This is a genomic window from Mycobacterium sp. B14F4 (assembly GCF_039871645.1).
In the GTDB taxonomy this organism is placed as follows: domain Bacteria; phylum Actinomycetota; class Actinomycetes; order Mycobacteriales; family Mycobacteriaceae; genus Mycobacterium.
In genome coordinates this window covers 226,459-338,610 of sequence record NZ_JBDPMF010000001.1, presented here as the reverse complement: position 1 = coordinate 338,610, position 112,152 = coordinate 226,459, and the positions used below count along the sequence as shown (strand labels likewise).

The 112,152-nt window shown below is 68.2% G+C and carries 109 protein-coding genes and 3 pseudogenes (2 of these 112 cut by a window edge); 57 read left to right on the top strand and 55 right to left on the bottom strand.

Annotated elements, in window-relative coordinates:
- On the bottom strand, window positions 1–135 hold the 5' end (the start) of the coding sequence (locus tag ABGB19_RS01655) for a PTS glucose transporter subunit IIA (RefSeq protein WP_347683321.1). The gene continues 336 nt to the left of window position 1, outside the view; only the first 135 of its 471 coding nucleotides appear in the window; it begins with the start codon at window positions 133–135; the stop codon falls past the left edge of the window.
- A gap of 112 nt (window positions 136–247) precedes the next feature.
- Between ABGB19_RS01655 and ABGB19_RS01650 the strand changes: the two genes are divergently transcribed.
- Window positions 248–1,822 carry a PTS transporter subunit EIIC gene (locus tag ABGB19_RS01650; RefSeq protein ID WP_347683319.1) on the top strand — a complete coding sequence of 525 codons (1,575 nt, stop codon included), beginning with the start codon at window positions 248–250 and terminating at the stop codon, window positions 1,820–1,822.
- Window positions 1,823–1,858: 36 nt separating this feature from the next.
- On the opposite strand, the gene ABGB19_RS01645 is transcribed toward ABGB19_RS01650, so the two are convergent.
- Together ABGB19_RS01645 and ABGB19_RS01640 are read right to left on the bottom strand one after the other, a co-directional pair.
- Window positions 1,859–2,722 (bottom strand): SDR family oxidoreductase, encoded by an 864-nt coding sequence (locus ABGB19_RS01645; protein ID WP_347683317.1) that lies wholly within the window; start codon window positions 2,720–2,722, stop codon window positions 1,859–1,861.
- Window positions 2,719–3,570 (bottom strand): SDR family oxidoreductase, encoded by an 852-nt coding sequence (locus ABGB19_RS01640; RefSeq protein ID WP_347683315.1) that lies wholly within the window; start codon window positions 3,568–3,570, stop codon window positions 2,719–2,721. Before ABGB19_RS01640 ends, ABGB19_RS01645 begins: the two co-directional genes overlap by 4 nt.
- 50 nt (window positions 3,571–3,620) lie before the next feature.
- On the opposite strand from ABGB19_RS01640, the gene ABGB19_RS01635 reads away from it, so the two are divergent.
- Entirely contained in the window at window positions 3,621–4,313 is a 693-nt protein-coding gene (locus tag ABGB19_RS01635; RefSeq protein WP_347683313.1) for a TVP38/TMEM64 family protein, read from the top strand.
- A gap of 30 nt (window positions 4,314–4,343) precedes the next feature.
- On the top strand, window positions 4,344–5,279 hold the full coding sequence (locus tag ABGB19_RS01630) for a R2-like ligand-binding oxidase (protein ID WP_347683311.1): 936 nt from the start codon (window positions 4,344–4,346) through the stop codon (window positions 5,277–5,279).
- An 80-nt stretch (window positions 5,280–5,359) separates the two neighbouring features.
- On the opposite strand, the gene ABGB19_RS01625 is transcribed toward ABGB19_RS01630, so the two are convergent.
- The 5 genes from ABGB19_RS01625 to ABGB19_RS01605 are packed head-to-tail and all read right to left on the bottom strand — an operon-like array spanning window position 5,360 to window position 9,267.
- Window positions 5,360–5,968: a carboxymuconolactone decarboxylase family protein gene (locus ABGB19_RS01625; protein WP_347683309.1), complete on the bottom strand. Its 609-nt coding sequence runs from the start codon at window positions 5,966–5,968 to the stop codon at window positions 5,360–5,362.
- Window positions 5,965–6,828, bottom strand: a complete 864-nt coding sequence (locus tag ABGB19_RS01620) for an LLM class F420-dependent oxidoreductase (RefSeq protein ID WP_347683307.1) — start codon at window positions 6,826–6,828, stop codon at window positions 5,965–5,967. The genes ABGB19_RS01625 and ABGB19_RS01620 overlap by 4 nt, the downstream gene beginning before the upstream one ends.
- Complete coding sequence (locus ABGB19_RS01615; protein ID WP_347683305.1) at window positions 6,825–7,655, bottom strand: TauD/TfdA family dioxygenase; 831 nt, start codon at window positions 7,653–7,655, stop codon at window positions 6,825–6,827. The genes ABGB19_RS01620 and ABGB19_RS01615 overlap by 4 nt, the downstream gene beginning before the upstream one ends.
- A 5-nt stretch (window positions 7,656–7,660) precedes the next feature.
- Window positions 7,661–7,984, bottom strand: a complete 324-nt coding sequence (locus ABGB19_RS01610; protein WP_347683303.1) for a hypothetical protein — start codon at window positions 7,982–7,984, stop codon at window positions 7,661–7,663.
- Complete coding sequence (locus tag ABGB19_RS01605) at window positions 7,981–9,267, bottom strand: aromatic ring-hydroxylating dioxygenase subunit alpha (protein WP_347683301.1); 1,287 nt, start codon at window positions 9,265–9,267, stop codon at window positions 7,981–7,983. Before ABGB19_RS01605 ends, ABGB19_RS01610 begins: the two co-directional genes overlap by 4 nt.
- A 101-nt stretch (window positions 9,268–9,368) precedes the next feature.
- On the opposite strand from ABGB19_RS01605, the gene ABGB19_RS01600 reads away from it, so the two are divergent.
- From ABGB19_RS01600 to ABGB19_RS01590, 3 genes are all read left to right on the top strand, one after another.
- Complete coding sequence (locus tag ABGB19_RS01600) at window positions 9,369–10,286, top strand: LysR family transcriptional regulator (protein WP_347683299.1); 918 nt, start codon at window positions 9,369–9,371, stop codon at window positions 10,284–10,286.
- A gap of 91 nt (window positions 10,287–10,377) precedes the next feature.
- Window positions 10,378–10,566 carry a hypothetical protein gene (locus ABGB19_RS01595; RefSeq protein WP_347683297.1) on the top strand — a complete coding sequence of 63 codons (189 nt, stop codon included), beginning with the start codon at window positions 10,378–10,380 and terminating at the stop codon, window positions 10,564–10,566.
- A gap of 149 nt (window positions 10,567–10,715) precedes the next feature.
- Window positions 10,716–11,585 (top strand): SigB/SigF/SigG family RNA polymerase sigma factor, encoded by an 870-nt coding sequence (locus ABGB19_RS01590; protein ID WP_347683295.1) that lies wholly within the window; start codon window positions 10,716–10,718, stop codon window positions 11,583–11,585.
- Window positions 11,586–11,612: 27 nt separating this feature from the next.
- On the opposite strand, the gene ABGB19_RS01585 is transcribed toward ABGB19_RS01590, so the two are convergent.
- The gene (locus ABGB19_RS01585; protein ID WP_347683293.1) at window positions 11,613–12,038 is read right to left on the bottom strand and encodes an OB-fold domain-containing protein; all 426 of its coding nucleotides are present in this window, start codon (window positions 12,036–12,038) and stop codon (window positions 11,613–11,615) included.
- A gap of 69 nt (window positions 12,039–12,107) precedes the next feature.
- On the opposite strand from ABGB19_RS01585, the gene ABGB19_RS01580 reads away from it, so the two are divergent.
- On the top strand, window positions 12,108–13,301 hold the full coding sequence (locus tag ABGB19_RS01580) for a thiolase family protein (RefSeq protein WP_347683291.1): 1,194 nt from the start codon (window positions 12,108–12,110) through the stop codon (window positions 13,299–13,301).
- Here the strand turns inward: ABGB19_RS01580 and ABGB19_RS01575 are convergent, their stop codons facing one another.
- Together ABGB19_RS01575 and ABGB19_RS01570 are read right to left on the bottom strand one after the other, a co-directional pair.
- Window positions 13,302–13,685, bottom strand: a complete 384-nt coding sequence (locus ABGB19_RS01575) for a DUF4267 domain-containing protein (protein ID WP_347683289.1) — start codon at window positions 13,683–13,685, stop codon at window positions 13,302–13,304.
- Between the two features lie 101 nt (window positions 13,686–13,786).
- Window positions 13,787–14,659, bottom strand: coding sequence for a PHB depolymerase family esterase (locus ABGB19_RS01570; RefSeq protein WP_347683287.1), 873 nt, complete (start codon window positions 14,657–14,659; stop codon window positions 13,787–13,789).
- 157 nt (window positions 14,660–14,816) lie between these two features.
- Between ABGB19_RS01570 and ABGB19_RS01565 the strand changes: the two genes are divergently transcribed.
- Window positions 14,817–16,208, top strand: a complete 1,392-nt coding sequence (locus tag ABGB19_RS01565) for a DUF4185 domain-containing protein (protein ID WP_347683285.1) — start codon at window positions 14,817–14,819, stop codon at window positions 16,206–16,208.
- Window positions 16,209–16,217: 9 nt separating this feature from the next.
- Here ABGB19_RS01565 and ABGB19_RS01560 read toward each other — a convergent pair whose 3' ends face one another.
- The 5 genes from ABGB19_RS01560 to ABGB19_RS01540 form a co-directional block, all read right to left on the bottom strand.
- Window positions 16,218–16,547, bottom strand: a complete 330-nt coding sequence (locus ABGB19_RS01560) for an STAS domain-containing protein (RefSeq protein ID WP_347683283.1) — start codon at window positions 16,545–16,547, stop codon at window positions 16,218–16,220.
- Window positions 16,547–20,695, bottom strand: coding sequence for a SpoIIE family protein phosphatase (locus tag ABGB19_RS01555; protein ID WP_347683281.1), 4,149 nt, complete (start codon window positions 20,693–20,695; stop codon window positions 16,547–16,549). The genes ABGB19_RS01560 and ABGB19_RS01555 overlap by 1 nt, the downstream gene beginning before the upstream one ends.
- 40 nt (window positions 20,696–20,735) lie before the next feature.
- Complete coding sequence (locus tag ABGB19_RS01550; protein ID WP_347683279.1) at window positions 20,736–21,101, bottom strand: STAS domain-containing protein; 366 nt, start codon at window positions 21,099–21,101, stop codon at window positions 20,736–20,738.
- 114 nt (window positions 21,102–21,215) lie between these two features.
- Window positions 21,216–21,896, bottom strand: a complete 681-nt coding sequence (locus ABGB19_RS01545) for a PAS and ANTAR domain-containing protein (protein ID WP_347683277.1) — start codon at window positions 21,894–21,896, stop codon at window positions 21,216–21,218.
- Window positions 21,897–22,221: 325 nt separating this feature from the next.
- Window positions 22,222–24,030 carry an amidohydrolase family protein gene (locus tag ABGB19_RS01540; protein WP_347683275.1) on the bottom strand — a complete coding sequence of 603 codons (1,809 nt, stop codon included), beginning with the start codon at window positions 24,028–24,030 and terminating at the stop codon, window positions 22,222–22,224.
- Between the two features lie 90 nt (window positions 24,031–24,120).
- Between ABGB19_RS01540 and ABGB19_RS01535 the strand changes: the two genes are divergently transcribed.
- From ABGB19_RS01535 to ABGB19_RS01525, 3 genes are all read left to right on the top strand, one after another.
- The gene (locus ABGB19_RS01535) at window positions 24,121–25,452 is read left to right on the top strand and encodes an aromatic ring-hydroxylating dioxygenase subunit alpha (RefSeq protein WP_347683273.1); all 1,332 of its coding nucleotides are present in this window, start codon (window positions 24,121–24,123) and stop codon (window positions 25,450–25,452) included.
- Complete coding sequence (locus ABGB19_RS01530) at window positions 25,439–26,056, top strand: TetR family transcriptional regulator (RefSeq protein ID WP_347683271.1); 618 nt, start codon at window positions 25,439–25,441, stop codon at window positions 26,054–26,056. The genes ABGB19_RS01535 and ABGB19_RS01530 overlap by 14 nt, the downstream gene beginning before the upstream one ends.
- A 153-nt stretch (window positions 26,057–26,209) precedes the next feature.
- Window positions 26,210–27,688 (top strand): DUF222 domain-containing protein, encoded by a 1,479-nt coding sequence (locus ABGB19_RS01525; RefSeq protein WP_347683269.1) that lies wholly within the window; start codon window positions 26,210–26,212, stop codon window positions 27,686–27,688.
- Between the two features lie 27 nt (window positions 27,689–27,715).
- On the opposite strand, the gene ABGB19_RS01520 is transcribed toward ABGB19_RS01525, so the two are convergent.
- From ABGB19_RS01520 to ABGB19_RS01505, 4 genes are read right to left on the bottom strand one after another with little or no spacing between them, the layout of a single operon-like run.
- On the bottom strand, window positions 27,716–28,126 hold the full coding sequence (locus ABGB19_RS01520; protein ID WP_347683267.1) for an OB-fold domain-containing protein: 411 nt from the start codon (window positions 28,124–28,126) through the stop codon (window positions 27,716–27,718).
- A 3-nt stretch (window positions 28,127–28,129) separates the two neighbouring features.
- Entirely contained in the window at window positions 28,130–29,338 is a 1,209-nt protein-coding gene (locus ABGB19_RS01515; protein ID WP_347683265.1) for a thiolase family protein, read from the bottom strand.
- Window positions 29,339–29,346: 8 nt separating this feature from the next.
- Complete coding sequence (locus tag ABGB19_RS01510; protein WP_347683263.1) at window positions 29,347–31,572, bottom strand: acyl-CoA dehydrogenase; 2,226 nt, start codon at window positions 31,570–31,572, stop codon at window positions 29,347–29,349.
- A complete protein-coding gene (locus ABGB19_RS01505) occupies window positions 31,569–32,573 on the bottom strand; it encodes an NAD-dependent epimerase/dehydratase family protein (protein ID WP_347684660.1) in 1,005 nt (334 codons plus the stop codon). The genes ABGB19_RS01510 and ABGB19_RS01505 overlap by 4 nt, the downstream gene beginning before the upstream one ends.
- Before the next feature lie 102 nt (window positions 32,574–32,675).
- Here ABGB19_RS01505 and ABGB19_RS01500 point away from each other — a divergent pair, with 102 nt between their 5' ends.
- Window positions 32,676–33,248: a TetR/AcrR family transcriptional regulator gene (locus ABGB19_RS01500; protein WP_347683261.1), complete on the top strand. Its 573-nt coding sequence runs from the start codon at window positions 32,676–32,678 to the stop codon at window positions 33,246–33,248.
- On the top strand, window positions 33,245–34,111 hold the full coding sequence (locus ABGB19_RS01495; protein WP_347683259.1) for an alpha/beta hydrolase: 867 nt from the start codon (window positions 33,245–33,247) through the stop codon (window positions 34,109–34,111). The genes ABGB19_RS01500 and ABGB19_RS01495 overlap by 4 nt, the downstream gene beginning before the upstream one ends.
- Before the next feature lie 44 nt (window positions 34,112–34,155).
- Here the strand turns inward: ABGB19_RS01495 and sulP are convergent, their stop codons facing one another.
- The 3 genes from sulP to ABGB19_RS01480 form a co-directional block, all read right to left on the bottom strand.
- Entirely contained in the window at window positions 34,156–35,865 is a 1,710-nt protein-coding gene (sulP, locus tag ABGB19_RS01490; protein WP_347683257.1) for a sulfate permease, read from the bottom strand.
- 11 nt (window positions 35,866–35,876) lie between these two features.
- Window positions 35,877–37,556, bottom strand: coding sequence for a GAF domain-containing protein (locus ABGB19_RS01485; RefSeq protein WP_347684658.1), 1,680 nt, complete (start codon window positions 37,554–37,556; stop codon window positions 35,877–35,879).
- 136 nt (window positions 37,557–37,692) lie between these two features.
- Complete coding sequence (locus ABGB19_RS01480) at window positions 37,693–38,388, bottom strand: hypothetical protein (RefSeq protein ID WP_347683255.1); 696 nt, start codon at window positions 38,386–38,388, stop codon at window positions 37,693–37,695.
- 107 nt (window positions 38,389–38,495) lie between these two features.
- On the opposite strand from ABGB19_RS01480, the gene ABGB19_RS01475 reads away from it, so the two are divergent.
- Window positions 38,496–39,602: a 3-oxoacyl-[acyl-carrier-protein] synthase III C-terminal domain-containing protein gene (locus ABGB19_RS01475; RefSeq protein ID WP_347683253.1), complete on the top strand. Its 1,107-nt coding sequence runs from the start codon at window positions 38,496–38,498 to the stop codon at window positions 39,600–39,602.
- Complete coding sequence (locus ABGB19_RS01470; protein WP_347683251.1) at window positions 39,586–40,470, top strand: 3-oxoacyl-[acyl-carrier-protein] synthase III C-terminal domain-containing protein; 885 nt, start codon at window positions 39,586–39,588, stop codon at window positions 40,468–40,470. Before ABGB19_RS01475 ends, ABGB19_RS01470 begins: the two co-directional genes overlap by 17 nt.
- On the opposite strand, the gene ABGB19_RS01465 is transcribed toward ABGB19_RS01470, so the two are convergent.
- From ABGB19_RS01465 to ABGB19_RS01455, 3 genes are all read right to left on the bottom strand, one after another.
- The gene (locus tag ABGB19_RS01465; protein WP_347683249.1) at window positions 40,461–41,447 is read right to left on the bottom strand and encodes a 1-phosphofructokinase family hexose kinase; all 987 of its coding nucleotides are present in this window, start codon (window positions 41,445–41,447) and stop codon (window positions 40,461–40,463) included. The two genes, ABGB19_RS01470 and ABGB19_RS01465, sit on opposite strands and share 10 nt — an antisense overlap.
- On the bottom strand, window positions 41,447–43,495 hold the full coding sequence (locus ABGB19_RS01460; RefSeq protein WP_347683247.1) for an erythromycin esterase family protein: 2,049 nt from the start codon (window positions 43,493–43,495) through the stop codon (window positions 41,447–41,449). The genes ABGB19_RS01465 and ABGB19_RS01460 overlap by 1 nt, the downstream gene beginning before the upstream one ends.
- 71 nt (window positions 43,496–43,566) lie before the next feature.
- Window positions 43,567–44,001 carry an Hsp20/alpha crystallin family protein gene (locus tag ABGB19_RS01455; protein WP_347683245.1) on the bottom strand — a complete coding sequence of 145 codons (435 nt, stop codon included), beginning with the start codon at window positions 43,999–44,001 and terminating at the stop codon, window positions 43,567–43,569.
- Between the two features lie 205 nt (window positions 44,002–44,206).
- Here ABGB19_RS01455 and ABGB19_RS01450 point away from each other — a divergent pair, with 205 nt between their 5' ends.
- Window positions 44,207–44,881, top strand: a complete 675-nt coding sequence (locus tag ABGB19_RS01450) for an SRPBCC family protein (protein WP_347683243.1) — start codon at window positions 44,207–44,209, stop codon at window positions 44,879–44,881.
- A 33-nt stretch (window positions 44,882–44,914) separates the two neighbouring features.
- Here ABGB19_RS01450 and ABGB19_RS01445 read toward each other — a convergent pair whose 3' ends face one another.
- Window positions 44,915–45,349: a pyridoxamine 5'-phosphate oxidase family protein gene (locus tag ABGB19_RS01445; protein WP_347683241.1), complete on the bottom strand. Its 435-nt coding sequence runs from the start codon at window positions 45,347–45,349 to the stop codon at window positions 44,915–44,917.
- 107 nt (window positions 45,350–45,456) lie between these two features.
- Between ABGB19_RS01445 and ABGB19_RS01440 the strand changes: the two genes are divergently transcribed.
- The 6 genes from ABGB19_RS01440 (at window position 45,457) to ABGB19_RS01415 (ending at window position 52,615) form a co-directional block, all read left to right on the top strand.
- Entirely contained in the window at window positions 45,457–46,554 is a 1,098-nt protein-coding gene (locus ABGB19_RS01440; protein WP_347683239.1) for a 4Fe-4S dicluster domain-containing protein, read from the top strand.
- Window positions 46,547–47,401, top strand: a complete 855-nt coding sequence (locus ABGB19_RS01435) for an FAD/NAD(P)-binding protein (protein WP_347683237.1) — start codon at window positions 46,547–46,549, stop codon at window positions 47,399–47,401. The genes ABGB19_RS01440 and ABGB19_RS01435 overlap by 8 nt, the downstream gene beginning before the upstream one ends.
- Window positions 47,402–48,160, top strand: a complete 759-nt coding sequence (locus ABGB19_RS01430) for an oxidoreductase (RefSeq protein ID WP_347683235.1) — start codon at window positions 47,402–47,404, stop codon at window positions 48,158–48,160.
- Window positions 48,157–49,449: a Ni/Fe hydrogenase subunit alpha gene (locus tag ABGB19_RS01425; protein WP_347683233.1), complete on the top strand. Its 1,293-nt coding sequence runs from the start codon at window positions 48,157–48,159 to the stop codon at window positions 49,447–49,449. The genes ABGB19_RS01430 and ABGB19_RS01425 overlap by 4 nt, the downstream gene beginning before the upstream one ends.
- A complete protein-coding gene (locus ABGB19_RS01420; protein ID WP_347683231.1) occupies window positions 49,446–49,898 on the top strand; it encodes a hydrogenase maturation protease in 453 nt (150 codons plus the stop codon). Before ABGB19_RS01425 ends, ABGB19_RS01420 begins: the two co-directional genes overlap by 4 nt.
- A gap of 104 nt (window positions 49,899–50,002) precedes the next feature.
- A complete protein-coding gene (locus ABGB19_RS01415; RefSeq protein WP_347683229.1) occupies window positions 50,003–52,615 on the top strand; it encodes a PEP/pyruvate-binding domain-containing protein in 2,613 nt (870 codons plus the stop codon).
- Here the strand turns inward: ABGB19_RS01415 and ABGB19_RS01410 are convergent.
- Both ABGB19_RS01410 and otsB read right to left on the bottom strand, forming a co-directional pair.
- Window positions 52,587–52,862: a hypothetical protein gene (locus ABGB19_RS01410; protein ID WP_347683227.1), complete on the bottom strand. Its 276-nt coding sequence runs from the start codon at window positions 52,860–52,862 to the stop codon at window positions 52,587–52,589. The genes ABGB19_RS01415 and ABGB19_RS01410 overlap by 29 nt on opposite strands.
- A gap of 100 nt (window positions 52,863–52,962) precedes the next feature.
- Window positions 52,963–56,661 (bottom strand): trehalose-phosphatase, encoded by a 3,699-nt coding sequence (gene otsB, locus ABGB19_RS01405; RefSeq protein ID WP_347683225.1) that lies wholly within the window; start codon window positions 56,659–56,661, stop codon window positions 52,963–52,965.
- Window positions 56,662–56,824: 163 nt separating this feature from the next.
- Here otsB and ABGB19_RS01400 point away from each other — a divergent pair, with 163 nt between their 5' ends.
- Window positions 56,825–57,100: a hypothetical protein gene (locus ABGB19_RS01400; RefSeq protein ID WP_347683223.1), complete on the top strand. Its 276-nt coding sequence runs from the start codon at window positions 56,825–56,827 to the stop codon at window positions 57,098–57,100.
- On the opposite strand, the gene ABGB19_RS01395 is transcribed toward ABGB19_RS01400, so the two are convergent.
- On the bottom strand, window positions 57,067–58,047 hold the full coding sequence (locus tag ABGB19_RS01395; protein WP_347683221.1) for a magnesium transporter: 981 nt from the start codon (window positions 58,045–58,047) through the stop codon (window positions 57,067–57,069). The genes ABGB19_RS01400 and ABGB19_RS01395 overlap by 34 nt on opposite strands.
- Before the next feature lie 159 nt (window positions 58,048–58,206).
- Between ABGB19_RS01395 and ABGB19_RS01390 the strand changes: the two genes are divergently transcribed.
- On the top strand, window positions 58,207–58,992 hold the full coding sequence (locus ABGB19_RS01390) for a universal stress protein (RefSeq protein ID WP_347683219.1): 786 nt from the start codon (window positions 58,207–58,209) through the stop codon (window positions 58,990–58,992).
- A 15-nt stretch (window positions 58,993–59,007) separates the two neighbouring features.
- Here ABGB19_RS01390 and ABGB19_RS01385 read toward each other — a convergent pair whose 3' ends face one another.
- Genes ABGB19_RS01385 through ABGB19_RS01375 form a run of 3 tightly spaced genes read right to left on the bottom strand, consistent with a single transcriptional unit; the run spans window position 59,008 to window position 61,133 of the window.
- Window positions 59,008–59,607 carry a hypothetical protein gene (locus ABGB19_RS01385; RefSeq protein ID WP_347683217.1) on the bottom strand — a complete coding sequence of 200 codons (600 nt, stop codon included), beginning with the start codon at window positions 59,605–59,607 and terminating at the stop codon, window positions 59,008–59,010.
- A gap of 3 nt (window positions 59,608–59,610) precedes the next feature.
- Window positions 59,611–60,732, bottom strand: coding sequence for a hypothetical protein (locus ABGB19_RS01380; RefSeq protein ID WP_347683215.1), 1,122 nt, complete (start codon window positions 60,730–60,732; stop codon window positions 59,611–59,613).
- Complete coding sequence (locus tag ABGB19_RS01375; protein ID WP_347683213.1) at window positions 60,729–61,133, bottom strand: nitroreductase/quinone reductase family protein; 405 nt, start codon at window positions 61,131–61,133, stop codon at window positions 60,729–60,731. The genes ABGB19_RS01380 and ABGB19_RS01375 overlap by 4 nt, the downstream gene beginning before the upstream one ends.
- 187 nt (window positions 61,134–61,320) lie before the next feature.
- Between ABGB19_RS01375 and ABGB19_RS01370 the strand changes: the two genes are divergently transcribed.
- The 6 genes from ABGB19_RS01370 to ABGB19_RS01345 are packed head-to-tail and all read left to right on the top strand — an operon-like array spanning window position 61,321 to window position 66,904.
- Complete coding sequence (locus tag ABGB19_RS01370; RefSeq protein ID WP_347683211.1) at window positions 61,321–61,575, top strand: hypothetical protein; 255 nt, start codon at window positions 61,321–61,323, stop codon at window positions 61,573–61,575.
- A gap of 8 nt (window positions 61,576–61,583) precedes the next feature.
- Window positions 61,584–63,371 (top strand): acetate--CoA ligase, encoded by a 1,788-nt coding sequence (gene acsA, locus ABGB19_RS01365; protein WP_347683209.1) that lies wholly within the window; start codon window positions 61,584–61,586, stop codon window positions 63,369–63,371.
- Window positions 63,368–64,342, top strand: a complete 975-nt coding sequence (gene pdhA, locus ABGB19_RS01360) for a pyruvate dehydrogenase (acetyl-transferring) E1 component subunit alpha (protein ID WP_347683207.1) — start codon at window positions 63,368–63,370, stop codon at window positions 64,340–64,342. The genes acsA and pdhA overlap by 4 nt, the downstream gene beginning before the upstream one ends.
- Window positions 64,339–65,316: an alpha-ketoacid dehydrogenase subunit beta gene (locus tag ABGB19_RS01355; protein ID WP_347683205.1), complete on the top strand. Its 978-nt coding sequence runs from the start codon at window positions 64,339–64,341 to the stop codon at window positions 65,314–65,316. Before pdhA ends, ABGB19_RS01355 begins: the two co-directional genes overlap by 4 nt.
- Window positions 65,313–66,641 (top strand): dihydrolipoamide acetyltransferase family protein, encoded by a 1,329-nt coding sequence (locus tag ABGB19_RS01350; RefSeq protein WP_347683203.1) that lies wholly within the window; start codon window positions 65,313–65,315, stop codon window positions 66,639–66,641. The genes ABGB19_RS01355 and ABGB19_RS01350 overlap by 4 nt, the downstream gene beginning before the upstream one ends.
- Before the next feature lie 5 nt (window positions 66,642–66,646).
- The gene (locus tag ABGB19_RS01345; protein ID WP_347683201.1) at window positions 66,647–66,904 is read left to right on the top strand and encodes a phosphopantetheine-binding protein; all 258 of its coding nucleotides are present in this window, start codon (window positions 66,647–66,649) and stop codon (window positions 66,902–66,904) included.
- Here ABGB19_RS01345 and ABGB19_RS01340 read toward each other — a convergent pair.
- The 4 genes from ABGB19_RS01340 to ABGB19_RS01325 are packed head-to-tail and all read right to left on the bottom strand — an operon-like array spanning window position 66,899 to window position 69,113.
- Entirely contained in the window at window positions 66,899–67,291 is a 393-nt protein-coding gene (locus ABGB19_RS01340; protein ID WP_347683199.1) for a DUF302 domain-containing protein, read from the bottom strand. The two genes, ABGB19_RS01345 and ABGB19_RS01340, sit on opposite strands and share 6 nt — an antisense overlap.
- 20 nt (window positions 67,292–67,311) lie before the next feature.
- On the bottom strand, window positions 67,312–67,581 hold the full coding sequence (locus ABGB19_RS01335; protein WP_347683196.1) for a metal-sensitive transcriptional regulator: 270 nt from the start codon (window positions 67,579–67,581) through the stop codon (window positions 67,312–67,314).
- A gap of 51 nt (window positions 67,582–67,632) precedes the next feature.
- On the bottom strand, window positions 67,633–68,508 hold the full coding sequence (locus ABGB19_RS01330) for a sulfite exporter TauE/SafE family protein (protein ID WP_347683192.1): 876 nt from the start codon (window positions 68,506–68,508) through the stop codon (window positions 67,633–67,635).
- Window positions 68,505–69,113 carry a rhodanese-like domain-containing protein gene (locus ABGB19_RS01325; protein WP_347683190.1) on the bottom strand — a complete coding sequence of 203 codons (609 nt, stop codon included), beginning with the start codon at window positions 69,111–69,113 and terminating at the stop codon, window positions 68,505–68,507. The genes ABGB19_RS01330 and ABGB19_RS01325 overlap by 4 nt, the downstream gene beginning before the upstream one ends.
- Window positions 69,114–69,286: 173 nt before the next feature.
- Here ABGB19_RS01325 and ABGB19_RS01320 point away from each other — a divergent pair, with 173 nt between their 5' ends.
- The 4 genes from ABGB19_RS01320 to ABGB19_RS01305 all read left to right on the top strand — a co-directional run bounded on the left by ABGB19_RS01320 (window position 69,287) and on the right by ABGB19_RS01305 (window position 73,290).
- Window positions 69,287–70,669 carry a rhodanese-like domain-containing protein gene (locus ABGB19_RS01320; RefSeq protein WP_347683188.1) on the top strand — a complete coding sequence of 461 codons (1,383 nt, stop codon included), beginning with the start codon at window positions 69,287–69,289 and terminating at the stop codon, window positions 70,667–70,669.
- Window positions 70,670–70,697: 28 nt separating this feature from the next.
- A complete protein-coding gene (gene trxA, locus ABGB19_RS01315) occupies window positions 70,698–71,072 on the top strand; it encodes a thioredoxin (protein ID WP_347683186.1) in 375 nt (124 codons plus the stop codon).
- Window positions 71,073–71,506: 434 nt separating this feature from the next.
- Window positions 71,507–72,382 carry a universal stress protein gene (locus ABGB19_RS01310; protein WP_347683184.1) on the top strand — a complete coding sequence of 292 codons (876 nt, stop codon included), beginning with the start codon at window positions 71,507–71,509 and terminating at the stop codon, window positions 72,380–72,382.
- 29 nt (window positions 72,383–72,411) lie between these two features.
- Window positions 72,412–73,290, top strand: coding sequence for a universal stress protein (locus tag ABGB19_RS01305; protein ID WP_347683182.1), 879 nt, complete (start codon window positions 72,412–72,414; stop codon window positions 73,288–73,290).
- Window positions 73,291–73,327: 37 nt separating this feature from the next.
- On the opposite strand, the gene ABGB19_RS01300 is transcribed toward ABGB19_RS01305, so the two are convergent.
- Window positions 73,328–74,218: a universal stress protein gene (locus tag ABGB19_RS01300; RefSeq protein WP_347683180.1), complete on the bottom strand. Its 891-nt coding sequence runs from the start codon at window positions 74,216–74,218 to the stop codon at window positions 73,328–73,330.
- 160 nt (window positions 74,219–74,378) lie between these two features.
- On the opposite strand from ABGB19_RS01300, the gene ABGB19_RS01295 reads away from it, so the two are divergent.
- Window positions 74,379–75,635, top strand: coding sequence for a hypothetical protein (locus ABGB19_RS01295; RefSeq protein ID WP_347683178.1), 1,257 nt, complete (start codon window positions 74,379–74,381; stop codon window positions 75,633–75,635).
- 8 nt (window positions 75,636–75,643) lie between these two features.
- Complete coding sequence (locus tag ABGB19_RS01290; RefSeq protein WP_347683176.1) at window positions 75,644–77,059, top strand: wax ester/triacylglycerol synthase family O-acyltransferase; 1,416 nt, start codon at window positions 75,644–75,646, stop codon at window positions 77,057–77,059.
- 35 nt (window positions 77,060–77,094) lie between these two features.
- Here ABGB19_RS01290 and ABGB19_RS01285 read toward each other — a convergent pair whose 3' ends face one another.
- From ABGB19_RS01285 to ABGB19_RS01255, 7 genes are all read right to left on the bottom strand, one after another.
- Window positions 77,095–77,898: an HPF/RaiA family ribosome-associated protein gene (locus ABGB19_RS01285; protein WP_347683174.1), complete on the bottom strand. Its 804-nt coding sequence runs from the start codon at window positions 77,896–77,898 to the stop codon at window positions 77,095–77,097.
- 74 nt (window positions 77,899–77,972) lie between these two features.
- Window positions 77,973–78,929: an alpha/beta fold hydrolase gene (locus ABGB19_RS01280; RefSeq protein WP_347683172.1), complete on the bottom strand. Its 957-nt coding sequence runs from the start codon at window positions 78,927–78,929 to the stop codon at window positions 77,973–77,975.
- A gap of 28 nt (window positions 78,930–78,957) precedes the next feature.
- A complete protein-coding gene (locus ABGB19_RS01275; protein ID WP_347683170.1) occupies window positions 78,958–79,833 on the bottom strand; it encodes a universal stress protein in 876 nt (291 codons plus the stop codon).
- Window positions 79,830–80,102 (bottom strand): DUF1918 domain-containing protein, encoded by a 273-nt coding sequence (locus ABGB19_RS01270; protein ID WP_347683168.1) that lies wholly within the window; start codon window positions 80,100–80,102, stop codon window positions 79,830–79,832. The genes ABGB19_RS01275 and ABGB19_RS01270 overlap by 4 nt, the downstream gene beginning before the upstream one ends.
- A 129-nt stretch (window positions 80,103–80,231) precedes the next feature.
- Window positions 80,232–81,605 (bottom strand): wax ester/triacylglycerol synthase family O-acyltransferase, encoded by a 1,374-nt coding sequence (locus tag ABGB19_RS01265; RefSeq protein WP_347683166.1) that lies wholly within the window; start codon window positions 81,603–81,605, stop codon window positions 80,232–80,234.
- 1 nt (window position 81,606) lies between these two features.
- On the bottom strand, window positions 81,607–82,494 hold the full coding sequence (locus ABGB19_RS01260) for a universal stress protein (protein ID WP_347683164.1): 888 nt from the start codon (window positions 82,492–82,494) through the stop codon (window positions 81,607–81,609).
- A gap of 33 nt (window positions 82,495–82,527) precedes the next feature.
- A complete protein-coding gene (locus ABGB19_RS01255; protein ID WP_347683162.1) occupies window positions 82,528–84,018 on the bottom strand; it encodes an AAA family ATPase in 1,491 nt (496 codons plus the stop codon).
- 108 nt (window positions 84,019–84,126) lie between these two features.
- Here ABGB19_RS01255 and ABGB19_RS01250 point away from each other — a divergent pair, with 108 nt between their 5' ends.
- The 3 genes from ABGB19_RS01250 to ABGB19_RS01240 all read left to right on the top strand — a co-directional run bounded on the left by ABGB19_RS01250 (window position 84,127) and on the right by ABGB19_RS01240 (window position 86,754).
- Complete coding sequence (locus tag ABGB19_RS01250) at window positions 84,127–85,122, top strand: NAD(P)H nitroreductase (protein ID WP_347683160.1); 996 nt, start codon at window positions 84,127–84,129, stop codon at window positions 85,120–85,122.
- A gap of 81 nt (window positions 85,123–85,203) precedes the next feature.
- Window positions 85,204–86,064, top strand: coding sequence for a universal stress protein (locus ABGB19_RS01245; RefSeq protein WP_347683158.1), 861 nt, complete (start codon window positions 85,204–85,206; stop codon window positions 86,062–86,064).
- 39 nt (window positions 86,065–86,103) lie between these two features.
- Window positions 86,104–86,754, top strand: a complete 651-nt coding sequence (locus ABGB19_RS01240) for a response regulator transcription factor (protein WP_347683156.1) — start codon at window positions 86,104–86,106, stop codon at window positions 86,752–86,754.
- Window positions 86,755–86,768: 14 nt separating this feature from the next.
- On the opposite strand, the gene ABGB19_RS01235 is transcribed toward ABGB19_RS01240, so the two are convergent.
- From ABGB19_RS01235 to ABGB19_RS01215, 5 genes are all read right to left on the bottom strand, one after another.
- Window positions 86,769–87,656, bottom strand: coding sequence for a universal stress protein (locus tag ABGB19_RS01235; RefSeq protein WP_347683154.1), 888 nt, complete (start codon window positions 87,654–87,656; stop codon window positions 86,769–86,771).
- Window positions 87,657–87,793: 137 nt separating this feature from the next.
- Complete coding sequence (locus ABGB19_RS01230) at window positions 87,794–88,786, bottom strand: NAD(P)H nitroreductase (protein ID WP_347683152.1); 993 nt, start codon at window positions 88,784–88,786, stop codon at window positions 87,794–87,796.
- A gap of 109 nt (window positions 88,787–88,895) precedes the next feature.
- Complete coding sequence (locus ABGB19_RS01225; RefSeq protein WP_347683150.1) at window positions 88,896–89,798, bottom strand: universal stress protein; 903 nt, start codon at window positions 89,796–89,798, stop codon at window positions 88,896–88,898.
- Window positions 89,799–89,807: 9 nt separating this feature from the next.
- The gene (locus ABGB19_RS01220; protein WP_347683148.1) at window positions 89,808–90,008 is read right to left on the bottom strand and encodes a hypothetical protein; all 201 of its coding nucleotides are present in this window, start codon (window positions 90,006–90,008) and stop codon (window positions 89,808–89,810) included.
- 106 nt (window positions 90,009–90,114) lie between these two features.
- Window positions 90,115–91,137, bottom strand: coding sequence for a nitroreductase family protein (locus ABGB19_RS01215; protein ID WP_347683146.1), 1,023 nt, complete (start codon window positions 91,135–91,137; stop codon window positions 90,115–90,117).
- A gap of 170 nt (window positions 91,138–91,307) precedes the next feature.
- Between ABGB19_RS01215 and fdxA the strand changes: the two genes are divergently transcribed.
- Window positions 91,308–91,661 (top strand): ferredoxin, encoded by a 354-nt coding sequence (fdxA, locus tag ABGB19_RS01210; RefSeq protein ID WP_347683144.1) that lies wholly within the window; start codon window positions 91,308–91,310, stop codon window positions 91,659–91,661.
- A 1,040-nt stretch (window positions 91,662–92,701) separates the two neighbouring features.
- Here the strand turns inward: fdxA and ABGB19_RS01205 are convergent.
- Window positions 92,702–92,951: pseudogene (locus tag ABGB19_RS01205) on the bottom strand (hypothetical protein); the annotation flags it as partial.
- 96 nt (window positions 92,952–93,047) lie between these two features.
- On the opposite strand from ABGB19_RS01205, the gene ABGB19_RS01200 reads away from it, so the two are divergent.
- Window positions 93,048–93,920 (top strand): alpha/beta fold hydrolase, encoded by an 873-nt coding sequence (locus ABGB19_RS01200; RefSeq protein WP_347683142.1) that lies wholly within the window; start codon window positions 93,048–93,050, stop codon window positions 93,918–93,920.
- A gap of 9 nt (window positions 93,921–93,929) precedes the next feature.
- Here the strand turns inward: ABGB19_RS01200 and ABGB19_RS01195 are convergent, their stop codons facing one another.
- The gene (locus tag ABGB19_RS01195; protein WP_347683140.1) at window positions 93,930–95,543 is read right to left on the bottom strand and encodes an NAD(P)/FAD-dependent oxidoreductase; all 1,614 of its coding nucleotides are present in this window, start codon (window positions 95,541–95,543) and stop codon (window positions 93,930–93,932) included.
- Between the two features lie 130 nt (window positions 95,544–95,673).
- Between ABGB19_RS01195 and ABGB19_RS01190 the strand changes: the two genes are divergently transcribed.
- The 6 genes from ABGB19_RS01190 to ABGB19_RS01165 all read left to right on the top strand — a co-directional run bounded on the left by ABGB19_RS01190 (window position 95,674) and on the right by ABGB19_RS01165 (window position 101,551).
- Window positions 95,674–95,976, top strand: a complete 303-nt coding sequence (locus tag ABGB19_RS01190; protein ID WP_347683138.1) for a 2Fe-2S iron-sulfur cluster binding domain-containing protein — start codon at window positions 95,674–95,676, stop codon at window positions 95,974–95,976.
- A gap of 93 nt (window positions 95,977–96,069) precedes the next feature.
- Complete coding sequence (locus ABGB19_RS01185) at window positions 96,070–97,263, top strand: acyl-CoA dehydrogenase family protein (RefSeq protein ID WP_347683136.1); 1,194 nt, start codon at window positions 96,070–96,072, stop codon at window positions 97,261–97,263.
- A 9-nt stretch (window positions 97,264–97,272) separates the two neighbouring features.
- Window positions 97,273–98,181: a biphenyl-2,3-diol 1,2-dioxygenase gene (bphC, locus tag ABGB19_RS01180; RefSeq protein ID WP_347683134.1), complete on the top strand. Its 909-nt coding sequence runs from the start codon at window positions 97,273–97,275 to the stop codon at window positions 98,179–98,181.
- Entirely contained in the window at window positions 98,178–99,635 is a 1,458-nt protein-coding gene (locus tag ABGB19_RS01175) for an FAD-dependent oxidoreductase (protein ID WP_347683132.1), read from the top strand. The genes bphC and ABGB19_RS01175 overlap by 4 nt, the downstream gene beginning before the upstream one ends.
- Window positions 99,636–99,794: 159 nt before the next feature.
- The gene (locus ABGB19_RS01170) at window positions 99,795–100,637 is read left to right on the top strand and encodes an IclR family transcriptional regulator (protein ID WP_347683130.1); all 843 of its coding nucleotides are present in this window, start codon (window positions 99,795–99,797) and stop codon (window positions 100,635–100,637) included.
- Window positions 100,634–101,551: an alpha/beta hydrolase gene (locus ABGB19_RS01165; RefSeq protein ID WP_347683128.1), complete on the top strand. Its 918-nt coding sequence runs from the start codon at window positions 100,634–100,636 to the stop codon at window positions 101,549–101,551. Before ABGB19_RS01170 ends, ABGB19_RS01165 begins: the two co-directional genes overlap by 4 nt.
- Window positions 101,552–101,563: 12 nt before the next feature.
- On the opposite strand, the gene ABGB19_RS01160 is transcribed toward ABGB19_RS01165, so the two are convergent.
- Window positions 101,564–102,769 (bottom strand): NADH:flavin oxidoreductase, encoded by a 1,206-nt coding sequence (locus tag ABGB19_RS01160; protein WP_347683126.1) that lies wholly within the window; start codon window positions 102,767–102,769, stop codon window positions 101,564–101,566.
- A gap of 100 nt (window positions 102,770–102,869) precedes the next feature.
- Here ABGB19_RS01160 and ABGB19_RS01155 point away from each other — a divergent pair, with 100 nt between their 5' ends.
- The 3 genes from ABGB19_RS01155 to ABGB19_RS01145 are packed head-to-tail and all read left to right on the top strand — an operon-like array spanning window position 102,870 to window position 104,288.
- Complete coding sequence (locus ABGB19_RS01155; RefSeq protein WP_347683124.1) at window positions 102,870–103,217, top strand: hypothetical protein; 348 nt, start codon at window positions 102,870–102,872, stop codon at window positions 103,215–103,217.
- Window positions 103,210–103,839: a Dabb family protein gene (locus ABGB19_RS01150; RefSeq protein ID WP_347683122.1), complete on the top strand. Its 630-nt coding sequence runs from the start codon at window positions 103,210–103,212 to the stop codon at window positions 103,837–103,839. Before ABGB19_RS01155 ends, ABGB19_RS01150 begins: the two co-directional genes overlap by 8 nt.
- A complete protein-coding gene (locus ABGB19_RS01145) occupies window positions 103,836–104,288 on the top strand; it encodes a nuclear transport factor 2 family protein (RefSeq protein ID WP_347683120.1) in 453 nt (150 codons plus the stop codon). Before ABGB19_RS01150 ends, ABGB19_RS01145 begins: the two co-directional genes overlap by 4 nt.
- Here the strand turns inward: ABGB19_RS01145 and ABGB19_RS01140 are convergent.
- Together ABGB19_RS01140 and ABGB19_RS01135 are read right to left on the bottom strand one after the other, a co-directional pair.
- Window positions 104,285–105,172, bottom strand: coding sequence for an SDR family NAD(P)-dependent oxidoreductase (locus ABGB19_RS01140; protein ID WP_347683118.1), 888 nt, complete (start codon window positions 105,170–105,172; stop codon window positions 104,285–104,287). The genes ABGB19_RS01145 and ABGB19_RS01140 overlap by 4 nt on opposite strands.
- Window positions 105,169–107,097 carry an NAD(P)/FAD-dependent oxidoreductase gene (locus ABGB19_RS01135; protein WP_347683116.1) on the bottom strand — a complete coding sequence of 643 codons (1,929 nt, stop codon included), beginning with the start codon at window positions 107,095–107,097 and terminating at the stop codon, window positions 105,169–105,171. Before ABGB19_RS01135 ends, ABGB19_RS01140 begins: the two co-directional genes overlap by 4 nt.
- A gap of 101 nt (window positions 107,098–107,198) precedes the next feature.
- On the opposite strand from ABGB19_RS01135, the pseudogene ABGB19_RS01130 reads away from it, so the two are divergent.
- The 7 genes and pseudogenes from ABGB19_RS01130 to ABGB19_RS01100 all read left to right on the top strand — a co-directional run.
- Window positions 107,199–107,876 (top strand): annotated as a pseudogene (locus ABGB19_RS01130) (AMP-binding protein); the annotation flags it as partial.
- Window positions 107,873–108,184 (top strand): annotated as a pseudogene (locus ABGB19_RS01125) (enoyl-CoA hydratase-related protein); the annotation flags it as partial. The pseudogenes ABGB19_RS01130 and ABGB19_RS01125, both read left to right, overlap by 4 nt.
- Entirely contained in the window at window positions 108,181–109,323 is a 1,143-nt protein-coding gene (locus ABGB19_RS01120) for an acyl-CoA dehydrogenase family protein (RefSeq protein ID WP_347683114.1), read from the top strand. The pseudogene ABGB19_RS01125 and the gene ABGB19_RS01120, both read left to right, overlap by 4 nt.
- Window positions 109,320–110,354, top strand: a complete 1,035-nt coding sequence (locus tag ABGB19_RS01115) for an acyl-CoA dehydrogenase family protein (RefSeq protein ID WP_347683112.1) — start codon at window positions 109,320–109,322, stop codon at window positions 110,352–110,354. Before ABGB19_RS01120 ends, ABGB19_RS01115 begins: the two co-directional genes overlap by 4 nt.
- 77 nt (window positions 110,355–110,431) lie before the next feature.
- Window positions 110,432–110,923 (top strand): polyketide cyclase, encoded by a 492-nt coding sequence (locus tag ABGB19_RS01110; protein WP_347683110.1) that lies wholly within the window; start codon window positions 110,432–110,434, stop codon window positions 110,921–110,923.
- A 3-nt stretch (window positions 110,924–110,926) separates the two neighbouring features.
- On the top strand, window positions 110,927–111,778 hold the full coding sequence (locus ABGB19_RS01105; protein WP_347683108.1) for an SDR family NAD(P)-dependent oxidoreductase: 852 nt from the start codon (window positions 110,927–110,929) through the stop codon (window positions 111,776–111,778).
- Window positions 111,775–112,152, top strand: the 5' end (the start) of a protein-coding gene (locus ABGB19_RS01100) for an alpha/beta hydrolase (RefSeq protein WP_347683106.1). It continues 567 nt past the right edge of the window; 378 of the gene's 945 nt are visible here — the first part of the coding sequence; it begins with the start codon at window positions 111,775–111,777; the stop codon falls past the right edge of the window. The genes ABGB19_RS01105 and ABGB19_RS01100 overlap by 4 nt, the downstream gene beginning before the upstream one ends.

Genomic DNA, 112,152 nt, shown 5'->3' with positions numbered 1-112,152 from the left:
GGCGTCGACGACACCGCGGACGGGATCGACTGCGGCACCCTGACCCACCATGCCTTGGGAGAACACCGGGTCGGGTACGTCCTGCAGCGGCATCGCACGCCCGCCGACCGGGGCGAGGACTGGCGTCGTGCTCATGGCTCAACAATACGAGCGCGCCGGAAAGACGGTCCCGCGTTCGCGGTTTACTCTAAGCTTCCGCTGAGCTTCGGCGGCGGGCGAGGCGGGCGGCTTGAGGAGGTCACCGGCGATGGGTGAAGCGTCGAAACCTGTTGCAGCGCAGCGTGAGACCGGGCGTCGCATGCCCGGTTTCGCGCAGTTGCAGCGGCTGGGCAAGAGTCTCATGCTGCCGATCGCGGTGCTACCCGCCGCCGGTATCCTGCTGCGGCTCGGCCAGCCGGACCTGCTCGGCCGGATCGAGACCCCCGTCATCGGGGCGTTCTTCCAGGCGATGAGCGCCGCGGGTGACGCGCTGTTCGCCAACCTTCCGCTGCTCTTCGCCGTCGGCGTCGCGATCGGTTTCGCCAGGAAGGCCGACGGCTCCACCGCGCTGTCGGCAGTCGTCGGTTACCTGGTGATGGACGCCGTCTTCACGACCATGTCGCCGATCGTGCTGGCCGGCGAGGTCGACAAGGCGGGCGAGCAGGCGCAGATCAACTACAGCGTGTTCGCCGGCATCGTGATCGGTCTGGTGAGCGCGTGGCTGTTCGACCGCTACCACACCATCCAGTTGCCTTCATATCTCGGCTTTTTCGGCGGCAGGCGCTTCGTACCGATCGTCGTGTCGCTGGCCAGCTTGTTCATCGCGTTCGTGATGAGCTACTTCTATCCGGTCTTCGATGCCGGGCTGACCGGCCTCGGGCAGTTCATCGGCGGCGCGGGCGCCCTTGGCGCGTTCGTTTACGGGTTCGCCAACCGCATGCTGATCCCGTTCGGCCTGCACCACATCCCCAACTCGTACGTGTGGTTCCTCTACGGCGACTACCAGCCGCCCGGTGGCGAAGCCGTCACCGGCGAGCTCACTCGCTTCGCCGCGGGGGACCCGACGGCGGGCATCCTCACGTCGGGTTTCTACCCCGTCCTGATGTTCGGCCTGCCGGCGGCGGCGCTGGCGATGATCCACGTGGCCAACAAGAAACAGCGCAAGCTCGCGGTCGGGATCCTGGCGGCCGCCGCACTGACCGCCTTCCTGACCGGGGTGACCGAGCCCCTCGAGTTCGCGTTCATGTTCGTGGCCTTCCCGCTGTATGTCATCCATGCGGTGCTCACCGGACTCTCCCTCGCGATCGCCTATCTGCTCGACATCCACCTGGGATTCTCGTTCTCCGCCGGGTTGATCGACCTCCTGTTGTACGGCACCGCACCGGCGGCCAAGAACATTCCGCTGCTCATCGGCATGGGCGCGGTGTTCTTCGTCGTGTATTACCTGCTGTTCCGGTTCGCGATCGCCAAGTGGAACCTGCGCACCCCGGGACGCGAAACCGAGAGCGAGTTCGAGGCCGAGGAGCGCGCCAACATCGGTGAGGGCGCCGACTCCGTCACCGCGGTGGCCGCCGGCGGTGGCACGGCCACGGCGACCGCCCCGGTCCGCGCCGACAGCAGGGCCGAACAGGTCATCGCGGCGTTCGGCGGCCGGGAGAACCTCGTCAACGTCGACGCCTGCATCACGCGCCTGCGCATGGAGGTCGCCGACACGGGCAAGGTGGACCGGGCGCGGCTCAAGAGCCTCGGGGCCGCGGGCGTGGTGGAAGTGGGCAACAGCGTGCAGGCGGTGTTCGGCACCGATGCCGAAGCGCTCAAGAACGACATCGCCGATCTTCTGTGATTTGTGTGCGTCCGAGACGGAACGCACACAAATCCCTCACAACAGGTCGGTGATGGTCTTGAGCCCGGCGTCGTACAGCACCCCGGGGAGCATGCCGCCGTCGCACTCGATCGTGGTGCCGTTCACGTAGTCCGCCGCCCCCGAAGCCAGGAAGACACAGATCCGGCCGACCTCTTCGGGTTCGCCGCCGCGGCGCATCGGCACCGCCGCGAAGTACTCGGTTCCCGTCGGGTCGTCCTTCGGCAGCACGAACGAGCGGAAGTTCTCGGTGATGGTCGGCCCCAACGCGATGCAGTTGACCCGGACTGTCGGCCCCCATTCCTGGGCGAGGGACCGGGTGAGATGGTTCAGCCCGCTCTTGGCCGCGCCGTAGGACACCAGCGTCGGCGACCCGGCGGGATGGCCCGCGCCGCTCGAGATGTTGATGATGCAGCCCGTGCCGTCCTGCGTGGCCATCTGGCGATAGGCGCGGATCGCGAACCAGAGCGGACTGATCAGGTTCATCTGGATGGCGAACTGGTGGAACAGCGCGGTGCGTTCGAAGTCGTCGTCGCTGCGGGGGGCGCCCTGAATCCGGGACACGAGTTCGGGGATGTCCTCGACATGGGGCGCGGGCACGGTGCCGCCGGCGTTGTTGACCAGGATGTCGAGCCGACCGTGAGCCTCCACCACGCCGGCGATGAACGCGTCGATCGAGCGGTGATCGCCTTGGTCGCAGACCATTTGGGCGGACCGCGCGGCCCAGTCGGGGTCCTCGGAGGTGCCGGGCAGCGCGTCGAGTCGGGAGCGGGCGCAGCCGATGACCGTCGCGCCGGCCCGCAGCAGTTCGTGCGCGATGCCGACACCGACCCCGCGGCTGGTCCCGGTGACCACGGCGACCTTGCCGTCGAGCGCACTCACAGGTTCCTCGATCGGTTGACGAATCGGCCTTCACGCGGCGAGAACAGCCATCCCCCACCGGCTTTGGTTCCGCCGTCGACGGGGATGTTGTGGCCGGTGACGAACGCGGACTGATCCGACGCCAGGAACAGCGCCACCCGCGCCTGGTCCTCGGGCCAGCCCACTCTGCCGACAGGTGCCCACGATGCCCACAGCTCGGCAGTGTCTTCGTACCCGCTCAGGTAGTCGACCTGAGGCGTCTGCGCGAGATCGGTGCCGATGCCGTTGACGCGGATGCCGCGGCGGCCCAGATCGACCGCAAGGCAGGTGGTGAAGTGCGCGGCCGCGGCCTTCATCGCGCCGTACACCGGATCCTTGGGGTACCCGCGCATGCCCTCCACCGAATGGACGGTGACGATGCTGCCGCGGTGTGCGTCGATCATCGACGGGACGAACGCCCGGGTGACGGAGAGGACGTGTCGCAGGTTGATGTCGTACATGCGCTGCCACGAGTCCGGGGTGGACCGGTGAAACGGCACCAGCGGGCGGTAATCCCCGACATTGTTGACCAGCACGTCGACCCGCCCGTGCCGGGTGAGCACGGCTTCGGCCAGCCGCGCGACGTCGTCGTCGACCGTGACGTCGGTGACGTGGCCGCGAATCGATCCACCAGCGGCGGTCACCTCGTCGGTGATGCGCTCCGCGCGGTCCCTGTCGATCTCGGCGACCTCCACCAGGGCGCCGTGCGCAGCGAAGAGGCGGGCGATGCCCGCGCCGATACCGTCCCCTCCCCCGGTGACGACGGCAACGCGGCCGTCGAGGAGCCGATTCCAGTCGTCGATACGAGGAACGGCGGCGTCACCGCTCATACGACGGACACTAGCCGCTCGCCCCGATCCGGTGAGGGACGATGGGAAACGTGACCGCACCCGAGGGCTCCACTCGTTGGCGCCACCTCGTGCGACTCGGCCTGGTCGCCGCCTTCCTGCTCGCACTGTTCTATCTCGTTGCGGTGCAGCGCGTCATCGACGTCGAGGCGGTCCGGGACAGCGTCGCCGCAGCCGGTCCGGCCGCGCCGCTGGCCTACGTCGTCGTCTCCGCGGCGCTCGGCGCGGTGTTCGTGCCCGGGCCGATGCTGGCGGCGGGCAGCGGCCTGCTGTTCGGCCCGGTGCTCGGCCTGTTCGTGACGCTCGGGGCGACCGTGGGCACGGCGGTCATCGCCAGCCTGATCGGGCGGAGGGCCGGACGGAACAGCGCGCGGGCACTCCTCGGGACCGACCGCGCCGACCGCATCGACCGGTTGATCGAACGGCGCGGGTTGTGGGCCGTGGTGGGCCAGCGGTTCATCCCCGGGGTCTCCGACGCACTGGCGTCCTACGCGTTCGGCGCCTTCGGAGTTCCGTTGTGGCAGATGGCCGTCGGCGCGTTCATCGGCTCGGTCCCGCGCGCGTTCGTCTACACGGCGCTGGGCGCCTCGATCACCGACCTGTCCTCGCCGCTGGCGTATGCCGCGGTGGCCGTCTGGTGCGCCACCGCGATCGTCGGGGCATTCGCGACCCACCACGGCTACCGGAGGTGGCGGAAACGCGCGACGGGCCCCTCCGCTCCTTGACTGTGAGCTGCCTCACACTAGAGTCGGGCCATGGCACGAGCACGATCGCAATCACTGGCGGCCGGAGGTCTCAACTGGGCGAGCCTTCCGCTGAAGCTGTTCGCAGGCGGCAACGCCAAGTTCTGGGACCCGGCCGACATCGACTTCTCCCGCGACCGCGAGGACTGGGAGGGGCTGTCGGAGCTGGAGCGCGAATGGGCCGCCCGGCTGTGCGCCCAGTTCATCGCCGGCGAGGAGGCGGTCACCCAGGACATTCAGCCGTTCATGGCGGCGATGCGGGCCGAGGGACGCCTCGGCGACGAGATGTATCTGACCCAGTTCGCGTTCGAAGAGGCCAAACACACCCAGGTCTTCCGGCTCTGGCTCGACGCGGTCGGGCTGACCGAGGACCTGCAGCACTACCTCGACGACCTTCCGTCCTATCGCCAGATCTTCTACGAGGAGCTGCCGGAGTCGCTCGACGCTCTGTCGCACGATCCGTCGCCGGCCGCCCAGGTCCGGGCATCGGCGACCTACAACCACGTCATCGAGGGGATGATGGCGCTGACCGGATACTATGCGTGGCACCGCATTTGCGTTGACCGCGGCATTCTTCCCGGCATGCAGGAGCTGGTGCGGCGCATCGGGGACGACGAACGTCGACACATGGCGTGGGGCACCTTCACCTGTCGGCGCCACGTGGCCGCCGACGATGCCAACTGGTCGGTGTTCGAGACCCGCATGGGCGAGCTCATTCCCCTGGCGTTGCGCAACAACGAGGACGCCTTCGCCCTCTACGACGAGATCCCCTTCGACCTCACGCAGGAGGAGTTCCACGTCTACGCCAGCGACAAGGGGATGCGGCGGCTCGGAACCATCGGCGGCGCCCGCGGCCGCCCGCTGGCCGAAATCGACGTGGACTACTCGCCGTTGCAGCTCGAAGACACGTTCGCCGACGAGGACCGCGAGGCGCTCGCGGCGCGTTAGGGTCGCCGCGCCGAGTGTGAACCCACTGCGAAAAACCTGGGCAGAATTCGCCGTGGTTTCACGCTCGGCGAGGAGCTAGGTCATCCGGCCGGCAACGCCGGGCCGCCCGGCGGCGGTGTCAGCTGCCAGGTCTCCATCGCCAGGGCCAGCAGCGCGTAGGTGCCGAACACGAAGATGACCTCCATCGCCTGGTGCGTCCCGAGGTACTCGACCAGACGGTTCCACGTTTCCGGTTGAACCCGCGCGTCGTCGAGCATCTCGCCGGTCGCCTCCAGGACGAGCCGGTCGACCCCGTCGAACTCGTCGTTGCCGCGCGCCAGCCGCGCGATGTCCTCCTCGGACACACCGCCGGAGGCGGCCACCCGATAGTGCTCGGCCCAGAAGAACGCGGATCGGCGGGCATGCGCGAGCCGAAGCACGACGAGCTCGCGCAGGCGCAGTGGCAGCTCACCTCGCTGCAGCAGGAAACCGTTGTAGACGAGGAACTCTCGAGCCATCCGCGGGTGGCGTGCGAGCACCCCGAGAATGTCGAAGTTCAGCGGATCCCTGGGGTGTCCCGAGCCGGCTCTCGGCACGTCGTCGGCCGGTACGCCGAACAAGGCGCCGACGGCGGCGTACTCGTCGGGTCCCCAGTCGTCGGCGGCGGGCGGTGTCAGCAGGGGACGTTGCCCGCCGTCGAGACCGGTCACTGGTGTCCTCCCGGCGGGTGCAGTTCGGCGAGCGCGTGGATCTGCTCGAGGTAGTGCTCGAGCGAGTGATGGACGAAGCGCGCGGACACCACAGTGGTGCCCGCCGCCGCCATCGCCCGCAGGGTCTCCGCGGTCGCCTCGGGGTCGCCCACCGGATCCAGCGGCCCGTCGGCGGGCAGCACCACCTCGAAATCCTCCGGCACGTCACGCGATCGCAGCCACTCCCCGGCGGTGGCGACGGAGATGCCGAACGGGCACCACCCATCGGCGAGCGTCAGTGCCCGCCGAAGCGACCGTCGCGTGCGGCCGCCGACCCAGATCGGCAGGTGCGACTGCAGCGCGCAGGGGTCGACGGTGAGGCCGCCGAAGGAGTAGTACTCGCCGTCGTAGGTGGGTTCGTTGTCGAACAAGGTGGCCCGCAGCGCCCGCAGCGCGTCGTCGCCGCGCGCGCCCCGGTCCTCGAAGGGCGCCCCGATGAGGTCGAACTCCTCCTTCAGCGACCCGACGCCCACGCCGAGGATCACCCGGCCGCCGCTGACGTGATCCAGTGTGCCGTAACGCTTCACGATCTCCAGCGGATGGTGATAGCCCAGCACCAACGTCATGGTGGCCAGCCGGATTCGCTCGGTGCGTGCCGACACGTAGCCCAGGGTGGCGAGCGGGTCCCAGTACCGCGAGCCGCGCCTACCGGCCTCGCCCGACGGGATGCCGATGTGCTCGCTGCAGGTCAGATGGTGATAGCCGAGGCGGTCGGCCGCTTCGGCGACCCGACCGATGTCGCCGACTCCTGCGTTCTTCTCCCACGTCAGTGCGGCACCGGCGACGTTGGTGACGACGGGCGTCGCGATCCCGAGCTTCAATTCAGCGGCTCTTCGCCCGCGAGGACGGTGCGGTGCATCAGACGGCCGCTGTCCTCGGCGTACGGCAAAACCCGGTGCATGGTGCCGGTGTTGTCCCAGATGAGCAGGTCACCGGGTTGCCACTCGTGGCGGTAGACGTACTGCGGTTGGGTGGCCCAGTCCCGCAGCCGCGCCAGCAGGGCCCGGCTCTCCTCCGCCTGCATGCCGATCACGTAATCGGCGGTGGCCCCCAGCAGCAGCGATTTGCGACCCGACCGGTGGGTCCACACCACCGGGCACGACTTCGTCGGGGACTTCTGCCAGAACGCGATCTCCTCGTAGCTCATCTCCGGCGTGACGTAATACTGGGACCGCTCCGCGCTGTGCACCACGCGCAGATCGGCGATCGCGTCCTTGTCCGCCTGCGGCAGATCGTCGTAGGCCGCGTAGGTGTTGCAGAACTCGGTCTGCCCGCCGGTGTCGGACAACTTCACCGCCCGCAGCAGGGTCGCGAGGTTCGGTCGCGGCTGCAGGGATCCGTCGAAGTGCCAGAACATCGACCCCTTCAGGTACTGCGCGCGCTGGTTGACGTTGGTGTCCAGTGAGATCTTGTAGATACCCTCCTGTCCTTCGCCCGCGACGATGTCACCCAGGGTGCGGGCGATGGCCACCTGCTGCTCGTCGCTGATGTCTAGCCCGCGGAAGAACACCACGCCCCGCTGTTCCAGTGTGGCGCGGATGGTTTGGGCCTCGCGGCCGCTGAGCAGGGTGTCCAGGTCGGTCCTGATCTCGCTGGCGATGCGCGCAGCGACGTCGATGATCTCCAGTTGCGCCGATGTCAGACCCATAGTGGCTAGCTCACTCTCGTCAGAATCGTGTTGGCCGAGTGCTTGACCCGCGGCTGGTTCCACAGTTCCACCGCCAGCGACACGGTGATCAGCGAGTAGAGCAGGTTGCGCAGATTCGCGACGTCCTCGGGCGGCGGTTCTGCGTAGTCGAATTTGTCGACGTAGGCGACCGCTTCCTCGGCGCACGGAAAGACCTCGTCGTAGAAGGCGCGGATCTGCTCCATGGAACTGTTCACCCGCTTGACGTAGCGCTCGTGGCCGTCCTCGATCGCCCACTCTTCGACGAGGTGTTCCAGATGCGAAAACTCCGCTGGGAGAACGCCGGTCATGACGTGACCTTCTCCCCGGCCACTCCGGCCTTCACGTAGTCGCCGACCACCTTGTGCAGATGGCGCAACAGGATCTCCTCGTCGTTCATGGTGAAGTGGGTGAGCACGCCGCTGTTGAGCATGGCTTGCAGACCTTCGGACGGGCTGGCGTCCTCGAGGATGATGTCGTTGAGGAACGTCATGGTCAGTTCCTGGCCCAGCCGCTCCCGATGAGTGGTGGGTGGTTGGTAGTACGCCTCCGTCTCGAAGATGTGCGAGTGCGGTCCGGTGGGCCAGTGGGTGTGCACGGTGAAGCCCGACGCGCCGAAGATCAGCACGAAGTTCGGGAAGAACTGGTAGGAGTCGAAGCCGTACTTCTCCGCCCGGGTCGGATTGATCCCCCGTGGCATCGGTCCGCGATTGAGTTTCTTGTTCCACGGCCCCGCCGCGCTGGCCTCCATCACGCACTCGATGGGCTTGGAGTACGGCGTTTTTCGTGACGGCTCGCCGGCGAAGGAGAACATCCGGTGCGGACCCTTGAGCTGGTAAGCCAGCGCGTCGGTGAACGAATTAGGTTGGTCGAACGCATCTCTGGCCTCCGCGGTGAGAGCGCCGAACGACGACGCGTGCAGGTAAGGGCCGTGGTAGCTCTCGGCGAACCCGTCGACGAAGATCTTCCAGTTGCACTGCAACTCGACCTTGAACTGGTAGACCTGGTGAGGCCCCTCGAACGGGTAGCCCTCCAGGTCGTGAGCGAGTTCGCCGAGGTATGACCGTACTGACTCGGTGTTGTGCGGGTTGAGGTTGATGAAGATGAACCCTTCCCAGACCTCGCACTGGATCGCAGGCACCCGGCAGCTGTCGGCGTCGAAGTCCAGCAGCAGGTCCTTGCGGGTGACGGAGTGCAGCGAGCCGTCCAGCTTGTAGCGCCAGCCGTGGAAGCGGCAGTACAGCAGCGGCGCGCGCCCGGACACCTCCTGGAACGGGTCGTCCTCCCACAGCATCTTGTTGCCGCGGTGCGGGCAGATGTTGTGCATCGCGCGAATTACGTCATCCTTGCCCCGCACGATGATCACCGAGGTGTCGAGGAACGTCAGTTCGCGGGTGAAGTAGCTACCGGGCTTCGGCACGCGTTCGACCCGCCCGACATAGAGCCAGGTCTTCTTGAAAACGTGCTCGCGTTCCTTCTCGTAGAACTCCGGCGAGACACAATCCTCGAGCGATACCGGTCCGCGCCCGAGTTCGGGATAGGCGTCGGTCCAATGTCCGCTCGCGGGCTTGGTCACCAGGCTGTCGTGACTCATGGGGCCTCCCTCCGCGCCGACGCTAACAGTCGGCGAATCCCGCGAAACAGACCCAACAGCGCAACACCCTGTTGCATATTTGGAACGAAAGCACTGGAGCCATGGAACAAAACCCGTCCTTCGACCTCGACGCGCTGCTGGTATTCGGCAAGGTGGTGGAGAACCGCAGCCTGTCGAAGGCGGCGGCGCTGCTGGGCATGCCGAAGTCGACGGTCAGCCGCAAGCTGACCAAGCTGGAGTCGGACCTCGGCATCAAGCTGCTGCGCAAGAACACCCATCAGCTGACCGTGACCGACCTCGGCGAGAAGGTCTACGGCCACGCGGTCAACATCCTGACCGAGGCCAACGGCGTGCGCGCTCTGGTGGAGGGCAGCAGGCAGGAACCCCAGGGCGAACTCAAGGTGGCCATCCCCGTTTTCCTCGGCATCGACTACGCGTCGCGGGTCGGGGCGGCGTTTTTGCAGCGATATCCCCACTCGCGGCTCGACATCCGGCTGGTGGACCGCATGGTCGACCCGGTCAGCGACGGGTTCGACGTGGTGTTCGGGACCGGACCCCTGCAGGACTCGACCCTGATCGCGCGCAAGGTCTTCGACCTCGAGTTGTTCCTGTGCGCCTCGGCGGACTTCGTGCGGCAGCGCGCCGAGCCGGTCACCGACCCCGCACAGTTGAGCGCGATGCCGTTCATCGACTTCGGGTTCGGCGGCACCCGCAAGCTCACGCTGACCCGCAACAAGCGCAGGCACGAACTCGCACCACCGATCCGGGCGCGCGCGAACAACTTTCAAGTGTGCAAGCAGTACATCCTCCAGGGCCTAGGCGTCGGTGTCATGCCCACACAGATCATCTGCACCGCCGAGCTGCGCGCCGGCACGATCGTCCCGGTGCTCCCCGACTGGCACGTCGACGCGCTGGAGGTGCACATGATCTACCCGTTCGAGCTGTCGTTCTCGACGTTGATCAGTGCCTTCTACGAGACGGCGTGCGAGATCATCGTGGAGAACATCGCCAGGGCGTGACCACAGCCGGCGGCCGCCGGCAACGCCCCTACTGACTTGGCGTCACAAAATTGACGTTGCAGACAGCCCGCAGGTGGGTATGAGAAGACCCATGAACGCCGACACGATCATCGCGATGGCGGGCTTGGTCGCACTGGGCGCCGCCGCATTCACCGGAGCAATCTGGGACAGCCCGCTGGTGGCGTCGCCATCGCTGCGGCGTCAGCGGCCCTACGGCCGGCACGCGATGCCGGCCGACACGCCCGCGACGACCCGGGTCGCGGCCCATAGCGGGGCCTGAAGCACCTGATCAGCGTGCTCCGCTCACGGAGTGGCCCGGTCAATATGTTTCAGGACGTCGCCGGCCGGGGTACCTTAAATGAACAGCCACAGGTTCAGATCCGAGCCGAGTGTTCGATACGGCAGGGTCGAAAGTTAGGGGCCTTTGTGGTGTCTGAATCCAATTCGGAATACGCAGACGTGACGGAGATGTTCCGTCGTCTCACGATGCTCGACCAGGAGTCTGTCGCCTATCGGCGCCAGCGAGAGGCGATAGTCGAACGGACCCTGCCCCTCGCCGATCACATTGCGCGCCGGTACAAGAACCGCGGCGAACCGATCGACGACCTCGTCCAGGCCGCCCGTGTCGGCCTGGTCAACGCCGTCAACCGCTTCGACCCCGACAACGGCGCGGACTTCCTGTCCTTCGCGGTGCCGACCATGATGGGCGAGGTGCGCCGCCACTTCCGCGACTACGGCTGGGCGGTCAAGGTGCCCCGGCGCCTGAAAGACCTTCAGGGCCAACTCGTGAAGGCCCGCGCGGAGTTGGCTCAGCAGATCGGTCGCGCGCCGACCGCCAGCGAGGTGGCCAAACACCTTGGCATCGAACGGGAAGCGGTGATGGAGGCGACGATCGCCAGCAGCAACTACTCCACCCTGTCCACCGATATCCGGGCGACCGCCGACGACGAATACCGCTCTGTCGGTGACACTCTGGGCGACGTCGATCCCAACATCGACAAGGTGGTCGACCTCGAGACGGTGCGCCCGCTGGTCGCCGCGCTGCCCGACAGGGAACGAACCGTGCTGACGCTGCGGTTCTTCGAGAGCTTGACGCAGACCCAGATCGCCGACCGCATGGGCTATTCGCAGATGCACGTCTCGCGCCTGCTCGCCCAGGCGCTGCGCCGGCTGCGTGATCAGTTGCGCGAGCAGGAGGTCGACGGGGAACCGACCCGTGTCGCGGCCTCCGAGCGGCCGAGTGCGTCGGCCCTTCCGGCTGCGCCGTCCGCGGCGTCGCGCCTCAAGCGCGGCGCATAGCCCGCTTCGGCTGCGGCCCAGAGCATGTCACTCGCGTCGCGGCGCGAAGACCGGGACGAACGCGGCATCGCCGTCGGCGTCCTGACGTTCGAAGCGCACCTCGACGGGAAGACCGATGTCAACCGAATCGAGTTCGCAGTCCACGATATTCGCTGCGAGCCGCAGCCCGGGCTGCTCGTCGAGCTCGACGATCGCGATCACGTAGGGCACCGGTACCGCCGGATTGAACGGCTGGTGGTTGACCGTGTAGGTGAAGACCGAGCCACGTCCGGAGACCGGGCGCGCTTCGAGCGCCGCTCCGCAGTCGGGACAATCCGGGGCCGGCGGCGAGACCCACAGCGCACAGCGCGTACACCGGCCGATCAGCAGCTGCCCGTCCCCCCCGCCGGTCCAGAACGGGCGATTGCGGTCGTCGAGCGTCGGCAGCATCCGGGGCGGGGCGTCATCGGCCATGGGAGGAACGTACAGTCCACTGCAGCTGTCTTCACAAAAATAGGGCTTTGAGACGGGCGGTTGCATCGGGTGAGCACCTTCGAGAAGGACGCGATCATCAGCGGGCTGGGCATTTCGCGCATCGGCAGGCGCACCGGCATCCCCGGTCTGGATTTGACGATGGAAGCGGTGCGCTCGGCCGTCGAGGACTCCGGGCTGGCGATCGACGACATCGACGGAGTCGTCACCTTCGGCGACACTCCCTCGGCCGAAGTGGTTGCAGCGCTGGGAAGGCGGGCCACCGATGTCGGGTACGGGTTCCCGACCGGCGGGGTGCTCACCCCGGTCATGTCGGCCATCCTCGCGGTGTCGCAACGGCGGGCGCGCCATGTGCTGGTGTACCGCACGGTCCAGATGCTGGGCGGTTCGATGACCCAGGCACCGGCCTCGGCGGAACCCAACCCCCTGGCCGACCCGCCGATCGAGCCACGCGCCCCGGGTCGCCGACGCCAACTCAAGCCGTTCGAGGACATCGGCGAATTGCTCGCCGCCCATGCGTATTCGGCCGCGAACTGGCTGGCGATGCACTGCAGGCGTCACATGGAACTGTACGGAACCACCAAGGAGCAACTGGGCTCGCTGGCCATCAACAGCAGGCGCAACGCCGGACTCAACCCGCTCGCCGCCTACCGCGAGCCGATGACCATGGACGACTACCTGGGCTCACGACCGGTGTCCACCCCGTTCACGCTGTTCGACTGCGACGTCCCGATCGACGGGTCGATCGCCCTCGTCGTCTCCCATGCCGACTACGCGAAGGACTGTCCGAACCGTCCGGTCCGCGTCGAAGCCGTTGGGGGAGCTTACGGTTCGGGAGGCTGGTTCCACCGCGAGGACTTCCCCAAGATGGCGTCGACCGAAGCGGCCGCGGAGATGTGGTCGCGCACCGACCTGACCCCGGCGGACGTTCAGGTGGCCGAACTCTACGACGGTTTCACCTTCCTCACGTTCGCCTGGCTGGAGGCCCTGGGCTTCTGCGGCGACGGTGAGGCGGGGCCCTTCGTCGAGGGCGCGACCCGGATCGCGCTCGACGGCGCGCTGCCGCTCAACACGTACGGCGGCCAGCTGTCGGCCGGCCGCATGCACGGCTACTGGCTGCTGCACGAGGCGTGCCTGCAGTTGCGCGGGCAGGCCGGGGACCGGCAGCTGGCGCGCAGGCCCGAGGTGGCCGTCGCGGCCGCGGGTGGCGGCCCGATCGCGGGCTGCCTGCTGCTGACCTGCTGATCAGTCGGCGGTGCGCTGGGGACGACGCGTGGCGCCCCACAGTCCGACGGCGATTCCGACCACCGCGCCGCCGAGCCCGATGACCTGTTGCGGGCGCTTCATCTCGTGGTGGACACCCATCCCGCCGAGCAGATCGGCCGCGTCGGCGCCGCCGGACGCGAGGAACCAGCCGCGGGTGTCGCGCCCGCGCACCGCCGCCGCCACGAGCAGCCCTCCGATGAGCGCGTCGCGGTACCCCATGGACCGCAGCAGCAGTTGCGCCGTCGGGCTCGGTGCGTCGCGGTCACCCCAGAGCCGGTTGGCGCGCAAGGGATCGATCAGAAACGAGACGCCGGAGGCGAGACGGACAGTACCCGCGGCGAGCGCGGCGCGGTCGAGTGGCATGGCCGAAGCGTAGGGCGCGACGCGTCCACACAGGCGGGAACGACCGAGGGTTCGTCGGCCGACCGCGGACAAGGTCGAGCCGGATGTTGTCGTCGCGCCGGCTATCGGCCGTGTGCGGCGAAGAACTGCCCGGTGGCCCCGGACGCGTCGAACGGGGCGAGCAACCCGCCCGGCCAGACGTGCCCGCCGCCGTCGATCTGCACGAACTCGACCGTTGTTCCGCCCGCACATCCGGTCGACGAGAACCGGTGCACCGCACCGGTCACCTGGTCGGCGGGCGGCGGACAGCCGTTGACGTCACGCCACCGCTGCGCCATCGCCGGCGGGGCGATGATGTCGCTGGGTCCGCCGCGTCCGAGCATCGGACCGCCGGCGAACGGCACGACCGGATCCGTCGTTCCGTTGACCTTCAGGACCGACACCGGTTGCGACGGGGCGCACGGCATCGCGACGCCCAGCGACCCGGCGACGGGAGCGACGGCGGCGAAGACATCCGCGCGCTCACACGCCAACCGGGAGGCCATGAAGCCGCCCGCCGACATCCCGGTGGCGAAGACCCGCCCGGGGGCAATGCCGTAGTCCTGGCGGAGCCGATCGACCAGGGCGACCAGAAAGCCGACGTCGTCGACGCCCTGGCGGTCCGGAACCGACGCGCCGCGGCCGTCCGCCCAGCTCAGGTCGACGCCATCGGGATAGGCCACCACGAACCCGTGCTGGTCGGCGATCGCGTTGTAGTTGGTCGCGGCGGCCTGAGCGCCGCCGGTCATGCCCGCGCCGTGCAGGTTGAGAATCAGGCCGGTGTAATGGTCACGTCCGGCCGGGGCATGCACGATGTAGCTCCGGTTGAGCCCACCCATCATCAGGGCGCCCGCAGCGTCACCGCCGGGAAGAGCCCCCGCACGCACACCGCCGCAGGTGACGAAAAGTAGCAGCGCCACCGAGAACGCCGTCGCACGCGCAGTCACGGTCATCATCGGCACTCTAGAACCATCGCACCTTCCCGTGTTGCGACACGGTCACGGCTCCATACCCGTTCGTGCACGAAGATCACTTCTGCCGCATCCGCCACTAACGTCACAGCAGCCCACTGCTGACGTCGCCGCGACGTCCGCCTCTTTCGAAAGGTGTGACATGTCGCCGCGTCCTCGAATCGCATCGGCGTCGATGGCGTCGGCGGCTGTCCTCGGGCTGACCTTTGCGATGGTGGTGGCGCCGACCGCCATCGCCGAACCCTGTACGGGCGCCGCCGCGGCCGCGCAGCCTCCCGCGGCCCCGAACGCCGAAGCCACTCCGCCGTTGCCCGGCGGCCCGCCGGTCGGGCACCGGCCCAGGGGCACCGACGAATCGGCGGCATCACCCCGGCTCGGGCGACTGGAGCAGCAAGCGCAGGTGCGCCCCACTCCCCCAGCACCCGCCGCCGAGCAGTCCGCAGCGCAGCAGGTGCCCGCAGCGGCGCCCCCGCAACCGCCGCCTCCGCCAGCGCCGCCGGGGACATCGATCGTCGGTTGGGTGACGGGCCCCGAGAGCCCGAACAACACCATCGGCCGGTTCGCGATCACCGGCACCGATCTCGGGATCATGTGGGACAACGGTGATCCCGCCAACCGGCAGGTGCTGATGGCCTTCGGCGACACCTACGGGTACTGCGGCGTGCGGGGCCAGCAGTGGCGCTACAACACGCTGTTCCGCAGCCAGGACGGTGCGTTGTCCAAGACGGTCGCCGTGCCCGACGGCATGCCGGCCAACCGCCACTCCGGTTCACCGCTATGGGCCCCGGGACTGTCCAAGCAGATCATCAACAGCACCAAGTGGGCACCCAACGAGAAGGGCATCATCCCCACCGCCGGCATCGCTGTCGGCACAACGCAGTACATCAACTTCATGTCCATCAAGAGTTGGGACAGCGACGGGCGGTGGACAACGAACTTCTCGGCGATCGCCGTGTCACCCGACAACGGCGAGAACTGGGGCATCTATCCGGGCAGCGTCCGCTCGACGGCCGGCGGCGACGTCGCAGGCGCACCGTTCGTTCCGGGCAATCAGAACTTTCAGCAGGGCGCCTTCCTGCGTCCCGGACCCGGCGATCCCCACCTCTACTCGTTCGGGACACCGGCGGGCCGCGGCGGCGCGGCCTACATCGCGCGGGTCGCCCCGAGCGCGGTGCCCGACCTGAGGAAGTACGAGTACTGGAACACCGACCAGAATGCCTGGGTACCAGGCGATCCGGGGGCCGCCACTCCCGTCATCCCCGGTCCCGTCGGCGAGATGTCCGCGCAGTTCAACACCTACCTGGGGCGGTACCTCGTGATGTACTGCAACGGCGCCAACGACGTCGTCGCACGGACCGCGTCCGCACCGCAGGGTCCGTGGGGACCCGAGCAACTGATCGCGCGCTCGATGGAAATACCGGGCGGCATCTACGCACCGTTCCTGCATCCCTGGTCGACGGGTAAGGAGTTGTATTTCAACCTGTCGCAGTGGTCGACCTACAACGTCATGCTGATGCGGACCGTGCTGCCCTGAGGAGGCGGCTCACTCGCCGGGCGACGGCGGCGCCGCCTGCACAGCCGCCACACCGGCCAGGCCGCTGACTTTGAGGACCGGCATGAGGATCGGGTTGGCGACGATCTGGCGGATGCGGTCGGCGTGCTCGAAAAGCGCGTTGATCGCGCCGCTGTCGAGGTACTCGACGGCGCTCAGGTCGACCGCCACCTTCTGCCCGTCGCGGGACTCCGTCCGCAGTGCTTCGGCGATCGCCTGCGTGAAGGCGGCGATGTTGCTCAGGTCAAGTTCGCCTGCGGCACTGACCTCGAGCGTGCCGTCGGCACGCCGGCCGGTGCGCAGCGTCAGCGGTGTGGCCATCACGCAATCCTCGCGTGCATGTTGATAGTGGTACCGGCCGCACCCGACTCGATCGAGACATCGTGCATCAGCGCCCGCATGAGCGCGATTCCCCTGCCGCGGTGAGCGGCCGGGTCGGGTCGGGCTTGCTTCCATTCGCCGTTGTCGACGATCGTCAGGTGCAACCGGTCAGCGAGCGCGATCGCGCGCAGCGACACGGTGCCCCCCGCGCTTCGCCGGTGCCCGTGCTCGATCGCGTTCGCGAGCGCCTCCCCCGCGGCGATCAACACGTCGAGTGTCTGAGCGGCGCCCACTCCGGCCTGAGTCAGCCACTCTCGCAGCGCATTTCGGGTCGGCGCGAGTTGGTTCGCGTCGGCGGCGAGTTCGATCTCCAGCGGCACCGGTTGGCGGTACAGCATGAGCGCGACGTCGTCCTGGTAGCCGTAGCTGGGTGTCAGCCGCGTCATGATCTCGTCGGCCAGCTCGTCGAGTGCGCAGGCCAGGTTGTTCTGCACTATGTCGGCGGCGCGGCCGATGCCCTTGTCCAGCGGCTCACGACGGCGCTCCACGAGACCGTCGGTATAGAGCAGCAGCGTGGCGCGGGCCGGCACCTGGGCCCGCGTCTCCGGGCGGGCGTGATCGTACGGGAGTCCCAGCGGCGTGGCCGAGGCCTCGTCGAGCAGAATGGTGTTGCCGTGGGGCGGAACCAGGATGGGCGGCGGATGACCGGCGCTGGAATACACCAGCTCGCCCGTTCTCGGGCTGAGTACGGCGCAGAACGCCGTGGTGCACCGCGCGCCCGGGAGCCGGGCGGCGAACCGGTCGAGGGCCGACAGCGTGGCGGCCGGGCTCGGGTGCTCCAACAACAAGGCACGACAAGCACTTCGGAGCTGTCCCATCACCGTGGCGGACGTCAGCCCGTGTCCGACGCAGTCACCGACGATCAGCGCGATGCGTCCGTCGTCGAGGTTGAGCACGTCGTACCAGTCGCCCCCTACCTGCAGCGGGTGCGTGGCGGGTTGGTACCGAACGGCGAAGCCACTGGACACGGTGGGGCCGAGGATCGCGTGCTGCAACGCCAGGGCGGTCTCCCGCTGCTGATCGAGTTGGTGGACCCGCTGCAGTCCCTGGCCCAGCCGGCTCGCGAGCACCGTGAGCAGGGTGTGATCCTCGATGGTGAACGGTCGCCGTTCCTGAAGTTCGATGTGCAGCACCAGCACCCCGCGCGGGTCCTGCAGGGCGATACGCGCCGTTCCGGGATCCGACGAGTCGGGTAGCAGCAGGTCGGCGTGGCGGAGCGCCTCGATCGCCTGTCGAGTGCGCACCGGCAACCCATCCCACTGCACCTGCTCGCCACCGCAGATGAAATCCGATGGCGGACCGTCGACGTCGGCGCCGTCGTCGGGGAAGGTCACGGCCAGCACCCGACGGGCCCGCCACAACACCCGCAGTTCCTCGGCGGCGGACTGGACTGCGTCGCGCAGCGTATCCGCCTGCGCCAGTTGCTGATTGAGTGCCGCCAACGCCGACTCGCGCTGCACGGTGTAGTGCTCGGCGGTGACGTCGCGCAGCGTGCCGACGATGACCCGCCTGCCGGTATCCATCTCCTCGACGCGGTTGAATGTCAGCGTGACCCACAGGCGATGACCGTCGCGGTGCGTGACCGGGACGGTGTACCTGCCGTGCGGTTCGCCGAGCACCCGGGCGAACAACTCGTTGACCTCGCGGTGGGCTTCGACATCGGATTCGGCCGTCGGCCACCACGGCTGGGGCGGTCGATACGGCAACCCCTCCGGCCCATACCCGAGAATGTCGGTGAACGCCGCGTTCATCTCGATCACCGCACCCTGATCGTCTCCGACGAAGAAGGCCTCCTGCAACGAGTCGATCAGCGCTGTGCGCCAGCGGGCGTGATGGTTGCGCAGCCGGGCGAGTTTCACGTTCGCCCGCACCCGGGCCAGGAGTTCGGCCGCGGCGAAGGGCTTGACCAGGTAGTCGTCGGCGCCGGCCTGCAGCCCGTCGATCGCGGCCTCCTGGCCGGCGCGCGCGGACAGCAGCAACACCGGAACGGCGGCCGTGCGGGGATCGGACCGCAGCGCGGAGACCAACTCCAGGCCGTCCAGCCGCGGCATCATCACGTCGCTGATCACCATGTCCGGCACATCGGCGCGCACCGCGTCGAGCGCCAACTGGCCATCGGTGACGGCGTCGACCTGGTAACCGTCCCCGCGCAACAGCCGGGCTACGTAGTCCCGCATGTCGGCGTTGTCGTCGGCGATCAACACCCGAGCCGTCACCCCGGACCCCGCCGGGGCGGACGATCCTGCGGGCGCGGAATCGTCGACCACTGCGCCGATCTCGTCGACCGGCAGCCAGCGCAGCGCTTCCTGCAGGAACGGTTCGGCGCCCCCGGCCGCCGGGGAAGGTCCCGGTGCCGCGGCGATGGCGTTCTCGGGCAGATGCGCGGCACCCAGCGGTAGCCGGATCGTGAAGGTGGTGCCTTCACCTTCCGCGCTTTCCGCGGTGATGCTGCCGCCGTGCAACTCGATCAGTTCCTTCACCAACGCCAGACCGATGCCGCTGCCTTCGTTGGACCGCGCGCGCACGTTCTCGATGCGATGGAATCGCTCGAACAACCGCGGGATCTCGGATGCGGCGATGCCGATGCCGGTGTCGGCGACGGTGACCACGGCTTCGCCGTCGCCGTGCCGGACGCCGATGGAGATGGTGCCCTCGAAGGTGAACTTGAGCGCGTTGGACAGCAGGTTGAAGACCACCTTCTCCCACATATCGCGGTCGATGTAGACGGCGTCCGCCAGCGGCGGGCAGTCGACGGCGAAGGTCAGGCCCGCGCGTTCGATCGCCGACCTGAACACGCTGGCCAGCTCGGCGGTCGCCGCGCCGAGGTCGACCGGCGCAAAGCTGGCCTTCATGCGACCCGCCTCGATCCGGGAGAAATCGAGCAACGTGTTGACCAGCTTGGCCAGGCGTAAGCCGTTGCGCCAGACGATGTCCAGTTCTTGGCGAGCTGGCTCGTCCAGATCGGAACCGCGGCCGCGCAGTTCGGCGACCGGGTCGAGGATCAACGTCAGGGGCGTGCGGAACTCATGGCTGATGTTCGAGAAGAACGTGGTCTTGGCGCGATCGAGTTCGGCCAGTTCCTCGGCACGCCGCTGCTGGGTCTGGTAACTGCGCGCGCTGCCGACGCCGGCGGCGATGTGCCCGGCGACCAGCGTCACGAAGCCGCGGTACGCCTCGTCTAGCGGGCGGTAGCGGTTGAGGGCGGCGACCAGGAACCCACTCGGGGAGCCGCCCTGCTGCAGCAGCGGCACCACGAGCGCCTGGGTGGGGGCGACGCGCCAGGCTCCGGTGGGCAGGTTCGGGTACTTCGCCGTGTCCAGCTCCACGAACACGGTGTCGCCGCGCCCCGGTTCGGTCAGCGGCCACACGTCGTTTCCGGTCAATACCGCTGGGGCGCAGCGGTGCCCGGACGGTATTCCGCTCGAACCGGCGAGGTACGCGCCCCCTTGGTCGTCGAACAGGTAGGTCAATGTGAACGGCAGGTCGCGGGTGTTCTGCGAGAGTTGGCGGTCGACGAACGCCATGATCTCCTGCTCGGTGCGCACCACACTCGGATCCGAGCCGAGATCACGCAGCGTGCCCATCCTGCGCTCGCTGATGACCTGCTGGGTGTCCTCGCTGACCACGCACAGGATGCCTACGATTCGGCGGTCCTCGTCGCGCAGCGGGCTGTAGGAGAAGGTGTGATACGTCTCCTCCTGATAGCCGGAGCGCTCCAGAAAGAGCAGCAGCGCTGAGTCCCAGGTGGCCTGCCCGGTCAACAGCACGCGGTCGATGCGCGGTCCGACGTCGTCCCAGATCTCGGTCCATACCTCGCGGATCGGCCGACCCAGCGCCCGCGGGTATTTGCGGCCAAGGGTGTCGCGGCGGTAGGCGGCGTTGCAGAAGAAGGTCAGCTCCGGACCCCATGCCATCCACATCGAGAATCGCGACGACAGCAGGATGCTCACGGCGGTCTGCAGGCTCTGCGGCCAGTCGGCCGGCGCGCCCAGCGGCGTCGCCTCCCAGTGCACCCTGGCCAGATCGGGGCCGATCTCCGCGTCGGTGTTGAACACCGCGAGCGGATGTGACGGCGGACCGTCGCTCATCTGCGTGCTTCTCGCCGGGCGTCGGCGTGCGGACGGATGGTCATCGGTGCCCGTCGCTTCCCGCGATCGCCTCGGCCACGGTCATGTACGGCCGCAGGATCTTGTCCAGCTTGGTGACCTCGATGGGCCGCGACACCTCGGGATTCGGTGCCACCACCCGCACGGCGACGCCCGCCGACGAACCCTTCTCGTGGCATTCGAGCACCGCGTTCAGGCCGGCGCTGCCGAAGTACGTGACCTTGCCCATCTCGACGACCACCAGCTTGGTGGGGTGTGCTCCGGCGACCTCCAGGGCGGCGTCCAGGTGGGGCATCAACGTCGGCACGCTTCCCGAGTCCACTTCTCCGCCGACAGACACCACCACGGCGGTGTCGCGAACATCGCGGCTGACCTCCAGTGACGTCATGGTCAGCCACCCGTCACCAGCATCTCTGCCGTGCGTCTCGAGCTGTCATGCCGCAGTGGATACCCCGACTGCGTCGATTTCAGCTGTGATGCCCATTTCAGTGCGCTGACCTGCCTATTCGCGACCAGGAACGCCCACGCGGTCGTGCACGGTGAGCAACAGGTGATCGAACTGCTGACGCAGGCTGTCCGAGGAGGTGATGGTCCCGAGTTCGGCGACGATCTGAGCGGCGAGCGCGCGCAATTTGGTGTTCGTGTGCTGCGACCGCCACATCAACAACTCGAACGCCGCGTCGGCGTCGATGCCGTAGACCAGCATCAGCGCGCCTTTGGCCTGCTCGATCGCGGCGCGTGCATGCAGCAGCTCCGGCAGCGAGTCGTCGAGAGCCTGCCGCCGGGTCTGGGCGAAGGTGTCGGTCAAATCGACGTAGTAGCCCTCGGTTCCGATCACCGCGCCGTTGTCGTCGAACATGCGGTCGGCGAGCACGACGACGGTGTGCACCCGCCCGGAGGTGTCGATGAAGCGGTGGCGGCTGGAGAACGACCCACCGCAGTGCAGCGAGTGGTCGAGCAGGTCCTCGACGTGCCGGCGGTCGTCGGGATGCTTGTGCGCGAGTAACAACTCGGTGGTCGGCACGACGGTGCCGGGTTCGTATCCGTGCATCCGGGTCACCTCGTCGGACCATTCCCACCGCTGGCCGACGAACCAGAAGCGGAAGGTGCCGACATTGCGGTCGGCGAGCGCCCGGCCGGAGTCGGATCGCCCTGGGCTGTCCGCCAGCTCCGGCTTCGACATCTGACCATGATCGCATTGCCGGAGCCACCTCGAGGGCGATCGCAACCGGCGTCACTTTTTCGGCCGGGACGACTCAGGCTCGCGTGGTGGCGACCTCGGGCAGGATGCCGGCGAGCCGCCGCCGACATCGCGGCGATCATCAGGCCGTATGGGCGATCGTCGATCGCTTCGCGTCGGCGGCAGCGTCCGGTTCACCGGAACCGCGGGCTGCCAGACGCTTGCTCACGACCCCGCCCTTGCTGCGTTCGAACCGGCCGACGGAGAAGCCGTGCGTTACAAACTCCGTCTCGTGTGTCGTATATCTAGCCTGTCAAATTGTTATCTGTCAATCGAGGGGTCCGCGCGAATTGACAGCGTTCTCACAGTTAGACGGTTCAGCGGGCCCGCGCACCAGGCGGCCCGGCCGCGCTCCGGTGTCGGCGCCGCCGCGCCGCGTCACCACACCGCTGACGATGGTGGCGTCGTAGCCGGATGCGCCCTGCACGAGGCGGTTGCCGCCTGCGGGCAGGTCGTAGGCCATCGTCGGCGCGTGCAGCGTCAAGGCCTCCATGTCGATGACGTTGACGTCGGCCTTCTTACCGACCGCGAGCACCCCGCGGTCGGTGAGCCCGAACAGTTGCGCGGTGTCGTGAGACTGCTTGCGCACCACGAACTCCAGCGGCAGCTTCGCGCCGCGGTGGCGGTCGCGCGCCCAGTGCGTCAGCAGGAAGGTCGGATACGACGCATCACAGATCATGCTGCAGTGGGCGCCGCCGTCGGACAGTCCGAGTACGCCGGCGGGGTGGGTCATCATCTCGCGGATCGCGTCGTGATTGCCCTCGGCGTAGTTGAACATCGGCAGCATCAGCATCGCGCCGGCGTCGCCCTCGAGCATCAGGTCGTACATCGTGGCCAGGACGTCCTCGCTGCGTTCTTTGGCGATCGCGGCGACGGTGCGGTCCGTGGTGGGCTCGTAATCGGGTGGCTCGCCGATCGCGTACAGGCGGTCGGCCGAGTGCTGGGCGAACGCGAACATGGCGTCGAACAGGACGTTCGGGTCGACCGGCAGATCCTCTTCGGCCAGAATCGCCTGCCGGACAGCGGGTTCGGCGAGCCGGGCCGCGAGTTCCTCGCGGCTGCATTCGGCCTTGAGCCGCCGGTACGTCGGGCGGTGCGTGAAGGCGTGGTGGCCCGGGAAGCCGAGCAGCATCCCGAACGGGCGCGCGGCGACCTGCGGGTGCAGCCGACTGCCGGCCTCGTGGGCGGCCGCGGAGATGTCGAGCTGCTCTCGCCACAGGTTCGGGTCGGCGTCGACCTGGATCAGCGCGAAGCTCACCGCGCAGTCGATCTCGGCGCCGAGCCGGCGCATCCACTCCAGCTCCTTCTTCGGCGCGACGATGTCCTCTCCCGCCGCACCCTGCGGCGCCAGTTCGAAGACGGCGCCACCGCCCGCGGCCATCGCCCGGCCGAGGGCGAACAGTTCGTCCTCGGCGGCGAACGTCCCGGGCACCGGCTCGCCGTCCATCGCGCGGTGCGCCAGCGTGCGCGACGACGAGAACCCCAGCGCGCCCGCCTCGGCGGCCTCGCGCACCAGTCGGCCCATCGTGGCGATGTCCTCGGGTGTCGCCGGTTCGTTGCGCGCGCCGCGCTCCCCCATCGCGTAGGCGCGCACGGTGCCGTGGGCGATCTGGCTTCCGATGTCGACGGCGAGTTCGCGCTTGCCGATGACGTCGAGGTACTCCGCATAGCTTTCCCAGCCCCACGTGATCCCCTCCGACAGCGCGGTTCCCGGGATGTCCTCCACGCCCTCCATCAGCTCGATGAGCCACTGCTCGGTGCCGGGCCGCACCGGCGCGAAGCCGACGCCGCAGTTGCCCGCGACCACGGTCGTGACGCCGTGACTGCTCGACGGCTCGAGCACACTGTCCCAGCTGACCTGGCCGTCGTAGTGGGTGTGGATGTCGACGAAGCCCGGCGCGACGATCTTGCCCGTCGCGTCGATCGTTTCGGCCGCGTCGCCTTGCAGCGCAGCGTCACCGGGTCCGCGGCGACAGACCTCGACGATCTTGCCGTCCTTGACGGCGATGTCGGCGCCGAACCGGTCGGCGCCCGTGCCGTCGACAACGGTTCCACCGGTGATCTTCAGGTCGAACACGATTGCTCCTCCGAATGCGCGTGCGAGCCGTTAGGGTTGGCACTGTAACACCGTTACAGACTGTTGGCGCGGAGTTCGGGAGGACCGATCGTGACGCACACAGCGCGGGACTTCCGCGGCGAGGATGCCATCGACACGCCTCCCGCGCGCCCGACCCGGGTGCCGGCCGAGCGCTATTACTCGGCGGCGTTCGCCGGGCTCGAAACCGAGCGGATGTGGCCGAGGGTCTGGCAGCTCGCCTGCACCATCGATCACGTGGCCGAGCCCGGCGATTTCTTCGAATATCGTTGTGGCGCTCTCTCGATCGTCATCGTCCGGGACGACGCCGGCGTGCTTCGGGCCTTTCAGAACGCCTGCCGGCACCGCGGCAACGCGCTGTGCGCCGGCTCGGGTTCGGAGTTGCGCGAGTTGCGGTGCGGTTACCACGGGTGGACCTGGGACCTGGCCGGAGCACTCAAGCGGGTCCCCAATCGCAAGGGGTTCGGGGCCCTGCGCCTGAGCGACTTTCCCCTCGCCGCCGTCGCCGTCGACACCTGGGAGCGGCTTGTCTTCGTCAATCTCGACGTGGCCGCGATGCCGCTGCTCGACTACCTGGAGACGGTGCCCGACGATATCGCATGGTGCCGGCTCGGCGACTTCCGTTGCTACGCGACCATGACCATCGACGTCGACGCGAACTGGAAGACGATCGCCGACGGGTACAGCGAGACCTACCACATCCAGACGCTGCATCCCGAGCTGCACCGATGCATGGACGATGTGCATGCCCCGCAGACGATCTGGGGACACACCGGTAAGTCCGAGCAGCTCTACGGTGTGCAGAGCCCACAGCTGAAAGACCGGTTGAGCGACAGCGAGGTGTGGGACGCCTACGTCTGCACCCAGGGCGCGCTGATGGGTGCGCAGGAGGGCACCCCGATGCCCGAGCAGCGGGAGCCCGGCGCGACGGTGACCGATCTGATCGCCGCACGCACGCGGGCGTTCGCCGCCTCCCGCGGTGTCGACCTGAGTTGGGCGGACACCGAGCAGGTGATGCGCCTGCACCAGTACAACGTGTTCCCGAACATGACGCTGCTGGCCAACGCCGACCACCTGACGGTGATGACGTCGCATCCGGGTCCCGATCCCGACCACGGCGAGTTGGTGATGATGCTGTGGACGCGGATGCCGCCCGGCGCCCCGCGCACCAAGCCGGTCGACGTGCGGATGGCCGCCGCCGAGGCGCACCCCGGTCTGGTTCTGACCCAGGACATCTCGGTATTGGCAGGCCTGCAACGCGGCCTGCACCAGCCGGGCTTCACCCATCTGACGTTGTCCGGCGAGGAGCGCCGCGTGATCAACATGCACCGCAACCTCGAGCGCTACCTGGACCTGCCGCAGAGCGAGCGGATGACCGGAGGTGAGTCCGGTGACCGCCGGTAGGGAGGCCATCAGCGCCGAAGTTGTCCTGGACGCCGCGGCCCGGATGCTCGAAACGTCTGGCGTGCAGAGCTTTTCGATGCGCGGGCTGGCCGAGGCGCTCGGGGTGGCGGTGACCTCGATCTACTGGCATGTGGGAGGGCGGGACAAGCTTTTCGACAGCCTGGTCGACCGGTTGCTCGACGAGATGGCGAGTCTTCCGGTCGTGGGTGACACGGCGGTGGACCGGATCGCGTCGCTCGCGCACGCGCAGCGGCGGGTGCTCATCGACCGGCAGCACCTGCTGGCGATCGCCCACGAACGTGACAAGACACCGCGGTTGTTCCTGCCGATCCAGCAGACGTTGGCCGCGCAACTGGCCGAGATCGCCGTCACCGGGACCGACGCCGCGCTTGTGCTACGGGCGATCGAGGTATATGTGATTTCTTCTGCGGTGATGCAGTTCTCCGCGGTGCGCGGCGAGAAGCACGACGAGGAGGACCCGTCGTTGTGGACCGACGACTGGCCCGACCGCGCGCTCGTCGAGGCGTTGCAGTCGCCGACCGACTACGACGCCGTTTTCAACCACGGGCTGGAGGCGATGCTGGCACCGCTGCGGCGCTTGTAGCAAAGCCGCATCAGCCTGAGCTTCCGCTTGGGCTTCCTGAACCCTTTCGCCATTTCACCGGGTTGTCCCCAATGGCGAATGGATCCACAGGCGGGCGTTGTCGGGCGGGTTGACGTGTCCTGCACGTCATGATCGCCGAGTAGTTTCGCTCGTATGTTCGAGTGTTTGGTCAACGCGGCCGGCTCCGCCAGGGATGCCGCGGCGGTGGGGGCGTGGGCGCGCGTCGAGAACGCCGCCTGCGCGCGCCGACTGGCGGCGGCCGCCGATGTGCTCGACCGGGCCTACGCCGCCGACGGGTCGGCCGAGCGGGAGCAGTGGATCCTGGACAACCACGCCGCGGTCACCGCCGAGATCGCCCCCGCCCAGAACGTGTCGCTGGGGATGGCGGCGGCGCAGTTGGAGGTCGCGGTCGCGCTGCGTGATCGCCTCCCGCGGGTCAACGCTGTGTTCCTGGCCGGGGCCATCACCTACCGCATGGTCACCGCGATCGTGACGCGGACCTGGCTGATCCAAGACCCGCAGGTGCTGGCCCAGGTCGACGAGCAGGTCGCCGCCCACGTGTCCGACTGGACGACGCTGTCGGTGGAGCGACTGCACGCCGCGATCGACTTCTGGGTCGACCGCTTCGACCCGGCCGCGGTGCGCCGCGCGCAAACGTCGTCTCGGGAACGCTGCATCGAGATCCACAACCCCAAAGACGGCTCCGGACTGGCCTCGATCGAAGGCTACGTCTACGCCCACGACGGCGAGCTGATCGACCAACGCCTCGACGCCATGGCCGCCGCCGTCTGCGACCAGGATCCGCGCACCCCCGACCAACGCCGCACCGACGCCATGACCGCGGTCTTCCAGGGCGCCCAGAGCCTGCCGTGTGCCTGCGGGTCAGACGACTGCCCCGCCGCCGGTACCACCGCCACCGCGGTGGTGGTGCACGTCGTGGCCGGCGAGGACACCGTCGATGACACGACCCCGGCGCAACTCGACGGGCACGAGCCCGACGACGAACCCGCCGGCACGACTCCCAGCGGGCCGGGCTATGTCATCGACAGCGGGGCGGTCCTGCCCGCCCCGGTCGTGGCCGCCAAACTGGCCACCGCCCAACGCCGCCCGGTCATCCACCCCGGCGACGCTCCCCCGGAGAAGCGGCGCATCCCCTCGGCGGTGTTGGCGTGGTTCATCCGGTGTCGCGACCTGACCTGCCGCTTCCCCGGCTGCGGTAAACCGGCCACCCACTGCGACATCGACCACACCACCCCCTACCCGCGCGGGGCGACCCAAGCGTCGAACCTGAAATGCCTGTGCCGCAGACATCACTTGTTCAAGACGTTCTGGAGGTGGCGCGACTTTCAGCATCCCGACGGAACAGTCGATTGGATCGCACCAAGCGGGCAGAGATATACGACGTATCCCGGCAGCAGACTGTTGTTCCCGACGCTGTGCCGACCCACCGCACCAGCCGTCATCGACCACTCGGTCGAGGTGCTCGACGACGCCGTGCGCTGCCTGAAGATGCCGCGCCGCAAACGAACCCGCGCCCAAAACCGTGCCCACGCCATCGCCGCCGAACGCCGACACAACCAACCCCACGCCGACCAACGCCTCGCCGAACACAACCAACCCCCACCCTTCTGAGGGGGTTTGGCTTTTCGGGCCTACGCGTTATGCAGGTTCGTAGCGCAGCATCGTCACGTCGTGGTCGGGATAGTCGCAGAACACAGGTCGCACCCGCATCCCGACCTTCAGCTCGGCCGGTTCGACATTGACCAGTTCGGTCGAAAAGCGGGGCCCCTCATCCCATTCCACGATCGCCAACAGCTGAGGCACCGCGTCGGCGAAGTGCGGGCCGACGGGCCTTCGCGCGACCGTGAACGAGTAGAGCGTTCCCATGCCTGAGATCTCGCGCCACTCGAGATCGTCGGCCAGGGTGCGCGGCGCACGGACCCGAGGGTAGAAGACGTACGCCTCGGACGATGGCGCGTACTGGATGACGATCCGGTGCTGCGCGAGCGCATCCCAGAAGGGTGCGGTCGTGGGTGTCTTGACCGGCATCGGCCGTTCGAAGGTCATCACCGGTCAGTCTCCTTCGAGGATGAGCGCGGTCTGCTCGGACAGGATCCCGCCGTTGCCCGACACGAACGCGCGGTTGCAGTCGGCAACCTGCGCCCCCCGGGCGCGGCCCATGATCTGACGGGTGGCATCGCAGACGTGGTGCATGCCGCCCGCCAGTCCTGCCTGCCCGAAACCGAGTTGTCCGCCCGCGGTGTTGAGGGGGAAGTCGCCCCGGAACGTCAGATCGTGGTCGGCGACGAACTGCATGCCCTTGCCCTTCTCGCAGAACCCGGCGTCCTCCAGCGACAACAGCACCGTGATCGTGTAGCAGTCGTAGATCGACGCCATGTCCATGTCTGCACGCGTCAGGTCGGTCATCGCGAACGCGGTTTCGGCGGCTTGCACCATCGGGGTGCTCAGCAGGTCGGCGGCGTAAGTCGGCGTCTTGAACGGCACATGCTCACCGAATCCCTTGATCCACACCGGACGGTGGCGCGCCCGCCTGGCGACATCGGCGTTGGCGATCACCACTGCGGCGCCGCCGACACACGGCATCACGATCTCGAGCATGTGCAGGGGATCGGCGATCACGGGGCTGGCCAGTACGTCCTCGACGGTGACCGGCTTGTCCTTCCAGATCGCGCCGTCGGTGTGACTGGCGTTGACCCGCTGGTCGACGACGATCTTCGCCATGGCGCGCTCGTCGTAGCCGTAGACCGCACCGTAGCGGGTGGCCACCTGCCCGTAGGGCCCGTTCTGCCCGAGGTTGCCATAGGGGATCTCGAATTCGGCCTGTGGAGAACCGAACTGGTTGCTCGATGAGCCGAAGAACACCGCGTCGACCAACGGCTTCGGCTTTTTCTCCGACGTCGGCGTGAGGTAGCGGGCGGGCAGCGCGCACAGCACCACATCGCACAACCCCAATTCCACCGCCGCTGCCGCCCGCCACACCATGGCCGCGGCGCTGGCCCCGCCGAGGTCGACGAGTTCGGCGAAATTGGCGCCCACGCCCAGATATTCGGCGATCGTCGAGGGTACGAAGATCTCCGACTCGCCGAGATGCGATGTCACGATGCCGTTCACCAACTCGGCCGGCAGGCCCGCATCCTGCAGCGCGGCCGCGCCGAGTTCGGCCCACTGCTCCAGGGTGAACGGCGCCGGGGCGGCCTTGTTCATCCGCTCGGGCGGCAGTTCGACGTAGCCGACGATCGCGGCCTCTCCGCGTAATCCCATCCGGTGTCCTACTTTCGGGGTAAGCCGAGAATCATCTGGGCGATGATGTTCAGCTGGATCTCCTTGGTGCCGCCGCCTATCAGCTCGGCGGGCACCCTCAGGTACGGCTGCACGACGGACGGATCGGAATCGGCGGTCATCGCCAACCGGCCGGTCGCCCCGAGGGTGGCCGCGAAGGTGCGGCGCAGGAGTACGTTCATCGCCACCTTGGCGATGCTCGACGCCGCGCCGGATGCCTGGCCGTCGAGCAGCCTGATGGTCTCCCGCACGCCCAGCGCCTTGATCGCGTTGGCGTACGCGTCGAGCTCTCCTAGTTCGCGCACCACATCGTCACGGTCTTCGGCGGGGGTCGCGGCGATCCGCCGCAGGGCCGCCGCACGGTCGTACTGGACGTATCCACTGATCGCGGTGCGTTCTTCGGCCATCGTGGCGATGGCCAGCGCCCATCCGCCGGTCGGCTCGCCGAGAAGCATGTCGTCGGGGACGAACACGTCGGTGAGGAAGACCTCGTTGAATTCCGACTCGCCGCTAGCCTGTCTGATGGGCTGGACCTCGACGCCCGCTGCGCGCATGTCGACGATGAAATAGCCGATGCCGCGGTGTTTGCGGGCGGACGGGTCGGTCCTGGCGAGCAGCGCGCCGTAGTCCGCCCGCTGCGCCGACGACGTCCAGATCTTGTGTCCGTTGATCCGCCAGCCGCCGTCGACCTTGGTCGCCCGTGTGGCCAGCGCCGCCAGATCCGAGCCTGCGCCCGGCTCGCTGAACAGCTGGCACCATGCCAGCTCACCGCGCTGGGTCGGCGGAATCAGCCTGTCCTGCAACGCCGTCGAGCCGGCGCGGATCACCGACGGCAGGATCCACTCGGCGATGCCGAGCGACGGCCGCACCAGGGTGGTCCGCTTGGTGAACTCCTCGTCGATGATGAGTTGCTGCAGGGGCGAGGCGTCGACACCCCACGGACTGGGCCAGTGCGGGGCGATCAGCCCCGCCTCGGCGATCGCCGTTCGTTGCGGGCCGGTGGCAAAATGTTCGTAGTCGCCCTGCCGGCCGGGCCCGTCGTTGCCCAGCGTGGCGGCAGCGTCCAACGTCCGCGCCACCCGGCTGCGGAACTCGGCTTCGGCGCCGCCGAGGTCGACGGAGAAGTCGCGCTCGCCGGTGGTCGTCAGTTCGCCCAGCCGCCGGGCCCATCGACTCCTGGTGCCGATCGAGGCGGCCAGGCTGGTGGCGCGTCGCCAGTACAGGTGCAGGTCGTGCTCCCAGGTGAACCCGATCGCGCCGAACATCGTCAGCGCGTCGAGGACGAGGTCAGGTCCCGGCACGACCGCCATCAACGCCGCTGTGGCCGCGGCGATCTGGTGTTGGTCGCTCGGCTCGCCGGCCGCCCGGACCGCATCCCAGGCCGCCGCTTCGGCCAACTCGGTGTTGACCAACAGCATCGCCGCGCTGTGCTGCAGGGCCTGGAAGGTGCCGATGACCGTGCCGAACTGCTCGCGCGTACGCAGGTGTTCGGTCACCGCCGCGACACACCACTGTGCGATGCCTGCCGACATGCACGCGGTCAGCGCGACGGCGGTGAACTCCGCGCGGCCGGCGTCGATGCCACCGAGGACGTCGGCCGCGGCGACCGGATACCGGTCGAGTCGGATGACTCCGAGATCGGTCAACAGGTCCGTGCCGTCGACCGGTGCGACGCTGACCGCGGCGTGCGCGGTCTCGACCGGCACCCAGAGCGGGCAGCCGTCGTCGGTGCGGGCAGCGACCAGAACGACACTCGCCGAACATATCCCGGGTACCACGTCGGATTCCCCGGTGATCATCCACCGGTCACCGTCGGCCCCGGCGTGCAGACTCGCGGTCTGCGGCAGCACCACCGCGGCCGGTGCGCCCCCCGCGAGCCGGGCCAGCAGGGCCGCCGCGGCGGGGGTGGGCTCGGCCAGCAGCGCGACCGCGCCCGCCGTCACCGTGGGCAGCAGCGGTCCCGGAAGCGCCGCCTTGCCCGCCGCCTCGAGCACGCACGCGGCGTCCAGCAGTTCCCCACCCTGACCGCCGCAGTCCTCCGGCAGGTGCACGGCGTGAAACCCGTTGGCCGTCAACTCGTCCCAGAACTCCGGCAACTTGCCCTGTGCCAGCGTCTGGAAGGCGTCACGGGCCGCGCTCAGCGGTGCGCGCCGCTGCGCGAACTGGCCCACCGATTCGGCGAGCTCCTTCTGTTCCGGTGTCAACGCGAGCGTCATCGGGACTCCTTGACTCGCCGCGGCTCACGGAAGAAGCGGGCGGCAGCGGCGATCGCGTCCGGCGTGGGTGCGGGATCCCACCCGAGTTCGCGGACGGCCTTCGAGTGGTCCAGCGGGGTCATGATATGCATCAGCCGGATGTTCATCGGTGTCAGCTTGGTGTCGCGGCCGCGCAGGCGTGCCAGCCAGCTGTTGGGATAGCTGATCGCCGACATGGCCCGGATCGGGATGCGCCGCCGCGGCGGGTCCCCCCCGACTGCCGCACAACCGATCTCGTGGACTTCCCGGGTGCTCATCCACCGTTCCGACACGATGTAGCGCTCGCCGGCGCGGCCCCGCTGTCCCGCCAGCACCATCGCGCGGGCCGCGTCCTCGATGCCGACGACCTCGGCCTCGTACCCGTCGATGTAGAACGGCAGCTTGCCGTGCGCCGCCGCCGACAGCAGCCCGCCGTGCGGTGTCGGCAACCAGTCTCCCGGCCCGTAGGTGTTCGCCACGCACATTGCGACGGCGGGCAGGCCCTTCTCGCTGCTGTACCGCAGCACCATCTGCTCGGCGGCCACGCGGCTGCGGATGTAGTCACCACCGGCATTGAGCCAGTTGTGAGCGGTGGATTCGTCGGCCAGACCGGTCGCGTACCGCCCGATCGTGCCGATCGAACTGGTGAACACGAAGCGCTGCAGGTCGGATTCGAGCGCGACGTCGAGCACCCCGCGCAGGCCGTCGACGTTGGTGCGCCACAGCGGCGCCGGGTCGAGCAGCCAGGGCCTGGCGTCGACGACGCAGTAGTAGACGACATCGCAGCCGCGCATCGCCGAGCGCACGCTCGACAGATCGAAGATGTCGCCGTACTGGATCTCGACGGGCAACCCGTCGACGCCCCGCGTCGAGCTGGTCGCGCGGATCAGCACCCGGACGTCGGCACCGTCTGCCACCAGCTGTCGGGTGACGTGAGAACCCAGGAAGCCGCTGGCGCCGATGACGAGCTTCTTCGGCGTCATGGCTCCTCGACTCGTCACCCAGTCACGAGACGCAACGTCTCGTCTTGCCAAGACTAGGTGTTGCTGTCACGATCTGTAAAGCCGTCAGATGCGGAGTAAGCAATGACCACCCCTGTGAGCGCTCCCCGCCGTCGTAGCGAGAAGTCGCGGGTGGCGATCGTCACCGCCACGAAGGAACTCCTGCTCGAGCGCGGCTTCGACGGCCTGAGCATCGAGGCCGTCGCCGCCCGTGCCGGGGTCGGCAAGCAGACGATCTACCGGTGGTGGCCCAGCAGGCCGGCGCTCGTCGCGGACGTGTTGCTCGAAGACGCCGACAAGATCCTGCGGCCCGTCGAGCAGACCGGCGACCTCGCCGCCGACCTGACCCGGTGGTCCATCAGGCTGGCGGCCACCCTCACCACCGCGCGCGGCAACGCCATGCTGCGCATTCTCACGGTCGCCGGACTGGAGCACGAGGACACGAGGGCGCGCATGTATGACGCCTTCAGCGTGCCCCTGCACGACAGCGTGAAGGCGCGCCTGTCTGCCGGTGGTCTCGACGATTCGACCGCGCAGGCCGCGGCCGACGCCATCGTGGGCGGCATCGTCTACGCGATCCTCAACGAGGGCCGCGCATTTCGGCGCGATCGTGCGGAGACGATCACTCGCACGGTCATCGACGGGGTCGCCTCGTGAGCGCATCCCCCGCCACCTTCACGACCTCCGGTGTCGACGGAGTCCGGATCACCGCGGACCGCATCGGCGATCCGGCTGCGCCCGCAGTCGTTTTCCTGCACGGCGGCGGGCAGACCCGCCGGTCATGGGGACGTGCGGCCGCAGCGGTCGCCGCCCGCGGTTGGCAGGCCGTCACCGTCGACTTCCGCGGGCACGGAGAGTCGGACTGGTCCCCGGAGGGCGACTACCGCGTCACCACGTTCGCAGCAGACGTCCTCGAAGTGCTCCGCCACCTACCGGCGCAACCGGTGATCGTCGGCGCCTCGCTGGGCGGGTTCACGGCGATGCTGCTCGCCGGAGAACTGGCGCCGGGCGCGGTGCGCGCCGTCGTGCTCGTCGACATCGTGCCGAACATGAACCAGTCCGGCGCGTCGCGGATCCACGACTTCATGGCCGACCGCATGACGTCCGGTTTCGAGTCACTCGACGAGGTGGCCGACATGATCCAGCGGTACAACCCGCACCGGCCGCGCCCCAGCGATCTCGACGGCCTGCGCACGAATCTGCGCAACCGCGGCGGCCGGTGGTACTGGCACTGGGATCCGAAGTTCATCGACGGCACCGCGGCCCTCCCGCCGATCGAAGTGACCGAGGTCGACCGGATGAACGCGGCGGTTGAATCGATTCTGCGCGAGGGTGTTCCGATGCTTCTGGTGCGCGGCCAGATGAGCGACCTGGTCACCGAGGAGCGTGCCGACGAGTTCCTCGCCCGCTTCCCGCGGATCGACTTCGTCGACGTCGGCGGTGCGGGGCACATGGTCGCGGGCGACCGCAACGACCTCTTCGCCGACGCCGTCGTCGACTTCCTCGCGCAGCACGCCTAGCGGCACGACCCTGGCGCGGAAATCGACGCGCCCGGATCGGCGGGTCAGGGCGGTGCGGATCCGCCGCCAGCCCGGCTGTGGAACGCCTCGACGGCGGTCGGCAGCGTCATGAAGATCCGGTCGCCGCCGATGCGCTCCAATAGCCCGGCCGCGGCGAGCGAGTCACGCAGGTCCTGTTTGACCCGCGCCATCGCGAAGACGACGCCCCTGCGCGACAGGTCAATTCGAAGTTGGTCGAGGGCGTCCAGCGCGGTGAGATCGACCTCGACGTTCGCTTCGGCGTTCAACACGAACCACTCGACGGGTCCGTCGCCCTGCTCGACGGCGGCCAGCGCTCGGCGCCGGAAATCCTGCGCATTGGCGAAACACAGCGGCGCGTCGTAGCGGTAGACGACGAGACCGGGCACCAGCGTTGCCTCCGGATAGTCCTCGATGTCGTGCATGCCCGCGATCCCGGGCACGAAGCCCTGCACGCTGTCGTGGGCGTGCGCGACGCGCCGCAGCAGGTCGAGTATCGACAAGCCGACGGCGGCCAGCACGCCGTACAGCACACCCATACCCAGCACCGCGGCCGTGGTCGCCAGCGCGAGGATCAACTCGCTGCGCCGAAACTGTGCGAGCCGGCGAAATCCCGCCATATCAACCAACCGCAACGCGGCGTACACCACCAGTGCGCCCAGCGCGGCGGTCGGAAAATGCGCCAACACCCCTCGCCCCCATGCCAGAACCATCAGCACCGCCGCTATCGCCACCAGCGAATACAGCTGCGTGCGACTGCCGACGGCGTCCCCGACCGCCGTGCGGGACCCGCTGGAACTGACCGGAAAGCCGTTCGTGAAACCGACACTCACGTTGGCGACCCCGAGCGCCCGCAGCTCGGCGTTGGCGTCGATCTCGGCGCCCGAGCGGGCCGCGAAGGCCCGGGCGGTCAGGACGTTGTCGGAGAACGCGACGATCGCGATGCCCAGCGCCGGTAGCAACAACGCGCCGATATCACTCGATTGCACCTGCGGCGCCCCGCTGTCGGGCCAGCCTGCGGGAATCGGTCCGATGACGGCGATACCCCTGCTGCTCAACGAGAAGACGACCACCAGCAGCGTCGCCGCAAGGACGGCGATCAGAGGTCCCGGCGCCTGCGGCAGCCAGCGGCCCATGGCCAGCAACAACAGCAACACACCTGCCGCCAGGACCATTGTCGGCCAGTGCAGCAGGTGGGTGTTCGCCGCGAATGACCGTGCCATGTCGATGATTCCCGTGCCCGACACCGGCGCACCGGTGACCTTCCCGAGCTGGCTCGCGACCATCAGCACGGCGATGCCGGTCATGTACCCGATAAGCACCGGACCGGAGAGCATGTTGGCCAGGAACCCGAGCCGGGCGAGCGCGGCCACCAGACACAAGACTCCGACCAGCACCGCCAATGCCGCCGCGAGCGTGACGTACCGTCCACCGTCACCCACGGCCAGCGGCGCGATCACGGCGGCGGTCATCAACGCGGTGGTCGACTCCGGGCCGACCGACAACTGCCGCGACGAACCGACTAACACGTACGCGGCAAGGGCGACGACAGCGGTCCACAGGCCCGTGATCGCAGGCACTCCCGCCAGCGAGGCATAAGCCATCACCTGTGGCACCAGGTACGCCGTCACCGTCAACCCCGCGACGACGTCACCGCGCAGCCAGGTACGCCGATAGTCCTGGAACTGCACAACACCCGGTGCCCAGCGGGTCCACCGCCTGGCGGCGAAAGCCATGGATCCTCCGGTCACGGGAGTGGGGCGGACCACCTCAGCTTTGTACCGCCGGTGGGAACGGGTTCCAGCGACAGCGATCCGCCGACGTCATCGGCGCGGCGGCGCAGGTTGGTCAGCCCACTGCCGGTGATCTCGCCCTTGATGCCCTGTCCGTCGTCGGTGACCTCGATGCACAGCTCGTCCTCGACCAGGACGCTGACCGCGAGCGTGCTCGCTTGCGCATGCCGGACCGCGTTGCTGACCGCTTCGCGGACAACGGCTTCGGCGTGGTCGGCGAGCACCGCGTCGATCACCGACAGCGGGCCCGAGAACTGAACCGACGTGCGGATGCCGGAATCGGCGAACTGCGCGACGGCCTCGTCGATCCGCTGGCGCATTCGAGTGATGCCCGACTGGCCGCCGTGCAGATCGAAGATCGCGGTCCGGATCTCCTGGATCACCTCTTGCAGATCGTCGACGCATCCCATCAGCCGCTGCTGGACTTCGGCCGACCGCGCGCGCGGGATGGTGCCCTGCAGCGCCAGCCCGACGGCGAACAACCGCTGGATGACATGGTCGTGCAGGTCCCGGGCGATGCGGTCCCGGTCGCTGAGCACGTCGAGTTCGCGCATCCGCCGCTGCGTCGTCGCCAGTTGCCACGCCACTGCCGCCTGGTCGGCGAAGGCGGTCATCATGTCGAGTTCCTCGGCCGTGAATTGCCGCGCCCCGTGGGGACGTACGGCCACCAACACGCCGGCGACGGTGTCGGTCGCGCGAAGGGGCAGCACCAGGGCGGGACCGGTTCGCTCGATGTCAGGGGCCAGTTCGAGGCTGTCGAACTGGCGTGGGGTGCGCTGGGTGAAGACCTCGCCGATCAGGGTTTCGGTCGTGGAGATCGCATGGACCGACGTGCCTGGGCCCTCACCTGCGGAAGCAACCACGGTCAGCTCATCCGACTCACCGATCGGCTCGTCCAGATCGGCGGGCACGGCGACCAGGGTCAGCTGGGCACCGCTGAGCTGGCGCGACTCGTCAGCCACCAGCCGGAACACCGTGGCCGGATCGGTCCCGGCGAGCAGCTCGGTGCCGATGTCTCGAGTGGCCTCGATCCACGACTGACGGACTTTCGACCGTTCGTAGAGCCTGGCGTTGTCGATCGCGATGCCGGCCGCGGCCGCCAGCGCCTGCACCAGGACCTCGTCGTCCTCGCTGAACGGCTGGCCACCCGCCTTCTCGGTGAGGTAGAGGTTGCCGAACACCTCGTCGCGGATGCGCACCGGCACGCCGAGAAACGTCCGCATCGGCGGGTGATTCGCGGGGAACCCGACCGAGGCGGCGTGGTGGGAGATGTTGTCCAGGCGGATCGGTTTCGGGTCGTCGATCAGCACGCCCAGCACACCGCGCCCCTCGGGCAGGTGGCCGATCCGCTCGCGCATCTCCTCGTCGATGCCCTCGTAGATGAACTCGACCAGTTCGTGGTCCTGACCGCGCACCCCCAGCGCCCCGTACTGGGCGTCGACGAGCTCGATCGCGGTGTGCACGATGGTGCGAAGAGTCTGGTCGAGTTCCAGGCCCGACGTGACGACGAGCATCGCGTCGAGGAGGCCGTCCAGTCGGTCGCGGCCCTCGACGATCTGCTCGACGCGGTCCTGAACCTCCATGAGTAGCTCGCGGAGCCGCAGTTGCGACAACGTGTCCCGCAGCGGACGCATGGTGGTTTCAACATCCGACTCGACCGGCTTGACCGGCTTTGTCACACGTCCATCGTGCCATCAGACAATCCGTCGAGCGAACAAACGCGTGCTGAATCGGTGACGGACCCGCAGGCGGCCCGGCCAGGCCACCGGCTCACACCGTGGCGTGGATTTCGCTCGACCGCACGGGACCCCTGATGAACGGCACCTCAGAGCTTTGCTCAATAAGCTGGGCCCGGTCCCGCAGACCCCGCAGCATCTTCTGTTCCATGACGAAGTGGGGAATGTCGAACACCGGGTTCCCCACCACCCCGCCGCTGCCGCGCGCCACCAGGCGCGTCCAGCTGCCCGACCGCCGCAGGTGGAATGCCCACGCGCCGGTGGCCTTCCGGCCTTGCCGCACGCGGGCATGGTCCGCGGGTGACATCAGAACCAGATACTTCTGCGGCTCGATCGCCGCGACGACCTGCCTGGCGGCGTCGCCGTACCGCCGCGCCAGCCACACCGTGTCGCCGACACGAAGGTCCTGCCACTCCGGGTGAATGCGTTTCGCATTGTGGATGGTCGTTCCGACTGCCCGCTCCAGCCAGTCGTAGCTGTAGAAGCCGGCCCGGTCCTCACCGATCTGTACCAACCACGGCCATACCGCGTCGATCGGTGCATCGACCGTGACCGCGCGGGTGGTTCGCGGTGTGTCCGGCGAGACCAGCTCGTCTCCGGGCAGCGCCGCGGTGATCTCCTGATCCGTGGCTCCCCACGTGTACATCCACGGCCGCACGTGCCCGCGGTACAGCGCGACCGCCCCGACGCCGGCCATCAGCGCGGCCGGCAGCCCATGTTGCCTACCCATACGCCAAATGTAAGAAGTCGCGGATACCCGCCGAAGGGCCGAAGGTCCCCGCCGCGACGTCCGAATCGCTCTACCCCGTCGAGGCGGTGACCGCCGATGCTGAATCGATGGCAGGTACCCACTGGCTGGTGATGGATCCCTCGGCCACGAGCCCGGCGGCCCCGTTCCGGACACGCGTGGCCGGTGCGGGACGGCACCTGCCGGCCACCCACCTGGCGACCGACGAGCTGATGTCGACGACCCGCCACCGCACGCACATCGATCTGCAACGGCTGACCGGCATCCGGGAGCGCCGCGTGTCCACCGGCGACGAGGACTCCTACAGCCTGGCGAGCACCGCGGCGCTGGACTGCCTCGCCCGGGCGCGCTGCGACCCCGCGTCGATCGACGTCGTGATCAGCTGTTCCATCACCAAGTTCTCCGACGGCCTGACACAGTGGTTGGAGCCCACGATGAGTGGGGCGGTCGCACACGCCATCGGCGCCGACGACGCGATGGCCTTCGATCTCTCCAACGCCTGTGCGGGAATGCTCACCGGTGTCACCGTTGCCAACAACTGGATTCGGCAGGGCTCGGTGCGCCGGGCCCTGGTCGTCAGCGGCGAGTACATCTCCCAACTCGGGCGCAACGCCGCCCGGCACATCCGCAGCATCTTCAGCAAGGAACTGGCCTCGCTGACGCTCGGCGACGCCGGTGCCGCGCTGCTGCTCGAGCGGGCTCCGGCGGGCTCGGCCGGGATCGGCCTCGCCGGCTTCACCACCGTCGCCGACTTCAGCCGGCTGTGCCTGGCCTATCCGACGCGGCACGAACCGGGCGGGCGCATGTTCACCGATGCCCGCGGCATCCATCGGGCGGCGATGTCGACCACCCCGCTGCTGCTGCACGAAGTGCTCGACGCGGTGGGCGTTTCGCTGCACGACATCGACCACGTGATCACGCACCAGACATCGGCGCGAGCGATCCGCAAGGGAATGGCCACCGTCACGGAGTCGTTCGGCGAGTCTCCCCGTCACGACGCGGTGATCACCGTCGACCGCTACGGCAACACCGCGTCGACCACCCACACGGTCGCCCTGGTCGAGGAGCTTGAGGCCGGGCACATCCGGCCCGGGGAGACCGTGGCACTCATCGCACTGGCGTCCGGGCTCGAGATCGGCATCGTCCTGGTGACGTTGGACGACGAACTGGTGGGATCTTATGGGCACGGTGATTGAACGGGTCGCGGTGCTGGCCGGGGGCTGGCGCCATCGGCACAGCGCCCTGGGCCTGGCGGTGGAGACGGCGAAGGACTGCCTGCGTCGTGCAGAATGGCAACCGCACGAGGTCGATCTGCTGGTCAACGCGGGCATCTACCGCGACCGCAACCTCGGCGAGCCGGCCCTGGCGGCGCTGATTCAGCAGGACATCGGCGCCAATCCCGAGCGTCCGCACGCCGGTGGCCATGGGACGTTCTCCTTCGACGTCGCCAACGGAACCTGCGGGCTGCTCAATGCGCTTCAGATCGTCGACGGCTTCCTGACCTCCCGCGCCGTCGAGCGTGCGATGGTGGTGGCCAGCGACGCCGATCCCGGCCATCGGATGAGTGACCACTTCCCCTTCACGCCCGCGGGCGCGGCGATGCTGTGCCAGTGGCGCGCCGACGACTCCGGACTGTCCCACCCGTCGTGGGTCACCGACTACGAGAACCGCGAAATGTCGAGTGCCACCGTCGGTCTGGTCGACGGCCACAACACGCTCCGGGTTGCCCGGGCCGAGAGCCTGAACCGGCAGATGGCTGCTGTCGCCGCCAAGGCGATCGCCGCCTGCCTCGAAGGAGCCGGACTGCGGCTCGCCGATGTCCGCGCGATCGTCGCCGCACCGGGAGGCGGTGAGTTTCGTGCCGAGCTCGCCCACCGCGTCGGCCTACCCGAGGGCGACGTCGTCGTCGCCGAGGACGAGCGCATGCACACCGCGTCGTTGGCGGCGGCGCTCGACCGCATCCCGGCCGACTTGCCCACCGGCAGCCGAATCTTGTTGGTTGCCGCGGGTGCCGGGATCTGCGCGGGCGCAGCGGTTTACCGGGTGCCCCCAGCTCACGTGTGAACGAGGTCTAGGTCCACCGCCTGGGGAACCGATTCGAAGAAGCGCTCGATGTGCTCCCGGTTCGGGGCGGCCGTGCCGGGAGTCAGCAGCATCGCGGTTCCGGCGGCGATACCGTAGCGCACCGCCGTGCTGAGCGGCCATGCCCGGCTCAGCCCCACCACGATCGCGGCGACCATCGCGTCACCGGCGCCGACGCCACTCACGACCCGCACCGGGACGGCCGAAAACCGTTGCCCCTTACCAGGTGTCGCGAGCAGAGCACCCCCGGAACCCAACGACACGACCACCGCGTTGGTAATACCCCTCTCGATCAGCTGGTGCGCTGCGGCCAACTGCTCCGACTCCGTGACAAGGTCGCGCCCGACGCACTCGCGCAGTTCCCGCAGGCTCGGTTTGAGCAGGTGCACGCCGGACGTCACGTGCGTCAGCCCTCCCCCCGAGGTGTCGAGCACCAGCAGCGCGCCCGACTCCCGGCAGATGTCGGCGACCCGCTGGTACCAGTCCGGCGGGACGGACGGCGGCAGGCTTCCGCTGGCCACCACGAACTGCGCCGAACGCGCGGCCGTTCTCAGTTCGTCGAGACACTGGGCCTGCTCCTCGAAGCTCAGCTGCGGTCCCGGCAGGACGAAGCGGTACTGCTTACCGGTCGTGCGTTCGTTGATGGTGAAGCTTTCGCGCGTCCAGTCGCCGATCGGGACGGTGCGCATCGGCACACCGGCGCGCGAGACAAGATCGGCGACGCGTTCGCCGGTCGGGCCGCCGGCAGGGAAAACGGCCGTCGCCGAAACCCCTAGCACGCCGGCGACGCGGGCCACGTTGATGCCGCCGCCCCCCGGGTCGTAGCGCGCCGTGGCGCATCGGATCTTGTCGGTGGGATGGACGACGTCGCAGTCGGTCGTGATGTCGAGCGCCGGGTTCATGGTCAGGGTGGCGATCGGCGCCTTCGGTTCCATTCCGTTGTGTCCGTCGTGCCACATCACAGTCCCGTGGGATAGGTCTCGGGAGTCTCACCGGCGACCCACACGCTGCTCGTCTCGAGCGGCTCCAGCGCGCGGGTCCGGTCGATGTGGATGATCGCGTCGAACTGCTCGCTGGGGCGGACATGGTAGTAATGGCTCTGTCGCTCCGTAGCCGGCAGGTAGATCACCCCGATCGCCCGGCCGAGGCGCACCACATCCAGCGGTTCCGCGGCGGCGCGGCTGATCATGGGCGACACCAGGAACGCCGGCTTCTCCGTTTCATGGAAGAGTTCCTCGACGCTGCCGTTCAGCGCGGGCCGGACGAATTTGCGCTCGGCGATTCCGCCCCACTCGCTCGCGGCGGTGACGGTACCGGAGTAGGTCGTGAAACCGATGAGCCGGCAACCATCGCCGTAGCGCTCGCGGACCAGCTGGCCGAGCGTGAGCTGCCCGTCGCTGCCCACCTCCGTCGCGCGTGCGTCACCGACGTGAGAGTTGTGCGCCCACACCACAATCCGTGAGGTACCGGCTCCATGACGCCGGTCCAGGTGGGTCAACAACGCTTGCAGAGTCTGTGCCATGTGCTGGTCGCGCAGATTCCACGAGGTGACGCGGCCACCGATCATCGCGCGGTAGTAGCGCTCGGCGTCCCGCACCGTCTGCGCATTCTGCCGCGCGTAGAACGCTTCGTCCTCGGCCAGCAGTCCATCGCGTTGGGCGTATTCCATGGACGTGCGCTGCATTTCGACCAGTTGGTCGACCACCTCGCGCTCGCACGACAGCCCCGCGCCGAACGCGGCCGCGAAACCGTAGGCCTGGCCATCGTCGGCCGATGCATGATCGAAACACGAGTACCGCATCCGGGCCCGCGCTGCCGCCCGCGGGTCGATGGCGTCGAGGTAGGCGATCACCTCCCGCATCGACCGGTGCAGGCTGTAGAGGTCCAGGCCGTAGAAGCCCGCCTGGCGACCGCCGACCGTCGACTCGCGCCGTTGGTTGTGGTCGCGCAACCAGTCGACGAAGTCGCGGACCACAACGTTGCGCCACATCCAGGCGGGGAAACGTTCGAAACCACTGAGCGCCTCGTCGGCCGACTCATCGGTGCCCCTGCCGTGGACGTATCGGTTGACGCGGTAGGCGTCGGGCCAGTCCGCCTCGGCGGCGACGCCGACGAAGCCCTTCTCCTCGATCAGCCACTTGGTGATCTTGGCCCGGGCCTCGTAGAACTCGTGGGTGCCGTGGGAACTCTCGCCGATCAGCACCACCCGCGCATCACCGATGATCTCGTCGAGAGCCTTCATCGGCGGCACCCCGCCCGGCGCGTCGACCGCTGTCCGCTCGACCACCTCGGCCGGTGTCTCCTGGATCCGGATTCGTGCGGTCGCGATGCCGGTGGTGGGGGTGGCGAGTAGCTGGCGGACCTCGTCGTCACTGACCTGGTGGAAGTCCCAGAAAGACTCTCCGACAGCCAGGAACGGCGTCGGCATGCTCGCGCACACCACGTCGTCGACGAGGCCGGCGAACTCCCGGCACGTCGATTCCGGCGCCGCGGGCACGGCGACGACGATCTGCGCGGGGTCGGCCTCGCGCAGCGCCTGGATCGCTGCGAACATGCTCGCGCCGGTTGCCAGGCCGTCGTCGACGAGGATCACCGTCTTACCGGTCACGTCCACCGGTGGCCGGCCACCGCGATAGGCCGCCTCACGCCGGAGCAACTCGCGCCCTTCCCGTTCGGCGACCTCACGCAGTTGCTGAGGTGACACCCGCAACGCCCGTAGCACATCGTCGTTGACCACGACGCGCCCACCGCTGGCCAGTGCGCCCATGGCGAACTCGTCGTGGCCCGGTGCGCCGAGTTTGCGGACGACGAATGCGTCCAGCGGAACGGCAAGTGCCGCAGCGACTTCCCATGCGACGGGAATGCCCCCGCGGGGCAGTCCCAGGACGACGACGCCTTCCTGGCCCCGGTACGCGCCCAGCATCCCGGCCAGCACCCGGCCCGCTTCGCGGCGATCGCGAAACACCCGCCGCGGGGCGTTTCGGATCGCTCCGTTCACACGAGACATCGTCGTTTCTCCCTTGTGAATCTAGGCGTGGGTCCCGAGGCGTGCGCCCGCCCCGGGACCCACCGCGGATCTCACTTCGCCTGGATCGCGATGTGCTTCTCCGCCGTCTCGGTGGCCTCCTCGTTGACCGGCACGGTGACCGTGAGGATGCCCTTCTCGTAGCTCGCCGTGATGGCTTCCTGGTCAGCGCCCGACGGCAAGGTGACCGAGCGGAGGAAGGAGCCGTAGGAGAACTCGGAGCGGCCGCTGGTTTCCTTCTTCTCCGTGCGCTCGGACTTGATCGTCAGGACACCGTCGCGAAGCGTGATGTCGACGTCCTTATCCGGGTCCACACCGGGCAACTCGGCCCGCAATTCGTACCTGCCGTCTTTCAAGTCGTCTTCCACGCGGATGATGTTGGCGCCGAGCGGGGAGCGCAGATGGGCCCACGACGGGAAGCCTTCGAAGAACTCCGAGAGCTCCGGCCAGAACCCTCGCGGACGATTTTGAGCGGGAAGCTTGCTCATGATTGCTCCTAGTGAACAGTTGATCCTCCATGTGGATCCGACCACCGCGGAGGTGATGGCTGATAGGGACCGAAGTCCCCCCTCGTTGGGCCGTTCGTCGGCGGTGAACCGTTGCCGTCGCGGCGATTCCCGCGCCGGCATCGACCGACGCCAAAAGGACTAGCGACCCTAGCCCCCGCGGCGTCCTGCGCGGCACCGTGAGTCCATGACGAACTTGCTACGGCTCGGAGGGGCCATCGCGGTGTTGTACGGCGCCAGGCGGTTCTACCGCAACTGGGGCACGACGAAGGAGGAGTCGCGGATGCGGCTTGCCGGCGACGACCTGCTCGACGGCCCCGTCATGCAGACCACCGAAGCGGTGTGGATCGACGCCCCGGTCGCGACGGTATGGCAGTGGCTGGTGCAGGTCGGCCAGGACCGCGGCGGGGTGTACACGTTCGAAGCCCTCGAGAACCTCGCCGGGCTGCAGTACCACAACGCCGACCGCATCCACCCCGAGTGGCAGGACCTTGCGCCCGGCGACACGGTGCGACTGGTTCCCAAGGGCTGGATGGGTCTGCGGGACGGCATCGCCCTGACGGTGGTCGACGTCGTCGACCACGAATCCATCGTGTTGCGAAGCCCGTCTCCGGAGCGGTGGGAGGCCGTGTGGTCGTTTCACGCCTTCCCGCACTGGGACGACCGCTGCCGGCTGATGGTCCGGACCCGCACCCGGCTGCGCCATCCCGGCCAGGTGCTGGCCGACGAGCTCGCGGGTCCCGCCAAGGCGTTCGTCACCCGCGGGATGTTGCTCGGCATCAAACGCCGGGCGCAGCAACAGTTCCAGGCGGAGACGTCCGCGGCGAAGGCCAGCAGTGATCTGCACCGCGTGATGTCGTGATGTGACGGGCCGAGCCGGCGGCGGCGGTGAGCCTCAGGTGATGGTGAACTCCCGGTCGGGTTCCGAGCCGAAGAGGAATCGCCGCCCGGTAACGCGCAGCGGGCGGATGCGCACGTAGTGGGGTTTGACCGTGGCCGTCCACGGGAGCAGCTGGGCCCGCTCGGCCTCGTCGACATCGGCATCCGTGCGCAACGTGCGCGCCAGTCCCCTGACGATCACGCTCCAGCCGCCGACGACGTTGTGGTCGTCGACCTCGAACAGCACGTTGTTGTTGATCACCGAACTGCTCAGCTTGGTGCCCTCGGCCGTGCGGAACAGCACCGTGCGGTGTTGGACGACGAAGTTGACCGGGAAGATCTCCGGCTGGCCGTCCACGCTGGTGACGAGCCGGCCCAGGGATACGCTCGACATCAATTCCCAGCACTCGCTTTCGGGGAGGATGGAGATCGGTTGCGTCGGTGTGGACATGGTCACGACAGTACCGAGTGCGGGCGATCGGGGCCGCGGCCGAAAGTCCCATCGACTCATGACCTAAAGGCCCTGCATTCCGGGCGCTTTCCTAGGACGATAGGTCGATGAGCAGTGCCGTGATCGACGCCGCGGCCATGCACCAACTCGTCAGCACCCTCCGTGAGCGTGGCTATCGCGTCGTCGGACCCACCGTGTCCGAGGACGCCATCGTGCTCGCCGAGCTGACGTCGGCCGACGACCTGCCCCGAGGATGGGGAGTCGATGTCGGACCCGGGCACTACCGGCTGCGCAGGCGCGACGACGACGCGCTGTTCGGCCATTCGGCCGGGCCGCAGTCCTGGAAGCAGTTCCTGCACCCGCCCCGGCAGAAGGTGTGGTCGTCCGACGGGGAGGTGGCCGAGGAGACCCCCCGGTACGCCTTCATCGGGGTGCGGGCCTGCGACCTGTCCGCCATCGCGGTGCTCAACGGCGTGCTCGGCGCCGGCAGCCACCCCGACCGGGGTTTCGCCGGCCGCTTGGCACGGATCTTCGTCGTCGCCGTCAACTGCACCGAACCCGGCGGCCTGTGCTTCTGCGCGTCCATGGGCACCGGGCCCGAGGTCGGCCCGGGCTACGACCTCGCGCTCACCGAGCGCATCGAGGGCGAAGGACGCAGCTACGTGGTCGACGTGGGCAGCGAAGCCGGTGCCGATGTGCTGGCGGCGCTGCCGCACCGCGATGCATCCCCGGCCGAGATCCGTTCGGCGCGAGGGGATGTCGCCGACGCAGCGGGCAAGATGGGGCGGCAGATGCCCGCCGGCGACCTGCGCCAACTGCTGATCGAGTCGCGGGAGTCACCGCAGTGGGAGGAGGTGGCCGGCCGGTGCCTGACATGTGGGAACTGCACCATGGTGTGCCCGACGTGCTTCTGCACCAGCGTCGAGGACACCACCGATCTCACCGGCCAACACGCCGAGCGCTGGATGGAGTGGGCGTCCTGCTTCGAGTTCGACTTCACCTTCGTGCACGAAGGGGAAGTCCGGCAATCCGGCCCCTCGCGGTACCGCCACTGGATCACCCACAAGCTCGGCACCTGGCATGACCAGTTCGGCAGTTCCGGCTGCGTCGGTTGCGGGCGTTGTATCGCCTGGTGCCCCACCGGCATCGACATCACCGAGGAGATGAACAGCCTGGCCGCCCGGGCGGAGGACGGCGATGACTGACACCGCGGTGTGGCCGGCGGCATCGTCGGCGATGACACCGGTGCCGTACCGGGTCCGCGGCCGGGTCGCCGAGAATCGCGATTCGGCGACACTGAGCATGGAACCGGTGCGCCAAGCGCTGCCCACCCCGCAGCCCGGCGAGTTCATGATGATGTACGCGTTCGGGATCGGCGAGATCGCGATCTCCGTGAGCGGCGTACCGGACTCGGACGACGGCGTCGTCAACCACACCATCCGCTCGGTAGGGGTGGTGAGCCGGGCGTTGCACGACGCCGGACCCGGCACCGTCATCGGCATGCGTGGACCGTTCGGCACCGGCTGGGATCTACCGGCTGCGGCCGGGCGAGACGTGGTCATCGTCGCCGGCGGGGTCGGCCTGGCGCCGCTTCGGCCGTTGGTGTTGCACGCCCTGGCCGATCGCGGGTCGTACGAGCGGGTGACCCTCATCGCGGGCGCGCGCTCGCGCGAGGACTTCCTGTTCGCCGAGGAGCTCGCCGACTGGTCGAGCGCCGGTGTCATCGACGTCCACATCACCGTCGACGTACCGGTGCAGGGCTGGCCGGGCGAAGTCGGCTTCGTCACCGAACCCCTGCGGCGGATGCCGCTGCGGGCCGACCGCACCACCGCGTTCCTGTGCGGTCCCGAGCCGATGATGCGCAACGGCGCCGCCGAGCTGCTGCGAAAGGGGATGCGTCGCAGCGATATCCGGGTTTCGCTCGAGCGGAACATGCAGTGCGGGATCGGCTGGTGCGGGCACTGCCAGCTGGGCCCGCTGCTGCTGTGCCGGGACGGACCGGTCGTGGGATACGACGTAGCCGAGCCACTGCTTCGGGTAAAGGAGCTCTAGATGACCGCCCCCAAGCTGGCCGTGTGGAAGTTCGCATCGTGCGACGGTTGCCAGCTGACACTGCTGGACTGCGAGGACGAATTGCTCACGATCGCCGAGCAGGTGCAGATCGCCACGTTCCTCGAAGCATCCAGCGCGAGAATCGCCGGGCCGTACGATGTTTCGCTCGTCGAGGGGTCGATCACCACCCCGGCCGACGAGCGCCGTATCCGGGAGATCCGCGAGCAGTCCCGGGTGCTCGTCACGATCGGGGCGTGTGCCACCTCCGGCGGGGTGCAGGCGCTGCGCAACTTCGCCGATGTCGAGGAGTTCGCGTCCGTGGTCTACGCGAAGCCGGAGTACATCGACACGCTGGCGACCTCGACCCCGGCGTCGGCACACGTCGAGGTCGACTACCAGATACAGGGTTGCCCCATCGACCGCGGCCAGCTGCTCGACACCCTGGCCGCGCTGCTGGTCGGACGCAAACCGCGGCTCCCCGCCAAGACGGTGTGCACAGAATGCAAGAACCGCGGGGTGACGTGCGTGATGGTCGCCGACGGGATTCCCTGCCTGGGGCCCGTCACCCACGCCGGATGCGGCGCGCTGTGCCCGACCTATCACCGGGGCTGTTACGGGTGCTTCGGCCCGGCCGCCACGCCCAACACCGCTGCGCTGATTCCCGTGCTGCGCCGCGACGGCATGTCCGACGCCGGCGTCGACCGGGTGTTCGCCACCTTCAACGTCGCCAACTTCGACACGAAACGGAACGACCGGTGACCGGCGAGATTCGGACGTTGAGTGTCGGCGCGCTGACGCGGGTCGAAGGCGAAGGCGCCCTGCACGTCACGCTTCGCGATGGAGCCGTCGACACCGTGGAGCTCAACATCTACGAACCCCCACGGTTCTTCGAGGCGTTCCTGCGTGGCCGGGCCTACACCGAGCCGCCCGACATCACCGCGCGGGTATGCGGCATCTGCCCCGTGGCCTATCAGGTGAGCGCCTGCAACGCGATCGAGGACGCATGCGGGGTGACCGTCGATCCGGAACTCGTGGTGCTGCGACGACTTCTGTACTGCGGGGAGTGGATTCACAGCCACGCGCTGCACATCGTGCTGCTGCACGCGCCCGACTTCCTCGGCCATCCCGATGCCATCAGCCTCGCCAGGACCGATGCGGAGTTCGTCGAGCGCGGATTGGCGTTGAAGAAGGCAGGCAACCGGCTCATGGAGCAGATCGGCGGACGCGCGATCCATCCGATCAACGTTCGGCTGGGCGGCTTCTATTCGGTTCCGCGGCCCCGGGATCTCGAGCCGATCGCCGAGCAACTGCGCCGTGCGCTCGACGATGCGCTGTGGATGCTCGACCGGGTCTGCGCGTTCGACTTTCCCGACGTCGAATTCGACCACGAGTTTCTCGCGCTCACCGCGCCGGACCGCTATCCCGTCGAGGACGGCACGATCCGGCGAAGCGCAGGCCCGCCGTTCGCGGTCGCCGATTTCGAAGACCACGTCGTCGAGTCGCAGGTGCAGCGCTCGACCGCACTGCACGCCACGCTGGACGGCGCCCGCTACCTGACCGGACCGCTCGCCCGGTACTCGTTGAACTACCAGGCCCTCTCCCCCCTCGCTCGCGAGGCGGCAGCGCGGGCCGGGCTCGGCGCGACATGCCGAAACCCGTTCCGCAGCATCGTGGTCCGCGCTGTGGAGGTCATCTACGCGATCGACGAGGCGCTGCGCATCATCGCCGAATACCAGCGACCCGCGCGGCCCTACGTCGACGTCCCGGCGCGCGAGGGCGTCGGGCACGGGGTCAGCGAGGCACCGCGGGGCCTGCTGTATCACCGCTACGACATCGGCGGGGACGGCCTGATCCGGGCGGCGACGATCGTGCCGCCCACCGCCCAGAACCAGGCGGCGATCGAACACGAGATGGCCGGGATCGTCGCCGCCAACCTCCTGGTGGACGACGGAGCCCTGACGGCATTGTGCGAGAGGGCGATCCGCAATCACGACCCGTGCATCTCGTGCTCGGCCCACTTCCTGACCCTTACGGTCGACCGCTTGTGAGCGATCGCGTGGTGATCGGTGTCGGCAACAGCTTCCGCCGAGACGACGGCGTTGGGCTTGCCGTCGTCGAGGAAGTCGCCGAACGCCACCTCCCGGGTGTGCGGGTGATCGCCACCACGGGCGAGCCCGGTGCCCTTCTCGACGCATGGGAGGGCGCCGATCTCGCCGTCGTCGTCGACGCCGCGATGGGAAAAGGGTCCAGTCCCGGCCAGATTCGACGATGGACTCCCGACGAGAACCAAGCCTCGGGTGCGGTCAGCTCACACGCGATCGGCATCCCGCAGGCATTCGCGCTGGGCGAAGCGTTGGCGCAGCTACCTCATCGACTGGTGGTGCTCAGCGTCGGCGTCGTCGACGCCGCCCACGGCCCCGGCCTGACGCCGGCCGTCGCCGCGGTGGTGCCCGCCGTCGTCGACGCCGTGCTGGCCGAACTCGATGGCCGCGGGTGACGAGATGCCCGGCGTGCAGCGGCTGTCACCGAGGCAGGCGTCGAGGGTGAACGGCGCGAGGGGAACGTCGATGCTCACAAGGAGCCGAGCCGGAAGGCCATGAGTTGACCAGCACCACCTCGACCGATCACGCCGACTCGCCGCCGGCGGGGGGCTCACAGCCCGGTCGCACCTTCACGACCCCGTTGGCCGACTCCGCATCCACCGACCCGACGGTCACCGGGGGCAAGGGCGCCAACCTCGCCGTCATGACGCGCGCCGGGCTGCCTGTGCCCGCCGGCTTCGTGGTCACCACGTCGGCTTACGACGAATTCGTCCACGCACATTGCCTGGGCGGGGTCATCGACCGGGAACTCGAGCGTCTGGCTGCGGACCCCGGCGCCGTCGACACGGTCTCCGACCGATTGCGCCGGGCATTCGCGGAGGCGGGAATGCCCGACGCGCTCAGGGCGGAGATCTCCGCCGCCTACCAGTTGCTGGGCGCACCCGCGGTCGCGGTCCGTTCGTCGGCGACCGCCGAAGACCTACCCCAGGCGAGCTTCGCCGGCCAGCAAAACACCGTGCTGAATGTCGAAGGCGCACAGGCACTCTGCGATGCCGTCAAGCGCTGCTGGTCGTCATTGTGGACCGTGCGGGCGCTCACATACCGGGCCCGCAACGACATCGGGAATCGCGGCCTGAGCGTCGCCGTCGTGGTTCAGGAGATGGTGCCCGCCGACGTCGCGGGCGTGATGTTCACCGCCGACCCGCTGTCCGGGCGACGTGACCGCATGGTCATCGAGGCCGCCGCCGGGTTGGGCGAGGCGGTGGTGAGTGGGCACGTGACACCGGCCCGGTGGCTGGTGGACACGCGGGGCGGACCGGTGCCGGAGGCTGTCGGCGGCGCTGGCCAACTCGACCGATCACTTGTGGATGCCCTGACGGAGCTGGGCACGCGCACGGCCGACCTGTTCGGGGTACCCCAGGACATCGAGTGGGCGGTGTCGAACGGGCGGTGCTGGCTGCTGCAGTCCAGGCCGATCACCTCGCTCTTCCCGCTGCCGCCGCCCTCGCCGTCGCCCGGACTGCGCGTCTACATCCCGGCCGTGCTCGTCTCACAGGGCATCGCCGAGCCCCTCACCCCCGCGGGCAACGCCTTCTTCGCGACGTTGACCACCGGATGGATCCGGTACCTCGCGATGGGGTCCGGGCTGCGCGTCGATCAGCTGCCGCCCTGGCTGCCGACTCTGGCCGGGCGCCTTTTCATCGACGCGACCCCGCTCCTGCAACACCCACGGCTGGCTGACCGCGTCGTCGCCAACCTCAGCATGAAGGAGCCCACCGGCGGTGCCGCCCTTCGAGAGTGGTTGAGCGCCAACGCCGATCGGCTGCCCCAGTCCCGCCGCCGATTCCCGCTGCGAGGTGCGCTGCGGTGGGGACCGGGATTGTTGGTGCGGCTGCTTCTCGCGCTGCTGGCACCGGCGCGCAGCCGCCGACGGGTGCTGGCGGCCACCGACGCGGAGCTCGACCGGCTCGACCGGGAGGCGACCGCTCTGACCGACCCGGCGCGGCTCCTCGAGTTCGTCTACCGCGACCTGCCGGCCCGCACATGTGCACTGGTGGTTCAGCAGTTACCCGCGGCCTACGCCGAACAGGTGATCCGGATCGTGACCGAGCGTCTCGTCACCCGTTGGCTCGGAGCGGACGCCGACTTCGAACCCATCCGCCGCTGGCTCCCGCATGATCCGACGGTGGCGATGGGCCGGGCGCTGGCGCGCATCGCCCGCGACGCGGCCGCGTCCGGGACGGACATCACGCCGACGAGTCCTGCGCTGGAAACGTTCCTCGCGACCTACGGGCACCGTGCCCCCGACCGCGAGATCGACATGGGCCTGGAGCGGTTCGCCGACGACCCGGCCTATGTGGTGGACCTCATCGCCGGCTACGCCCGGTCCGGCGGCGAGGTGTTGGAGCGGATGCGCACCGGCACAGCGCAGTCCGCGGCCGCGGCGGATCGACTGGCCTCGAACGTGCGGCGCGACCGGGGCAGGGTGCGGGCCGCGGTCCTCCGACGTCTACTCGACCGTCACCGCGAACTCGGCGGCCTGCGCGAGCAACCGAAGTTCGACATGGTGCGGGCCATCGCGCTGGCCCACCGTTCGTTGCGGCGCGTCGGCACGGCCCTGGTCGACGGAGGCTCGCTCGACGATCCCGGCGACGCCTTCTTCTGCGGGCCTGCGGACATCCGCGCCGCCCTCTGCGGTCACCGGCGCGACCTGCGACCCACCGCTGCGGCCAACCGCCGCGCTTACGATCGCGAGCTCGATCGCCGCGCCGTACCGCGGATCCTGGTCAACGACGGCGAAACGATTTACGGCCCCACCGAACCGGCCGGATCGGGACAGGCCGACGTTCTGGTCGGAACGTCGATCTCACCGGGCATCCACGAGGGGGTGGTCCGCGTACTCGATTCGTCGGTCGGAGCTCGGCTGGAGCCCGGGGAGATCCTCGTCGCGGCCAGCACCGACCCGGGTTGGACCCCGCTGTTCCTGCTCGCGGGCGCGCTGGTGATGGAGGTCGGCGGGGTGATTTCGCACGGCGCGGTGGTGGCGCGCGAATACGGAATCCCGGCCGTCGGCGCGGTGACGGGTGCGACCACGCGACTACGCACCGGGCAACGGGTCGTCGTCGACGGCAACCGTGGGACCGTCACGCTCCTCGAAACGCCGGCGTCGTAACCGACACCTCGAGGGACAGGCTTTCGGCGATGGCGTACGCCGCCGGCCAATCGCCGGAGCGCATCGTCCTGGCCAACTCGTGAACCGAAGGGCTGACGGCGCCCAAGTCGGACAGCCAGGCAGACACGGTGTTGGCGATCGCCTCGGCGGACACCCGGGCCGTTCGGCCCTCGTGCAGAAGTTCTCTGATCTCGTACGTCGCTGCGACCGGAGCGGGCCGCCGCAGGAGGGTTGTCAATGTCTTCATCGTCAACCCCCTCGTCGCGTCCTACCCGACCATCACAGCACCGGGCCTGCGGCGGACACCGGAGTCGAACAGCCCGAACTGTCGGTGACGTTCGTCACATTCAGTGGTGGGCGGCATCGCTGGGGAACCGGACCACGCTGCCCGGTGCGAGTTGCTGGACTCGTCCGCGGCACTCGATGACGATCGGCGGAACCTCCTGCGGCCCCACACTGACTTCGGCACCGCGCCCGCTGACCCGCACGTGCAGGTGGTGGCCGCGATAGTGGATCGGAAAGCCCAGCGCGCCCATCGATTCCGGCCAGTGCGGCGACAGCACGATCCGATTGCGGCGTATCTCCAGCCCGGTGAAGCATCGCTGCACCAGGTCGACGCTGCCCGCCATCGCGGCGAGGTGCACGCCTTCGGAAGTGGTGCCGCCCTGGATGTCGTCGATGTCGGATTTGAGGACTTTGCGGAAGAAGTCCAGCGCGCGATCGCGGTTGGCGCGGGCCAGCACCCACGAGTGCACCACGGAACTGAGCGTCGACCCGTGCGAGGTGCGCGCCATGTAGTAGTCGACCATCGCGGGGATCATCTGGGGGTCGAGGTGGTAGCCGAGCCGGGTGAGCAGTTCACCGAGTTCGTCCGAGGACAGCAGGTACAGCAGCATCAACGCGTCTGCCTGCTTGGAGGCCCGGTACCGGTTGACGTCGTCGCCCTCTGCCTCCAGGATCCGGTCGAGGCGCTGGATATTGCCGTAGCGCTCCCGGTACGCGTCCCAATCCAGTTCGGCCAGTTGGTCGTAGCCCTCGAACTGGCTGATCATGCCGTCGTGGAACGGCACGGACATCCGGCGGCTGACCCGGTCCCACTTTTGGAGTTCGTCGTCGGTCAAACCGAGCCGCTCGCGCAGATCGAGACGGTTGGGCAGCGGTATCTCGTGGAGCGCGTCGATGGCACGCAGAATCACCCATACCGCCATCACGTTCGTGTAGGCGTTGTTGTCGATGCCGGTGAAGGGCCGGTCGGGATAGCCGGAATGGAACTCGTCCGGTCCGATCACGCCGAGGATGCCGTAGCGGTCGGATTCGCTGTCGTATGTCGTCCTGCTGACCCAGAACCGCGCGATCTCGACGAGCATCTCGACCCCGTAGTCGATCAGATACGCCAGGTCGCCCGTCACCTGGTAGAACTGCCACACGTTGTAGGCGACCGCGATCCCGATATGGTGCGCGAGGTGGCTCGCATCCGGGTTCCACCGACCTGACCGTGGGTTGAGATGTACTGCCGGGCTCTCCTCGCGGCCGTCGCTGCCGGATTGCCACGGAAACATCGCCCCGGCGTAGCCGGCGAGCTTGGCCGCCCGACGTGCCTCGATCAGTCGCCGGTAGCGGTAGCGCAGCAGCGCACGCGTGATCGTCGGAAATCGCAGATTCAGAACCGGGAAGATGAACAGCTCGTCCCAGAAGATGTGGCCGCGGTACGCCTCCCCGTGCAGTCCGCGCGCGGGGACTCCGATGTCCAGGTCCTCGCTGTTGTAGGAGACCGTCTGCAGCAAGTGCAGCAGATGCAGCCGCAGGATGCGCAATTCCTCTGGGTGGCCATCGAATTCGATGGACATGCGCTCCCAGATGTGCTCCCAGGCCAGCGCGTGTGCTTGGTGAATCTCGTCGAATCGGCCCTGACGTGCCAACCGGCGTTCCGCTCCGGCCGCAGGCTCGGAGGTGGCGACGTCCCGTCCGGTCACCAGGGCGACGACCTTCTCCACGGTCACCGATCGGCCTTCCGCCATATCGACGAAGATGTCGTGGCCGATCTCGAACTCCTCCTCGACGAGACGGTATTTCGCGGCCGCGATGTTACCGTCCTGCCAGACGGTGGTCCGTGCGGCCAGTGCGATCGGAATCTGCGACTGTCTGGTGCGCACCGTCATCAGCACGGAGTTCTCGGTGATCTCGGCCGTCTTCAGCGACTCGAGATGGTTGCTCGCCAGACCCCGGTACCGTTCGACTCCGCCGTTGCAGACGTTGGCGTCCAGCGTCGAGCGGATCTCGACAGTTCCGGACCAGTTCTCGGCCACGATCGTCGTCTCGAGCGCGGCGACGTGCGCCTGGCTCATCGACACCAGCCGACGTTGGGTGACCGCGGTGATGCGCCCGTCGTCGTCACTGACGCGCAAGTCACGGGTCAGCACCCCGCAGCGGAGATCGAGGGTCTGGCGGTAGGACAGCAATGTCGCGCCGTCGACGTGGAACCAGTCGCCACCGTCGATGCGGAATGTCAACGGAAGCCAGTTGGGCAGGTTCACCAGGCTCTCATGTTCGAGCTTCTTTCCGGACAGGACGTCGTCGAGGCGGTTGTACACCCCGGCGGCGTATGTCGCCGGGTAATGAACCTGGCCCGACGTCGATTCCGGCGCGGCGCCGCGGGTGGCGAAATAACCGTTGCCGACGGTGCACAGCGCCTCGCGGAGCTTCTCGCTGTGCGGGTCGTAACCCTCGAACGTGTAGCTCCACGCCACCGAGGACGTGGCGTTCTGAAGTGCCAGCCAGTTGCCCCCGCGGCGCAGGAACTCCCGGACTTCGGTGGGACCGTCGAGCGTGAACTGAGCGGCCGTCGGTCGATCGTGATCCTCGTTGTGCCGCACCGCGATACCGATACCGCCGGCTCGTATCGCATCGAACGCGTCTTCGTCGGTGAGGTCGTCCCCGATGTAGATCGGTATCGAGCGGCCGTCCCGCGGCAACCGGTTGCGGATCCACGCCAGCGCCGACCCCTTGTTCCAGGCGACGTCGGGGCGCAGTTCGACCACCTTGCGTCCCGTCGTGACGCGCAGCCCGGCGCGATTCCCGTATCCGCGGGTGGCTGCGACGATCTCGGCCACTCGGTCGGCGGCCACGTTGCGATAGTGCACCGCAACGGCATATCGCTTGTGTTCGACCCGCACGCCCGCGACGGGCTTCAGCTGGTCGCGCAACGCGTCCGCGGCCTCCTGCAGGGCGGGTACCGCCGTCGCGGCGTCATCGTTGTGGTACTCCGTGCCCTCGGGGCCGACCATCTCGAAGCCGTGGCTTCCGGCATACCAGAGGCCCGGAACGCCCACGCGTGCGCGGATATCGGCGAGGTCACGGCCGCTGAGGATGGCCACTGGGCACTGCTGCGCCAGCGCCGCCAAGGCCTCGGCGGCACCCTCGACGAGGGTTGCCGTGTCTGGATCGGAGACGATCTCGGACAGGGTGCCGTCGAAGTCCAGGCAGATGAACGGCCGCCTGCCATCGATCACGGCGATCATCTGGCCGTAGGAGTCGAGGGCGTCGGGCAGGTTCGACATCCGCTTGTCACCCACCCGCACGGTGACGTCGACAAGGTCGGTGACCACCACGTCCGCGCCGCTGCTCAAGAGAACGTCGGCGCGTTCGGGCTCGGAAACGCCGATGACCATTGCGAAGCCGCCGGCGCGGCCGGCCCGCATGCCGGCCTCGGCGTCGTCGATGACCACCGTGCGTTCCGGCGCCACCCCCAGCCTGGCTCCCGCTTCCAGCAGCGCTGCCGGATCGGGCTTTCCCGGCAACCCCAGTGCTTCGCCGACCACGCCGTCCACCCGGGCGGCGACCACATCCTCTATGCCCGCGGCGGCGAGGATCTCCTCACAGGTGCGGCTCGCCGAGCACACCGCGGTCGCGATCCCGGCGTCGGCGAGCTTCCGGATCAGTGCGACCGCAGAGGGGGACGGGTGCGCCGAAGGGTTGTCGGCGACTACCCCCTCCAGATAGACGATGACAGCGTCGTGCAGCCGTGGATCGATCACCGGTGTCTTCACACCGCCGATCCGACTATTTTCCGCGGCACACCGCTAGGGCAGGAAGTCATTCCAGCAACTCCGGAGACTTTGTGCCCTACGCGTTCGTGACCTTCGACATCTCGATGCGGTCCCGGACGCTACGCCGACGACACGAGGCAGGCGGCAAGGGCGCGAACATGGGTTGACCGGTGGCGGCGAACTGCCGGTTCCACCGGGTTTCGACCTACTGCGCGACTGCTACCGCGACTCGATGCGAGCCGCCGGTATCGATGCCGAACTGGCAGCGCTGCACCGTGATGCGGTGGCCGACGGCTCCGATACGACACGTCCTTCGGAGATGTGTCAGCAACTGCAGGGCCTGGTGCACAAGGCGGGCGTCTCCGACAGCGTGCGCGACGATCACCGATGTCAGCGGCGTCGCGGCTATGCCAGCAGCACCGTCACCGCCCCGAGATAAATCAGGATGGACAACAGGTCCTGGATGACGGTCGCCAGAGGGCCCGACCCGAAGGCGGGATCGCGCCCGAACGTCTGCAGCAGCCACGGCAGCAGCAGAGCGACGACCGTGGCGATGCTGCTGGCCGCCAGCACGGCGAACGACACGGCCACCGCGAGTCGCCCGTCACCGGTCATGAGCACCACCAGCGGCATCATGACCAGCCCGAGCAGCACACCGACGGTCAGCCCTGTCAACGCCTCGGGAACGAGGATGCGGCGGATGCCGACGCCGACCGAAAGACCGCGGATGGCAAGGGTTTCGGTCTGCGTGCCGACCGCGTCGGCCAGGTAGACGATGCCCGGCACGAAGAAGGCCACGGCCAGCACCGCGTCCAGTCGCGCCTCGAAGGCGGCCATCAACCCGGCGGAGAGCATCGCCCCGACGAGTCCCACCACCAGCCAGGGCAATCGGTGCCACAGCCGGCGGGAGACGCTTTCGACGGTGGTCGAGCGCGCCGACTCCACCGAATGCAGGAAGCCGCCGAGCCGGGCCATATCCTCCTCGTGCTCTGCCAGCAGCACAGCCAGAAGCTGTTGCGGTGCAATCAATCCGCGGAAGCACCCGGCGCCGTCGACGACGGCGAGACCGGGTTCGTCGCGCTTGACCGCCTGCCACGCCGCGCGCTCCTGGTCGGTGCCCGGAGCGACGACCGGCGGCGCGGGGTCCATGATCTCGGCGAGCGTGGCCGCATCGGGGGCGGCCAGGACGCGTTCGATGGTGGCCACCCCCACCAGGTGTTGCCCGTCGAGCACAGCCACCGCGGCCGCACTGTCGAATCGTCGCCCGCGCATACCCTCGATCGTCTCGGCCACCGAGTCCGTTCCGGTCGCGGTCGGCACCCGCATGCTGGCGTGGCGCTGTGCGGTCGCCCGTCGGGGAAACGCGTAGTCGGGGTAGGTGACCATGAGGTCGGACCCTACCGAGTGAGAAGCGGGTGCCCGTTGCGAAGCGGTGAGCCGCGCCCGTTCTGGTGACCATCAGCGCGCCGGCCAGGGACCAAGGACCTCACCGGGGAGGAGTCTCAACCCATAGCGTCAGTACCAGCAGCGCAGATGGGAGACGAGATGACCGCCACCTGCCCGCAGTCCTGTGTGATCGTCGGGATCGACGGTTCTGAAACCGCGATCGAGGCCGCGTTGTGGGCGGTCGAGGAAGCCGCGAGCCGAAGTGTTCCGCTTTGCTTGATCTGCGTCACCAAGGCCACGCATCCCTCTGCCGACGAGTACTACGCCGATGTCCGTCACGCGGAGGATTCTCTGCGCGCAGCACGGGCCGCGGTCGAGGCCAGTGGCACGTCGGTGAAGGTCGAGACGGCCATCGTCACCGGCCCGCCGGGCGCCGCCCTCATCGCCGAAAGCGACACGGCCGCGCTGATCTGCGTCGGCTCGGTCGGGATCGGCCGCTACGCGCGCTCGATACTGGGCTCGACGGCAACCGAACTCGCCGAGAAGGCGCATTGCCCGGTCGCGGTCATCCGGCCCGTCCACGGACAACCCCGTCATGCCGTCAGTTGGATTGTCGTCGCGGACAACCAGAGTCAAGACACCGAGGCTGTCATCGAAGCCGCGCTGCGCGAGGCCGGCTTGCGCGGGGCGCCGGTCCTGGTCGTCGGAAGACACGGGGACGTCGACAGCGACGTCGAGGCCTGGCGCGAGCGTCACCCGGAGGTGCGCATCTATCCCATCGGCGACGGCGCCGATGTTGCGCGTTTCATCAAGAAGAACGACGAGCGGGTACAGCTCGCGGTCATCAGCGGCGCCGAAGCCGACAAACTGGCCGACCTCCTCGGCCCCTCCGGACACCACCGGTTCTCCCACACCGAGTCCTCGGTGCTGGTGGTCCGGGGCTGACGGGACTGAAAGCCTTCACTGATTATTGAGCAGCGCGTCGTTGACGAGCTCCTGCGCGTGGACCAGTCGGCGTTCGGCCTGCTCGACGGCGGCGAGGAATTCCCCGTTGTAGGTGTTCTGTGATCCCGCCGCAAGCGACAGGCACATGTGTGCGGCCGCGTGGGCGTCCTCCGCCGCGGCGGCCAACTCGCTGGTGATCTCCGGAACGGGCGCCGGCAAGTAGGTGTGGACGTCGACGCCGGCGAGATCGTGCATGTTCTGGCAGGAGTTCTCGAGACCGACGGAATCCATCCGGTCCAGCGAGCGCATGGCATCGGTGAGCGATTGCCGCAGCTCGGTGACGGGCGTGTGCGCCGTCGCCCACCACTGCGGGATGGCTTCCTGGCCGGTGGGTGTCGCCGCCGTCGTCTCGGACCGGTCGCTTCCGCGATCCATCGCGAGGACCACCGATGCCGCCAGGACCACCAGCGCGACAACGCCGCTCGCCCCGATAAGAGCCCATTTCGTCCGGTACCACACCGCCGACTCGGCGCCTGTTTCCTCGATCGGGGCGCCGCACTCGCCGCAGAGATCGAACCCCGCAGGGTTGTGGTGCCCGTTCGGACACGTCACCATGGCTCAGCCCTCCTCGGTCACGGGGAAGCGCAGCAGGGCGCCGATGCCGTCGGCCGCGGACACGTCGGCGCGCAGCAACGACGCGGCGACGGCGAGCGCCGCGAAGGGCAGCGCTTCGTCGGCTCGCACCACACGGTAGGGAGCCGAGCCCAGCTCGGACAGCGCGTCGGCGTCCTGGGCGATGGTGGCGAGGTCGCGGCCGGTGACCACTGTTGCGTCGCGGAGGTCGCCGATCAGCAAGGTCGCGACGTTGCCGGCGCGCAGCGCGTCGCAAACCCGCGCCAAACCCTCGACCGCCAGGCCGGACCCGCGTCGCATCTCGCTGGTGAACCGGTCCGTGCTCTCGGCGACGCGAGCGGTCCTGTGCCGCTCGAATTCCGCGGACATCATCCGGGCGACCTCGGGCTCGCGGACCCGATGCCCCTGTGCGCCGGCATGCAGCTGTGACACCCGTTTGGCGACCCGGTCGGGCAGCGCCGACACCACGTCCGTGCGCGAGCGCACCTCGCCGCATACGAACACGATCTCCGGGGCACCGCTGTCGACCAGTTCGGTGATTCGCTCGGCGACGGCCCTGACATTCTTGCGGACCGCCTCCTCGACTGTGTGCTGGAGGTCGCCGTACCCGTTCCACCCGGCCGTGACCGGCTTGTGCACGCGATGACCCTCGCCGTCCACGGTTTCGGTGCGGGTGATGCCGTCACCGTGCAGGGTGATGTCGGCGCCCTGATGATCGACGGCGGCGAACAGATACGGTGGCGGCCGCCGGCTGAGCTCGACTGCCGGCACGAGGAACGGGTATTCCGAAACCCGGGCGATCGATTCGGCGGGCGGGCATTCCAGATGCTCGTTGATCACGATCTCGTCGGGTGTCGCGATGACCACCCGGCCCTGCCGGCCCACGGCCGGGACGCTCTGCAGCACGGCGCGCTGCACCTGACGCTGCAGGACCTCGTCGGCGCCGGCATGTTCCAGGCGCTCGCGCAGATCGAGCCAGCGCTGATGAAGCATCGATTCGGCATCGCCGGTATCGCGGGAGTCGTCGAGGTACACCGACGCGAACGGCCCGGACGCCGCCAGCAACGCCTGGTAGTCGATCGGGCGCAAGGTGCCTCGCTCGTTCATCGAGCCGCGCTGACCTTGAGGAAGCGCTCGACCCCGAACCGCTCGAACGCCCGCGCGTGCCCGCTCGGCAGCTGTGAGCTCGCGGTCTGCGCGTCGAGGATCTGCGGTTCGGCGACGTCATAGTCGCGGCCGTTGGTCGTGACCACCGCCTCCCCGGACGCCTGCACGTTGCGCAACCAGTCGACGTGCGTGCCGTACGGCAGCGGAATGATGAATCCATCGTCGACCTGGTCGGCGACGACCGGCGTGGCGTAGTGCCGCCCGGACCGGCGGCCGGTGTGCCGGATCACCGAGGCATACCAGTGCCTGCGGCCGGCCAGGTGCATCATCGCCGGATTGAGCACGTACTTGTTGAACGTGCGCACCTTGTCCTTCACATGGCTCACCGCGCTCGAGGGCATGCCTCGATCCTCGTGACCGGATTCGCCCCGGCACAGGGCCGTCCGGACCCCGACCGGAGGGACTAAAGGCATGCGCGGCCCGACGCAGGGCCGAGAGACCGATCTTGGTGTGACTTTCGTCTCTACCGCCGCCGACGCGACGCGCAAACGATGAAGTGCGACAACCGAGACTGTTAGGGGATTGCCGATGGCGCCGACTGATCGCGTCGATCTGACGACCGCGGAGCTCGACACCGTCGCGTGGCGGTTCCTGCGGTCCGAATTCGCCAGCCAGACCTACGCTGACTGGTCACTCGACCGTCGCCTCGATGCCTACCTGCTGCACCACGGCCCAGCCGAGCTGCTCGTCGACGGGTCGGCCTACAGCGCGCTGCTGGAACGGGTGATGGCGAACATCGGCCCGGCCCGGCGCAACGGCGTCATCTCGTTACCGAGGAGGTGAGCGCGACCATGACGATCATCAGCAAGACCGTCGCGGACTGGAAGGTCCCGCCCAACTACACCGATTACGAGAAGACCCGAGCGGCGTTCAGCTGGTCGGCGGTCCCCGACCCCTGCCACGGAATGCCGCACGGTGGATGCAATATCGCCTACGCGGCGGTCGACCGCCACGCCGACGGCCCGGACGCCGATCGCACGGCGCTGCGGTTCATCACCGACACCGGCGCCTCCGGCGAGCTGGTCAGCCACGACCTCAGCTACGGCGAACTCGGCCGTCGCACCCGCCGGTTCACCAACGTGCTGCGCGGGCTGGGCGTCGGCAAGGGCGACCGGGTCTTCCTGATCATGGGCCGCATTCCGGAGTTGTACGTCGCGATGCTCGGGGCGCTGCGCAACGGCAGCGTGGTTTCGCCGTTGTTCTCGGCGTTCGGGCCCGAACCGATCGCCACCCGCGTCACCATCGGTGAGGCCACCGTGCTGGTGACGACGAAGGCGCTCTACAAGCGCAAGATCGCCAAGATCCGCGACCAGCTGCCGTCGGTGCGCCACATCCTGCTGGTCGACGGGTCCGAGACCGAATCCGTGCCCGGCACACTGAACCTCGCGCAGCTGATGGCCGACGCCTCCGAGGACGCCCCGATCGAACCCACCACCGCCGAGGACCCCTCACTGCTGCACTTCACCAGCGGCACCACCGGCACCCCGAAGGGGGCGCGCCACGTACACGGCGCGGTGACGATGCACTATCTCACCGGGCTTTACGCGCTCGACCTTCACCACGACGACATCTATTGGTGCACAGCCGATCCGGGATGGGTCACCGGTACCTCCTACGGCATCATCGCCCCGCTGGTGCACGGCGTCACCTCGATCATCGACGAAGCCGAGTTCGACGCCGAGCGCTGGTACCGCATCCTCCAGGACGAGGGCATCACCGTCTGGTACACCGCGCCGACGGCGATCCGCATGCTGATCAAGGCCGGCCCGGAAGTCGCTGAGCGCTACAGCTTTCCGCAGCTGCGATTCATCGCCAGCGTCGGCGAACCGCTCAACGCCGAAGCGGTCTGGTGGGGGAAGCGGGTGCTGGGGCTACCCATTCACGACAACTGGTGGCAGACCGAGACCGGCGGCATCATGGTCGCCAACACCCCGGCGTTCGACATCAAGCCCGGATCGATGGGTCGGCCGCTTCCCGGCGTGGACGCGTTCGTCGTCACTCACGGCGACGACGGCGCCGTGACGGTGATCGAGGAACCCGACGTCGAGGGCGAGCTGGCGCTCAGGCCGGGATGGCCGTCGATGTTCCGGGCCTACCTGAATCAGGAAGAGCGCTACCGCAAGTGCTTCGCCAACGGCCTGTATCTGACGGGTGATCTGGTCAAGCGCGACCCGGACGGGTACCTCTGGTTCGTCGGCCGCGCCGACGACGTGATCAAGTCCGCCGGCCACCTGATCGGTCCGTTCGAGGTGGAGAACGCGCTGACCGATCACCCGGCGGTCGCCGAGGCCGCGGTGATCGGCAAACCGGACCCCACGGTCGGCGAACTGGTCAAGGCGTTCGTCACGCTCAAGGACGGGTTCACCGCCGACGAGGACCTGCGCCTGGAACTGCTGGGCCACGCCCGCAAGCGGCTGGGCGCCGCGGTGGCGCCCAAGGAGATCGAGTTCGTCGACTCGCTGCCGCACACCCGCAGCGGAAAGATCATGCGGCGCTTGCTCAAGGCCCGCGAACTCGGCCTGCCCGAAGGCGATACCTCCACCGTCGAGGCCCCCCAGCCGCAGCAGGTGTCGTCATGACGAACACCGAGTCGTCCCGCGCGCTGCTGTCCGACATGGTGCGCGTGCGGCTGATGGAAGAGAAGTGCGCGGAGCTCTACAGCGCGGCCAAGATTCGCGGGTTCCTGCACCTCTACGTCGGCGAGGAGGCGGTTGCCGCCGGATCGCTGCGGGTGCTCGAACCCGAGGACGCGGTGGTGGCCACCTACCGCGACCATGCGCATGCGCTGCTGCGGGGCGTGCCGATGACCAAGATCATGGCCGAGATGTTCGGCAAGCAGGAGGGCTGCTCGCACGGTCGCGGCGGTTCGATGCACCTGTTCGACGCCGCAGTCCGGTTCTACGGCGGCAACGCCATCGTCGCCGGCGGCCTGCCGCTGGCGGTCGGGCTGGCCCTTGCCGACAAACAACTGGGCCGAAAGCGGGTCACCGCGTGCTATTTCGGCGAGGGCGCCGTCGCCGAAGGGGCCTTCCACGAGTCGCTGAACCTCGCCGAGCTGTGGCACCTGCCGGTGCTGTTCTGTTGCGAGAACAACTTGTACGCGATGGGGACGGCGATCGCAGTGGAGCAGTCGCAGACCGACATGACCGCGAAGGCGGCTTCGTACCGGATACCGGCGCTGGCGGTAGACGGGATGGATGTGCTGGCCTGTCACGCCGCCGCTCAGGAAGGGGCCTACCACGTGCGCAGCGGTGCAGGCCCCTTCTTCCTGGAGTTCCGCACCTACCGCTTCCGGCCGCACTCGATGTTCGACCCGGAGTTGTACCGCGGGAAGGACGAAGTCGAACACTGGAAGGAGCGCGACCCGATCCGCGCGTTCACCGAAAAGTGCGTGGCCGACGGCTTGTTGAGCGAGGATGACGTCACCTCGATCCGCGCCGCGGCCGAGGAGGAGGTGACCGATGCCGTCGCCTACGCCGAAGCCGGAACGTGGGAGGATGTGGCCGACTTGACCCGCGACGTGCTGACACCTGCCGAGGCGCGCTCATGAAGACGACATACCGCACGGCGGTGCACGATTCGATCCGCGAAGCGATGATCGCCGATTCGCGGGTGCTCCTGATGGGCGAGGACGTCGGCGCTTACGGCGGCACCTACGCCGCATCGAAGGGCCTACTCGAGGAGTTCGGGCTTGACCGCATCCGCGACACCCCGCTGTCCGAGCTGGGATTCGTCGGGGTGGGCATCGGTGCCGCACTGGGCGGACTGCGGCCCATCGTCGAGGTGATGACGGTCAACTTCAGCCTGCTGTCACTGGATCAGATCGTGAACACCGCTGCGGCGCTGCGCCATATGTCCGGCGGCCAGTTCTCGGTTCCGCTGGTGGTTCGCATGGCAACCGGGGCGGGGCGCCAACTGGCGGCCCAGCATTCGCACAGCCTGGAAGGCTGGTACGCCCATATCCCCGGGATCAAGGTGGTGGCGCCGGCGACGGTGGCCGACGCTTACGGCATGTTGCCCACCGCACTGGCCGACCCCGACCCGGTGGTCATCTTCGAGCACGTGCAGCTGTACAACACCTCAACGGACATCGACGCGCTGGTGCCGACCGACATCGAGCGGGCCGCGGTGCGCCGCGAGGGCAAGGACGTCACGGTGATCACGTACGGCGGCAACGTGCCGAAGGCGCTGGACGCCGCGAACGAACTGGCGCTGGCCGGAATCGAATGTGAAGTAATCGATTTGCGGGTGCTGCGCCCGCTCGACGACGACACCATGCTGGCCTCCGTGCGCAAGACCCACCGCGCCGTCGTGGTCGACGAAGCCTGGCGTACCGGGAGCCTCGCCGGTGAGATCAGCGCGCGCATCGTGGAGAACGCGTTCTACGACCTCGACGCGCCGATCGCGCGGGTGTGCACGGAGGAAGTGCCCATCCCCTACGCCAAGCACCTCGAGGAGGCGGCCCTGCCGCAACCCGCGAAGATCGTGGCCGCGGTGCAGAACCTGTTCGGGGATCGCCGATGATCGAGTTCAAGATGCCCGCGCTCGGCGCCGACATGGACGAGGGAAAGCTCGACGAGTGGCTGGTCAAGCCCGGCGACGCGGTCGCCCGCGGGCAGATCGTGGCCGTCGTGGAGACCACCAAGGCCGCCGTCGAGGTGGAGTGCTGGCAGGAGGGCACGGTCGTCGATCTGCTGGTGCCGGTCGGCACGACGGTTCAGGTCGGGACGCCGTTGGCGCGCTTGGCGGAACCGGGTGAAGCCGCCGAGCCCGCACCCCCCGCGGTGGTGGAGGCGGCACCCGTGGCGGAGGCGGCACCCGTCACGGAGGCGGCACCCGTCGCGGAGGCGGCACCCGTCGCGAAGGCGGCACCCGTCGCGGAGGCGGCACCCGTCGCGGAGGCGGCACCCGTGGCGGCGGCACCGCCTGCGCCGCCGGCACCCGCCGTCGCGCCCGGACATCACCGGCGCTGGGTCTCCCCCGCCGCCCGTCGCCTCGCGCAGTCGGTGGGCGTCGACGTCGAATCGGTGACCGGCACCGGGCCGCAGGGCGCGGTCACGCTCAACGACGTCGAGCATGCCGCCGCGCACGCGAAGACGGCGCAAGCACCGACGCCCGCTGCCCCGTCGGCCGGACAACCGTCGCCGCAACTGTCGCCGAAGGAACTGGCGGCCAAGCGGGGAGCGGAGATGCGCCGGTCGATCGCCGCGGCGATGAGCCGGTCGAAACGCGAGATTCCGCACTACTATCTGGCTCACGAGATCGTCCTTGACACCGCCCTGAATTGGCTGGCCGAACGCAACGCCCAACGCTCCATCACCGAGCGTGTGCTGCCGGCGGTCCTGCAGATCAAGGCCGTCGCGCTGGCCGCTCAACGGTTCGGTGAGTTCAACGGCTTCTGGCGCAACGACGCCTTCGAACCGGCCGAGGCGGTGCATGTCGGCGTGGCGATCTCCCTGCGGGGCGGGGGCCTGGTGGCACCGGCCATCCACGACGTCGCCGGCAAGAAACTCGACGAGCTGATGGGTAACCTGACCGACCTGGTAACCCGCGCCCGGGCGTTCTCGTTGCGCAGCTCGGAGATGTCGGACCCGACCATCACGGTCACCAACCTCGGCGACCAGGGCGTCGACATGGTGTTCGGGGTGATCTATCCGCAGCAGGTGGCCATGGTGGGGTTCGGTAAACCGGCGCAACGCGTGTACGCCGTCGACGGCGGCATCCGGATCGCCACCACCGTGCAGGCGTCGCTGGCTGCCGACCACCGCGCCAGCGACGGGCACCGCGGCGCGTTGTTCCTTGCCGCTGTCGACGAGGTACTCCAGCAACCCGACCTCTTGGAGAGGTGATAGCCATGCCAGCTACCGAAGATGTCCGCACGGCGGTGCTGTCGGAACTGACGACGATCGCACCGGAAGTCGACGCCGACGAGATCGAGGACACCGTCCTGCTGCGCGATCAGGTCGACCTCGACTCCATGGATTGGCTGAACTTCCTGCAGCGCATCCACAAGCGGTTCAACGTCGACATCCCGGAGAGCGACTATCAGTCACTGCGGACCCTCGATGACGTCGTCCGTTATGTCGAGGCCCGGGCGGGCGCCCCGTCATAGCGCGTCGATCGCCGCCTTGAGCTTCGCGCCGACTTCGTCCGCCACGGAACGGAGTTCGGCCTCGCCGCTGACGTCGACGAGAATCTGCGGATCCATCGCTTCCACGAGCACGGTGTCCCGCCGTGCGGGATCGCTGCGCACCACGACGTTGCAGGGCAGCAGCAATCCGATCTGCCGCTGCACGCTGATCGCCCGATGTGCCAACGGCGGATTGCAGGCGCCGAGGATGAGGTAGTTCTCCATGTCCTCACCCAGCTTCGCCTTCAACGTCGCCTTCACGTCGATCTCGGTCAGCACACCGAAGCCCTGGTCGGCCAGTGCTTCCCGCGTCCGCTTGACCGCGTCGTCGAAGCTGGTCTGCAAGACCGTCGACAGTGCCATGCCCATGTCCTCCCCTTCCTCCAGTCTCACGCGAGCGCGAGAAACAGCTTCTCGAGTTCCGCTTCGGTCATCGGCTTCTGACCGTCGGCGGCGTCACCGGTCACGCATTCGCGCAGACCCGTCGCGACGATCTTGAAGCCGGCCCGGTCCAGCGCCCGCGACACCGCGGCGAGTTGGGTCACGACGTCCTTGCAGTCGCGGCCCTGCTCGATCATGCCGATCACGCCGGCCAGTTGTCCCTGTGCCCGCCGCAGCCGGTTCAGCACCGCAGCAATGGCGTCCTCGTCACCAACCATGGTGAACTCCTTCCCTAGTAATCGACAGTTTACCCGCGGGGGTATCACCCGTCAGGATGGCGCCGCCGCGGCGCCGACGCGTGTCGTGTGACGCCGCAGTGGGCAGTTCGCGTACCTACTGCACGCGAACGTCACCGCACCCGCGACCACCGTGGCGACAGCCGCGGCCGCGCCCAGCGCCGGATGTACCTCCTGCGCCAGGATGACCGACGACATGGCCAACACGAACCAGCCGAACGCCTTGCGCAGCGCGTCGGGATTCACCCGGGAGGTGAGCCGCGCGCCCACCAACGCTCCGGCGAGCGCGGCGGCCGTCACCGCACCGGCCAGGGCCCAGTCGATCTGCACGCTCGACAGGTAGCCGGCCAGGCCGGCGAATGACTTCATCGCGATGACGACCAACGAGGTGCCGACGGCGAGCGGCATCGGCAGGCCGCCCAGGAGCGCCAGCGCGGGCACCACCAGAAAGCCGCCACCGGCGCCGACCAGCCCGGTCACCAAGCCGACCACCAGGCCCTCGAGAACGATCTTGACGATGGGCAGTGGTCGGTCGCCTCCGTCGGAGTCGAGTTCTTTGCGTCCCCGAAGCATCGCCACCGCGGTCGCGATCATGATCACCGCGAAGCCGATCAGCAGCACCGAGCCGGGGATGAACCTGGCGACCAGGCCGCCACCGTAGGCGCCGGCCATGCCCGCCGCGCCGAACACCAGGCCGGTGCGCCACTGGACGTGACCGGCCCTGGCGTGGGAGATGGCGCCCACCGCGCTTGTCACCCCCACCACCAGTAGAGACGTGGCGATGGCCTGCTTGGCGTCCAGCCCGGCCACGTACGCCAGCAGCGGCACGGTCAAAATCGACCCGCCACCCCCGAGCAGGCCGAGGGAGACGCCGACGAGAACCGCCAGGCCGATGGTCAGCGCGATCATCGCGGTGACCTCGCGCCTCTGCTCACGGCGGGCGCGTCGACGAGCTGGCCGACGATCGTGCCCAGGTCACAGGTTGCGCCGCGGTTGAACGGCAACCGCGCCAGCAGCATGCCCATCGCGCAGGTGTTCGACACCGCGGCGAAGACCAGTCCCGCACCGATGGCGAAGGCGACCCACTCGACACCGGGAACGACGGCGCTGATCAGAACGCTCAGCGCGACGATAGTGCCGGCAACGAGCCGTACCTGACGTTCCAGGTCCCATCGGCCACGCCCGCGGTTCATCACGAAGCCCTTGCTCTCCCAGGCGGTCACTCCCCCGTCGAGGATGTGCACGTTGGTCAGCCCGGCCGCCCGCAGGGCCTCATCGGCCTGGGCTGCGCGCTGGCCCGAGCGACAGACGAGCACGACGTCCTGATCGAGGTGGGCAAGGATCTCTTCGCGGTGCTCGCGCAGCAGGTCGAGCGGAACGTTGTAGGCGCCGGGGATGTGAGCGGTCTCGAATTCGCCGGGCGTACGGACGTCCAGGACGCGCGGAGGCGTCTCCGACGCCATCAGGCTCTGCAGCTCAGCGGAGTCGATCATGGCGGGCACTGATGCGGTCATCTCTTTCTCCTCCAGTGAATTAGATACCCTCTGGGGTATCGTCTGCCAGTAACCATACATACCCATAGGGGTATCGGCAAGACCGGAATAAAATACCCCAGGGGGTACTTGACATACCCAGCGGGGTATCCACAGAATGGGTGGAACCCGGAGCGAACGAGAAGGAGAAACCGATGATCCTCGAGCAGTACTACATCGAGTGCCTGTCCCATGCCTCGTACCTGATCGGTGACGAGACGACCGGCCGCGCGATCGTCGTGGACCCGCGCCGCGACATCACCGAATACCTGGACGACGCGGCCAAGTACGGGCTGACCATCGAAGGCGTGATCAACACCCACTTCCACGCCGACTTCGTCTCCGGGCACCTGGAGTTGGTCGAGGCGACCGGAGCGTGGATCGGATTCGGCGAAGCGGCCGAGACCGACTACCCCATCCGCAGACTGGCCGATGGCGAGCACATCTCCCTCGGCGAGGTCGATCTGGAGATCCTGTCCACCCCGGGGCACACCTGGGAGTCGATCAGCGTCGTGGTCCGCGCGCATCCGGGCGCCGAGCCGACGGCGGTGCTGACCGGCGACTCGCTGTTCATCGGCGACGTGGGCCGGCCCGACCTGGTCAACATCGGTGACAGTTCGACCGCCGACCTGGCCCGCGCGATGTACCACTCCGTGCACGACAAGCTGCTGAAGCTTCCCGACGACGTGACCGTCATGCCGGCTCACGGCGCGGGGTCGTCCTGCGGTAAGAACCTCTCGACCGAACTGACGTCCACGATCGGTGAGCAACGGCGGACCAACCCGTCGGTACAGCCGATGAGCGAAGACGCATTCGTGGCGCTGGTCACCGAGGGGCAGCCCGCCGCACCGGCGTACTTCTCCGTCGATGCCGCGATGAACAAGCGGGTCCACCCGTTGCTCGAACAGGGCCGCACGATCCCCGCGATGAGCGCGGGCCAGATGCGTCAGGCTCTCGCCGACGGCGTGCGCGTGCTCGATGCCCGCAGTATCGAGGACTTCGCGGCGGGCCACTTGCGCGGCTCGGTCAACGTGGGCTTCGACGGCCGGTTCGCCGAAACGTCCGGCATGGTCGCCGGAATCGGTGACACGATCGCGCTGATCGCCTACCCCGGCGAGGAGCAGGAGGCGGCGCTGCGGCTCGCCCGAGTCGGATCCGACAACGCCCTGGGCTACCTCAGCGTGGACCGAGGCGGGCAGTTCCCCGCCGAGTTGGCCGACCTGGTGCGCACCGCGCCGAGGGTGACCGTGCGGGAACTCGACGGCCTGCTGGCCGAGGATGCCGTCATCCTCGTCGATATCCGCAATCCCGGCGAGGTGGAGCAAGGCCGGATTCCGGGCTCGATCCACATTCCGTTGGCGCAGCTGAGGTCCCGGCTCGACCTACTGCCGACCGACCGGCCGATCGTCGTGCACTGCGCCGGCGGCTGGCGGTCCAGCGTCGCCGCCTCGCTGCTGCGGGCGGAGGGGTTCGAGGATGTGTCGGACCTGGACGGCGGATACAACGCCTGGCTTTCGAGCCATGCCGCTGTCAATTGATCTTCACAACAACGAGGGGAGCACTACGATGACCGTGAACCTGACCAAGGGCGATTTCGCATCGACCATCGCCGACAATTCGATTGTGCTCGTTGACTTCTGGGCGTCCTGGTGCGGCCCGTGCCGCGCGTTCGCTCCCGTCTTCGACCGATCGGCGCAAGCACACCCCGAGATCGTTCACGCCAAGGTGGACACCGAGGCCGAGCAGGAACTCGCCGCGGGCTTCGGCATCCGCTCGATTCCCACGCTCATGGCGTTCCGCGACGGTGTGCTGGTCTTCAACCAACCGGGTGCCTTGCCGCCGGATGCGTTGGCAGATCTCATCCGACAGGTCGAGGCGCTCGACATGGACAGCGTGCGGGCGCAACTCGCTTCACGTGACGCCGGCGCCACCAGGGCGTGAGGAAACGCGATGTGTTATCCAGTCCGATGCTCGGTGTGCGAAAAGACCGGTTGGGGCGGGTGCGGCCAGCATGTCGATGAGGTGATGAGGGACGTTCCGGCATCGAAACGGTGCACCTGTCAACACCACAACGCACCGCCCGGCCGTCCCGGGGTGCGTCACCCCTGATAGCCGGTACGCCCGCCCAGAGTCCAAAGGACCCGCGTGCGTCACGGGCTCCCGGGACCACCGGCATGGCACCGAGGGACCAACGGCCCTGCATGCGGGGGCGTTCGTCGACTTAGCGTCGGGACGGCACACAAGGCAATGGCGAAGGGGAACACGATGGACTGGCCGACGGCCCTCGTCCCGATCGCGCTTATCATCGCGGTGATGGCCGTGTTGACCACATACATCAACGGTCGCTTCTCGAACAGGTAGCGAAGGAGAGCCAGATGACTGCCACTCCCACCGGAATACTCGTCGGCGTCGACGGCTCGCCGGAGTCGGAAGCCGCACTGCGATGGGCAACCGCTGAGGCGCTGATGCGCGAACAACCGATCACGTTGCTGTACGCCATCGCTCCGGTCGTGGTGAGCTGGCCGGTGGCGTATCTCGAAGCCAGCTACGCCAACTCGCAGGAGGAGGCGGCCCGCGGGGTACTCGAGAACGCCCAGAAGACGGTCGAGGCGAGCGGGGGCGGCTCACGACCCGCGATCAAGACCGACGTCGTCCACGACGCCGCGCCGACGGCATTGGTCGCCGGATCGCGCGACGCTTACATGACCGTCGTCGGCAGCCGCGGCCTGGGCGCCGTCGGGCGCGCCTTCCTCGGGTCGGTCAGCAGCGGCCTGGTCCATCACGGGCACGGCCCCGTCGCGATCGTCCACGGCTACGGGGAGCAGGCACCGGATCGAACTTCCCCGGTCCTGCTGGGCATCGACGGGTCAGCCGCTTCTGAGGAGGCGACGGCACTCGCGTTCGATGAGGCGTCTCGGCGGGGGGTCGAACTGGTGGCGCTCCACGCTTGGAGCGACGTCGGCGTGTTCCCCGTCCTCGGAATGGATTGGCACCAGTACGAGGACGAGGGCCACGAGGTGCTGGGCGAACGCCTGGCCGGTTGGCAGGAGCGCTACCCCGACGTGCACGTGCAGCGCCGGATCGTGTGCGACCAGCCGGCGCGGTGGCTGGTCGATGCGTCCCAGCAGGCCCAACTCGTGGTGGTCGGAAGTCGCGGTCGCGGTGGTTTCGAAGGCATGGTCCTGGGTTCTGTGGCGGCCAAGGTGTCACGGGCCGCTCATGCACCGGTGATAGTCGTTCGCCCCCGATGAGTTCGGCATCCTCGAACACACGATCGCCGGTGGTTGTCGGCGTCGACGGCAGTGCCGAAGCGGCCGCGGCCGTGAGATGGGCCGCGGCCGTGGCGCAGCGCTACGACGCTCCGCTGGAGCTGGTCACCGGGCTGTCGCGCAGAGCAGGCGCGCTCGGCGAGCTCACCGAGGCGGCGGCCGCGTTCCGGTCTGCCGCGGTGACGCACCATCGCGACTCCGCCGCAACGATTCTCGAGTCGGCAGAAGAAGAGGTGCGGGCGGCGTTCGGCGAACTAAACGTCGTGACGCTTGCCTCCGATGTGCCGGTGCATCAATTGCTGACCGACCGCAGCCGCACGGCGCGAATGGTGGTCCTCGGGTCGGAGGCGGTCTCTGCCGCAGCGGCAATGCTGGTCGGCTCGACAACTCTAACCGTTGCTGCACATTCGGCGAGCCCCGTCGTCGTGTGGCGCGGCGGTGATGACGCCCCGACCGGGCGGCCGGTGGTGCTGGCAGTGGAGGATGCGGCCACCGGGCCGGCCGCGTTCGACGCCGCCTTCGAGTTCGCGAGCCGATTCGGGGTCGGCGTGCACGCTGTGCACACCTGGTTCCGGTTCCGCCCGCCTCCGGGTCTGGCCAGTGCGTACGTGACGGACTGGGACGGCCTGGAAGCCCTGCAATGGCAGGGCCTTCTGAGCGTGCTCGAGCCGTGGACCGAGCGTTATCCCGACGTGGAGGTGACGTACTTCGTCGAACCCGAAGGCGCGACCAAGGCTCTGCTACGTCACGCCGCGGAGGCACAGCTGGTGGTCGTCGGCAACCGCAGCCACAACGCGTTGGCCGGCGCACTTCTGGGGTCCACGAGCCTGAATCTGTTGCACCACTGCCCGATTCCGGTCATGCTCTGCCACCGACAGCCCGGCGCCTGATCCCGCGAGGCGCAGCGGTAGCGGTCGGCGCGCTCGGTCAATTCTGGCGCGCGACGATCACCGGGATGCGAGCCGCCTGCACGACGGCTGAGCTCACCGAGCCCAGTAGCATTCCGGCGAAGCCGCCGCGGCCATGGCTTCCGACCACCACGAGCTGTGCCTGCTTGGAGAGCTCCAGCAGCTGGTGGGCGGGGCCCTGGAACTCGACCAGCTTCTGCACCCTGACGTCGGGGTAGCGGTCCTGCCAGCCGGCCAGTCGTTCGGCGAGCGTCCTGCGTGCCGCGGTGTGCACGGTCTCCCAGTCCATGCTGAACTGCGCCATGTCCGCGTCACTCCAGACATGCAGAGCGATCAAATCGACACCGCGCCAGGACGCTTCGTCGAACGCGATCGCCGTCGCCGCCTCCGATGCCCGGGATCCGTCGATCCCGACGAGGACGGGCAGCTTGTCCGACGGGACGGCCTCGTCGTGGATCACCGCGACCGGGCAGTGCGCATGATGAATCAGGCCGGAACTGACCGAACCCAGTAGAGCGCTGTTGAGACCCGTTCGCCCGCGGCTGCCGACGACGACGAGTTGCGCGTCCTTGGAGAGGTCGACCAGTGTCGGCACCGGCCCGCCGAGGAAGACCTCGCTGTCGACCTCGATCCGGTCCTTGCCTCCCGCGCACTCATGGGCCGCCGCGATGGCGTCGGCGACGATCTTTCGCGCCTCCTCCTCCTGCAGTTCGAGGACTTCCTGGGGTACCCGTCCCGCCGGCCACATCAGCACCGACGCGGCGATCTCCGACATGCGGTTGGCGTGCACGATCGTCAGGGGAAGGTCGCGCAGCCTCGCCTCGCGGGCGGCCCATCGGACGGCACCCTGCGACGACACCGAGCCGTCGGCACCCACCACGACACCGCGGTGTCTCTTACGCTCGGACATCACAACCTCCCCAGCAGGAACGGTATTCAGTGCTGACGATAAGAGCGACGACACCGGCTCGGTAGGAGGCGAAAGTCCCGGCCCGCACAAGCCGAACGGCCCTACGTCTCATGAACGAAGCCCCTGTGGCCGTCGTCGCCGGGCTCTTAGTGTCATGGCCATGGCGGGAACTAATCGCGTCGACCCGAACGACGAACCAGCCGAGGTCCGCCGCCGGATTCCCGCGGCCGGCGCGTTGGACGCCGCGGTGGGGCCGATCGCCCGCACCGGCCGCTATTACGCGACGTCATGGCGTGACTACCTCAGCGGTGAGCCCCGTGAACTGCCCGTGGCACGGCCATCACTGGCTCTTGCCGCGCACGCCTTTCGCGACGAGGTGACCTTGCTCGGCCTGAAGGCTCGACGGCCGGTTAGCGACCCTGCCGCGTTTGCGCGGATCGAATCCGAAGTGGCTGCGGCGCTCGAGCTGTACGGCGCGAAGGGCTGGCTCGACCATCCGGCACGGTTCTTCGCCAAGCCCCCGCGGCTGACGGATGTGGTTGTCAATCCGGTGAATTCGTTCGGCAGGCACTACGAGCGGATGAGTTTCGTCAGCGGCTACTCCCCGGGAGCCGACGAACCGGGGGCACAACGCTGGCGCGGCTATACCGGCAACGAGCGCGAGTACGCGTTGCTGCTGCGACATGAACACGAGCGGCCGTGGCTGGTCTGCGTGCACGGCGCGGAGATGGGTCGGGCCGCACTCGATCTCACGCTGTTCCGCGCCTGGCACCTACACAACGATCTCGGGCTCAACGTCGCACTGCCGGTCCTGCCGATGCACGGCCCGCGAGCACGAGGGCTGCCGAAGGGAGCGGTATTCCCGAACGAGGACATCATGGACGCGGTGCACGCCACCGCGCAGGCGGTGTGGGACATCCGGCGGCTGCTGTCCTGGATCCGCAAGCAGCAACCGGATTCACCGATCGGCCTGTACAGCATCTCGCTCGGTGGCTATGTCTCATCACTGGTTGCCAGCCTCGACAGCGGATTGACGTGCGCCATCCTGGGTGTTCCGGTGGTCGACCTGATCGACCTCCTTGGCCGCCATTCGGGCCTCGGCGAAGACGACCCGCGACGGCGCGCGGTCGAACTGGCCGGACCGCTCGGGCGGATGACCTCCCCGCTGTCGATGACGCCGCGCGTGCCGATGCACGGGCGGTTCATCTACGCCGGGATCGCCGACCGGCTGGTGCATCCCCGCGAACAGGTTATTCGGCTCTGGCAGCATTGGGGCGAGCCCGAGATCGTCTGGTACCAAGGCGGGCACACCGGCTTCTTCCAGTCCCGACCGGTCCAGAAGTTCATCGATGCCGCGCTGGCGCAGTCCGGTCTGCTCGACGGGACGGGGCCGACGCGGGCGGGGCGAACCGGCTAGGCACGGCCATGCAGCTGCTCGCGGCGTTGGACGCGGCGATGATGACCGCCGAAGTACTGGCGAGCCCGTTGAACATCGGCGTCGTTCTGGTCATGTCCCGCCCGCCGGACACCGGACCCCACTTTCTCGACGAACTGCACAGCGCCGACCTCGCCGGCCGGTTTCCACTCGATTCCCGGCTGCGCCGCCATCCCCACCGCGGGATCGAGACGGCCGGCATGTGGATCTGGCGGACGGCCGGAGCCGTCGACCTCGCCCGTCACTGCAGGCGCCAGACGCTGCCCCCGGGGTCGGGCCGGGATCAGTTGTGGCAGTTGATCAGTGAATTGCATGCCGAGCCGCTGGACAGATCACGGCCGATGTGGATGTCTTACCTGATCGACGGCTTCGACGATCAGCGGTTCGCCGTCTACGTGAAGGTCCATCACACGCTCATGGACGGTCTGGCGGGCATCCACATGATCACCGCCGCGTTGAGCCCCGACCCGGACAGCCGCGCCATGGCACCCTTCTATGCCGAAGCCGACTCACCGGTCCCAGGGGCACCGACGCCCGCCGCCGACGCGATCACCGGCCGCCCTTCGGCGTCGCTGCTGTCGGTGCCACACGTTGCCGCGCAGAGTGTTTCGTTCCTCGAGCGACTGCTGACGTCCGAAGCGGCGACTCTGCTGAGGTCCGTCGCCACGAAGACCACCCAGTTCCCCGTGTCGGCACCGTGCACCCGGTTCAACGGCGCAGTCGGCCATCGTCTGGGCGTTGCCTCCGGCACCTGGCCCAAGGGCCGCTTCTCGGCGGTTCACCACCCGGCGGGTGTCACGACGAACGACGTGATCACCGCGGTGGTGGGTGGTGTGCTTCGTCGCTGGCTGCAGGAACGCGACGAACTGCCGGCACGCTCACTGGTGGCCATCTGCCCGATCACGGTGCGGCCTCGTGGTGTTGACGGTGACAAGCCGACCGGCAACCAGTTCGGGGCGTGGCTGGTTCCCTTGGGTACCGACATCGCCGATGCCGACGAGCGGCTCGACCTGATCCACCGGGTGATGGCCGAGGGGAAACACCGTGTCGCAGAACGTGGCTCGGCGGTGTCGATGTCGCTGTTGGCGACGAGCATCGCCGCCACGGTGCTGTCGCCCGTGGTGCCGATCCCGCTGAAGCCTCGGACCGGATACAACCTGCCGGTGTCGCACATTTCCGGACCGTCGCACGAGATGTACTGGAACGGGGCGCATGTCGAGGAGATCGTGCCGGTGTCGGCCGTCTACGACGGTCAGGCGCTCAATGTCACGACGTGCTCGTATGCCGACCGCATCCATTTCGGCTATGTGGCGGGTCGCCACGCGGTACCCGACATCGAAGCGCTCGTCCCGTTGACCGAGGAGTGTCTGCGGGAAGTTGAAGAGGGGCGGCCCCGCAGCCGCTAGGGAAGTCGCCGCGGGGCCGCCTGGCTCTGCGCCACTCAGTCGGCCGGGCTGATCAGACCGTAGTGGCCGTCGTAGCGGTGATAGAGCACGCAGGCCCGGCCCTCGGCCGCCTCGATGAAGAACAGGAACGGCAGGCCGAGCAGTCCGAGGCGCTCGATCGCCTGCTCCACGGTGATGCAGGGCGCCGACGTGTCGCTCAGGGTCACCGGCAGCTCGAAGGGGGCGAGCTGCTCCTTCGACGGCGGAACAACCTGTGCGAGAGAATAATCGCCCGCTTCTTCGCGGTACAGAACGCTCGCGATTCCCGTTGCGGCCTCGGTGAACAGGTAGAAGTCGTAGTCGAGGAGCTCCATGTCGTACGCGGCCTCGTCGACCGAGCACGCACGTGGGGCGAGGGACTTGTGGCGCACGACGCGGCGTTCGTCGACCGGCCTGGGGAAGTACCCGGGGCGGTGGCTGGGCGCGGACTGGTGGCGCCATTCGTGCGGACCACCCACCGGACGTGCGCCCCGCCGCGCCTCCCAGTGTTCTGCGGTGCGCTCGAGCCGCTGCCGCAGCCGAGCGCCGAGCCGGTCGATGGCCTCGTGCGCGTCGACGCCCTCGACTTGCGCTCGCACGAGCCGACCGTTGACGTCGAGATTGGCCTGCGCGATCACGGGCCGCTGCACGGCCGGATCGGAGTGCTCGGTGAGCCGGACCCGGGCGTGCAGCACCGGGCGGTGGGAGAGCCGGATCAATCCGCCGATCTTGTCGCGCGCGTAGTCCGCCGCGCCCGGCAGCCTGCCGTGGGTGGTGACATCGATGGTGATCGGGTTCGCTGATTCGGTTGTATTCCTCATACCTCGTTCCTATGCCAGCTGTTCGGGGCTACGCGAGGGTCCTAGGTCATCAGTCACCGCGCCGCGCCGGATGGTCATGAACTCATCAATCGCTGCGGCTCCTCACATCGCAGATGGTGCCGCAGGAACGTCAGATGGTCGGCGGCGATCCGATCACGCACCTCACCGTGGTAGACGTCGAAGTGCCGGACCGGGTATTCGCGGATCTCGTGTCGCGGCGCCCTGGCGGCTGTTCTCGTGACGAACGCGGTCGAGATGACATCGTCGTCGCGGGCGACCGTGACGAGAAGCGGTGGCACCAGGCGCTCCATCGTCCCTCTTCGGTAGCGCGGAGCGATGAACAGGAACCGCGGCGTGACCCGGTTGCGCCACGTGGGCGCGTAGCGCTCGACGTCTGCGAACAGACCGGCCAATTCCGGATCGCTGAAGACGGCACGGCCGAGCTTGCCGTAGACGGGAATGTAGAACGGCCGCAAGCCCAACGCGCCGCGCGCGGCGTCGACGACCGCCGCCCCCAGTAACCGCGTTGTTGCCGCCACGATGCGCACCGCGCCCAGTTTCATGTGCGCAGGCACGTGACGACCGCGCACGCCGACGACGAGGTCGAAACCGGGCACGTTCGCGACCACCGCGGCGATCGCCGGATCGGCCGCGGCCACGTTGAGAACATGACTACCGCCAAGCGAGGTGCCCCACAACGCGATACGGCTCGCGTCGATGTCCGGCCGGGAGCGCATGTACGTCACGGCATTGCGCAGGTCTTCGACCTGGCGGCGGGAATCGATCAGCTGCCGCGGCTCTCCCCCACTGAGCCCGAGATGGCGGTAGTCGAATACCAGTGCGGCCAGACCACCCTCGGCGAACCGCTCGGCGAAATCGGGCACGATCCAGTCCATCGTTCCGGAGAAGCCGTGCGCGAGAACGACAGCCGGCATCGGGGCCGGAGTCGACGTCGGCCGGTACAACACTCCGGCAATGACAGACCCGGCCGAGGGGAACGAGATCTGTTCGGTCACATACGGCGTTTCCATGCCAGCATCCCCCTCGCCGGTCACACGGTCACGATCGCGCCACGATGACCGGGGCCGCAACGGCCTGGACCACGGCGGCGCTCACCGAGCCGAGCAGGGTGCTCGCGATTGCCCCGTGCCCCCGGCTGCCGATCACAACCAGCTGCGCGTCGTCCGAGCGGAGCGCGATCTCGTGCGCCGGGGCGTCGCGGACGACCACGCGGCGCACCTCCACGCCCGGATAGCGCTCCTGCCACGGGGCGAACCGCTCGGCGAAAGACTGCTCGACCTCGAGGCGGATGGTCTCCCACTCCGGTCCGGCGAATTCGAATGCGCCCGGACTCCACCACGCGTGCAGTGCCACGAGCGGCACACCGCGCCGGGACGCCTCCTCGAAGGCCAACTCGGTGGCCAGATCGGAGTCGGCAGAGAAGTCGACACCCACCAGCACGGGTGCCGTCGGCGCGGTCGACGGACCCTCCGTCGACTCGGGAGGGCGGATGACCGCCACCGGACAGTGCGCGTGGTGCACAAGTCCCCAGCTCACCGAACCGAGCAGGCTGCGCGCGACCTTGCCCCGTCCGCGGTTGCCAACGACCACCATCTGCGCGTCCTTCGACAGCTGCACGAGGGCCGGAGCCGGTGCGCAGGACAGCTCGCGGGTGGTGACCGGCAAGTTCTCTCCGGCGGCCTGCCGTGCCATCTGCGCGGCGTCCCGGAGGATGTCGGCCCCGAGCCGGTGCTGGGAGTCGAGCACGTCGGCCGGGACCGGGGTGGCGAGCCAGGTTCCCATCACCGGCGAAACGGCGTGCACGATCAGCAGTTCGGTGGCACGCATCGCGGCGTCCCTGGCGGCCCACCGAACGGCTGCGTCGGCGAAGTGCGACCCATCGGCTCCGACGACGATCGGCCGGCGGTCGGTCACGCGTCGCCTTTGTCCCGGTGCGCGATGTCGGCCTGAGCAGAGGCGATGCGCTGCTCGGCGCGCTCGTCAGCGGCACGCTGCTCGGCGGCGGTGACGACGATCGCGTCCGGGCCCGGGAAGACGGTGGCGATGTGGTCGTTCTCGAGCCAATGCACCACGTACGGAGGCGAGCCGTCCGTCGAGTGGACCTCCGTGATGAGTCCACGCTGATCCGGTCGATCCACCGTCAGCCCCTTGATCACCAGCCAATCCCCAACTTGCGCCTTCATCGTCCTACCCCTTCCTGATGTCAGCGATCGTGCGCGCGGACGTGCCCCGGCGACGAGGGCTACAGGCCCTCGCTGGGATGGCCGAAAGTCCTCCAAGCACGACCTCGCGCGCCTGGGCCCGGTCGGCGCTCAGGGCCGACACTTCTCGAGCAGTCGCGCGACGCCGCCCTCGATTCCCTGCGCGATCTCGTCGACGTCGGGCGTCGCGTCGTAGTCGGCGGTGATGCCGAAGACGAGCTCGTCGGCGTAGCTGACGATCGCCACCCCCGTCCGCAGCCCGAGGGCGATCGGTGGAACGGGGAGCACGTGCAGCACTTCCCGGCCCATGATCCGCAGCCGCCGCCGGGGCCCGGGCACATTGGTCGCCAACGTGACGACACCGCGCTGGGGCAGCCGCGTGAGCGCCCGGACTGCCCACGCGGTCAGCGGGAACGGCACGACATTCGTGGCGGCGACGACGATGGCGCCTGCCTCGCGCTGGCCACTGGTTTTCGCCCGCGCCAGTCGCCGGTGGACCGCCTGCAACTGCTCGACGGGGTCCTCCTTCTCGACCGGCAGGAACGGCAGCATCGCAGAGACCCGGTTGTCGGTGATCCCGGCCGCCTCGTTGGTGCGCACGGACACCGGCACCAGGGTGCGTAACGAGTTGCGTTGCGGCCGAATTCCTCTGCGAATCAGGGCGGCCCTGAAGCTGTCGGTCAGCGCGGCCAGCGCGACGTCGTTGAGTGTGACGCCGAACGCCTCGCTCACCTCGTTGACGTCCTCGAGGCGCACTCGGGCAGCGCTGTAGCGCCGCATGGTCGTGACGGGCCCGCTCAACGAAGACTCGGCGGCCGGGTTCACCAAACCGCCCACTATCTCCACCGCCCCCTCGACGGCCAACGCCGCCGCGCTCGTCGCGCTCGCCGCGAGATGCCAGGCGGCGCCGGCCCAGGACAGCGGGTTCAAGGTCAGCTTCGGCCAGGAAACGGCCTGGTGCTCAGCGGCTTTCGCGGCACGGATGCTCGTTGCGAAGGTCTCCCCTTCGCCCTCGTCGCTGAGGGCGGAGATCATGTGCATGGTCGCGATCCCGTCGGCGATGCAGTGGTGGATCTTGGTGAGAACCGCCCACTGACCGTCGGCCAGCCCTTCGATGATCCAGCACTCCCACAGCGGGCGGTCCCGGTCCAACCGCCGCTCCATGACGTCGGCGACGAACCGGTACAAGGCCTGCTCGTCGCCCGGATGGGGCAGAGCCGCCCGGTGTATGTGATGGGTGAGGTCGAGATCGGTCGTCTCGACCCACTCGGGGGGTTGCAGATCGAGCAGATGCGTGCGCAGGACCTGCCGGAAGCGGGGCAGGGTAACGATTCTGGCCGCGAATCCCTCTGCGAAGTCGTCCAGGTCGGGCAGCGGTCCCTCGATGACGGACAGCCCGCCGACCGCGAGGCTGACATGCCGGTCGGAGTCCTCGGCCTCGAGGAAGCTGGCGTCCAAGGTCGTCAAGCGCTCTGCGGCAGTCATCTCACTCCCCTTGGGATCGGCAGATCATCGTGGGAACCGGGGCATGATGCAGGAGGTTGAGCCCCGTCGACCCCAGAATGGCGCCGGCGAGCACGCCCCGTCCCCTGCTGCCGACGATCACCAGTTGGGCATCCGCCGCGTGCCGCAGGATCGCACTGCTCGGCTTGTCCCGGTGCACGGTGCATGTCACCTCGACGCCGGGGTACAGGCGCCGCCAGGGTGCCATGGTCTCGGTGAGACCCTTCAGTTCGTCGGCGGCCACCGCGTCCCAGTCGATGAGCACCGGGATCACCACCTCTCCCGGCGGCCGGCGGGTCGACCAGCCGTGGACGGCGACGATGCCGACGCCGAATCGCTCGGCCAGTTCGAAGGCCGCTCCGATCGCGACCCGGCTGTCGTCGTCCCCGTCGACTCCCAGCACGATCGGCTGATCGGTCGGCGTGACGACGTCACCGCGCCATGCCACCACCGGGCATACGGCGTGTGATGCCACGGCGAGCGTGGTCGAACCGACGAGGACGGCCGCACTGACGGAGACATCGGCCGAACCCAGGACGATCATGCGGGCATGTCGGCTCAGGCCGACCAGCGCTTCGTCGATCGGATCGGGCAACTGGACGCTGGTGACCGCCAGGTCCGGGTGGTCGGCGCGGACGGCGCGCTCGGCGGCCTCGATGACGACCGGACCGGCCTCCTGCAGCGCAGTGATATCGGCAGCGCGGATGGCGGCGAGCGTATCCGAGAAGTTGTGCCCGGAATAGGGTTTGGCGTGAACGATGTGAAGTGGGGCGGTCAACTTCTGCGCGACGGCCGCCGCCCACCGCGCCGCGCCGACGGCCTCGTCGGTACCGTCGACTCCAACGACCACCGGGCTGTCGTCATCGGGCACTGGGTTCTCCTTGACCAGCTCGAGGGAAGCGAATCATATTGCCAGGCAACATACTTGCTGCGCCTCCGCCACCGACTCGGCAAGCGGACGCGTCGTGTCGATCACATGCCCGCCGTAGGACCCGGACTGCATCGCCGCGGCAATCCCGGGTGTCGCGTCGGAGGTGGTCGCGGGCCTGGTCTCGACCCGTGCGGCGGCTTCGTCCAGCGGCGCCGAACAGGTCAGTTCGACCACGGGGGAACTCGCGCGTTCGGCAAGGGCACGCGCCCGCTCGCGATGACCGGGATCTCGCCATGTCCCGTCGAGGATCACCGACCGGCCGCCGCGAAGTGTCGTGTCGGCGCGCCGCAGCACCTCGTCGTAGACGGCCGCGACGTTGGCCGGGGCGTACAGACCGGCGTTGAATGCGCCTGCCGTTCCGGTGATCGCACCGGTCTCCATCATCTGCCGCCGGACGTCGTCGGTCGAGATCACCTCGGCGTCCAGCGGTTCGGCCAGCGCACTCGCCAATGTGCTCTTGCCGGTTCCGGGCCCGCCGCCGATGACGACGAGTTGCACCGTGCCAGATCTCAGGTGCTTCAGCGCGATGTCGATGTGCGCCCGGGCGTCGGCGGACGCCTCGGGATGTCCCTGCATCACCCGGACGCAGTCCACCTTGGCACGGACCACCGCGCGGTAGGCGATGTAGAAGTCGCGCAGCGCCCTGGGCGCCGGGTCGGCGGCATGCCGCCGGTAGGCGTCCGAGAAGAACTCGCCGAGATCCTCCCTGTCGAGGAACTCGAGATCCATGGCGAGGAACGCCGCGTCGTCGATCGCGTCGACATAGCGCAGCTTGTCGTCGAACTCCAGACAGTCGAGTATTGCGAAATGATCTGGGAGACAGAAGATGTCATCGGCCAAGAGGTCGGCGTGCCCGTCGACGATGTGGCGCTCGGCGATGCGCTGCGCGAACAGGGCCGCCCGTCCCGCGATGAACCGCTCGGCCAGGCGGCGCACGTCACGGAGCGAATCCGCATCGATGACCGTGCCGGCGTGGTGTTGCAGCTCGTCGAGATTGTCCTGCCACCGCTGGGCGATCGCGTCGGCCTCACCGCACGCGTCGACGGCCGCACCCCGGGCGGCCGACCGGTGAAACACCGCGAGCCTCTCGGCGATGGCGTCCAGATGGTCGTGCACGGGACCGCCGCTGCGCACCAGCGATGCCAGCCGCGCCGAATCGGGGTAGCGCCGCATCACGATGACCGGTTCGGCGATGCCGGTGCCCGGATCGGTGAAATGTCCGACGCCGAGGTAGCTGTCCGGAGCCAGCCGGCGGTTGAGGGTGACCTCGTGGGCGCAGGCCTGTTCCCTGCTCTGCGGTGTGCTGAAGTCCAGAAAGTCCGTCGCGACGGGCTTTTTGACCTTGAAGGCCCTGTCGCCGAGTAGGACGACGAGGCCGGTGTGCGTCTCGCGCACCTGGGCATCGAGATTGCCTGCCGTCGTGGACCCGTCGACCCTGTCGGTCACCGATGCCGCAGCGCTCATGGCATGAATCGTCCGTCACGGCGCGAACGCCGTGACAGGGCCGGAAGGCCCGCCGGTTGGGACCATTGGCCCTGGTTCCAGCGCCTGCTCAGATCGGATTATCGAGGTATGCGCGACACCCTCGTCGAAACCGACGTCATCAGGAATGCTGTGCAGTTGGCCTGCCGAGCGCCGTCGCTGTACAACAGCCAGCCGTGGCATTGGGTGATCGAGGACACCTCGGTCCAGCTGTTCCTCGACAAGGATCGCGTCCTGTACTCGACCGATCACTCGGGCCGCGAAGCGTTGCTCGGTTGCGGCGCGGTCCTCGATCATTTCCGGGTGGCGATCGCGGCCGCCGGTTGGAAGGCCAACGTCGACCGCTATCCCAACCCCAACAAGTCGCTGCACCTGGCGTCGGTCGACTTCTCCCCCATGGACTTCGTCACCGACGGTCACCGTCGCAGGGCGGACGCGATTCTCCTGCGCAGGACGGACCGGCTGCCGTTCGCCGAGCCGCCGGACTGGCCCGCGGTCGAGTCGACACTGCGGCGCGCGGTGACCTCCGAGGCCGTGCGCCTCGACGTCGTCGCCGACGAGTTGCGCCCCGAGCTCGCCGAAGCTTCCAAGCTCACCGAAGCCCTCCGGCTCTACGATTCGTCCTACCACTCCGAAATGGAATGGTGGACAGCGCCGTTCGAAATCACCGACGGCATTCCGCCGAGCTCGCTGGTGTCCGCGGCCGAAGGCGACCGTGTCGACGTGGGACGAAACTTCCCGGTGGCGCGCCACGCCCAGGAGCGGCGGACCAGCTTCGGGCAGGACCACTCGAAGATCCTCGTCCTGTCCACGGTCGACAACGAACGTGTCAGCGTTCTGGAGTGCGGCGAGATGCTCTCCGCTGTTCTGCTCGAGGCCACCATGGCCGGGCTTGCCACGTGCACGCTGACCCACATCACCGAGTTGCAGGCCAGCCGCGACGTCGTCGCCGCACTGATCGGGCAGCCGACCGTACCCCAGCTGCTGATCCGCGTCGGCCTCGCGCCGGAGATCGAGGACGTGCCGCCGGCCACACCCCGGCGGCCGGTCGACGAGGTGCTGGAGATCAAGTCGAAGAACAAGTGACCACTCGGGAGATCATGGGACTCGGACACTGCGGGCTGCACCATCATTCGCGCGACCTCCACCCGATCAGGAGAGTCGCAGATGGAACGTAAGCGTGCCTCTGCGCCGTCCGTGGTCGTTGGCGTCGACGGTTCGCGGTCCGCCCTGGATGCGGCCCTGTGGGCTGTCGACGAGGCGGTGAGCCGCGACATCGCGCTCCGGCTCGTGTACGCCGTCGACCCCGAGACCGATCGAGATCCCGAGCAGGCAGCGCGCGACCTGGCAGCCGGGGAGATCGCGATCCGGTATGCGGTCACGGCCGTGGAATCGACGGAAAAGCCGGTCAAGGTCGAGGTGGAGATCCTGCAGAGCCGCCCGATCCGCGCCCTCATCGACGCGTCGAGATGGGCGGCGATGCTCTGCGTCGGGGACATGGGGCACCACCACGGCAGCGGGTCCCGGTTCGGGTCGACCGCTGCGGCGGTCGCGACCGCGGCGCACTGCCCGGTCGCCATCGTGCGCGGCTTCGACCCGCAACCCGCCCAGCAGGGTTGGATCGTCGCGGAGGTCGACGACTCGCCCGGCTGCGACGTGGTCCTGCAGCAGGCCCTCGACGAAGCGCTGTTGCGCGCGGCGCCGTTGCGCGTCGTCAGCACCTGGCGGTCCCCGGTCGGCGACTACGACACCCGAGGGGTCGCCGACGGCGGTCGGCTGGCCGAGGCACGACTCGACCGGCACGTCTCGCAGTGGCGCAGGCGCTACCCCGCCATGGACATCGAGGCCGTGACGGTGCACGGATCGACTCTGGACTACCTCGCCGGGTACGCGGACCGGATCCAGTTGCTGGTCGTCAGCCACGAACGAGCCCACGGCATCGGAGACCTCTTCGCAGCGCCCGGCTACGCATCGCTGCATGAAGCGGGGTGTTCGGTGTTACTTTGCCAACCGCAGATCGTATTGTGAGCGCAGGAATGGCGTCGTCTCCTCGGAGGAGGACTACACATGGTTAAGGTCTTCCTTGTCGATGACCATGAGGTCGTCAGGCGGGGTCTGGTGGACCTGCTCAGCGCCGATCCCGAACTCGAAGTCATCGGTGAGGCCGGCTCCGCGGCCCAGGCGCTGGCGCGGATCCCTGCGCTGCAACCCGACGTCGCGGTCCTCGATGTGCGTTTGCCCGACGGCAACGGCATCGAGCTGTGTCGCGAACTCCTCTCGCGCCTGCCCGATCTGCGCTGCCTGATGTTGACGTCGTTCACGTCGGACGAGGCGATGCTCGACGCGATCTTGGCCGGGGCCAGCGGCTATGTGGTCAAGGACATCAAGGGGATGGAACTCGCCCAGGCGATCAAGGATGTCGGCGCCGGTCGTTCCCTGCTGGACAATCGGGCGGCGGCGGCGTTGATGGCCAAGTTGCGCGGGTCCGCCGAGCGGTCCGACCCCCTGGCCGGACTCAGCGAGCAGGAACGGGTCCTACTCGACCTGCTGGGCGAGGGCCTGACGAACAAGCAGATCGCCGCGAGGATGTTCCTGGCGGAGAAGACCGTCAAGAACTACGTGTCGCGGCTGCTGGCGAAGCTGGGCATGGAACGCCGCACGCAGGCGGCGGTCTTCATCTCCAAGCTCGAGCATTCCCAGCACCGCGTCGAGGAGTGACGCCCACCGCCCGCTCAGGACGCCCGGACCACCAGTACGGGCATCCGGGCTGACTCGGCGACCGCTGCACTGACCGAACCGAGCAGCATCCCGGCGAAACCGCCCCTGCCGTGGCTGCCGACGACCGTCAACTGCGCCTCCTCCGACAGTTCCACCAGCTTGTGCGCGGGCCGGTCCATCACGACCACCCGCCGGACCAGGACATCGGGATACTGTTCCTCGTAACCGGCCAGCCGCTCCGCCAACGTCTGCTCAGCCTGTCCCTGCAGAGCCGGCAGTTCGGATCCGGGCAGCTCGTAGACGGTGAAGTCGCTCCACGCGTGGATCGCGACAAGCTCGACACCCCGTAGCGAGGCCTCCTCGAACGCGATCGCGGTGGCCGACTCCGATGCGGGCGAACCGTCGATCCCGACGATGACCGGCGCGGTGGCGGGCTGCGGCATCAGCGGATCCTCGTCGTGGATGACGGCAACGGGGCACTTCGCGTGATGGACCAGACCTGAGCTCACCGAACCGAGCAGCCGTCGTCCGATCGCTCCCAGGCCCCGGCAACCGACCACGATCATGCCGGCGTCCTTCGAGAGGTCGATCAGGGTGGGCAGGACACCGGCGGTGATCATCTCGGTCGTGATCCGAATCGGCTCTCCGACGGTGGCATTCTTCGCGGTTTCCTTCGCCGCGTCGAGGACCGCACGGCCCTGTTCGGCCGCGCGCGCGACGAGCTCGGCAGGCATCGGGACCTCGGGCCACATCCGCACGGCCGGTGACTGGATCACGTGAACGATCGATAGCGGACGGCGATGCAACGCGGCCTCGCGCGCCGCCCAGTCCACGGCGACCCTCGAGGCCGGCGAGCCGTCGACTGCTACCAGAACGCCGTGATGTGTGGTCGGGCTCGGCATTTCGGGCTCCTCGTCCGGTTCGACGATCGGCACCGCCGACCGCTCGAAGTAAAACTATCGACCCGACCCGACCCAAAACGGAGTCGTTGGTCACGAATCGGAAGGCCCAAGGGCCTTCGGCGGCAATGCTGCTCGGATCAGCCGACCGGCGACCCGTCCAGTCGAACCAGCACCTCGCTGAGAGCGCGCCGTGGGGTGGCGGGCAGCGGGTCGGCGTTGACGGGTGCCCAACCCATCCGCAGGAGCATCTGCGGATAGTTCCTGTCCTCGAACACGTGCTCGCGTACGCCGTCACGCGTCTGCGCCAGTTCCAACGGCTCGGTGATCGGGCAGCTTGCCAGCCCGAGCGCCGTCGCGGTGAGCAGGACCATGCTTGTCGCCTCGCCGGCACGCAGGCGGGACAACTCGTTGTCCTCGGTGGTGCCCAGGGCGACGACGACGGCGTTGTCGATCTCCGCTTCCGATCCCGGCGGTTGGGCCAGAGCCGGCCCCGCGAACCACCGAGCGGGTATCGGCGCACGCGAATCCGGCTTCGGAGTATTGCGGGCGGGCACTCCCGCGGCGGCGCCGTACCGTCCACTCCACGCGGCCAATTCGGCCGAGTAGCCGTGGTCGGCGGCGTGTTGCCAGGCCGCCTCGGCCACGATCTTCTGCAGTCCCGGCAGGTCGTCCACCCGGCGCATCGTCACTCCCATCCGGGCGGCACGAGATCCGATCAGCGCGATGTCACCGGGCGCGATCTGCCACTGGCTGTACCGACGCCGGTCGGTGCGCCGGCGCGGGATGGCCGCGGCCAACGCGATGTCGGCGTCGCCAGCCGGATGGCGATGCAGTTCGAGTGCGGCCAGGTGGTCGGGCTCGTCAGGATTCGGGAAGCGATGGATCTTGGCCTGCCAACCCAACGCCGCGAACGCGATCTGACAGTGGTTGAGGGCGGCGCCGCAGCTGAGGATCAAGTCGCGCGCATCGGGATCGGTGTGTGGCAACTGCAGGGCACGATTGGCGTACAGGTGCAGGCTGCGGTCACCCAACCGCCACTGCCACGGCTGGGAATTGTGCACCGACGGCGCCCGTACGGTCAGCATCAGCGCCGAACGCATTGTCTCGGCGTCGGGAAAATGTGCGCTCACTGGCGGTTACACCTCGATGTATTGAGTGCTCTTCCGACCAGGGTGCCGGTTCGCGACCCCGAATCGCAGGGTCCAAAGACCCAACCGGCAGGGACTTAATGGACCGCGGCTACGACTGCCTGGCGACGATGACCGGTACCCGCGCGGCCTGAGCGACCGCCGAGCTCACCGATCCCAGTAGCCGGCCCGCGAAGCCGCCGCGTCCGTGGCTGCCCACGATCAGCAGTTGCGCGTGCTCGCTCTCGGCGAGCAGCCGGTGTGCCGGATCGTCCTGCCCGACGACGCGGCGTACGACCACGTCCGGGTAGCGCTCGCACCAGCCGGCCAGCCGTTGGGCGAGTTCCTCGTCGGCCTGGGCCGCCAGCGCGGGAAGCGCCACGTCGATGCCGAAATCGGTGCTGTTGAACCAGGTGTGGACGGCAACGAGCGCCACACCGCGGCGCGATGCTTCGTCGAAGGCGAGTGCGGTGGCCAGTTCGGATGCGGGCGACCCGTCGATTCCGACCACCACCGGCGCGCCCTCGGCCTGCATGCTCACCGCGGCTTCGTCGTGGATGACCGCGACGGGACAGTGCGCATGGTGAACCAAGCCCGAGCTGACCGAGCCCAGCAGCAGTTTGCGCACACCGCCGAGCCCGCGGCAACCCACCACCAGCAGGTCGGCGTCCTTGGACAGATCGACCAGGGTCGGCACGGTCGCGCCGGAGACCACGCGTTCGGCGAGGGTGATCTCGTGTGGGCCGGCGACGGCCGTCTCCGCCACATGACGCGCGTTGGCCACCATCTTCTCGCCGCGCCGGTCACGCTCCTCCCAGTACTCGGGCGGGATGGGCAGGTCCACCCACGGACCGACCTCGACGTACGGCAGGACATGCACGACCGTCAGCGGGACATGTCGCAGGGCGGCCTCGTGAGCGGCCCACCGGGTGGCCTCCAGCGACGTGGCGGAGCCGTCGACGGCGACGAGGATGCCGTGCGCCGTCGGCTCCGCGGGCGTGGTGGCTGGGTTCACGTCAACCTCCTAGGCGAGCAGTCGTCGGCTCTTGTTTTGCGTCAACGGAATCAGGTGCGCCGTGACCCTCGCCTGCGCGACCAGGTCCGCATAGACGGCGGCCACCACACTCTCGACCTCAGAACGTGACCGACCGGGGAACCTGGTGCACAAGTTCGACACGACGGCTTCGAGTTCGTCGTGGACCATCGGTTCGGCGAATGTGGTCATGGCGCAAGTCTCTGCGGCCGCGAGATCGCGCGGCTACGGACCAAAGTCACCGGCGATGGTCCGAGAGTCCTCCGAAAGTCCTCTGCCACGAATGTGACCCGCTCGGTCAGGGCAGTGGCGCCCCGTCCAACGTCGTCGCCACCTCATCGATCGGCCGCCTCGGCGTCGACGGCAGGGGGTCCGCCCCCACCGGTGCCCAGCCGATCCGCAGCATCATCTGGGGATACTCGCGGTCGTCGAAGACCTCGGACCTGAGAGCGTCCCGGGTTTCGGCGATCTCCAAGGGTTCGGACACCGGACACGTCGCCAGGCCGAACGACGTCGCGGTCAACAGCGCCATACTGGCCGCCTCCCCGGCCCGCAGCCGGGCCAGATCGTCGTCGGACACCGAGCCCAGGGCCAGCAGGACCGCGTGGTCGTCACGAGCAGACGTGTTCTCGGGCTGGCTCAGCGCACCGGCGGCGAAAAGACGTGCTGGCAATGGTGCGATGGGGTCGGACTCGGGGATGTTGCGGGCCGGCACACCGGTCGTCGAGGCGTGCCGTCCGCTCCACGCACTCAACTCGGCGAGATAGGCGTCGTCGTCAGTATGCCGCGAGACCGCTTCCGCGACAATGGCTCTGATGTCCATTGACATCTCGACGTGGCGCAGCTGGATGCCCATCCGGGCGACCCGTGCGCCGATCGTCGCGATGTCCGCGTGGGGCACCGGCCACGAGCTGAAGTGCCTGCGGTCGGTGCGCCGGCGCGGGATCGCGGCGGCCAGCGTCACGTCGTGGTTGCCGACGTGCGACGGGCAGAGTTCAAGCGACGCCAGGTGCACGGGGTCGGCCGGGTTGGGGAACCTGTGCACCCGCGCTCGCCAACCCAGCGCCGCCAGCGCGACGACCGCGTGGTGCAGCACCATTCCGCAGCTGACCATCAACTCGCGTCGGTCAGGGTCGGTATGGGGCAGCTGCCGCGCGGGATCGGCGAATAGATGCAGGCTGTGCTCCCCCACCGTCCAGCGCCACGGCTGGGTGTTGTGCACCGACGGCGCGCGCGTCGCCAATGTCAGCGCTGTCCTGATGGTTTCGGCATCGGGGAACTGCGCCGTCGTGGAGTAGTCGGTTCGGTCGAGGATCGTCACATTGACATAGTCACGCGATTGCCTTCGCGCACACAGGGCACCAAGTCCCATATGTCGGGTTACTCTCGTCCCTCCCCGCGAGTGACAAGAGACGCGCGGGGACCAAAGTCACCGCCTTCGGTGGCGATGGGCCTTTCCTTCTGACCTGGCAGTTCTCCTACCCTCGCGGCATGACCTATGTGATCGGTTCAGCATGCGTGGACGTGATGGACAAGGCGTGTGTGCAGGAGTGCCCCGCAGACTGCATCTACGAGGGGGCGCGCTCGCTCTACATCAACCCGGACGAATGCGTGGATTGCGGTGCGTGCAAGTTGATCTGCCGCGTCGGAGCGATCGAGTACGAGGCCGACCTACCCGAGGAGGACCGGCAGCACCTGGCCGACAACGCCGCATTCTTCACCTCCGTGCTGCCCGGCCGCGACGAGCCACTGGGGGCACCGGGCGGTGCATACGAGCTGGGCCGAGTGGGTGTCGACACTCCGTTGGTGGCCTCGATGCCCGCGAAGCCGTCGCCCGCCCACTGAGCGCTGCCCCAGGTTGTTGGGATCGGTAGCCGGTCGCGCTGGCTCTACTTGTCGCCATGACGACGCCGAACCGGCGTGCATGACGAAAGGACTCACCAGTGAACATCGTGCCCATCAACCTCCAGGAGCAGGTCAACCGCGTCGATCGGCGACGGTGCTCAGCGGTGTCGGCGTGTCCCCCGTGTCGCTGATCTTCCCGTTCGTGCTGTGGACCGTGGTCGGCGTCGGCGCGGCGTTCGTCTCGTTCGCCTTCCTGGTCCGCTACGCCAAGCAAACCTGACGACAGCCAACCCCGGCGTGTGGCGAATGTCGGGTTGATCGACGCAGAACTGATGCAAACTGCGGCCGCTTCGAGGGCGATCGGGTGCCAGGCGTAGCGTGGACTCGATGGTGATTCCGGGATTCTTCCCAACGGCCGACGGCGTTGCTGCCCGACGGAGCGTGTCCTGCCGTCACGAGAACGGCTCACGGTAAGTGCGAACCGCGATGGAATCCGGTCCCGTTACGTGTCCTCGATGTGGCAGCGCGGAGACCTATGTGGTCAACGACTCCAGGAGCCTGCGGACCCAACTGTGGGAGTGCGGCGACTGCGAGAAGAAGTTCCACCTGACGCGTGCCCGCCCCGCCCCGTCGGAGTAGCACCGGCGCAGCCGCTAACGGTTAAGGCTCACTTCGGTCACGGATGACGACATGACCGCTGATTGGCCGAATACGATGCTTGAATCGGCCACGTGGCCGATGTGTCCGACGGCTCGAAGGACGCCGAACGGTGGCGTTAGGAATCGCACCGCTGATCCTTCTCCTCCTGGTGGTCGCCGTCGTGGCGGCACTGTGCGGCTTCGCCGCGTCCAACGCTGCTACGACAAAGAGACGACCGCGCCGCTGGTTCATCGCCGGCTTCTGCTGTGGGTTGCTCGCCGGCTCAGTAATGCGCGCACGACGTCGCGTGATGCGCGCTCTCGGCGCTAATAGCCGACGCGGACCAATCTCTCGTGCGACGACTCTCGCGCGACGGGCCCGGTGACAATCGCGCGTCACGCCTATAAGCGCGCCAGGGTGAATGGAATTGTGAATGTACCCCCCGGGTGCGCCGTCGCAGCCCACTGCGAAACGACGACTCGAGGGTGCCGGCGCAGGTCGGGACGATCAGACCGTAATAGACGTCGCCGCAACGTAACCCGTCCGGTACGTCGATGGTCAGCGTGTATCGCCCACCGGCGAGTCGGGCGTCTGGTACGGGAACGCCTTCGCGTTGGGCTGCGGTATCGCCTGGATGTGCAGGCACTCGGCGATGGCAGGGCGGCACAGTGAGCATCCGGCTTACCGGGATGCCCGATGAACGGAACACTGCGGCGGTGCGGCGTGCGCACATGGCAGGCTGGCACCATGACCGACGCCGCCGCGCTCACCGCCCGAGTAGAAAATGATCTGCGTGAAGCGACGACCCCATCGGGCGTGCTTCGTTACTACGACGTCGGCGATGGTCCGGTGCTGTTGTTCCTGCACGGTTCCGGTCCAGGCGTCACCGGCTGGCGGAATTTCCGCGGCATACTACCCACCTTCGTCCAGCGGTTCCGTTGTGTCATCCTCGAATTCCCGGGTTTCGGCGTCAGCGACGACTTCGGTGGCCACCCGATGATCGACGCGCAGAGCGCCGTGGCGCCGTTCCTCGACGCACTCGGCGTCGATCGCGTAGACGTCGTCGGCAACTCGATGGGCGGCGGCGTCGGGATCAACTTCGCAATCAGCAATGCGGACCGAATCGGCAAGTTGGTCACGATCGGCGGCATCGGCACCAACGTCTTCAGCCCCGGCCCCAGTGAGGGTATCCGACTGCTGCAGGAGTTCACCGAGGATCCGACCCGCCAGCGACTGGTCGACTGGCTCAACTCCATGGTCTATGACCAGTCGCTGGTCACCGAGCAACTCATCGAAGAGCGGTGGCAGCTAGCTACCGATCCGGAGACGCTCGCGGCCGCCCGACGCATGTACGGCAAGGCCGCGTTCGCTCAGATGATGGCATTCCTGCGCTCCAGCGACGCCCCGCTGCCGTGGGCGCAGATGCACAAGGTCGCCGCTCCCACGCTGCTGACGTGGGGACGCGACGACAGGGTCAGCCCTCTGGACATGGCGCTGATTCCTATGCGCACCATTCCGAATGCCGAACTGCACGTGTTCCCCAACTGCGGGCATTGGGCGATGATCGAGGCGAAGGCGGCGTTCGAGAACGTCGTGCTGGCATTCCTTGCCCGGCAGTGAGGCGGACGCCTACGCCTTGAGCAGACTGAATCCCTTGTAGCCGGCGGTGGCCACCTCGTTGCAGATGTCGAGGTACGCCCCGAATCCCCCGAGGAACAACATGAATCCGCGCGGTTTCCCGGGCACGTTGGCACCCATGTACCAGGAATTGGCCTTCGGGAACAGGGTGGCTTCGGCGCGCTGGTCGAGTTCGGCGATCCAGTTGTCGACCGCATCGGGCGTGGCCTCGAGTGCGGTGTAGCCGTGCTCGTCGAGGTAGCAGATCGCGTCGGCGATCCAATTCACATGCGCCTCCGCGTGCAGCACCATGTTGGCGAGCACTGCGGGCGCACCCGGACCCGACACCAGGAACATATTGGGGAACCCGTCCACGCCGAGTCCGAGGTAGGTGCGCGGACCGGCGGCCCAGTCGTCGCGCAAGCTCGCTCCGCCGCGGCCGACGATGTCGATCTTCGCCAGGGCGCCCGTCATCGCGTCGAAGCCGGTGGCCAGCACGATGGCGTCCACGTCGTAGTGGGCGTCCGTCGTGTTGATACCGTCGGCGTCGATCGACACGATCGGTGTCTTGCGCACACTCACCAACGTCACGTGCGACTTGTTGAAGGTCTGAAAGTAGTTGGTGTCGGTGCAAATTCGTTTGGTGCCGATGGGGTGGTCGGTGGGAATGAGAAGTTCGGCGACCTCGGGGTCGTCGATGACGGCGCGCACCTTTTTCTCGTAGAACTTGCGGGCCTCCTCGTTGGCGGCCATGTCGAGCATCTGATCGCTGAAGGTTTTCGAGAACAGCACACCGCCGAGCTCCCAGCGCTTCTCGAAGGCTGCCCGGCGCTCTTCGGGTGTAGCTTCCAACGTGAGCTTGGGGTGGGCGATGTGGGGTGAGCCGCCGCCGCTGTGCCACGACAGCCGTCGGCGTTCGGCGTAGCTTGCCTTGATCTGCTCGCGTTCCTCGTCGGTTAGCGGCTTGTTCCCCGCGGGCACACTGTAGTTCGGCGTGCGCTGGAAGACGTAGAGGCGGTCGGCCTGCTCGGCGATGATCGGAATGGACTGGATGCCCGACGATCCGGTGCCGATCACCGCGACCCGTTTGCCGGTGAAGTCCACGGGCTCGTGCGGCCAGTGGGCCGTGTGGTACAGCTCCCCCGGAAAGCTCTCGAGGCCGGGGAATTCGGGTGTCAACGCCGCCGACAGCGGCCCCGTCGCCATCACACAGAATCGTGCGGTGACGACCTCTCCCGTCTCGGTCGTCACCCTCCAGTGCAGCGCGTGTTCGTCGAGCACCGCCGACGTGACCCTCGTGTTGAGGGTAATGCCGTCGCGCAGGTTCAGCTTGTCGGCGACCCAGTTCATGTAGCGCAGGATCTCGCCCTGGGTGGCGTACTTCTCCGACCAGTTCCACTCCCGCTCGAGTTCGGTTGAGAACGAGTAGCAGTAGTCGACGCTCTCCACGTCGCAGCGTGCACCCGGGTAGCGGTTGTAGTACCAGGTTCCGCCGATGTCCGGAGCCGCCTCGAATACCCGCACGGACAACCCTTGCGAACGCAGCTTGTGCAACGCGTAGAGCCCGGCGAAGCCCGCGCCCACCACAACGGCATCCACGCCGGACCGCTCCTCGGAGTTACTCACGGCGCCACGTTAGGGCCTCGCGGCTCTGCAGTCGGGCAGGTTTCCCGGTGACCGGACAGTCGCGAAGAGGTCGTTCCAGCCATCGGAACCCCTGGTCGACCCGGGCGCGGCGAACGGTCAGGATCGACACATGTCACACGCCGAAGCATGCGGAACGCGGGTCGATGCCAGCGTGGAGATCGACCTGGACGGCACCCGTCACCGCCTCCGCTGGCCTCGCGACATGACACTGGTCGACGCCATGCTCGACGCGGGGATCGATGCTCCGCACTCGTGCCGCGAAGGGCACTGCGGATCCTGCGTCGCGACCGTGATGTCCGGAGAGGTCGACATGGCCAACTGCCAAATCCTCGAGCCGGCCGATCTCGCCGAGGGGCTGATCCTCGGCTGCCAGGCCCGCCCGATCAGCGACGATCTTCACATCGAGTACTGAGGTGGAAAGGCCGTCCGCTGACCGGGATTCCGACCCGTGCGCACGCCCCGTGCGGTAAACCATCAATTGCACCCATACAGTTAGGACACCGACATGAGCGAGCGCGTACTCGATCGGGTGATGGAACTGGCCGACCAGTTCAAGGAACAAGCAGTCGAAGCCGAGAAGATCGGGCGGCTGACCGATGCCACGGTGAAGTCGATGAAGGCCGCCGGGTCCATCCGGCTGTTGCAGCCCAAGACGCACGGCGGCTACGAGGTCCATCCCCGCGAGTTCGCCGAGACGGTCATGGCCACCGCGGCGCTCGACCCCGCGGCCGGGTGGATCAACGGCGTGGTCGGTGTGCACCCGTATCAGTTGGCCTACGCCGATCCACGGGTCGCCGGCGAGGTGTGGGCCGAAGACGTCGACACGTGGGTGGCGTCGCCGTATGCCCCCCAAGGGGTGGCCGAGCCCGTCGACGGCGGCTACGTTTTCAACGGCCGCTGGCAGTTCAGTTCCGGTACCGACGCATGCGACTGGATCATCCTCGGCGCCATGATCGGCAGCAACGAACCGGGGGCCGACGGCAAGCCGCTGATGCCGCCGCAGATGCTGCACATGATCCTGCCGCGCTCGGATTATCAGATCGTCGAGGACTCCTGGGACGTGGTCGGGCTGCGCGGCACCGGCTCCAAGGACGTCATCGTCAAGGACGCCTTCGTGCCGCAGTACCGAACCATGGACGCGATGAAGGTGATGGACGGGACCGCCCAGCGCGAAGCCGGGATGACCGAGCCGCTGTACCTGATGCCGTGGTCGACGATGTTCCCGCTGGGAATCTCGGCGGCGACGATCGGCATCGCCGAGGGCGCCTTGGCCGCGCACCTGGACTACCAGCGCGAGCGCGTCAACTCCAGTGGCGTGGCGATCAAGGACGACCCCTACGTCATGTACGCCATCGGTGAGGCGGCCGCGGACATCAACGCCGCACGCCAGGAGCTGCTCACCAACGCCGACCGCATCTACGACATGGTCGCGGCAGGCAGGGAGGTCAGCTTCGAGGACCGGGCTGCGGGCCGCCGCACCCAGGTGCGGGCGGTGTGGCGCGCGGTTTCGGCGGTCGACGAGATCTTCGCCCGCTCGGGTGGCAACGCCGCACGCATGGACAAGCCGCTGCAGCGGTACTGGCGGGATGTGCACGTCGGTCAGGCCCATGCCATCCACGTGCCGGGCACGGTGTATCACGCGTCGGCGCTCAGCTCGCTCGGCGTGGATCCGCAGGGTCCGCTGCGGGCGATGATCTAGAGGCCGCCGATGAGCGATCTCAAGAGCCTCGGATACGTCAAGGTCCAGGCCACCGACATGGACCGGTGGCGTCACTTCGCGTTCAAGGTGCTCGGGTTCGCCGAGGGCTCCGGTCCGGCCGACGACGCGCTGTACCTGCGCATGGACGAGCGCGCCGCCCGCATCATCGTGGTACCGGGCGATGTGGACAAGATCGTCACCGTCGGATGGGAAGTCCGCGACCACGCCGCGCTGACCCGGGTCAAGGCCGCCCTCGACGGCGCCGGTGTGCCGGTCAAGGAACTGTCACTCGAGGAGGCCGACGCCCGCCGCGTCGAGGAGGTGATCGCGTTCGAGGATCCGGCCGGCACCTCCACCGAGGTGTTCCACGGCGCCGTGCTCGATCACAGTCCCGTGGTCACACCGTTCGGGGCGCGGTTCGTCACCGGCGACCAGGGCCTCGGCCACGTGGTATTGCCGGCGCTCGACGTGCCCGGGCTGTTCGGTTTCTACACCGACGTATTGGGTTTCAAGTCCCGCGGCGCGTTCCGGGTGCCGGCGCCGCCGGAATTCGGTCCGCTTCGCGTTCGGTTCCTAGGGATCAACGAGCGTCATCACAGTCTGGCCATCTGCCCGGCGGTGACGCTGCGCGACCCGGGCGTGATCCATCTGATGGTGGAGGTCGACAGCCTCGATGCCGTCGGGCAGGCGCTCGACCGGGTGAACAAGGACGGGTTCCAGCTGTCGTCGACCCTCGGCAGGCACACCAACGACAAGATGGTGTCGTTCTACGTCCGCGCACCGGGCGACTGGGACATCGAGTTCGGCACCGACGGTATGCGGGTCGACGAAAGATATTACACCGCAGAGGAAATCACGGCCGACAGCTACTGGGGCCACGAGTGGGTCTCCGACCTTCCGGCAGCGATGCGCCCGTGAACGACATCGCTCCACTGCCCGCATCGGACGTGACGCACTGGGACGACGAAGCCGACGTCGTCATTGCGGGCTTCGGAATCGCCGGAGCGGCGGCGGCGGTCGAGGCTGCCCGCACCGGGGTGGATGTTCTGGTGCTCGAACGCACCGGGTCGTGGGGTGGCGCGGCTGCGATGGCCGGCGGGTTCATCTATCTGGGCGGCGGCACACCGATCCAAAAAGCTTGCGGCTTCGAGGATTCGGTCGAGAACATGGCGGCGTACCTCAACGTCGCGATGGGGCCTGGCGCCGACGAGAAGCGCATCGCCGACTACTGCGACGGCAGCCTCGACCACTTCGACTGGCTGGTCGGCTGCGGCGTGCGGTTCAAGCCGGAGTTCTTCGGCGAGCCGGGCTGGGAGCCGATGGGCGACGAAGGCCTGATGTACAGCGGCGGGGAGAACTCCTATCCGTTCAACACCATCGCCACGCCTGCCCCGCGCGGTCACGTCCCCCAGATGTCGAACAAGAAACAGGGTGAATCCAGCGCCGGCTTCATGTTGATGAAGCCGCTCGTCGAAACGGCCACCGCCGCAGGCGCGCGAGCGCTCTACGACGTCCGGGTGCAGCGGTTGATCGTCGAGTCCGACGGCCGGGTGGTCGGTGTGTGCGCACGTCGGTACGGGGTCGAGGTGGCGGTGCGCGCGAGGCGTGGCGTGGTGCTCGCCATGGGGAGTTTCGCCTACAACGACACGATGGTCGCGCAGTACGCGCCGCGGATCGCCGGGCGGCCCGCGGCGTCGATCGAGCAACACGACGGCCAGGCGATCCGGATGGCCCAGGCGCTGGGCGCCGATCTCGCGCACATGGACGCGACCGAGGTGGCGATCTTCATCGACCCGCAACAGTTGGTGCGGAGCATTCTGGTCAACGGCCGCGGCCAGCGGTATGTCGCCGAGGACACCTATCCCGGCCGAATCGGACAGCTGACCCTGTACCACCAGGACAACACCGCGTTCCTGATCATCGACGGCGACGCCCAGGAGCAGGCGATGGCGTCGCTGTCGCCGCAATTGATGTTGCGGCCCGCCACATGGGTGTGCGAGACGGTCGCTGATCTCGAAGGCGAAATGGGGCTACCGCTGGGGTCGTTGCAGGCGACGGTCGCGGCGTACAACGCCGGGGCGGCGCAGGGCGAGGATCCGCTGCTTCATAAGAAGGCCCAGTGGCTGCGGCCGATCCGCACCCCGGTCGGCGCGATCGACCTGCGCGACAGTACGGGTGGCTTCACCCTGGGCGGGCTTCTGACGTCGCTGGACGCCGAGGTGCTGCATGTCAGCGCCGAACCGATTCCGGGGTTGTTCGCCGCCGGCCGCTGCACCGCGGGCCTGGCGGCGTGGGGCTACGCGAGCGGGATCTCGCTGGGCGACGGCAGCTTCTACGGCCGTCGCGCGGGACACAGCGCAGCCAGAGGCTAGGCCGCGGCCCCGCCACTTGAGCGCAGCCCCGAGCTCGGCCTGTGGGATGGACACTTCTGCCCTGGATATGTGACAGGCCGCACAGCGGTGTGTTACAAATAGGCATATTTCTATTAGGAATATGCCTATTAGTCACCACCCTCTCCCTCGGAGGCCCTCATGACAACGACTGTCGAAACCCCCAGCGCCGTCCTCGACCGCGTGTCACTGGTTCTGGATGCTTTCGACGGCCCGGGCCGGTTGACCTTGGCGCAGATCGTGCGCCGCACCGGACTTCCGCGGTCCTCAGCGCACCGCATGCTCGAACGCCTCGTGCAGCTGCGCTGGCTGCGACGCAGCGGCCGGGATTACGAGTTGGGGATGCGGCTCGTCGAGCTCGGCTCGCTCGCGGTTCACCAGGATCGTCTGCATCGCGCGGCGGTGCCCTTGTTGCATGATCTGCATCGCGCCACCGGACTCGTGGTACACCTCGCTGTCCTCGACGGCTCAGACGTCGTATACCTGGACAAGATCGGCGACCGGATGACCGCGGCGATTCCCAGCCGCCTCGGCGGACGCCACCCCGCCCACTGCTCAGCCCTGGGCAAAGCGATGCTGGCCTTCGCCAAGGGACTTGACTACGACGCGGTCGATCTGACCAGCCGCCGAACCAAGTACTCGATCGGCTCGCCGGCTCAACTGCGCGCCGAGCTTGCCAAGGTGCGCTCGCACGGCATCGCGTTCGAGAAAGAGGAAGCGCTGGCCGGATTCGGTTGCGTCGCAGCACCGATCGGCGGCCAGGGCGACGCGGTCGCGGCCGTTTCGGTGTGCGGTCCGATGAACCGCATGATGTTCGACCAGCGCTTGGCTGCGCCGGTGCGGATGACCGCGATGGGAATCTGGCGCAACGCCGAGGACGGCGCCGAGCGGGTAGCCCCGACACTGCAGCAGGCGCGTCCGCTGCGCGGCGGTCCCGCCCTGCGGCCAATGCCCGTCCGCGAGCCGGTGCTGCAGTACGCGTGAGCCTCGACCCCCAGATCGCCGCGATGATCGAGTCGTTGGACTCGGGGTTCCCGGCGGTGCACACCATGACCGGCGCGCAAGCGCGTGCCACGATCCGGTCGCGCTTGGTCCCTCCCGACCAGCCCGAAGCGGTCGCGTCAATCAACGAGCTGACCATCGGCGGAAGTGACGGTCCGATCCCCGTGCGGGTGTACCGGCCCGAGTCGGCCGAACCGCTACCCGTTCTGGTGTACGCGCACGGCGGCGGGTTCGTGTTCTGCGACCTCGACAGCCACGACGGACTCTGCCGGAGCCTTGCGAACCTTATTCCAGCGGTTGTGGTTTCGGTTGCCTACCGGTTGGCTCCCGAGCACCGGTGGCCCGCCGCTGCCGAAGACGTCTACGCGGCCACGCGGTGGGCCGCGGACAACGCCGCAGAACTCGGCGCAGACCCGGACCGCATCGTCGTCGGGGGCGACAGTGCCGGCGGTAACCTCGCGGCCGTCACCGCGGTCATGGCCCGGGACAGCGGTGGGCCCGGGCTGGCCGCCCAGCTGCTGCTGTATCCGATGATCGCCGCGAACTTCGACACCGAGTCATACCGCTTGTACGGCAGGGGTTTCTACAACCCGCGGCCCGCGCTGCAGTGGTATTGGGACCAGTACGTTCCCTCCGACACCGATCGGACACATCCTTATGCGTCACCGCTGCAGGCCCATCTGGACGGGTTACCACCCGCTGTCGTGGTGATTGCGGGCCATGACCCGCTGCGCGACGAGGGCATCGCGTATGCCGACGCACTCGAAGCAGCGGGGGTTTCCACCATCCGCTGTGCTTTCGACGGCGGGATCCACGGCTTCATGACGATGCCGGTGCTCGACATCGCTCACGAGGCGCGGCGTCAGGCCTCGCGAGAATTGGCGAAGCTGTTGTAGTCGTGGTCACGCCTAGAGCTTCGGCGTGGCGCCGTAGCGTTGGTGGGGGTCGAGCACGCAGTGGGTCCGCCCGAAGACGGTGACCATGCACTTGTTGTTGTGATTGCACCGGCTGCGTGTGCTGTGGTCGGCGATCATCGCGTTGACCAGATCCGGCTCACGGAGCAGCGCCCGGCCCATGGCCATGAAGGCGAACCCCTCACGCAAACCCGTCTCGAGATGCCCGTGGTTGGTGATCCCGCCCAGCAGGATCAGCTTGGCGTTGCCGACCACCGGCACGAATTGCCGTGCCGCATCGAGCATGTAGAGCTCACGGTAGGGATAACTGCCCATGACCCGCTTGCCCGCGAGCCGCACGCCGGGCCGCAGCGCACGAGGCATCACCTTGGCGAATTCTCGAACCGGCACGTCGCCGCGGAACAGGTACATCGGTTTGTACACCGACGATCCCTGGGTGAGCTCGATGGCATCCAACGTGGCGTCGGAGTCGAGCAGCTGCGCCGTCCGCAGGGCCTCGTCGATCCATATGCTGCCCGGCAGACCGTCGTCCATGTCGAGCTTGGCGATGACGGCAATCTGGTCTCCGACGACCTGCCGCACGCGCGTGGCGATCTCTCGGACGAATCGGGATCGGTTGTCGATCGAACCGCCGTACGCATCCTTGCGTCGGTTGACCAGCGGGCTGAGGAACGAGCTCGGTAGATACAAATGCCCGAAATGCATTTCCACGGCGTCGAATCCGGCGTCGATCGCCACTTGGGTCGCCGTCCCGAACTGCTCGATCACCGCACGGATCTCGTCTCGCGTGATCTCCCGACAGTAGGCGAACGAAATCGGGTTGATGAACCGGCTCGGGGCGACCGCGGTGACGCCGGTGAGCCGCTTCGGTGCGACAACTCCCGCGTGTCCGAGCTGCGCGGAGATGGCGGCCCCGGCACCGTGCACCGCGTCGGCCAGCCTCCGGAGTCCCGGCAGCGCCGCGGGACTCACCACGATCTGACCGGGCGCGCTGGCGCCTTCCCGCGACACGCAGCAGTACGCGACCGTCGTCATACCGACGCCGCCCTTGGCGAACGCGACGTGGAAGTCGATCAGGTCGTCGGTGACCATGCCGTGGGGCGATCGTCCCTCCGACGTCGCCGCCTTGATCACGCGGTTGCGCAACGTCACCGGGCCCAGCCGGGCCGGCGCGAACGGGTCCGGCGTCTCAGCGCTCATCAGACCACGGTGCTCCGCCCTGCGGCAGCGGTCAACGGCGTCCTCCCGATGGCCGGGAGCGTCGACGCCGATGGGAAGCCGGTGACCTTACTGTCGGGCCATGGCCGACGGTGAGGTGTTCGTCATCGACCGGGTGATCACCCGGCCAGGGTGTGCGAAGAAGTTCGTCGAGACCTATCTCGCCGAATACGCGCCAGGTGCGCGGGAACGAGGCATGACGCTGCGCGATGTCTTGGTGAGCCCCCCGATCTGGTTCGACGACCGATCGAACGTCGTCACCGCCACCTGGGCCCTGCCGAGCCCGCAGGCCTGGTGGGAGATGACGTGGAAGGGCAGGACGGATCCGTCGCTCGGCCAGTGGTGGACCGGGATGTCCGGCCTCGTGGTGGAGCGCACGCGCAGTGTGGCGGCCGGGGCGGGCGATGTGGACGGACTGTGCGATGTTTAACGTCGTCCGCCTGATCGACGCCGTCGATGAGGCCGTCACGGACCGCGTGCTCGCCGAATTGCGAGGGGCGGCGGCGATCAGCGGTGCGACAGACGCACTGGTGCAGCCGACGCTGCCTGGTGTGCGCAACGGCGGGGACATTCTCGTACACCTGCGCTTCGGAGAAGCCGGCGAATGGGACTCGGTGGCTGGGTCTTTCGACTCACTACTCGAGCTACCGGGGGTCACCCGCGTCAACGGCGCCACCTACACCGGCAGTCCGATCACCGCCAGGAAGATTCCTCGCACCGTTTACCGGACGCTGCTGCTTCGTGTGCAGCCCGCCGTCGATGACGCCACCGTGCAACGCTTCGAGGACGATCTGGGGCTGCTCCCCCGGTACGTCACATCGATCGCCACGTGGCAACTCAGCCGCGTCGATTCTGCGGTCGGCACCTCGCCGTGGACACATGTCTTCGAGCAGGAGTTCCGCGATCTCGACGGGCTGACCGGCCCATACTTGATGCATCCCATCCATTGGGCTCACGTGGACCGTTGGTTCGACCCGGAATGTCCTGACGTCATCGTCCGCGACCGCGTGTGCCACAGCTTCTGCAGTGCAGAAAGGTCCGATGTGTCATGAACGCTGACGCAGTGCAGCGCCTTCTCGACGAGCGCGACATCGAGCGGGCTCTCTACACCGCCGCCCGGGCAATGGACGACCACGACTGGCCTGCCCTCGCCGGGGTATTCGCTGACGATGCGACCGGCGACCTCGGCACCGGACCGTTGGTCGGCAGCGCCGCCATCATCTCGCTCATCCGCGGCTACCTCGACTCCTGCGGACCGACCCAACACCTACTGGCCAACGTCATCGTCGACCTCAGCGGCGACACCGCTGTGTCTTGTGCCTACGTGCACGATCTGCACTTGGCCGTAGGACGTCCTGACCGCTTCTACACCATGGGCGACTACCGCGACCGGTGGGAACGGCGTGCGGACCGGTGGCAGATCGTCGAGCGAACCAAACTGAACCGCGCCCACGTCGGAGCGCTGGAGATCGTCTTCGGCGGGCAGGCTCGCTCCGACTAGAGGCCTGCGGGAAGGATGTTCGGGTTGGCCGTCGCCGGCGGCTCCAACGGCGGCAGTTCGGTGGCGCCGTCCAGGCTGTGCACCGCGAGCCCCTGCGACCACGGGTAGTGCAGGCTGAATGCCACCAGGCCGGTGCGTTCGGCGGCCGGTAGATGACCCATCGCGAGCACGGTCTCGGCCAGGTATTCGACCGGTTCGGTCGGGAAGGTCTCCGGAATGAGTTGGGCCGCACCGGGTGTGCGGATCGCGGTGGACGGGCACACGCAGTTCACGGCGATGTTCGCATCGAGCAACTCGGCGGCCACCCCCTGCGTGAAGCGATGAAGCGCTGCCTTGCAGGACGCGTAGACCACGTCACCCGACGTCTTGTTGTAATCGCGATAAGGCCGCACCGGGGCGACACCGGTCACCGACCCGATGTTGACGATCCACCCCGCCCCCCGCTTGCGCATATGCGGCACCACCGCCTTCGTCAGCACGAACGGTGTGCGCAGATAGTGCTCGACCGTGCGGTCGAAGGTCTCGAGGGTCATGTCCTCGACACAGGCATAGTCCGCGAAACCCGCGTTGTTGACCAGGATGTCGAGTCCACCGGCGCGGTCGACGACCTCGTCGGTCAGCCACCCGCGCTCATCGGGGTTCTCGAGGTCCGCGGCGATACCGATCGCCTTACCGCCTGCCGCCTCGATCAACTCGATGGTCTCCGCGATCGTACCGGGCAGCGCCGTCGTCGCACCGCCACGCGCCGATGCCGACGGTTCGAACGACCGGGCGGTGACCACCACCGTCGCCCCTTCTGCGGAAAGGCGCTGCGCCACAGCCCGTCCGATGCCCCGACTGCTTCCCGTCACCAGTGCCGTCTTACCGGCCAGCAGTTGCGTCATCGGAGCACGAAGTGTTCTTCGATGGGAGCCCGATGCTGATGCCACACATCGACCAGGCGGTAGGGCGTGGCCACCACCACCCGACCCGAACCGGACCGGTAGTAGGTGTGCGCATTCGGCGTGTGACACCACACCGTCCGCGACATCGCGTCGTCGATCTGCGCGACATAGTCGTCGTAGGCCTCCCGCGTCACCTCCATCGTGGTGGCACCGCGCAGCGCCATCAGTTGCAGGCACTCCATGATGTAGTGCGCGAGCACCTCCATCGAGAAGTTGGCGCCCGCGCCGTGGCCCGGGCTGTAGTTCGGCGCCGAGATGATGAACAGGTTGGGGAAGCCGGGCACGGTGCCGCCCCGGTAGGCGCGGGGGCTGTCGCCCCACTCCTCGCGCAGCGTCCGGCCGCCGCGGCCGCGGATGTCGACCGTGGAAAGGAAGTCGAGGTGATAACCGGTGGCGTAGACGATGACGTCAAGGCCGATTTGCCTGCCGTCCTGCGTGACGATGCCGTCCGCATTGACCTCGGCCGGCTCGCTGGCCTCGACGTCGACGTGGTCACGCGTCAGCGCCGCGTAGTAGCCACCTGGATCGCGGATGATCCGCTTACCGTAGGGCGCGAAGTCCGGTGTGACCTTCTGCGCCAGTTCACTTCCCTCACCGAAGGTTTCGTTGATGTACTGCATACACAGCTGCAGCAGCACGTCGTTGGCCTGCGAGATCGACAAGTGGTCCTTCGCCCATTCCGGGTCCCGAAGGATGACGGGATAGTTGTTGTCCGCGGTCGCCCAGTACGACTTCAACCGGTTCCAGTTGGCGTAGTACGGCAGGTGGCGACCAAGGTAGCGACGGTACTCCGGAACGTCGTCGGTGAGTCGCTTGCGCGGCGCCACCCAGTGTGGCTGCCGCTGAAACACGGTCAGGTGGTCGACCTCGTCCACGCAGGCGTCGACGATCTGCACCGCGGTGCAGCCCGCACCGACGATCGCCACCCGCTTGCCGGTCAGATCCAATGACGAATCCCACTGTGCCGAGTGAATGCTGATGCCTTCGAACAACTCTCGACCCGCAAGTTCCGGCCATCGTGGGCGGTTGAGGTAGCCCGCGGCGGTGATCACCACCGTTGCGTAGCTGACGTCGCGGTTGCCGTCCGCATCAACTGCGTGGATCTGCCATTGGTTGCGCTCGCGGTCCCACCAGAGAGCCTCCACCTCGGTCCCGAAGCGGGTGTGTTCACGCAGCCCGTACTTGTCGGCCAGAGCCACGAGATAGCTCTGGTATTCCGCACCCTGTGGGTAGTAACTCGACCAGTCGGGGTTCACGTCCCGCGACAGCGAGTAGTACGCCGACGGCGTATCGACACCGATCCCCGGATACTTCGTGGTGAGCCAGGTGCCGCCGACCTCGTCGTTGCGATCGAAGATCTGGTACTTCACCCCGGAATCGGCGGCGGCGAGTGCGGCGATGATGCCGGCGATGCCCGCGCCGACGATCGCCACCGTCGTGGTGTCGGGAATCGGGACCGTCCGCGGCAGCGTCGGCTGTGAGACCTGAAAGCCGCCCTGTTCGATCAGGAGTGAAACGAACTCCTCGTCGACGTCGGAGCCGAGCGCCACCGGCAGCACGCGGGTGAACAACTCGATGTCGTCGGCGGCCTTCGCACCTCCTGCCCGGGTTTCGTGCAGGGCCGTGATCACAGCAGCCACAAGTGCGTCCATGGTGTCGGCATCGGTAACGCCGGCTCGCTCGGGTGGGTCGGGTAGATGGGTGATCTTGGGCGCGAACCGGTCGACCACCGATGGGTCACCCGTCAATTGAGCCAGCACCGCGACGAGCACGCCGGGATCGGCCTGCAGCAGATGCGTCCGGAGTTCGTCGCGAGGCGCCGACGCTTCGCGGGGCGTCGGGATCGCTTGAGCATCAGCAGTCACGGCCTCGAGTATCGGCGCCGCCGGGCCCGACAGGCACTGTCGTGCCTACTGAGCGGGACACCTGTCCTCCTCGCCGAGCTGGGCATGCTTACAGTGCCGCCATGCAACTCGACGCGGTGGTCAGGCACGCGCGCAGCCACACGCTCGGCGACATCCCCCGGCGGTCGGCCCGCAAGCAACCGGGCAAGATCGCCATCATCGACGGTGACGTGGCCTTGACATTCGCCGAATTCGACGATCTGGTGGACCGCGCGGCCGCCGCGTTGCACGACAACGGCTTGCGACCCGGCGACCGCGTGGCGCTGCTGGCGCACAACTGCTGGCAATACGCCGTGCTCGCGTTCGCCACCGCCCGCGCCGCCGTGGTGCTCGTCCCGATCAACTTCATGCTCACCGCCGAGGAGATCGCCTACGTCCTGGGCCACAGCAAGGCCGCGGGTTTCATCGTCGAGGCCGGCTTGACGGCAACGGCCGAGGAAGCGATGCGGCTCGACGGCGCGGTCAGGACCACGGCCGCGATCGTGCCTTCGGGTGGAACTTCTCCGCACGGCTGGGACGACCTCGCGCAGTGGTTGACCACCTCCGCGGCCGCCCCGCATCCGCGGATCGACGACGATCAGCTGCTGCGGCTGATGTATACCAGCGGAACCGAGTCGCGCCCGAAGGGTGTGATGCACACCAGCCGCAGCCTGATGTGGCAGTACGTCAGCACCATCGTGGCCGGCTCGATGGCCGGCGACGACATCGAGGTCCACTCAATGCCGCTCTACCACTGCGCACCGTCGGATACGAGCGCGCCGCCGAGATGACCTTCACCGGCGACCGCATCGACGCGGCGACCGCCTTAGAGTGGGGCATGGTCAGTCGCGTGGTGCCGCACGACGAACTGCTCCCGCAGGCGCACGCGCTCGCCGAGCGGATCACCAAGAACCCGTCACATGCGCTGCGGATGGCTAAGCGCCTGCTGCAGGAATCGCGCACGGGGCCGCTGGAGTCGACGCTGGCCATGGCTGCGGCGATGCAACCGCTGGCCCACCGCGACCCGGAGCACGAGCAGCGCATCGGTCGGTGGCGGACGAACTCGTGACGCTCCCCCGCCTAGTACCCCCGGCCGCCGCCGACGCAGCGGCCACGGGCGCCCTGCGGACCGAGGTTCGGAAGTTCCTCGCCGAGCAGCGCGCCGTGGGTGCCTTCACTCCCTCGGTCGACGCGTGGCTTACGGGGTGGGACGAAGATTTCACGAAAGCGCTTGCGGCTCAAGGCTATCTGGGGATGACGGTGCCCGTCGAGTACGGCGGACATGGACGCTCGTTCCTGGAACGGTTCGTCGTCACCGAGGAACTCCTGGCCGCGGGTGCACCGGTCGCGGCGCACTGGATCGCCGACCGACAGATCGTGCCGTCGCTGCTCAAGTACGGCACGGAGGTGCAGAAAAGTGACTTCCTGCCGCGGATCGTCCGTGGCGAGTGCTTCTTCGGCATCGGAATGAGCGAACCCGATTCCGGATCGGATCTTGCGAGTGTGCGCACCAAGGCGGTCCGGGCCGACGGCGGCTGGTCGCTGTCCGGCACCAAGGTGTGGACCTCGGGTGCACATTGTGCGCATGCGTTCATCGCGCTGGTCCGCACCGCGCCCGTCGATCCGGACAACCGGCATGCCGGGCTCAGCCAGTTCATCGTCGACCTGCGCGCACCGGGCGTTCACATCCGGCCCATCATCTCGATGAACGGTGCCCACCACTTCAACGAAGTGATCCTCGACGACGTGTTCGTGCCCGATGCCATGGTGTTCGGCGAGATCGGTGCGGGCTGGCGGCAGGTGACGTCGGAGTTGGCCTTCGAGCGCAGCGGACCCGAGCGCTTCCTGTCCACCTTCGTGCTTTTGGCGGCCTGTGGCGAGCGGATGGCGGCGCAGCAGTCGCGCGATGCCGGCCTCGGCCGGCTGGTTGCGCGGGTCGCCGGCCTGCATCAGATGTCGACCGCCGTCGCCGGTGCGCTGGAGCGGCACGAGCCGGCCGATGTGCCCGCAGCGGTGGTCAAGGTGCTCGGCACCACCACCGAAGGTGACGTCGCCGAGTTCGCGGACACCCTAACCGACGGCATCGCCGATCCCGCCTTCGCCGACCTGGTCTCAGCCGCAGTGGATCAGCGACCGGGCTTCACGCTTCGCGGCGGGACCAACGAGGTGCTGCGCGGTGTGATCGCAAGAGGACTGGGCCTGCGATGACCACGTCGGACGTCGGATCGACGAGCGTCGATCCCGCGCTGGTGGAGATGATGAGCGCGGTCTTCGCCGGATACCGCGACACGCACCCCCCGGTGAAAGCCGTCCAACGCGACACCGACTTGTGGCGGCGCCTCGACGACCTCGGACTGGTTCGCCTGACCGGCGGCGAGGAGTCCGGCGGCAGCGGGGCGGGATGGTTCGAGGCGGCCGAATTGCTCGGCGCCGCGGCCCGCAACGCGGTGCGGGTTCCGTTGGCCGAACACGATCTGCTGGCCTGCTGGTTACTGGACGCGAACGGGATGCCGGGTGACGGCGCTGCGAGGACGGTGTGCCTGCTCGACGATCAAGGGGTGGCGCGCGGTGTCCCCTGGGCCTCCGGCAGCGAGCGGATCGTCGTCGTGTGGCCCGACGGTAGCGGCTACCGCTCGGCGGATGTCGATGCCGGGGCTCTCGAGATTGCGTCCGGCACCAACCTGATCGGCGAGCCTCGCGACACCGTGGTGGCCGACGTCGCGGCGCTCGACGGCACGCCCGTGGCCGGTGATCTGGTGGACCGACTGCGGCTGAAGTCGGCGTTGGTTCGCGCTGTTCAGGTCTGTGCGGTGCTCGACCAGATCGTGGTGTCGTCGATCGACCACGCAGGCTCGCGCACCCAGTTCGGCCGTGCCCTGTCCCGCTTCCAGGCGGTGCAGCACCTCATCGCCGACCTGGCCGCCGAGGCGGCGTTGGCACGCGCAGCGACCGAAGCCGCGTTGACGACGGCGGTCACCAGCGACTGGTCGGCGGCCAATCTGCACTTTCGCATCGCCGTCGCGCGCTCCTGCGCCGGCCACGCGGCGTCGGTCGTGGTGCGCAACGCACATCAGGTGCATGGCGCCATCGGCACCACCCACGAGCACCGGTTGCACGAGTTCACCCGCGCGGCACTGGCGTGGCGGTCCGAATTCGGGTCGGTCCGGTACTGGGACCAGCAGGTCACCGATGCGACGCTGGCGGCGGGTGCGGACATGTGGGGTTTGATCACCGGCTGAACCGATCGGCCCTCGCAATGTTCCACTGACCGGTCACCGCGGTGCCGTGGCGTCCTCGCCGACGATTGACTCATCTCATGAGCAACGAGATCACGCTGTCCGAGGTGCAGGAGTTCATCGCGGGCTTCTGGTACCACTACGACCAGGGCCACTTCACCGAGCTCGGCGCCCGGCTCGGCGACAAGATGGAGTACCTGAGCCGATCCGACTCGGGGAACTGCCCGTTCGAGGACCTGCTCGCCGCCGAGCTGCACGGCCGCGCCGAGACCCTGGCCTGGCTCACCCAGCACCGCAACGAGAATCCCTACCCGCTGCGCCACCATGCGACCAACATCTTCCGTACCGGTGTCGACGGAGCGGTAACCAACGCCCGGTTCTATCTGTACGTCAACCAGGTCACCAACAACGTCCCCTTCGACGTGTCCAGCGGCGTCGTCGACGTGGGTATCCGTCGCGCGGACACCGGCCTGGTGTTCACCTCGATGACGGTGATCCTGGACGCCGAGGATTCGATTCCGTTCGCCGAGCACGCCGCCAAGAACGCCGTGACGGCCGCAGCGGGCTCCTAGCGCGTGGACGCACGCGCAATCTTCGGCGGCGGCGTTGCCGTCATCACCGGCGCCGGCAACGGGATCGGCGCCGGTCTGGCACGCCACGCCGCCGCATTGGGCATGACCGTGGTCCTCGTCGACGTCGACGCTGGTGCGATCGCGGCACTGCGGGATGAACTCACCGGATCGCTCGACGTGGTGTGCGACGTGCGCGACCCCGAAGCGCTCGAAAGGCTTGCGAGGCAGGTCTATTCCGACGTCGGTCCGGTGCGGCTCCTGGTCAACAACGCCGGCGTCGAGCAATTCGGCTATCTCTGGGACACCCCTGTGGCCAACTGGGACCGGCTGGTGAACATCAACATCAGCGGCGTGTTCTACGGGATTCGCGCCTTCCTGCCGCACATGATCGCCGCGGACACGCCCTCGTGGGTTTGGAATCTGTCCTCGATCGGCGGGGTCGCCGCCGTCCCTTTGCAGGCGCCGTACATCATGAGCAAGCATGCGGTCCTGGCGCTGACCGAGTGCCTGCGCCTGGAGGTGGAATCGGCCGGGCACGGCGACCGGATCCACGTGCAGGCGGTGCTGCCAGGAGCAGTCAAGTCGAACATCTTCGAGGCGGCCGGCGGCGTCGACGGCGGTGACGTCGGGGCCGCCGAATCACAGCGTTCGGCGATGCTGGACATCAAGGCCGAGGCAATGGAGCCCATCGAGGCCGCACGAGTGGTCTTCGACCAGTCGGCCGCCGGTGACTTCTATCTGCTCACCCAGCCCGAATACGTCGGCAACGCGATGTCGGAGCGGGCCGACATCCTGGCGAATCGCCGAGCACCGGTGCTGCGTACGAAGCGTCGATTCGATCCGGCACACCAATGACGACCTCGAACAGGCTTGCGCCGCAGCTAGATCCCGACGCTGCGGCGCGCGCCGCGGAATTCGGTGAGGTGGCGCCGATGCGCAACCGGGGACTCGCCGCGGTCCGTGATGCGTTGGAAGCCGCACCGCTGCCGCCGATGCCGCAGATGGTCGAGGTGGAGAACCGGTCGATCGAGGGGCCCCTCGGCGAGATCCCGCTGCGCATCTACCGGCCGTCGACCGCTTCGGGCGCGGCCGCGGTGGTGTACTTCCACGGGGGCGGCATGGTCCTCGGCACCAACCGCTCGTTCGAACCGTTGGTGCGCAATCTCGCTCACCATTCCGATGCGACGGTGGTCTCGGTCGGATACCGCCTCGCCCCGGAGGCGCCGCCA

Coding starts and splice junctions, on each gene's coding strand:
- ABGB19_RS01570 (WP_347683287.1), bottom strand. CDS start 14,659: ATGATGACCGTGACTGCGCGTGCGACGGCGTTCTCGGTGGCGCTGCTA.
- acsA (WP_347683209.1), top strand. CDS start 61,584: ATGACGATCATCAGCAAGACCGTCGCGGACTGGAAGGTCCCGCCCAAC.
- ABGB19_RS01525 (WP_347683269.1), top strand. CDS start 26,210: ATGTTCGAGTGTTTGGTCAACGCGGCCGGCTCCGCCAGGGATGCCGCG.
- ABGB19_RS01485 (WP_347684658.1), bottom strand. CDS start 37,556: ATGCGTCCGCTGCGGGACACGTTGTCGCAACTGCGGCTCCGCGAGCTA.
- ABGB19_RS01115 (WP_347683112.1), top strand. CDS start 109,320: ATGACCACGTCGGACGTCGGATCGACGAGCGTCGATCCCGCGCTGGTG.
- ABGB19_RS01235 (WP_347683154.1), bottom strand. CDS start 87,656: ATGCCGAGCCCGACCACACATCACGGCGTTCTGGTAGCAGTCGACGGC.
- ABGB19_RS01185 (WP_347683136.1), top strand. CDS start 96,070: ATGAGCGAGCGCGTACTCGATCGGGTGATGGAACTGGCCGACCAGTTC.
- ABGB19_RS01270 (WP_347683168.1), bottom strand. CDS start 80,102: ATGAAGGCGCAAGTTGGGGATTGGCTGGTGATCAAGGGGCTGACGGTG.
- ABGB19_RS01650 (WP_347683319.1), top strand. CDS start 248: ATGGGTGAAGCGTCGAAACCTGTTGCAGCGCAGCGTGAGACCGGGCGT.
- ABGB19_RS01430 (WP_347683235.1), top strand. CDS start 47,402: ATGACCGCCCCCAAGCTGGCCGTGTGGAAGTTCGCATCGTGCGACGGT.
- ABGB19_RS01155 (WP_347683124.1), top strand. CDS start 102,870: ATGGCCGACGGTGAGGTGTTCGTCATCGACCGGGTGATCACCCGGCCA.
- ABGB19_RS01285 (WP_347683174.1), bottom strand. CDS start 77,898: ATGAGGAATACAACCGAATCAGCGAACCCGATCACCATCGATGTCACC.
- ABGB19_RS01475 (WP_347683253.1), top strand. CDS start 38,496: ATGGCAGGTACCCACTGGCTGGTGATGGATCCCTCGGCCACGAGCCCG.
- ABGB19_RS01595 (WP_347683297.1), top strand. CDS start 10,378: ATGAACGCCGACACGATCATCGCGATGGCGGGCTTGGTCGCACTGGGC.
- ABGB19_RS01330 (WP_347683192.1), bottom strand. CDS start 68,508: ATGATCGCGCTGACCATCGGCCTGGCGGTTCTCGTCGGCGTCTCCCTC.
- ABGB19_RS01515 (WP_347683265.1), bottom strand. CDS start 29,338: ATGGGATTACGCGGAGAGGCCGCGATCGTCGGCTACGTCGAACTGCCG.
- ABGB19_RS01460 (WP_347683247.1), bottom strand. CDS start 43,495: ATGTCTCGTGTGAACGGAGCGATCCGAAACGCCCCGCGGCGGGTGTTT.
- ABGB19_RS01585 (WP_347683293.1), bottom strand. CDS start 12,038: ATGGCCGATGACGCCCCGCCCCGGATGCTGCCGACGCTCGACGACCGC.
- ABGB19_RS01435 (WP_347683237.1), top strand. CDS start 46,547: ATGACTGACACCGCGGTGTGGCCGGCGGCATCGTCGGCGATGACACCG.
- ABGB19_RS01340 (WP_347683199.1), bottom strand. CDS start 67,291: ATGGGCATGGCACTGTCGACGGTCTTGCAGACCAGCTTCGACGACGCG.
- pdhA (WP_347683207.1), top strand. CDS start 63,368: ATGACGAACACCGAGTCGTCCCGCGCGCTGCTGTCCGACATGGTGCGC.
- ABGB19_RS01250 (WP_347683160.1), top strand. CDS start 84,127: ATGCGCGACACCCTCGTCGAAACCGACGTCATCAGGAATGCTGTGCAG.
- ABGB19_RS01295 (WP_347683178.1), top strand. CDS start 74,379: ATGGCGGGAACTAATCGCGTCGACCCGAACGACGAACCAGCCGAGGTC.
- bphC (WP_347683134.1), top strand. CDS start 97,273: ATGAGCGATCTCAAGAGCCTCGGATACGTCAAGGTCCAGGCCACCGAC.
- ABGB19_RS01410 (WP_347683227.1), bottom strand. CDS start 52,862: ATGAAGACATTGACAACCCTCCTGCGGCGGCCCGCTCCGGTCGCAGCG.
- ABGB19_RS01150 (WP_347683122.1), top strand. CDS start 103,210: ATGTTTAACGTCGTCCGCCTGATCGACGCCGTCGATGAGGCCGTCACG.
- ABGB19_RS01575 (WP_347683289.1), bottom strand. CDS start 13,685: ATGCCACTCGACCGCGCCGCGCTCGCCGCGGGTACTGTCCGTCTCGCC.
- ABGB19_RS01320 (WP_347683188.1), top strand. CDS start 69,287: ATGATCCTCGAGCAGTACTACATCGAGTGCCTGTCCCATGCCTCGTAC.
- ABGB19_RS01280 (WP_347683172.1), bottom strand. CDS start 78,929: ATGGAAACGCCGTATGTGACCGAACAGATCTCGTTCCCCTCGGCCGGG.
- ABGB19_RS01390 (WP_347683219.1), top strand. CDS start 58,207: ATGACCGCCACCTGCCCGCAGTCCTGTGTGATCGTCGGGATCGACGGT.
- ABGB19_RS01240 (WP_347683156.1), top strand. CDS start 86,104: ATGGTTAAGGTCTTCCTTGTCGATGACCATGAGGTCGTCAGGCGGGGT.
- ABGB19_RS01560 (WP_347683283.1), bottom strand. CDS start 16,547: ATGGCCACACCGCTGACGCTGCGCACCGGCCGGCGTGCCGACGGCACG.
- ABGB19_RS01375 (WP_347683213.1), bottom strand. CDS start 61,133: ATGCCCTCGAGCGCGGTGAGCCATGTGAAGGACAAGGTGCGCACGTTC.
- ABGB19_RS01630 (WP_347683311.1), top strand. CDS start 4,344: ATGGCACGAGCACGATCGCAATCACTGGCGGCCGGAGGTCTCAACTGG.
- ABGB19_RS01300 (WP_347683180.1), bottom strand. CDS start 74,218: ATGTCCGAGCGTAAGAGACACCGCGGTGTCGTGGTGGGTGCCGACGGC.
- ABGB19_RS01220 (WP_347683148.1), bottom strand. CDS start 90,008: ATGACCACATTCGCCGAACCGATGGTCCACGACGAACTCGAAGCCGTC.
- ABGB19_RS01545 (WP_347683277.1), bottom strand. CDS start 21,896: ATGTCGAAGCCGGAGCTGGCGGACAGCCCAGGGCGATCCGACTCCGGC.
- ABGB19_RS01310 (WP_347683184.1), top strand. CDS start 71,507: ATGACTGCCACTCCCACCGGAATACTCGTCGGCGTCGACGGCTCGCCG.
- ABGB19_RS01455 (WP_347683245.1), bottom strand. CDS start 44,001: ATGAGCAAGCTTCCCGCTCAAAATCGTCCGCGAGGGTTCTGGCCGGAG.
- ABGB19_RS01605 (WP_347683301.1), bottom strand. CDS start 9,267: ATGAGTCACGACAGCCTGGTGACCAAGCCCGCGAGCGGACATTGGACC.
- ABGB19_RS01140 (WP_347683118.1), bottom strand. CDS start 105,172: ATGACGCAACTGCTGGCCGGTAAGACGGCACTGGTGACGGGAAGCAGT.
- ABGB19_RS01385 (WP_347683217.1), bottom strand. CDS start 59,607: ATGGTGACGTGTCCGAACGGGCACCACAACCCTGCGGGGTTCGATCTC.
- ABGB19_RS01555 (WP_347683281.1), bottom strand. CDS start 20,695: ATGAGCGACGGTCCGCCGTCACATCCGCTCGCGGTGTTCAACACCGAC.
- ABGB19_RS01345 (WP_347683201.1), top strand. CDS start 66,647: ATGCCAGCTACCGAAGATGTCCGCACGGCGGTGCTGTCGGAACTGACG.
- ABGB19_RS01355 (WP_347683205.1), top strand. CDS start 64,339: ATGAAGACGACATACCGCACGGCGGTGCACGATTCGATCCGCGAAGCG.
- ABGB19_RS01110 (WP_347683110.1), top strand. CDS start 110,432: ATGAGCAACGAGATCACGCTGTCCGAGGTGCAGGAGTTCATCGCGGGC.
- trxA (WP_347683186.1), top strand. CDS start 70,698: ATGACCGTGAACCTGACCAAGGGCGATTTCGCATCGACCATCGCCGAC.
- ABGB19_RS01200 (WP_347683142.1), top strand. CDS start 93,048: ATGACCGACGCCGCCGCGCTCACCGCCCGAGTAGAAAATGATCTGCGT.
- ABGB19_RS01445 (WP_347683241.1), bottom strand. CDS start 45,349: ATGTCCACACCGACGCAACCGATCTCCATCCTCCCCGAAAGCGAGTGC.
- ABGB19_RS01610 (WP_347683303.1), bottom strand. CDS start 7,984: ATGACCGGCGTTCTCCCAGCGGAGTTTTCGCATCTGGAACACCTCGTC.
- ABGB19_RS01290 (WP_347683176.1), top strand. CDS start 75,644: ATGCAGCTGCTCGCGGCGTTGGACGCGGCGATGATGACCGCCGAAGTA.
- ABGB19_RS01550 (WP_347683279.1), bottom strand. CDS start 21,101: ATGACGTCACTGGAGGTCAGCCGCGATGTTCGCGACACCGCCGTGGTG.
- fdxA (WP_347683144.1), top strand. CDS start 91,308: ATGACCTATGTGATCGGTTCAGCATGCGTGGACGTGATGGACAAGGCG.
- ABGB19_RS01325 (WP_347683190.1), bottom strand. CDS start 69,113: ATGACCGCATCAGTGCCCGCCATGATCGACTCCGCTGAGCTGCAGAGC.
- ABGB19_RS01510 (WP_347683263.1), bottom strand. CDS start 31,572: ATGACGCTCGCGTTGACACCGGAACAGAAGGAGCTCGCCGAATCGGTG.
- ABGB19_RS01640 (WP_347683315.1), bottom strand. CDS start 3,570: ATGAGCGGTGACGCCGCCGTTCCTCGTATCGACGACTGGAATCGGCTC.
- ABGB19_RS01395 (WP_347683221.1), bottom strand. CDS start 58,047: ATGGTCACCTACCCCGACTACGCGTTTCCCCGACGGGCGACCGCACAG.
- ABGB19_RS01335 (WP_347683196.1), bottom strand. CDS start 67,581: ATGGTTGGTGACGAGGACGCCATTGCTGCGGTGCTGAACCGGCTGCGG.
- ABGB19_RS01505 (WP_347684660.1), bottom strand. CDS start 32,573: ATGACGCCGAAGAAGCTCGTCATCGGCGCCAGCGGCTTCCTGGGTTCT.
- ABGB19_RS01500 (WP_347683261.1), top strand. CDS start 32,676: ATGACCACCCCTGTGAGCGCTCCCCGCCGTCGTAGCGAGAAGTCGCGG.
- ABGB19_RS01255 (WP_347683162.1), bottom strand. CDS start 84,018: ATGAGCGCTGCGGCATCGGTGACCGACAGGGTCGACGGGTCCACGACG.
- sulP (WP_347683257.1), bottom strand. CDS start 35,865: ATGGCTTTCGCCGCCAGGCGGTGGACCCGCTGGGCACCGGGTGTTGTG.
- ABGB19_RS01440 (WP_347683239.1), top strand. CDS start 45,457: ATGAGCAGTGCCGTGATCGACGCCGCGGCCATGCACCAACTCGTCAGC.
- ABGB19_RS01470 (WP_347683251.1), top strand. CDS start 39,586: ATGGGCACGGTGATTGAACGGGTCGCGGTGCTGGCCGGGGGCTGGCGC.
- ABGB19_RS01145 (WP_347683120.1), top strand. CDS start 103,836: ATGAACGCTGACGCAGTGCAGCGCCTTCTCGACGAGCGCGACATCGAG.
- ABGB19_RS01350 (WP_347683203.1), top strand. CDS start 65,313: ATGATCGAGTTCAAGATGCCCGCGCTCGGCGCCGACATGGACGAGGGA.
- ABGB19_RS01265 (WP_347683166.1), bottom strand. CDS start 81,605: ATGACTGCCGCAGAGCGCTTGACGACCTTGGACGCCAGCTTCCTCGAG.
- ABGB19_RS01160 (WP_347683126.1), bottom strand. CDS start 102,769: ATGAGCGCTGAGACGCCGGACCCGTTCGCGCCGGCCCGGCTGGGCCCG.
- ABGB19_RS01380 (WP_347683215.1), bottom strand. CDS start 60,732: ATGAACGAGCGAGGCACCTTGCGCCCGATCGACTACCAGGCGTTGCTG.
- ABGB19_RS01565 (WP_347683285.1), top strand. CDS start 14,817: ATGTCGCCGCGTCCTCGAATCGCATCGGCGTCGATGGCGTCGGCGGCT.
- ABGB19_RS01465 (WP_347683249.1), bottom strand. CDS start 41,447: ATGTGGCACGACGGACACAACGGAATGGAACCGAAGGCGCCGATCGCC.
- ABGB19_RS01615 (WP_347683305.1), bottom strand. CDS start 7,655: ATGGGTCTGACATCGGCGCAACTGGAGATCATCGACGTCGCTGCGCGC.
- ABGB19_RS01170 (WP_347683130.1), top strand. CDS start 99,795: ATGACAACGACTGTCGAAACCCCCAGCGCCGTCCTCGACCGCGTGTCA.
- ABGB19_RS01245 (WP_347683158.1), top strand. CDS start 85,204: ATGGAACGTAAGCGTGCCTCTGCGCCGTCCGTGGTCGTTGGCGTCGAC.
- ABGB19_RS01480 (WP_347683255.1), bottom strand. CDS start 38,388: ATGGGTAGGCAACATGGGCTGCCGGCCGCGCTGATGGCCGGCGTCGGG.
- ABGB19_RS01370 (WP_347683211.1), top strand. CDS start 61,321: ATGGCGCCGACTGATCGCGTCGATCTGACGACCGCGGAGCTCGACACC.
- ABGB19_RS01450 (WP_347683243.1), top strand. CDS start 44,207: ATGACGAACTTGCTACGGCTCGGAGGGGCCATCGCGGTGTTGTACGGC.
- ABGB19_RS01190 (WP_347683138.1), top strand. CDS start 95,674: ATGTCACACGCCGAAGCATGCGGAACGCGGGTCGATGCCAGCGTGGAG.
- ABGB19_RS01600 (WP_347683299.1), top strand. CDS start 9,369: ATGGAACAAAACCCGTCCTTCGACCTCGACGCGCTGCTGGTATTCGGC.